This is a genomic window from Hymenobacter nitidus, assembly GCF_020447315.1.
Classification (GTDB): domain Bacteria; phylum Bacteroidota; class Bacteroidia; order Cytophagales; family Hymenobacteraceae; genus Hymenobacter; species Hymenobacter nitidus.
In genome coordinates, this window is sequence record NZ_JAJADQ010000011.1 from 114,043 (window position 1) to 218,310 (window position 104,268).

Genomic DNA, 104,268 nt, shown 5'->3' on the forward strand with positions numbered 1-104,268 from the left:
TGGTAGTGCCAGTCTGTACCGCGGCGGTACGAGTAAAAAGCGGCGTTTTCTGTCTCATCTAGTAAGCTTATACCGGCGGCTGACAGGTGTAAAAAGCCGGGGGTAGACTGCCGCAGCGCCTGCTCAATGGCATTTACGGCGGACAAGTCGTTAGGCATTACGGGATAAAGCAGCAGCACCTGCTCACCCGAGCAAATCATGCCAGAACGGTCGTCGGGGGCCTCTTTGCGGTGAATCTGGGCGCGGATAAGCGGCTGCGTATCGGCTGCCAGCATACGGGCCCGGGCCAGCTCCACGAACTTGTGCTCCATGATGCCGCCCCCGATGGAGCCAGCCATGTCGTCAGCCGATACGCTCATCTTAAATCCCTGCCGGCCCGGACTGCTGCCCGTGCTGCTGAGCACGCACAGCAGCGTGACGGGCTGCCCGGCCCGCAGGCTGCGCGCTATGTGCTGCCACACCGGAAAGTCGCGCGGCAGGGAAGGAGGAGCGGAATGTGAATCCACAAAAAGTACTGGGAGTAAAGAAAAAGCCCGCGTTTCTGCCCGTAAACGGCAAAATGACGCGAGCTTATAAAACTACGCTACGGTGCTGGATGCCAGCCGCACTACTTCCTCAGCCACCCCACTAGGGTACAGATTCAGCAACGCTTTTTCGGGCGTAATAGGCGCCGAGAAAGTGGGCCGGTGCGCGGGGCGGAAGGCACTAATGGCATCCCGCACCGCGAAATAAGCCCCGATGCCGTACATCAGCGGCGGCTCGCCCACGGCTTTGGAGCGCAGAATAGCCCGTGGGTGGCCAGGCGTTTCCAGGAAATGCACGTCGATGCGCTGGGGCACCGAATACAGGTCCGGAATCTTGTAGCTGTTGAGCGAGTTGCTCAGCAGGCGGCCTTCCTCGTTGTAAATCAGCTCTTCCATCGTCATCCAGCCGATGCCCTGCACCGCCCCGCCCTCAATCTGGCCCAGGTCGATGGCCGGGTTCATGCTTTCCCCAAAGTCGTGGACAATGCGCAGGGCGTCGAAGGTGTAGGTACCGCGCAGGCAGTCGAGCGTGACGGTGGTGTAGGCCGTGCCGTACACGTGGTAAGCAAACGGGTAGCCCTGGTTCGTGACCGGGTCGAAGTGAATATCGGGGGTGGCGTAGTGGGCGTTTTCGGTCAGGCTCACCCGTTTCCAGTACGCCGACGACACTAGCTTCTCCCAGTTCGTATCGGCGGGCACGCCGGCGGCCAGTACCTGCTCGTCCCGGATTTCCAGCCCTTCGTAGTTCAGCGTATACTCCAGCACGGCGTGGCGCAGCAGCCGCTCCCGCAGCGCTTCGCAGGCCATCTGGGTGGCTTTGCCGTTGAGGTCGGCGGTGGCGCTGGCGGCGGAAGGGGACGTATTGGCCACCCGCGTTGTATTCGTCGATTCTACCTTGATGCGGCTGGGCGAAATGCCTAGCGTCTGGGCTGCTACCTGGGCAATCTTGGTGTTCACACCCTGGCCCATTTCCACCGCGCCGGTGCTCACGCCCACCGAGCCGTCGGTGTAGATGTGCACCAGAGCGCGGGCTTGGTTCATGGGGGTTTTGGTGAAGGAAATACCGAAGCAGATGGGCATTACCGACAAACCCTTTTTCAGCTGCTCATTCTGCTGGTTAAAGACGTCGACTTCCTGGCGCAGCTTCGGCAAATCGTAGAGGTTGGCAGCCGTGTCCCAGGCCAGCCCGGCGTTGCACATTTCGGCCGGCTGCCGGTACGAAAACAGGTCGTTTTCGCGCAGCAGATTGCGCCGCTGAATCTCGCTGGGTGAAACTCCGAGCGTCTCGGCCGCCTTCACAATAGCCGACTCCATTACAAACATGCCCTGTGGTCCGCCGAAGCCCCGGAAGGCCGTATTGGGCGGCAGATTGGTGCGGCAGCTGTAGGCTGTGACCTTCACGTTGGGAATAAAATAGGCATTCGTGGCGTGAAACAGCGTACGCTCCAGCACCGCCGGCGACAAATCGGCGGCGGCCCCGGCGTTTTGGTAAAAGGTGACTTCATAGGCCAGAATCCGCAGGTTTTCATCCAGCCCGATGCGGAAGTCGGAAGAATAGGGGTGGCGCTTGCCGGTCATGCGCATGTCGGCCATCCGGTCCAGCACCAGCTTCACGGGCCGCCGCACCACGAAGGCACCCAGCGCGGCCAGGGCGCCCCAGGTCGTGGCCTGGTCCTCTTTGCCGCCGAAGCCGCCGCCCAGGCGCGTCACGTCCACCTCAATCTGGTGCATGCCGATGCCCAGCACGTGGGCCGTGTGGCGCTGCACAGCCGTGGGCCCTTGGGTGGAGGAAATGATGCGCACCCCGCCCATTTCCGTCGGGAAAGCATAGGCGCCCTGCGTTTCGATATACAGATGCTCCTGCCCGCCTGATTCGGCTTCACCCTCGAAAATATGCGCGCACTGACTCCAAATGGCGTCCGGGTCGCCGAGGCGGAAGGTGCGCGGCGGCACAATCAGCTCGCCCTGGGCCGCGGCCACGCGCGGGTCGGTGATAATAGGCAGCGGGTCAATGTCCGCGCGGATGAGGCGCAGGGCGGCCTGGGCCTGGTGCTCGGTGTCGGCCAGAACCAGCGCCACGGGTTGCCCGCGGAAGTGCACGTGGCCCTCGGCCAGCAGGGGCTCATCGGGCACGATGCCGCCAATCTGGTTTTCGCCGGGAATGTCGGCCGCGGTCAGAATGCGAAATACGCCGGGCGCCTGCCGAGCCTCGCTTAGATGAATGGCGCGCAGCACCCCGTGGGCCAGCGGCGACTCGAACACGGCCGCATACAGCGTGCCTTGCTGCACTGGAACATCATCCAAATATTGGGATTCGCCGCGCACGTGGCGCACCGGGTCAAGATGATTCATGGGAGAACAATTCGGGGAGAAAAGTAGGCTTGGGAGTAGCGCGGCTTCTCAGAAGTATTGTAAAAATGTAGCTGTCCGTCATGGTGAGCGGAGCCGAAGCATCTCTACCGCTTCGTTGTACTGCTGGTTGATTACCACTGCGATAGAGATGCTTCGACAAGCTCAGCATGACATTCTGTTTTCAGCAACGACCAAAAGAGTCAGCACGCGAGATTCCTCGCTGCGCTCGAAATGACGTTCTGCAGGGAACATAGTGCTTTACACCAGTTCGCGGAAGTTGAGTCGCTCGGGGAAAAATTGTAGAAAATGCGCGAACATCAACTGGCGTAACAACAAACGCTTGTACTCGGCCGTGCCGCGGGCGTCGCTGATGGGACTGATTTCCGTCTGGGCAATTTCATTGGCCGCGGCCAGCGTAGCCGGCGTTATTTCCTTGCCGGCTAGGAAAGCCGAGGTGCGGGCCAGCCAGAGCGGAGTAGGGCCCACCCCACCGGCCGACAGCCGCGCTTCCTGCACAAAACCGCCGCTGGTACGCAGCCACAGCGCCGAGTTGACGCTGGCAATATCGAGGTGGGTGCGTTTGGAAACCTTCTCGAAGTTGAAATAGTCGTCGGGCTGGGGCGCCGTGAAGCGGATGTCGAGTACCTGCTCGTCGGCGGCTTTCGTCAGGGTTTTGTAGCCGCTATACAGCTCGTGCAGCGGAATCTCGCGGCGCGGGCCCGCCGGGGCGCCGACCGTCACGGTGGCATTCAGGGCCAGGAAAAAGATGGTCAGGTCGCCGATGGGGGAGGCATTGACGAAGTTGCCGGCCACCGTGCCCATGTTACGAATAGGCGTCGACGACACGAGCTTCATGTACTCGGGCAGGCGCGGAAACAGCTGCTGCATCAGGGGCGAGGCGCGCAGGTTCTCGGCCGTGGTAGCGGCCCCCAGCACGATGCGGCCATCAGCATCTTGGCGAATGCCGCGCAGATTGGTTTGGTCATACACCAGCTGCACGGGCACTTCGCGCACATGCTCGGGGCGCTGCACCAGCAGGTCGGTGCCGCCGCCTACTATTTGGTGGCTAGTTGCTGGTTGCTGGTTGCTGGTTTCGTTCTGAAGCTCGGCTTTTAGTGCCTGAAGGTTGCGGGGCACTTCCTTAAAATAGCCGGGCACAAACTGCTGTTCGCTAAGCCAGCTTACCACGTTTGCGGCGGGGCGGGCGGCCAGCTGCTCGGTGAGCACGGCTGTGGCGCGCTCCAGCGACTTGTAGCCCGTGCAGCGGCAAATATTGCCGTCGATGGCGGCCAGGCCAGTTTCGGTGGTGGCGGACTTGGTGCTCAGGCTGTGGCCGGTGAGCGACATCACAAAGCCCACGGTGCAAAAGCCGCACTGCGAGCCACCTTCCTGCACAATGGCCTGCTGCACCGGCGTGAGCTTGCCGGCCGCGGCGTTGATGCCTTCCACCGTGACGATGTGCTTGCCGTGGGCGTTGCCCAGCGGCGTCAGGCACGAGGTCATCGACTGGTACTGCACGGCGCCATCGGGCTGCAATTCGCCCACCAGCACGGTGCAGGCCCCACAGTCGCCCTCGCGGCACCCGATTTTGGTGCCTTTCAGATGCTGCTGGTAGCGCACGAAATCGAGAAGGGTGCTGCCCGCCGGCTGGTCGGTGCGGATACGCTGATTATTAAGGTAAAAATGGAGCATGCAGAACGGAAAAAACCAAAGCGAAGAGCGGAAGTTAGCAAAAAGTCAGCAGGCCGGAAAACCCCGTTCCTTCATTGCTGCCAGCTGCCGGCGGTTGGTTTTCTTTTCCGGGCTGCCCGCAAAAGAAAAGCCCGGTTACCTGAGAGCAGGCAGCCGGGCTCGAAGCGCAGGCAGTGGCGGCTAGTTGCGGCCGGTCGGGATGCGGAACTGCAGGCCAATGGAGGGAATAAAGGTTAGGCCGCTGAGCTTGCTGCTCTTGTTGTTCAGCAGTTGGTAGGTGCCGTAGTTCTGGTAGTAAAGCGCCAGCGCCGGCACGATATAGGCGTATTTGAAGCCTACTTTCACGTTGGCAAACGCCCCGTACGAGGCAAAGTTCTGCTTGCGCTCCAGGCCCGGTATCAGGTCGTTGCCGGTGTAGATGTTGCGGGGCGCAAAGCCGTAGCGAAGAAAGGTGTGGGAATACACTAGGCCGTAGGAAACGGCCCCAATCTCCTCTTCCGGGCCAAACGAGTGGCTGAAGACCAAAGGAACAATCAAGTCGTTGCGGGTGGCCTTGAACTGCAGCAGCGCGTCGATGTCATCCAAGAAAGGAATGCTGGGCAGCTTGGCCCGCTGAGTGGCAAACTGCAGCCCGATGCTGCCATACATGGCCCCGGCCGGGCCGCCGGGCCGCTCGGGCGTGCCGGTAGGACCCATAAACTGGTACATGCCGTCAAAGACGTGAGAGCCGAAAGCGTATTTGTAGCCCACATCCAGCCGCTCGGCCACACCGTAGCGCACAAACAGGTCGGCGGCGGGCTGCACCGGGTCGAGAGCGTAGGCCAGGGCCGCTATCTGCACCTTGTCGACTAGCTCGCCCGAGGTGCTGTAATCCACTTTTTCCTGCTTGGCCAGTTGCACGGCGGCTTCTTTGATGGCCGAGCCGGTTTTGCTGATGGTTTCCGTCGGAATGTTGAAGGCCTGGTTGCCTCCTACTTTAAACTCGCCGCGGGGCGTGACTTTGCCCGACATCGTCATGACGCGGGGGGCCGTGCAGGCGGTGGTGAGCAGGGTAGCCAGGGTCGTCAGGGCCAGACCGGCACGCAGGAAAGGAAGTCGTTTCATAAGCCGAAGCGGAGAAGTAAGGGCGGCAAGGTCGCAAGAAAGCCGCAACCCGGTTGCCAAAACCACGCCGAATGTACGCGGCCGGCGGGTTCTGATGGTGCGGAACCGGACTTTGCGGGCCGGTGTCTACCTTAGCAACAGCAAAAGGTGGGCGGGGTCAACCGGCCCAAACCGCCTTTTCGAACCAGTGCAGAATGGACTATGAGTAAGCTGCTGCCTTTTTTTCGGTTGACGTGCCTGCTGGCTCTCGGTCTGCTGGTGGGGGCGGGGCGGCCCCAGGCCAGCAAGCCCGCTCCCAAGGCCACGGTGTACGTATTCCTGTCGGATACCTGCCCGATTTGCCAGACCGCGACGCTGACCCTACGGCAGCTGCACGCGGCCTACGCCCCGCAGGGCGTGCAGTTTGTGGGCGTTTTTCCGGATCAGGAGCTGCGGCCCGCCGACCTGATTCTGTTCGGCAAGCAGTACAAACTCCCCTTCCCGCTGCGCCTCGACGAGCACCAGATCCTGACCCGGCGGTTCCAGGCGCGCATCACTCCGGAGGTTGTCGTGACGGCCGCCGATGGCCGCACGGTGCTCTACCAGGGCCGCATCGACGACTCCTACGTGCGCCTGGGGCAGCGCCGCATGGTTATTAAAAACCACGAGCTGCAGGATGCTCTGGCCGCCATTGTGGCCGGCCGGCCTGTGGCGCCGGCCCGCACCGAGGCTGTGGGCTGCTTTATTACCACGCTCACGCCCTAGCGGCCAGCCGCGCGGTGGCGCTGTGCCCGATATTTCAGTTATTTGACGGGTACAACCAGTCACGAATTCCTTCCATGAATATTCTGTATGGAGTGCCGGGCGAGGGCCTGGGGCATGCCACGCGCAGCAAAGTGGTCATTGCCCACCTGCTCAGCCAGGGTCATAATGTGTGCGTTGTGAGCAGCGCCCGGGCCTACCAGATGCTGGCCGCCAACTTTCCGGGGCGCGTGCACGAAATCCGCGGGTTCCACCTGGCCTACAAAGACCTGACAGTATCCAAGTCGCGCACGGCCGCGCTTACGCTGCGCACCGCCCCCGACAATCTGCGCGTCAACTTCGCCAAGTACCGCGAGCTGCTCTGCGACTTCGTGCCCGAGCTGGTGATTTCCGACTTCGAGTCGTTCAGCTACTTCTTTGCCCGCTGGCGCCGCCTGCCGCTCATTAGCATCGACAACATGCAGATCATCAGCCGCGCGCAGCTGGATGTGGCGGTGCCCAGTGCCGAGCGAGGAAACCTGAATGTGGCCCGGCAAATCGTGCGGGCCAAGCTGCCGCGCAGCCGCCACTACCTGATAACGACCTTCTTTCAGCTGCCCGTTCTCAAGCCCGATACGACGCTGGTACCGCCCATCATCCGGCCCGAAATCCTGGCCGCTGTGCCTTCCCAGGGTGAGCATGTGCTGGTGTATCAGTCGGCTACCAACCAGAAGGATCTGGTGCCGATGCTGCAGCAGCTGCCCGGTCAGCAGTTTCGGGTGTACGGCTTCAATAAGGATGAAACCCACGGCAACGTGCAGCTGTGCGCCTTCAATGAGCAGGGCTTTATCGATGATCTGGCCAGCGCCCGGGCCGTTATTACCAACGGGGGCTTTTCCCTGATCAGCGAAGCCGTATACCTGCGCAAGCCCATCTGCGCCATTCCGATTCCGGCCCAGTTCGAACAGTTCCTCAACGCTGCCGAAGTGGAAAAGCTGGGCTACGGCCGGCATTTCGACGCGCTGACGGCCGACAGCGTCAAAGCCTTCCTCTACGACCTGAGTGGCTACGAGCAGGCCCTGAGTGGCTACGAGCAGGCCGGCAACGACGCCCTGTTTGCTCACTTGGAAGCCTTGCTGCAGGACATCAGCGGACCAGCCCAAACGGCGAAAAAAATGTTGGCGCCCCGGTAAATAGTTTGGCAAACCAGCCAGATAGTAGGGCAGGGGCCTGGCGGCAACAGGGGAATTTGGCTATTTTCGGGCACCCATGACTCACCACAACTTCTGCCGTTGGGCGCTGCTTGGCGCCCTGGCAACCGGGGCGGCTACCAGCTTCACGGCCTGCACCGCTCCGCCCCAAACTTCCGCTGCCGCTACCGTCGCCAATAAGTTTGGGGATGCCACGCTGCGCCAGATTGCTACCGCGCAGGATGAGCGGCAGAGCGCGACCCTGCTGCCTTTTTTGAATGGGCCCGAGGCCCTCTACCGCCGCGAAGCTGCTCTGGCCCTGGCTTCGGTGCAGGATAAAGCCGCCGTGCCGGCCCTTACCGCCCGCCTCACCGATGAGGATGCCAGCGTGCGGCTTGCCGCGGCGTATGCCCTGGGCCAAACCGCTGATACTACCGCCGAAAGTGCGCTGCGGGAGCGGGTAACGCAGGAGAAGGATGCGCAGGCCCGCTTCTACACGCTGGAAGCACTGGGCCGCTGCGTGTCGCGGGCCGGGCTGAGCAATCTGGCCAAGCTGCCCCCGGCGCTGGGCGCCGATACGGCAGCGTTGGCGGGCCAGGCCTGGGGGCTCTACCGGGCGGGCTTGCGCGGAGTGACATCAGAGGTAGCCGTGGCGCGACTGGTGCAGCTGCTGGGGCCGGCCAATCCGTACCGGGCCCGGCTGGCGGCCGCCAACGCCCTGGCCCGCACCCGGGGGCTAAACCTGAATTCCTATGCCGTTGCCATCGGGACCAGTGCCCAATCCGACCCCAGCTACGCGGTGCGCAGCGCATCGGCAGCGGCCCTGAGCAAGGCCAGTGCTGCCGTCACCGTGCCGGGCGTGCTGACCACCCTGGCCCGCCGTGACCCCGACTACCGGGTGCGCATCAGTGCGCTGCGCGCCATGACGGCCGCTCAGTACGCCCCCGTGAAAGAAGCGGCCTGGGCGGCCCTTACCGATGCGCACGAGCATGTAGCGTTAGCCGCCGCCGAGTTTTTCCTGAACCACGCGGCCGGCGAGCCGGGCGTGCTGTTCCTGGAAAAGGCCAATAAGCTGAGCGCTTGGCGGCCCCGGGCTACGTTGCTGGCGGCTGCGCTGAAACTGGGTGGCCCCGAGCAGAACGCCATTCGGGCCGCAGTGCAGGAGCGCTACAAAGCCACCTCCGACCCATACGAGAAAGGCTATCTGCTGAAGGCGCTGGGGGAAGATCCGGCCGCGTACGAGTTTGTGCGCAATGCTACCTTCGCCACTGAGCAGCCCGTGGTAATCGGCACTTACGGCATAGAGGCGCTGGTAGCCATGCGTCGCCTGCCGGGCTTTCCGGTGGAGCAACAGCCCACGTTTGCCCTCACTCTGCAGCGCGCCATCGGTACCCGCGACGTAGCCGTGATGGGCACCGCCGCCGAGGCCATCCGCGACCCGAAGCTGGATATGCGCCGTCTGTTTGCCAACGCTGCTTTCCTTAAGGAGGCCCGCGACAAGCTCGTGTTGCCCCGCGACCTGGAGGCCTGGCAGTCGTTGCAGCAAACCATCGACTATTTGGAAAAGAAGGACGCTACGCCGTTGCCGGTTGCCAAAGCCGCTACCCACCCCATCGACTGGGCCGCCGTGCGGGCTATTCCGGCCGGGCAGCGGGCCCGCATCAGCACCAGCAAAGGGGCAGTCGTGTTCCGGCTGTTGGTGAATGAGGCCCCGGGCTCGGTGGCCAGCTTCGTGCAGCTGGTAAACCAGGGCTTTTACAACGGCAAGAACTTTCACCGGGTCGTGCCCAACTTCGTGGCCCAGGGCGGCTGCCCGCGCGGCGACGGCTGGGGCAGCTCCGACTACAACCTGCGTTCTGAATTCGCGGATCTGCGCTACGGGGAAGGTGCCGTAGGCCTGGCTTCGGCGGGCAAAGACACCGAAAGCTGCCAGTGGTTTATTACCCACGCGCCCACGCCCCACCTGGATGGCCGCTACACCATTTTTGCCCAGGTCGTTAGTGGCATGGACGTAGTGAGCCGCCTGGAAATCGGGGACCGGATTGAGAAAATAGAACTCGTACGCTGAACCCGCTTAGCACCGGTAAATCGGTAGAAACAGCAAGGGCCACCAGTAATCTGGTGGCCCTTGCGTTTGGATACGGCACTCGTTTACTGCTTGAGCAGGCGCATGGCTTTACTCGATATGCCCTTTCCTTCTACCTGCACCAAGTAGGTGCCAGCGGGCAAAGAGGCGGGCAGTAGCACCTGCAAGTTGGCTGAGCCCGTGAGCGTCTGGCGCAGCAGCACCCGGCCCGTCAGGTCGGTGAGGGACACCTGCAGCGGTCCGGTAACCGGGGCCGAAAACTGCAGGGTGGTATAGTCAGAGGCGGGGTTAGGAGCCAGGGCCAGTTTCGCCAGTTGGTTTTGGTCCGGGTTGCGGGTAAGGGAAGCTACCGGGGAGTAGGCCGTTGTGCCATCCTGGTCGACTTGCCGCAGCCGGTAATACACCAAGCCACCTGAAGCGTCGAGTTGGTCCTGATAAGTGTAGTTGCTGGGCGTACTCACCGTGCCGCGGCCTTCCACGAAAGCCAGCTGCTGCCAGCCTTTGCCGTCGAAGCTGCGCTCTACGCCAAAGCCCTTGTTATTTTGCTCGGAAGCCGTCCGCCAGTTCAGCGTGACAACGCCGGGCTGCCGCTCCGTAGCCGTGAAGCTCACCAGCTCAACTGGCAGTGGTACGTCGGAGGCGCCGAGCGTGAAGGCCCCGAAGCCGGCCACTGGTCCGGCCGAGACTACCGAGCCAGCCGGCAGCGCGCCATCCAGGCCACCGTTGCCTTCCGATACCCAGCTTGAGCCGTCGAAGCGGGCTACCTGCAGCTCGTTGGTGAAGGCGTCGATGCCGCTGCGGGCACCATTCTCCCAGTACAGACGCACGCTTACGGCATCGGTTGAGCCGGCGCGGTCCAGGTTCCAGTACTCCACGGCGCTTACTTTTTCGAGCGGTGGGGTAAAGCTGCCGTTGCCAAAGGCCGAAGCAAAATACTCGCCGGTAAAGGCCGAAGCCTGATTAGCGGGGGCCGAAATGCCCAAGCGGGCCCACACGCCGCCTTTGCCCAATGGGAATACGAAAGCCGTGTTGCCCAGTTTGCGCAGTGGCCCTTCCACGTACGAAGCCGCGTTGCCTGCACTGGCGGTGGCGCCTGCGGTTAGGGTCAACAAGCTGGTGGGAGAAGTGCGCAGCAGGCCGGACGTCAGCGTGAGGGTGCCCGACAGGTTGAAGGGCGCCGCCAAGCCGGCCGTTTTGCCGGGCGCATTCAGCACCAGGTTTTGCAGAATAGTGGCCCCGTCGTTGGTGAGCGTCACGTTTTTGGTAATCGTGGCGGTGCCATCGTAGGTGGCCGCCACCAGCTCTACCGTGCCGTTTTCGGCTACATCGTTCAGGGCTTCCTGCAGGCAGGGCGCAACCCCCAGGTTGGGGCTGAACCAGTCGCCGTGCAGGTAGCTAATGTCGCTCTGAAAGCCTGTGGTGGCAGCCGCATCCGTATTGGTGTGCAGAAACGGCGTGTAGTCGAGGCGGCCGGTAGGCTCCAGGGACGACACCTGCGCGAAGCTGGTGGCAGGTCCCGCCAGCGTAATTACCCGGCCATTCAGGCCACTGGCGCCCCGCACCGCTACTACTTGGTTGCTGCCCAGCCAGTTCAGGGAGGCATTCACCACATTGCTCAGATTCACGGCCCGCAGCGAAGTAGCGCAGCTGTCGAGTCGGTTGCTCCGGATACTGTCGCCGACCGAAACCAGAGAGGCATTGCGGTCAATATCAAAAAATGGTGTTGAGCCCGAGCTGTTGGCGGGGCGGTCCTGTACTTGAATACCGCGCTGGCAGTTGGCCACCACGTTGCCGAAAACCTTGTTGTTGGCTCCTTCCAGCACCATGCCGAAGCCGTTGATGTTAAAAGCGGTGCGCAGGGCATCGGCCAGGTAGCCCCGCACAATGTTGTTCTGAATGTAGGCCCCGCCCGTGGTCAGGTCGCCTGTCACGCCGCCGCCGATGCCGATGATATTCCGGTCCCGGTCGATGAAGGCAATGCCCGCGTTGTCTTCCGCCAGGTTAGTCGGTGCTCCGAGGCTCCGCACGATGTAGTTGTTGCGCAGCACCAGGCTACCGGGGCCGCTGCCCCGGCCCGTACCCGTGCTCGACTTTATTTCCAGGCCGTTGGAGGCGTTGTTGCGGATGAAGTTGTTCTCAATGAGTGCGGCTGGGGTGGTGTAGTTGCCGTTGGCATCGCGCAGGCCGGCGGCTCCCAGCACGGCTATGGCCGGCCCCAGGTTGAAGCCCAGGCGGCAGCCCCGAATCACGAGCCCGCTCACGCTGCCATCGTTGATGTCGATACCGGCTCGGCGGTTCTGCTCGAACACGCCGTCTTCAATCACAATGTTGATTTTGCTGCCATTGACAATGAACAGGCCCCGGCCCGCGCCGCTGTTGCGCGTGTTGGGCTCCAGGGCCGTTTTGGTGGCCCGTACCCGCCGAAAGGTAATGTTCTCGGTGAAGCCTGGCTGGCCGTTCCAGTAAATGCCGAACTGCCGGTTTTGGGTGGTAGCAACGTCCTCAATGAGGAAGTTGACGTGGTTGACCTGGTTGTCGCACTGAATGCCGTAGTCGTAGGCCCGCACTTTCAATCCCGCAATCTTTACCGGGTTGGTTGGGGTGCCGCCGGCGGCCGTAATGAAAATGCCGGTTTCCTGGGTTTGCACGTCGCTTGGGGCCAAGCCGCCGTCGAACACGGTGCGGGCCGTATCCACGCCCTGCAGGCTCACGTTCTTGTTGAGCACGACCCGCTCCGAATATGTGCCGGCATCAATGAAGATGGTGGCCGTGGAGGCGTCGGCACTGGCCAGGGCCCGGGCTACGGTGGCAAAAGGAGCCGTGCTGCTGCCGTCCCCGCTCAGGTCGTTGCCCGCACCGGTCGTGTACACGTCGCCGGCCTGGGCCGCGTCATTCACATACAGGGCGACGGCGGCAGGCTTGCCAGTCTGGGCATGGGCGCTAGACAGAAATCCGCTGGTAAGTAGAAAAAGGGAGCTGACCAGGGTACGGTGTATAGTGTGTTTCATAGCCAAAATGGGAAAGTAGAGTCTGGCCTCTGAACGGTATTTCCCTAAGTTAGTTTAGGAATAATTCACTTTTGTCAGGGCCGCGCGTTTTTTTTCAGCCGGTGCCGGATAATGCCATCCAAGCAAGCGGTGCGGCGTATATAATATGTGTTTATGAAATTTAAATGATTGTATTATAGATGTATATACATCAAAGCAAGTTGTTGGTTCGCGGCTTCCTACATTCGTCTGCAGGACCAAAAAGAGCCAATTACCTTAGCGCTATGCTAACCCGGGTACGCTAATTCGAATCAGATTAGTACAAGTATTCACCAACAAAAATGCCGGCCCATTTCGGAGCCGGCATTTCCCATTTTGAATCAACTTGGTGGATTAGGCGTCTTCGCGGCCGTGCACCTGGGCCGGCGGGGTCGTTGCTTCCACGGCCGTAAAGGCTTCCAGAATCTTGTAGGTGTGCGACGAGCCTTTGGGCACTACCCAGGAGTTGCCGGGCTCCAGCACCACCATCTGGCCTGCCAGGTGCAGCTCGGCCCGACCACTGATAACGTAGCCCACCGTTTCGTAAGGGCGAGTTACTTCGGGCTTGGCTTCGCCGGGCTGCTCGTTTTCCCAGAGCCGCATGGAAACATGCACGCCGGAAGCCAGGTATTTTTCGCCATCGTGGCCTTTGGGGGAGAAGGCAGAATCGACTTTCGTGATGGAGGTATCAGCCATAAGTGAAGAAGAGTAAGGTGAGTGGTTTGGAATACAGATGAGTTCTGTACCCTAACGCAAGGCACCCGGCAGCGGTTGTGGCCTAAACCTTCCGACGGACTCATGGTTGCAGCATACGTCGTGGCCGTTATCTTGCCACCGCAAGGTGCCCGCTTTCCGGAGGCGCCCTTTTTTGTCTGACCTCATGCACGCTGCTTTTATCCAGTCCCTGGCCGATGCCCACCGCCAGGCCACGGCGCCCTTGCCGGGGCAGGCGTTCTGCACGCTCGCCGACCAGCTGCTGCAGGTGTTGTTTCCCGAACGGGCTGCCCGGCCGCTCAACAGCTCCGATGCCATCGAAGCCGTGCTCTACCACTGGCAGACCGAACTAGCTGAGCTGCTACGCGCAGTGCTCGACGGCAAGGAAGCTGAGCGCATCGCCGCCACCTGCATGGCCGGCCTGCCCCAGTTGCGCGACAAGCTGCTGCGCGACGCCGCCGCCATCGTGGCGGCTGACCCTGCTGCTCAAGGCGCGGCCGAGGTTATCAGTACTTACCCGGGGTTTTATGCCATTGCCCTGCACCGGTTTGCCCACGGCCTATACCAGCTGCAGGTGCCGCGCGTGCCCCGGCTGCTGAGCGAGTATGCCCACACGCGCACCGGCATCGATATTCACCCCGGCGCGCGCATCGGCCAGTCGTTCTGCATCGACCACGGTACGGGCATCGTTATCGGCGAAACCGCCGTAATCGGGTCTTACGTCAAGATTTTTCAGGGCGTCACGCTCGGGGCCCTGAGCGTGGCCAAGCACATGGCCAATATCAAGCGCCACCCTACCATCGAAGACCATGCGGTAATTTATGCCGGGGCCACTATTCTGGGCGGCAGCACGGTGGTGGGCAGCCACAGCATTATCGGCGGCAACGTGTGGCTGACCGAGAGTGTGCCTTCCCACTCGCGCGTGTACCACCGGGCCCAGATTCATGTGACCCGTTCGGAAGACCCCACCGCTGATATTACCTTTTCCATTTAAAGCAGGCCCGCGGTTACTGGGCACAGTGGCCGCCGGGCTTTCTGCTCAAGCCTTTACTCATTCAACCCTATTTCCAATGAAAGCCAACACCATTCTCGATACCATCGGCAACACGCCCCTCTTGCGCCTGAACCGTCTGTTTGCTCATCGCCCCGACGTGGAGGTGTGGGTGAAGCTGGAACGCGCCAACCCCGGCGGCAGCATTAAAGACCGTATTGCGCTAGCCATGATTGAGCAAGCCGAGAAGGAAGGCCTGCTGACGCCCGACAGCCTGATTGTGGAACCAACTTCCGGCAACACCGGCGTCGGGCTGGCCATGGTAGCGGCCGTGAAAGGCTACAAGCTGACGCTGGTGATGCCCGAGTCAATGTCTATCGAGCGGCGCCGGCTGATGACGGCGTACGGCGCCAACCTGGAGCTGACTCCGCGGGAGAAAGGCATGAAGGGTGCTATCGAAAAAGCCCACGAAATCGTGCGCGACACGCCCGGCGCCTGGATGCCCATGCAGTTTGAAAACCCGGCCAACATCCAGGTGCACGCCGAAACCACGGCCCAGGAAATTTTGCGCGACGCGCCCGAAGGCTTTGACTTCCACATTACCGGCGTGGGAACCGGCGGCCACATCACGGCCGTGACGGAGGTACTAAAGCCCACGTTTCCCAACATGCAGACTTTTGCCGTAGAGCCCGAGCTTTCTCCCGTGATTAGCGGCGGCGCTCCCGGCCCACACCCGATTCAGGGTATCGGCGCGGGCTTTATTCCGGCCAACCTGCACACCGCTATTCTTGACGGCACAATCCAAGTCAGCCAGCAGGAAGCCTTCGATATGGCCCGCCGCGCTGCCCGCGAGGAAGGCATGTTCATCGGAGTGTCTTCCGGTGCTTCCCTAGCGGCCGTAGCTAAAAAGCTTCCCGACATGCCCCAGGGCAGCCGCGTCCTGACGTTCTGCTACGATACCGGGGAGCGGTACCTGTCCGTCGACGGCCTGTTCGTGTAGCGGACTATTTCTGTCTATAAAAAGGAAAGCCCGGCCATCTGGTCGGGCTTTCCTTTTTATAGACCTTGCTGCGGTAAGGGCAACAAAAAAGCCCAACCGGGTAGGTTGGGCTTTGTGTGGAGAATATCGGAGTCGAACCGATGACCTCTTGCATGCCATGCAAGCGCTCTAGCCAGCTGAGCTAATCCCCCATTTGAGTGCCATTCGCCGGTTGCGTTTGGTGGGACAAAAGTACAGCAGGTTTTTGATTATGCAAGGCTATGCTTCAGAAATAGTTGAAAAAAAGGGCCCTATTCTGATAGGTGCTGCCGTTTTGGTCCTGTAATCCTCTGGTTTTTATGCGAATATGGTGTAGATCCTCGGCTGAAATATTTTACCTGCAATACCTCTGCAATAGCCAAGGTAAGCTGAACAGGACGGAGCAAATAAAAAAGGGCCGAAGATATCTTCGGCCCTTTTCGAAAAGCTTGTCAGCTCGTTTCTAGTTGTGCAGCACAGTAGAAAGGCCGAGCGGCGTAGCAGAGTTAGCGGCATTGGTACCGCGGCTGTAAATCGTGTAGATTTTACCCGACGCAAACGTGAGGGCAGTCGTTGGAATGATTACTTGGGAAGCGTTATTAGTAATCTTATCCGAACGGCGAACCTGGAACGAGTAGGCACCGGCGGGGATATCCGTGAAGTTCGCGAAGTTCAGGGTCCGAGAGGCCCGGGCCGGCGTGGTAGCCGTTGCCAATACCGCTGGAATTGTGAACGTGGTTGTCCGATACGACCGACCGATCGGAGCGAACATATACCGGTTTGGTAGAGCAATAACGTTAGCCGGGGGAACTGGCGGCGTGGCGGAAATCGGGCTGGTAATGGTAAACAGGCCCAGGCTGTCGGCACCACTGGAATAGCTCGGCGACAGGTTGATGAACCGAACCCGGGCACGTCCCGAAGCAGGAGCGGCCAGGTTATCGGAAAGAACTACCGAGCGCACACCACCCTGGTCGGTAGCTGACGACGCACGAGTCGGCAGATCCGTTAGGAAAACCGTGTAGCTCGAATTCGAGTTAAAGCCGTTCCGGGCACCAATCAGGTTGTTGTTCAGATTGGTGGCCGTTGAGAAGAGCAGCAACCGCTGACCAGCCGTAATAGATGCGTAAGCCGACTGTGCCAGATACGATACAGGAGCTGGGAGGGTCGTCAGCGCAGTATTGTCGACGCTTTTCAGTTGAGCATCACCAGCGCCGGGAGCGGCGTTAACAACCAGGTAGCGACCGGTGAGGGTAGTTGGGGTCGTCTCTGGTTTAGCAGCCGGGTACTCAGGCTCTTCACAGCTAACCAACGCCGTAGCTACCGTAGCAGCAAGCGTTAGTTTGGTGAAGAAGGAAGGAATTGAATAATTCATGAGAGGAGTCTTTAGCAAAGCCTACGAAACGATTAAAACAAGTAGCGGACACCAAATTGCGCCTGCCACCGCGAGGTGATCTGGCTAACTTGATAGGCCTCCTTAGGAGTCGCGCTCGTGCCCGTGCCGTAGCTGAACTGCGGACGACCGGTTGAGCCGCCTTCCAGGCCCTGGTAACGCAGCAAACCGTAGTTCTGGTTCGATACGAAGTAATCGCGGCCCCAGTCTTTGTTCAGCAGGTTGCCAAAGTTGAGCACGTCGACCGACAGCTGAATAGTGTGCTGCTTGCTGCCAATGGTCGTATAGAAATCCTGCAGCAGACGTACGTCGATGCGGTGCTGCCAAGGCGTGCGCGCGCCGTTACGAGCAGCATACTCGCCCCGGTGCTCACGCAGGTAGTCGTCATTTTCGATGAAGGAATTCAACTCGCTCCAGATCTGATCAACTGAACGACGGTCGTTCGGGCCATCCGTAATCAGCACGATTTCGCTCTGGTTGCGGGGAATGTAGATCAGGTCGTTTGAGTTACCCGTAGCAGTACCACCGTCACCGTTCAGGTCGGTACCGTAGTAGCTATACGAGAACGGAGCACCCGACTGGCCATTGTAGAAAGCCGAAATAGTCGTGGCGAAGTGCTCAGCATAGGCTTTGCGGTACGAGAACGAGCCGATTACGCGGTGACGCAGGTCGAAGTTCGAGTACGACAGGGGCAGGTTGTTAGGACCAGCAACGTGGGGGTTGAATTCCCAGATCGACTGAGCCGTAGAGCTCGAGCCGGAGTACACGTCGCGCGACTGACCGTAGGTATAAGCTGCCGAGGCGAACAGGTCGGTAGTTACCTGCTTCTTCAATTCAGCAGTGAGGCTGTACTGGTAGCCCTTGCTGGTGTTGGTCAGCAGGAACACGCTGTTGAAGTCTTTGCTGTTGCGGTAGCGGTTAGCACCTTGCGTAGCGTTGTTGGTACCGGTAGGATACACCGGACGACCGTCGCCGAGCAGTACGCCCGTAGGGTTTACCAGGTTGATGTCCTGGGGCAGCACATCGTTCAGCGTCTTCGAGTAGATACCTTCCAGCGTACCTACGATGCCCAGGGGCAGACGGTAGTCAACGGCGAAGTTGGTGCGGATCAGCTGGGGGTTTTTGAAGTCCTTAGCGGTAACGGCTACACTGCCTTTAGCGGCGCGCGAATTCAGGTTCCGAACCTGGCCTACTAAGTTGTTGTAGTTCGACGACAAGCCGAAGCCACTGCTAGGAACGTTGTTGCCAGCCGTCTGGCTGTCGTAGTTCGAGAAGTCGACACCGGTGCCGCCGTACTGGTTGGAAATCCACACGTAAGCCGGACGGCCGGTGAACATACCTACACCACCACGCAGCTGGAACGTCTGGTCTTTGCGCACGTCCCAATTGAAGCCGATACGGGGCGACACCTGAAGCCGGCTCTTAGGCAGGCGGTTGGTCCGAACGTCGTAGGCATCCGTCTGAGCGTTGGCCGTAGCGAAGGTCGAGTCAACCTTGTAGTTATACGAAGGCTTGTCGAAGTACACGGGCAGGTCGAAGCGCACACCCGTCGTGACGCGGAAGTTATCCGTCACGTTGTATTCGTCCTGTACATAGGCGCCAAACTGAGCAGCACCGAACTTAGCCGTCGGCTTGCCACCGGGCAGAGCGAAGTTCTGACGGTACCGGAAGTTGGTTGCCGCCACGTCGTTGGTCAGGAAGGCATTCAGCGAAGGCCAGTCGTAGCTGCCTTCCGTACGCTGCACAAACAGGTTATCGAAGCGGAAGATTTCGTTGTTCGTACCAACGGTCAGCACGTGCTTGCCGGCGAATACGTTGAAGTTATCCGTGATTTCGAGCACATCCTGGCTTAGGCGGTTCTGGGTCGAGCTAACTTCCGAGCCAGCGGATACCGTGCCGTTACCAACGCTGATGGTAATGGAAGGGAACAGGGCACCTTTGGTCTGGCGGCTGTCGCGGATGCGCGAGTAGCCTACCAACAGGTTGTTGGCGTAGCGGCTACCGAAGCGGCTCTTCAATTCCATTACCGTCGAGTTGGTCTTGCTCAGGAACTGGTAAGCGTTGTTGCCAAAACGGAAGTTGGTTGTGCCACGCGAGATGTTGTCATCCAAAGCGTCCACGAAGTTGTGGCGCAGCGTGAGCTGGTGGTTCTGGCTGATGTTCCAGTCCAGACGGGCGAAGGCCTTGTTGCTGCGGGTCTCGGCGTTTACATCACCAAAGCCGCCAGCATCGTAACCGTACTCGGCCAGTTTGTTCTGGATCTGCTGCAGCTGGTCAGAGTTTACGAAACCAACCACGTCAGTACCGGTTTCGCCGGGAGCACCGGCACGGAACAGTACTGGAGCGCTACGACGGGTAATTTCGCCGTTGACGAAGAAGAACAGCTTGTCCTTAATGATGGGACCACCCAGACGGAAACCGGTCTGGTAGTCGTAGAATTCAGCCAGCTTGGTGCGGTTGCCCGACGCATCTGGGGTTACGCTCTTACCAGCCGTGTTCTCGTTACGACCGAAGGCGAAAACCGAACCCGAGAAGTCGTTGGTACCGGAACGGGTTACGGCGTTGATAGCACCGCCGCTGAAACGGCCCTGGCGTACGTCGTAGGGCGACAGAACAACCTGAAATTCCTGGATGGCGTCCAGCGAAATCGGGTTGGTGCCAGCCTGACCACCGGGAGCACCGGAGTTGCCCAGACCGAACAAGTCGTTGTTGGAGGCACCGTCAATCTGGATGTTGTTGAAGCGGCCGTTACGACCACCCAGGGAGTTACCGTTGGCCTGGGGAGTCAGGCGGGTGAAATCCTGGAAGCTACGCGACAGGGTGGGCAGACGCTCAATCTGTTCGCGCTGCACGTTGGTGGCGGCGCCGCTGCGCTGCGAGTTCAGCGTAGGATCCTGCTTACCCGAAACCGTAACGCCAGCCAGCTCCGTGGTGGCTTCGCTCAGGTTGATGTCCAGCCGCTGGTTCTGACCCAGCGTCAGGAAAATGCCTTCCCGGTTCGTGTCCTTGTAACCAATAAAGGTTACGCGCACCGTGTAAGGGCCTCCTACACGCATGTTGGGAATGTTGAAGCGTCCTTCCGAGTTGGTCGGAGCCACGTACTGGGTGTTGGTCGGAGTGTGCACCGCAATGACGGTAGCTCCGGGCAACCCTGCGCCAGCCTTATCGGTAATAATACCGGTCATGGCCGAAGTCGTTGTACCCTGACTCCACGCCCCTGGGGCTGACAACAGCGTCAACACCAGCAAGAGTAAGAGGCGTAAACGTGAATGTTTCATAAATGGGTAAATAGGTGAAAAAAGAGGAAGCTTAAAGTGAAAGGGAATGCAAAAGTACGGACGTTTTTTACCGGGTTCGTTATCAAATCTTTGTCTTTCTCCTCAACCGGCAGGCTCTGGCTATTTCGACCGCAAAGGTAAGGGGGAAATTCACAATACCGGCCTCACCGCCTTGATAAAGCGACTAAGATAATAGTCACTTTCCAAGCTATTCTCTACGACACCTAACGAGCTGGAAGAGTGGATGAACTGTACGCTTTCCGGGCTGGCTTCCGTCACCAGGCCCACGTGCGTGATAGTTGCGCTGCCAGGTGAAGCTCCGAAAAATACCAAATCGCCGGCTCGTAAGTCTTGTGGTTTTACCGGGGTTCCCCACACGGCCTGCTCGTTGGAAGAGCGCGGAATTTGCACGTCGATGGCGGCAAACGCGGCGCATAGCAGCCCCGAGCAATCCATGCCCAGGCGCGTGGTTCCACCATACTTATACGGGGTGCCTTCGTAGGAGCGGGCGGCTTCAATAACGGTCGCCAAATCCTTGGACACGGTAGCGGCACTGCTGCGGCGCTTCACCACTACTTTGGACTTGCCCACGGGCGAAGCTGTCTTGGATTTGGCTTTCGCGACTGGCCTAGCGCCGCGCCGCCGCCGCTCTTCCGCTTTCATGCGGGCCATGTCCCGGGCCGAATAATACCGGCCGTTGCGCTGGTTGAGCTTGCGGGAGCTTCCGCAGCCAGCCAACAACACTAAGATACTAAGCAGTACTATCGGCCACCAAACCAAGCGTTGGTGCGAATAATGTACCTTCGTAAGGTGTTCCCGCATCGGGACAAAGATACGCGAATCGCTCATTCTGCCTTCTATATATGAATTTTCAACCCCTGACTCCCGCCCTGGTGGCTGCTTTCGAGCAAATCGTGGGCGAAGCGTATGTGCTTACTGCTCAGCGCGTCGAAGCGGATGTGTACGCCGACTATGGCCGCGACCATACCGAGGATTTGCATTTTGCCCCAGATGTTGTACTCCGGCCCGCCAACGCCGAGCAGATCAGCAAAATTGTCCGGCTGTGCCACGAGAACTTCGTGCCAGTTACGGCCCGGGGTGCCGGTACGGGCCTGAGTGGGGGCGCTCTGCCTATCCACAACGGCGTCGTTATCCTGACCGACCGGCTTAACCGCATCGTTGAAATCGACGAGCGAAACCTGCAGGCCACGGTGGAGCCGGGCGTAGTAAATGAGGTGTTCCAGAACGCAGTGAAGGAAGTCGGATTGTTTTACCCGCCCGACCCGGCCAGCAAGGGCAGCTGCTTTCTGGGCGGCAACCTCGCCCACAGCAGCGGTGGGCCCAAAGCAGTGAAATACGGCACCACCCGCGACTACGTGCTCAATCTGCAGGTAGTGCTGCCCACGGGCGAGATTATCTGGACGGCGGCCAATACTCTTAAGAACTCCACTGGCTATAACCTGACCCAGCTGATGGTAGGCTCGGAAGGCACCCTGGGCATTATTACTAAAGTGGTGTTCCGGCTGCTGCCTTACCCGCAGCACAACATTCTGATGCTGGTGCCTTTTCGGCAAGAGGAGCAGGCCGCCGAAGCCGTATCGGCGGTGTTCCGAGCCGGCGTTATTCCCTCCGGCATGGAGTTTATGGAGCGCGAGGCCATTGCCTGGTCGTCCGACTACCTGAAAATTCCGCTGAGTCTGCCCGAGGACATCAAGGCCCACCTGCTCATCGAGCTGGACGGGCAGGACATGGACCAGCTCTATAAGGAAGCCGAGCAGGTATATGGCGTGCTGGAGCGCTACGACGTGGGGGAAATCCTGCTGGCCGACAACGCCACCCAAAAGGACGAGCTGTGGAAAATCCGGCGCAACATCGGCAATTCGGTACGCTACAACTCGGTGTATAAGGAAGAGGATACCGTCGTGCCTCGCGCTGAGCTGCCCACGCTGCTCAAGGGCGTGAAGGAAATCGGGCAGCGCTACGGCTTCAAGAGTGTGTGCTACGGCCACGCCGGCGACGGTAACCTGCACGTAAACATTATCCGCGGCGAGCTGACGGATGAGGAGTGGAACGTGGGCTTGCGCCAGCCCATTACCGAAATTTTTGAGCTCTGTGTGAAGCTCGGCGGCACCATTAGCGGGGAGCACGGTATTGGGCTAGTACAGAAGGGCTACATCGGCATTGCCCTGCACGAAACCAACCTGCAGTTGATGCGCGGCATCAAGAAAGTCTTCGATCCGCACGGCATCCTGAACCCGGGTAAGATCTTTTAACCGGCACCACGGATTTGGCGGATTTTTGGGATAGGTCGGATTTTGTGGAAGATTACCCTGAATTAACTAAAAAGGCCACCCGAGCGGGTGGCCTTTTTAGTTGTCTTGGCTTTTGCAGATGTAGCGGATTGTGCTGGCGGCTGTGCCATCCATCAAATTCACTTCCGACTAACCCGTGATTCAGAGACTAGCTCTGGTCGCCTTTGAGCTTGTCTTCGCCGCCGTAAGGGGCGCCGGCCGTAATGTCGCCGTGCAGGCCGCCCTGCGACACACCAGGGCCGCTGTTGGGCTGCTGGGAAGTCGTGGTATTGTCATTAGCCTCCACTTCGGGGCCCGAAGCGGCATCGGCACCGCCTACCTGAGCGGCCGTGGCGGCCTGGCCGCTGCCAGTGATGATGTTGGTTTGCTCGCCGATGGGGCCGGCCAACGCATTTACTTTCTCTACGTATTGGCGCTTGGCATCGTCCTCGCTCACGCCTTTGAACTTGCTCCAAGAGTCCCATTGGGCCTGCGACATGCCGGGCGTGCCGCTGGGGTTGTCGGGTGAGTCGTCGCCCACCACTTCTCCTTTCGTGTCATGGTCGCCTTCGGTGGCCTGCTTATATAAGCCGTAGAGTTCGGTCATGTGGGCGGCGGCTTTGTCGCCCGGCAGGGTGTCTACGCGCGATACAGCAGCTTCAAACTGCTGTTGTAAATCCATTTGCTGCTGAAGATTCATGGGTCAGAAATAGCTAAAGAGTGGAAAAGTAAGTGGGTTTACTAGCATGGCACGGCTTTGGTTGCGGGGGCGCGCCGCTACTTTTTCAGGACGCAAGTCCGTAGAGTTCGTACTTTTGCCCGCCAATTATGTGTGGAATCACCGGAGTATTCGCTTTTACCGACGCAGGACGCCGTTCGCTGTCCGCGTTGCATGCCTCAACCGACGCTATTGTTAGCCGTGGGCCTGATTCACAGGGGCATTTTGTGTACGACCGTTGCGGTCTGGGCTTTCGCCGGCTCGCAATTCTTGACCTGACGGCCGACGGCAACCAGCCGATGACCGACGAGTCGGGCCGCTACACGATTGTCTTTAACGGCGAGATTTTCAACTTCAAGGAGCTGCGCCAGAAGCTGGTCAAGAAAGGCCACCGTTTCCATTCTCAGACCGATACGGAAGTTATTCTGCAACTCTATATTGCGGAAGGCCGCGGCTTTCTGAAGAAGCTGAACGGCTTTTTTGGCCTGGCCATCTACGATAAGGAGGAAGATTCCCTGTTCATTGCCCGCGACCGGATGGGGGAGAAGCCCCTGCTGATTTACCGCGATGAGGACAAGATGTTCTTCGCCTCGGAGATGAAGTCGCTGCTGGCCTTGGGCGTGCCCCGCAAGCTCGATTATGTGGCCCTGAGCCACTATCTGCAGCTTAACTACATTCCCGGTCCCGCCACGATTTTCAAGGGCGTCAAGAAGCTGCTGCCCGGCCACTACCTCTTTATTAAGGGAGGAAAGGTGGTCAAGAAGCGCTACTACAAGATTCCGTACGACCCGAAGAAGACGGCCAAAAACAAGCTGACCTACGAGCAGCAGCAGCAAAAGCTGGTTACGCTGCTCGACGATGCTACGGCCCGCCGCCTCGTGGCCGACGTGCCGCTGGGCGCTTTCCTGAGCGGTGGCATCGACTCGTCGGTGATTGTGGCCCTGGCCTCGCGCCATACCCAGCACCTGAACACGTTCAGCATCGGCTACCGCGACGAGCCCTTCTTCGACGAAACCAAGTATGCCAAGCTGGTGGCCGAGCGCTACAAAACCAACCACACGGTCTTCTCGCTCACCAACCAGGACCTCTACGACCACATCTTCGATGTGCTCGACTACATCGACGAGCCGTTTGCCGACTCTTCGGCGCTGGCCGTGTATATCCTGAGCAAGCGCACCCGCGAAAAAGTAACGGTGGCCTTGTCGGGCGACGGTGCCGATGAGATGTTTGCCGGCTACAACAAGCATATGGGCGAGTTCCAGGTGCGGCAGGGCGGCTTCAAGGCCGAGGCCGTAACGGGCCTGAACCTGCTCTGGGACATTCTGCCCAAGTCGCGCAACTCGTTTTTCGGCAACCGCGTGCGGCAGTTTCAGCGCTTCTCGCGCGGCATGCTCAGCGGCCCCAAGGACCGCTACTGGGACTGGGCCACGTTCGTGAACGAAAAAGACGCCCGTAACCTGCTCAGCGCCGATTCGCGCCGCAAAGTAGGCAAGAAGCTCGCCGAGAAGCGCCGTAAGGACGTGTTGCAGAACCTGCACGCCGACGGCGACCTGAACGAGGTGCTGCTCACCGATATGAACTTGGTGCTGCCCTACGACATGCTGGCCAAGGTAGACCTGATGAGCATGGCCAACTCCCTGGAGGTACGCCCGCCCTTCCTGGACCCTAACGTGGTGAACTTTGCCTTTTCTATTCCCGTCGAAAGCAAAATCGACGCGAAAATGAAGAAGAAGATCGTGCAGGATGCTTTCCGGCCCATGCTGCCCGAGGAATTGTACAAGCGCCCTAAGCACGGTTTTGAGGTGCCGCTGTTGAAGTGGTTCCGCAACGAGCTACGGCCCTTGATTGAGGATGATCTGCTGTCGGATGGCTTCGTAGAGGCCCAGGGTATTTTCGACGTGGATGCTGTCCGGGCGTTGAAAACCCAGCTGTTTTCGCGCAACCCCGGCGACGTGCACGCCCGCATCTGGGCGCTCATCGTGTTTCAGCACTGGTGGAAGCGGCACATGATGTAAGAGCCGCTTCGTCTCGCTGCCGTTATTCACGCATTGCCCGTCTGATTTGATGATATCACCGCCTACTTCACCTCTTCTGGGTATTCAGTTTCCGCCGCGTACGCTCTCCATCGTTATTCCGGCCTACAACGAAGCACCCACGATTCACCTGATTCTGGATCAGGTCAGGAAGGTGGAGCTGGCTGGCGGCATGAGCAAGGAAGTCATTATCGTCAATGACTGCTCGCGTGACAACACGGAAGAGGCTATTGAGCGGTACGTAGCGGCCAATCCGGATTTTCCCATCCGCTACCTGAAGCACGCCGTGAACCTGGGCAAAGGCGCCGCCCTGCACACCGGCATCCGGGAAGCTACCGGCGACTACGTGGTTATTCAGGACGCTGATCTGGAGTACGACCCGCAGGAGTACAACCTGCTGCTGAATCCCGTGCTACGCGGCTTCGCCGATGTGGTATACGGCTCCCGCTTCGTGGGCAGCAACCCGCACCGCATCCTGTTTTTCTGGCACAGCATCGGCAACTACTGGCTGACGATGCTGTCGAATGCCTTTTCCAACCTGAACCTGACGGATATGGAAACCTGCTACAAGCTGTTCCGGCGAGACATTATTCAGGGGTTGCGGCTGGAAGAGCAGCGCTTTGGCTTCGAGCCCGAAGTCACGGCGAAAGTCTCCCGCGTGCCCAACGTCCGGATTTATGAGGTCGGTATCAGCTACTTCGGGCGGACTTACGCGGAGGGCAAGAAAATCGGGTGGCGGGACGGATTCTGGGCCATCTACTGCATTTTCAAATACGGCTTGTTGGCGCGTATCTAAAGCCTAAACATCCTGGCTAGCGCAACGTTAGCTGGTTTTTTCAGTAAACTCGCCCGCTGTTAGCTTCGGCTGCAGCTTTGGTAATCAACTCTCCCTCGTTACAGCGAGCCCCAGACTTTTAACCGAATATCTCTCTCCAAACACAACATATATGAAAATCGCAGTAGTAGGTACCGGCTACGTAGGGCTGGTTACTGGCACATGCTTCGCCGAGGTCGGGATTGACGTCACCTGCATCGACATCGACCAGAAGAAAATCGACAACCTGCACAAGGGAATTCTGCCGATTTACGAGCCCGGTCTCGAGGAAATGGTGAGCCGCAACGTGGAGAAAGGTCGTCTGCACTTCTCAACCAGCCTCGCCGAGGGCATCAAGGATGCCGACGTGGCCTTTATTGCCGTGGGCACGCCTCCCGGCGAAGATGGCTCGGCCGACCTGAAGTACGTGCTGGCCGTAGCCCGCGGTATTGGCGAAAACATGAACAACTACGGCGTTATCGTGACCAAGAGCACGGTGCCCGTAGGCACGGCCGCCAAGGTGCGCGCCGAAATCGAGCAGGCCCTGGCCAAGCGCGGAGCCGACATTGAGTTCGACGTAGCTTCCAACCCCGAGTTCCTGAAGGAAGGCGCCGCCATCGACGACTTCCTCAAGCCCGACCGTATCGTGGTGGGTGTAGCTTCGACCCGTGCCGAGGAGGTGATGAGCAAGCTCTACAAGCCTTTCCTGCTCAACGGCCACCCGATTATCTTCATGGATATCCCGTCGGCCGAAATGACGAAATATGCCGCCAACTCGATGCTGGCGACCAAGATTTCGTTTATGAACGACATTGCCAACCTGTGCGAAATCATGGGTGCTGATGTAAACATGGTGCGCAAGGGCATTGGCTCCGACGCCCGTATCGGTACCAAGTTCATCTACCCCGGCATCGGCTACGGTGGCTCCTGCTTCCCCAAAGACGTGAAGGCCCTGATCAAGACGGCTTCCGAGAACGGCTACGAAATGCAGGTTCTGAAGGCCGTGGAAAGCGTGAATGACGCCCAGAAAGAGGTGCTGTTCGACAAAGTATACAAGCACTTTGGAGGAGAGCTGAAAGGCAAGAAGATGGCCGTTTGGGGTCTGTCGTTCAAGCCCAAGACCGACGACATGCGCGAGGCTCCCTCCCTGGTTATCATCGACAAGCTGCTCGACGCCGGCTGCACCGTTTCGGCCTACGACCCAGTGGCTATGGAAGAAGCCAAGCACACGCTCGGTGACCGTATTACCTACGCCAAGGATGAATTCGCCGCTATTATCGACGCCGACGCTTTGCTGGTGGTAACCGAGTGGCCCGATTTCCGCTCGCCCAACTTCGAAGTGGTAGCGCGTCTGATGAAGCAGAAAGCCATTTTTGACGGTCGTAACATCTACGACGCCAAGGAGCTGCACGAAGCGGGCTTCACCTACCACTGCATCGGTATTCGCACCGACCATAAAGAGCCCGTTGCCTAATTCTGCGGCAGCTTCAGCTTATATCTCATCACGCGCCCGGCCGTAGGGTCGGGCGCCAATTGCTACCAAATGGCTACTACTTCCGATAAAAAACGCGTCCTGATTACGGGTGGTGCGGGCTTTCTGGGCTCCCACCTCTGTGACAGGTTCCTGGCCGAAGGCTACCATGTCATTGCCATGGATAACCTCATCACCGGCGACCTGAGCAACATCGAGCACCTGTTTGGCAACGAGGACTTCGAGTTCCACCACGCCGACGTGTCGAAGTTCGTATTCGTGCCCGGCAAGCTGGACTACATCCTGCACTTTGCCTCGCCCGCCTCGCCCATCGACTACCTCAAAATTCCGATTCAGACGCTGAAAGTAGGCTCGCTGGGCACCCACAACCTGCTGGGCCTAGCCCGCGTGAAAGGCGCCCGCATGCTGATTGCCAGCACTTCGGAGGTATATGGCGACCCCGAAATTCACCCTCAGGTAGAGGAGTACTTCGGCAATGTAAACCCCGTGGGTCCCCGTGGCTGCTACGACGAGGCCAAGCGCTTCCAGGAAGCCATTACCATGGCCTACCACAACCACCACGGGCTGGAAACCCGCATCGTGCGGATTTTCAACACCTACGGCCCGCGCATGCGCCTGAACGACGGCCGTGTATTGCCAGCATTCCTGAGCCAGGCCCTGCGCGGTGAGAACCTGACCGTATTCGGCGACGGTTCCCAGACCCGCTCGTTCTGCTACGTCGACGACCTGGTGGAAGGCATCTACCGCCTCTTGCTGAGCGACTATGCCTTGCCCGTGAACATCGGCAATCCCGATGAAATCACTATCAAGGAGTTCGGCGAAGAAATTGCCAAGCTTATGAACGTGGAGTTCAAACCCACCTACCAGGAGCTGCCCCAGAACGACCCGATGAAGCGCAAGCCGGACATTACCAAAGCCAAGGAAATTCTGGGCTGGGAGCCGAAGGTAGACCGTGCCGAAGGCCTGCGCCGTACTCTGGAGTACTTCAAGGAGCACGTTCAGGTGGCCGCTGCCGGCCAGGTTGATAACACGCCACGCACGTTCTAATAACTTCCCCGACGCATATGCAGAAGCCACATTTAATCGAGTTTCCAAAACTGGGCGCCTCCGACATTGGCTACATTTCCGTCGGGGAAGCTAACGGGCTGATTCCGTTTCCCATTGAGCGTACCTTCTGGACCTATTTCACGCCGGAAAGCATCGTGCGCGGGCGCCATGCCCATCACGCCACCGAGCAGGTGCTCATTGCTGTGGCCGGCCGCATCATCGTCACCACAGAAATGCCCGACGGTGAGGTGCATACTTTCGTGCTGGAGTCGCCGCACGTGGGGGTATATGTGCCGCCGAATGCCTGGCATACCATGCAGTACTCGCACACGGCCGTGCAGCTGGTATTTGCCTCCACCCGGTACAACGAGCAGGATTACATCCGGAAGTACGAAGATTTTCGCCAGGTATGGGGAGCCAAGTAAATGCGGAACTAGTAGCGGCCCGGGCAGATAAGCTCTTCTTTTACTCGCCCTACAATTTCCTGCGCAAGCTTAACGTAGAAACTCAGCAGCGGCTGTTTGGCACCGGAATGGCCGAGCAGTACGCTGCTGATGCTTCGCATCGGATTTTCGAATTTGAGCAGGCCGGAACCATCGTGCAGTTTCTGTACGCATACCTGCCCTGGGACAGTGACTTCTTCAAGTCGGCCGTCTACAAAGTTTTCACCATGCTGTTTGCCGACGATACTTCCGCGCAGGTACTGGCGGCGGCAGGTAAGGCTTTTCGGCAGCAGTTGCAGCAGGAGGGAGCCACGTATTGTTTCGCGGAGCTGCCCGCCGAGGATACCCGCGTGGCGCAGGCCCTGGGTTCGGCAGGGTGGCGCATGGTCGAAACCCGGCTGCTGTTCTTCCACGATGCGGTGGCTACGTTTGAGCAGCCTCGCTACCCGGTGCGGCTAGCCCGAAAGGAGGAAGCCCCGGCTATCGGCCGGATTTCGGCCGCGGCCCGCAACGAATACGACCGGTTTCACGCGGACCGCTGGTTTGCCGGCGACACCGGTGACCAGTTTCTGGCGCGGTATGCGTCGGCGGCTGTGGAAGGGTATTGCGATGCCGTGCTGGTGCCGGCTGAAGATAATTTACCGGTTGACTCCTTTCTAGCCATCAGCGACCTGCAGGCCCACGGGGCAAGTTTAGGTACCGGTTTTTCCCGTGTTGTGCTCACGGCAGTAGGGCCTGCTAATCGAGGTTGGCATTTGAAGCTGGTTTCGGAAACGGTGCAGCGCGCCCAGCAGCAAGGCGCTGAGTATGTGCTGATGACCACGCAGGCGACCAATCGGGCTGTGTTTCGCACCTGCGAAAAACTCGGCTTTAAGCTCGGCGGTTCGAGCCACGTACTGGCATGGTCGGTGTAATTTTTAGAGTACGAATGCGTTGTTGCGCTTGATGCATGAGCTAAATAGGGTATACATTTATTGCTTCGGACAAGCAGAAGATGATTTTCTGCTTGCGTAAGGGATGCGGATTTTCCCGATGACTAGCAGTACATACTGGTCGCTGTGAGGGAGTAAATATTTGGTTCTAAGCCAAGATGCTGGCAGACCAAATTGGGTTGGCGGAATGCCAGCAAGAGGTAAAGGGCTGTTTTTTCACCACAGAGCTAGGAAGACAGTTAGAAAGGAAACAGGAAGCATTTCTGGGCTTTCCTAACCTGCAGCCCAATGGCTCTCATTTCTTACTCTTAACTAGATAAGCACTGTATGATGGAAGTTGGCACTAGATCCAATCAGAGAACTATAAAAGAAAATGAACGCCAAGCCGACCGGCCTGGCCTGCGCACTAGCCTCCGCAGCACCTGGCAAAGTGTCTGGCCTCTGCTGGCGGTAGGACTAGTACTACGCTTGTTGTTCCTGGCCTTCGGAGCTGAAATCTATTATTCCAGCCGCCAAAGTGATATTTACTCGAATGGGGATTCCTATTCCTACGTGCTGAGCTTCCACAATCTGCTTGAGCATGGACGCTATACCTTTGACTTAACGGAGCCTGAGGCGGCTGTCGGCCGCTTGCCGGGCTATCCGTTTTTCTACGGGGCGCATTTTTTGGTGTTCGGGCAACAAAAGGTACTGTTTGCCACTGCGTGCACCCAAGTGCTGCTAGATACCTTAGGTATCTGGCTGATATACGTCATTACGGCTCGTTTGTCTTCTCCTACTTCCTGGGCCCCGTTTCTGGCGGCGTTACTGCTCACCCTTTATCCTTTCAGCATCGTCTGGGTTACCATTACAGGTACTGAAACGCTGGGTTTGTTTTTGGTTTTATTGTGGTGGGCAGCTTTGCTCCTTATGCGCCCTCGTGCCCTGAATTGGGTATTACTCGGAGTATTACTCGCGGTAATTTTATATGTCCGGGAGTTTTTGGGCGTGTGCGTAGCAGTTACAATGCTGTACTTGCTGATTGGGTCTGATAAAAAAGACCTTAGAACAATAGCACATCCTATTGTACTGGTACTAGCCGGTTTTCTTTCCCTGTATATCTGGTGGCCGGTTCGAAACTACATGGTGTTGGGGCGCTTGATTCCGCTCAAGCCAGCAGCTGCCGGCTACGCCAACCTGCAGGAAGACGCGCAGACCGCCCTGGCCTGGATGCTTACTTGGACTAACGATGTGACAATGGGTTTTGACGAAATCATGTTTGCCGAAAAACCCTCTTTTCCGGAACACGTTATCAACACCCCTGCGGAAAAGCAGCTAATAGATTCCCTGGTAACCTTAAGTCGTACCTGCGCCTCTAGCTTCCACGTCCGGATGCTCTTGCTGAGGGGAAGTACTTCAGAAACCGACGCCTCTGCAGGAGCGGGCTTCAATCATTACCAGAAAGCGCAGCAGGTAAATACGTTACGGCATCACAACTGTAACGACGTAGTTAGTGCGGGCTTCAATCGGTTACGGGCCAGCTACATTCATCGGCATCCGATTCGGGCCCGGGTAGAAGTACCATTGCTTAATTTTCAGAAGATTCTCTTCAAAAGTCAGTTTAAACCGATATCTGGAGAAAAGATTACCAGAGCCCAGCAACTCACCTCCGTTTTATTCATGTGGCGCTCGGTTCTGCTGGCGCTCGGTTTTATAGGAGCTTGGCGCTATCGTAAGCTGCCCGGATTATGGCCCGCCCTGATGTTTGCTGCTGTCATTTTTGGCTATATGGCTATTGTCTTTCGCACGATGGAAATGCGCTATCTGCTGCAGGCCGATGTATTCATGCTGGTGCCAGCGGCCCTCTTATTGGCGAGTTGGGTACCTCAGCGCTGGGCAAAATCCGTACGTAGCGTTGCCACCGCCTGATGCCTTTGCCCAACTAATAATTGTCTAAAACAACGTTCTTCTCTACCGGCTTACCCGGTATCCTTTATCTTCGCCGTATGAAAGTCCCTTTTCTCTCCTTTACGCCCCAAAATCAAGCTGTTCGTTCCCAGGTGCTTGAGGCCATGAGCCGGGTATTTGATTCCCAGTGGTATGTGCTGGGTGAGGCCGTCAAGCAGTTCGAAGCTGAGTACGCCCAGTTCTCTACAACCACTGAGTGCGTAGGAGTAGCCAATGGCCTGGATGCGCTGCACCTGGCCCTGAAAGCCCTCGATATCAAGGAGGGAGATGAGGTAATCGTACCCTCCAACACGTACATCGCTACGTGGCTGGCAATTTCCTTTGTTGGAGCTACGCCTGTTCCGGTAGAGCCTAATCCGACGACTTATAATCTGGATCCAGCGCTGCTGGAGGCTGCCATTACGCCCCGCACCCGGGCCATTATGCCCGTGCACCTCTACGGTCAAGCCTGTGAGATGCAAGCCATTATGGACGTCGCCAAGCGTCATAACCTGTACGTGGTGGAAGATAACGCTCAATCGCAGGGCGCTACTTACAACGGCGGTATCACAGGTAGCTTCGGCGACGTGAATGCAACTAGCTTTTATCCGGGCAAAAATCTGGGTGCCCTCGGCGACGCCGGCGCCGTCACTACCAATAATGCTGACCTAGCCAAGAAGGTGCGCACCCTGCGCAACTATGGCTCCCAGCAGAAATACTACAACGAAGTCATCGGCCACAACTCCCGTCTCGATGAGCTGCAGGCTGCCGTTCTCAGCGCCAAGCTGCCCTTGCTGATGGAGTGGACAGGCCAGCGGCAGGAAGTGGCAGCCCTCTACGATACGCACCTGGCCGGTATTACCGATTTGCATTTGCCGGCTGTGGCTCAGGGAGCCACCCACGTGTACCATTTGTATGTGGTGCGCACGAGCCGCCGCGACGAGCTGCAAAAGTATCTGGGCGAGCAGGGCATCGGCACGCTGATTCACTACCCGATTCCGCCCCACCTGCAGGAAGCCTACCGCTTCATGAATTTCAAGGCTGGCGCTTTTCCAATTGCCGAAGAGCTGGCAACCAGCTGCCTGAGCCTACCCATGTGGCCCGGTATGACGGAAGCGGAAGTAGAAGTTGTGAGCAGCGCGATTCGCACCTTCTTTCAATCGTAATTTCTGCCCTTATTTCCCCTCAATGCCCAAGTTATCGATCATCATTCCTTGTTACTTCAACGAAGGTAATATTCCAGTCACCAGCCGGGAGCTGATTGCCAATGAGGCCCTGTTTCCCGCCGAGCTGACGTTCGAGTACGTTCTCGTCGATGATGGCTCGGGTGATGGAACCCTGCGGGAGCTTCTGGCTTTTCAGGCTGCTTATCCGGAGAAGGTTCGGGTAGTAGAGCTGGCCGGCAACGTGGGGTCTTACAATGCCATTGTAGCCGGCATCGAGCAGGCTACCGGCGACTGTATGGCCATCATCACGGCCGATATGCAGGACCCGCCCGAGCTGATGGTGCAGATGTATGACTACTGGAAAAAGGGGCTGAAGCTGATTATCGGCAACCGTCAGGATCGGGAGGAAACCGGATTACAGCAGCTGTTTGCTAAAACCTTTCATGCTCTGATGAAGAAAATTGCCCTGCCCAACATCCCGGATGGGGGCTTCGACTTCGTCTTTTTCGACCGGCAGGTAGGAGAGCATATCCTGGAATTAAAGGAGCGTAACAGCAACCTGTTTTACCTAATGGTGTGGCTGGGTTACCCCTACGTAAACATTCCGTACGTGCGGCGCAAGCGTGAAATCGGTAAGTCGCGCTGGACCATCCAGAAGAAGATTAAGCTCTTTATTGATTCCATTCTGGCCTTTTCTTATTTTCCCATTCGGGCCATTTCGGTTGTGGGCGTAGTCATGGGCTTTGTTGCGCTGCTCTACGGGCTCTACATCCTGGGCGTGAAAGTGTTTGGCGGCATCGAAGTAGAAGGGTGGACTACCCTGATGCTGGTCTTGCTCTTCGTTTCGGCGTTCCAGATGATAGCTCTGGGCATCATTGGCGAATATGTGTGGCGTGGCCTTGATGCCGCACGTAGCCGTCCGCTGTACGTGGTCAAAAACCTGTACGCCAAGTAAGCTTCACAAATCCCTGTAATTTTGGGGGCTTAGTGCGTTATTTCTGATTTGCTCCCCGGTACACTTTGCAAAACATGCAGGAGCTAAAATTCGTACCTACCCAGCTTAACTGAGACCGGAGCCGAGCCAACTCCGCACAAGCGCTTCGCTCAGCTCTCAGCTTTCGGCGTGAACCCCGCAGCCATGAACACCGGAATTATCCGATACTCACTTAATAGCATTGGCTATTACCTTTCTACGCCTCAAAAACGCAAAGCCATCTGGATGTTTGTGTTGCTGCTGCTTGCTTCCTTTCTCGATGTGGTTGGCCTGGCCTCCCTCGTACCGGTTATGATGGTAGCCGCGGAACCAGGCGGAGTGCAAAAAAGCAAATATTTTGCGCCTGTTTACGAAGGACTAAATTTTCAATCGGAACAAAGCTTTCTGCTCGCGCTGATAGTCGGGGTATTTCTGTTTTTTCTGTTCAAAAACTTATTCTCCACCTGGGTCAACTATCTGCAAACGCGCTTCACGGCTGATGTTGGTTTGAGTATTATCCAGAATCAGCTGTCCAAATACCTGAATTTTCCCTTCTGGTATTTCAACGACTTAGGCTCTTCTCAGCTGATTAACAGCACACTGCAGGTGCCTAGTACGTACGTGAACATGATTTTGCGCCCGCTGTTTATCTTCTTCTCCGAAGTAGCAGTCGTATTGGTCATTGTGGTCAGTATCTTGGTTTATAAGCCACTGCTATTGGTAATTCTGGCTTTGGTGCTGGTGCCCACAACCCTGCTTACCTACGGCGCACTACGTGCCCGGGCACAGTCGATTGGTAACCGCGTGAATGAGCTGCGTCCTATTTCCTTCAGCATTATCGGCGACTTGTTCACGGGTTTCGCCGAGTTGAAGCTGGCCAACAAACAGCAGCGCTTCAAGGACCAGTTGCTGGATAACCAGCGGGAAATTCAGAAGCTTGATGCCGAGGTGTACCTCTACACGTTGCTGCCGCTGAAAGTAATTGAGATGGTTGCCATTCTGGGTGTCCTGACGATTTTCCTGTATGCCATCTATGTGCCTGGGTCCTCCACGAATCTCATTACGCTCGTTGGCCTCTTCGCCGCCGCTGCCTACCGTCTGATGCCCTCCGTAAACCGCATGTTGATGGCTATGGTGCAGCTCAAGCAGTGCCAGTATACCATTGAAGATCTGGAAGCCTACCGTGAGCCGAAATACCAGGTTGCGCAACCTCTACAACAGGCCGAGTTGTCGTTTCAGAATAGCATCAAACTGGATAATCTGGTTTTTAGCTTCCCCGAAGCCCCCAGCGCTGCTTTGCAGGGAGTGTCACTCACCATCCAGAAAGGCCAGAAAGTGGGTTTTATCGGCAGCTCCGGCTCCGGCAAAACTACGTTGATGAACCTGATGCTGCGTTTCTATATCGAGCAGCAAGGACACATTCTAGTTGATGGCAAGGTTTTGGGGCCAGAGCACATAGAGGCTTGGCACCGCATTATTGGCTACGTGAAGCAGGATACTTTCCTAATGGAGGCATCCATTAAGGAGAATATCACCCTGGGCGATACGAATGTGGATCAGGAACGCCTTGGCTATGCTATCGAGCAGGCCTCGCTCCGTGGCTTTGTAAATAGTTTGCCCGATGGCGTTGATACGTTCATTGGTGAGCGGGGCTCGAAGCTTTCGGGCGGACAGCGTCAGCGTATTGGCATTGCCCGTGCTTTGTACAAGCGAACTGAAATTCTGATTCTGGACGAGGCAACTTCCGCGCTGGATAACGAAACGGAACGAGAGGTGAACGAGGCCATTGCCCGCCTGTCGAGCACAGATATGACCATTCTTATCATCGCTCACCGCATCACTACTTTGCGGGATTGTGACCAAATTTATGAATTGAGCGCGGGTAAGATAGTGTCTACGCACCAATATCAAGACCTGCTCAACCGGGTGCTATAGTTCCAATTTCCCCTTTCATTTCCTGCATTTCTTGCCACGTCAGGTTGCCAATTATGACGCATAGTTCCGCTCCGCGGCTTTCTATTTACTCACTTTTGGTGGGTGCAATAGCAGCAATTTTAATTGGTCTTTTTCTCTGGGCTATTGATAAGGGATTCGACTTAACCGACGAAGGATTTTATTTGCTGGGCTACACCTATCCCGAGGAGTATAGCTCCGGCTTTACAAGCTTTAACCTGCTGGTAAGCAAGGTGCTGAGTCCGGCTTACACCTCTATTATCGGGTACCGGGCAGCCAGCTTGTTTACAACAATCACGTCGGCCCTACTATTGGCAGCTGGTATCTGGAAATGGATACAGGAAAAATATCAGGCAGTATCGTTGCCGTACTGGCTAATTGCTGGTCTCTTCATTATTGGCAACTTTCTGCAGTACTCCATCTTTCCCCGAACTATTTTTTATAACAATATTAATTCTTTCTGCATAGCCATTTTTGCCAGCAGTATTCTACTGTACAGCGCTTACCCAAGCGCCGACAAGCTGAAATGGCGGCACGCTTACCTCTATATAGGAGCGCTCTTCGTTGGCCTTGATTTGTTTGTTAAAGGTAGCTCTAGCGTAGTGGCTTTAGGTACGGGCCTACTTGTGCTTAGCTTATATTCTGGCTTAGCCAACGTAAAGGAATGGTACAAACCAGTTGCTTTGGTCGTTTTAGGCTTTTTGTCAGGCTTGTTACTGTTTTTTGTTAGTATTCAGTCCTTTGGCGTTTGGAGTGCCAATTTTGTGCACGAAACTCGGCTGCTACTACAAACCAGCTATAATGGCGGCTTGCTGGTGCGTTACCTCAAAGATGCATACCCTATTATCCGTACGCTGATTTATCCTTTCTCTCCATTCATTCTGATGAGCTTCTTACTGACGCGGGCCTGCCTGCGCGGCAAGTTGCGTCTAACACCTCTGGTTCAGATTGGTATTGGGTTGGCAATCATAGCTTTTCTGATATACCAGGCGCTACGGACTGATTTATACAAGAATACGCACCTGAATTATAATCGGTCGGCGGTATGGTTTTTAGCTATCCTGCTGATTGTTACGGCAATGTTCTGCGCGGCCTACCTGGAGGAGCCATACAAGAAATTGAAATGGCGCAAGCTGATTATTGCAGGATGGCTGTTTATGTTACCTTTTGTAGGAGCGATAGGTACCTACAACAACTTGTTTATGAACTTCATGCTTGATATCAACTATTGGTTTGCCTTGATGTTGATTATGTTCGTCAGCATGCCCGTAGTGGCAAAAGCAGCAGCGGCCCGGGTCTTGGTGTTCCTAGTGCCGGCACTGGTCATAGCTGAGCAATGTGCCTACGGAATGCTGCTGGCTCCTTATGTACAAGCCGCCAATATGCTGGAGCAGACCGTGCCCGTCACGTTTGGTAAAACACACGCTCCGGCCGTACTAAACCTGGACCCCAAAACCGCGCAGTTTATGGGCGACGTGTCGCAGTCGATGAGCAAGGCCGGCTTTCAACCGGGCATGCCCATTGTCGCCATGTACGATTTGCCGGGCCTAGTATATGTGTTGAATGGAATATCACCGGGAAACCCATGGATATTCGGGCAGCTTGATGTACGAAACTGTGATGCACTGGCAAAAACCAAGATGGATTTGACCACGGCTTTTCTGCTGATTAATGAGAAACCAGGTGACGAGCTGCTAGCCTGTATGAATAATCATGGGATGCACTTTCCGCAGGATTACGTGGAAATCAAGCGGCTGCTGAGTCCCTACAATCCCAACCAGTATAACTGGCGAAATTATCAGGATACGCTAACCGTATATGCGCCCCGCAAGGTGCAGGCTGCTCAATAAGCGGCTCCAGCTGTCAGCCAGCATACAAACCCGCCGCACAGGATTACCTCAATTGCAGAATGCGGTAACCCTATGCGGCGGGTTTGTTATTAATAAATAGATATGGGTTTTGCATTATTTGTTTCGTTATAAATTGGTTTCAGCCAGTAGTTCTATTTTGCTTTTGTGAGTGCTCCCTGATTCAGGAACTACGTTGCCCGTCCAGTAAAAATGGAAGTACAGTAAAGCTGGTACTGGGGCCATGTTTTTAAGTGCAGCGAGGTATAAATCCGGCTCACTGAATTTCCATTTCGCTGTTCTGCAAAGCAATTGTCGAGCCGGAAGGTAGGCAGCCAGAGCAAGCGGCGGAGCCGGGCTTATCGTCGGGAAGGCTTGGTTAGCAGTTTCAGGATAGCTATAAACAAGCTATCTGCTACAAAATCCTTAACTTTGCCCCACCTAGAATTTGAGGGCTACCAACTTGATGAGGCGTTCTATAGCGACCTTTCCGGTAGTTTTGCAGGCAGGGCACAGCACATGAGCACCATAAACCTCCGTTATTCATCTGGCAGTATTAGTCCTATTCAGGCTTCTTTGCTGATGATTCGGGCGGGGGTGGTGCTTGACATGTCAGTTGCGACAGTTGAAGGGTGGCGAGGAGTAGGGCTTGGAGAAGTACAAAATATCTTCTCTATTCCAGCTCTGCCTTCCACTCCGGGTGATTTATTGGTAACGGCTTCCGTGGGGGCTGAGCTGTTTGCGGTAATGGGCCGCGGCTTAGCCGCCGGGCTGCATCTCAGTACTCACACCTTCATGAATTTATGAGCTGCTTCTGTTAGTAGCTTTCCTGAGGAGCTCCAGGTTTTCTGCCTCTATGTAGCTTACCAGCTATTATGGCCCGCATATTTTTCACTACAACATGTTTTCGCTTGTATGAGCATTAATGTAACCAAGTCTTATTTGCCTCCAATGGAGGAATATGCGGGCTATCTGGCGGGCATTTGGGAGCGGGTATATTTAACCAATGCTGGACCGTTGGTAGTCGAGCTGGAAAAGAGCCTGAAGGAATACTTAGGCGTGAAGCACCTGTTCTTTGTTAATAACGGCACCATTGCCCTGCAGATAGCGCTGAAGGCGCTGGACCTGAAAGGGGAGATTTTGACTACTCCCTTTTCCTACGTTGCCACCACCTCCAGCATCGTGTGGGAGGGGAGCACGCCGGTTTTCGTTGACATAGACCCTGAGACGCTGTGCATCAACCCCGAATTGCTGGAAGCTGCTATTACTCCCCAAACAGTGGCCATCATGGCAACGCACGTTTACGGGAATCCTTGCAACGTAGAAGCTATTGAAGCCGTGGCACAGCGGCACGGCCTGCGCGTTATCTACGACGCGGCGCATGCTTTCGGCGTCATGTATAAGGATATGTCGGTGCTCAACTACGGGGATGTTTCTACCCTGAGCTTCCACGCGACCAAGCTGTTTCACACCGTAGAGGGAGGTGCTATTGTAACCAACGATGATGACCTAGCGCACCGCATCAGCTACATGCGCAACTTCGGCCACAACGGGCCAGAAGCCTTCTGGGGAGTGGGCGTAAATGGCAAAAGCTCTGAGTTTCATGCCGCTATGGGACTGTGCGTACTGCCCAGGGTCGACGAGCTAATTCGCCGCCGCCGGGAAATCAGTGAGCTTTATGATGCCCTGCTGGCCGATACGCCGGTGCGCCAGCCCCGGCTGCAGGAGCACACCACGCGGTATAACTACTCATACTATCCCACCGTGATGCCATCCGAACCGGTGTTGCTGGCCGTGCGCGATGCCCTGAATGCCGCCGACGTAACCCCGCGCCGCTACTTCTACCCGTCGCTCAACACGCTCGAATACGTTGGGCATCAGCCGGCGCCGGTTTCGGAGGATATTTCCACGCGCGCCCTGTGCCTGCCGCTCTACTACGAGCTGACCGATGAGGAAGTACAGTTGATTTGCAGCATCATCAGATCCGCTTTGTAGAGTTGACCGCCGGAGCTTGCGGCCAGGTAAAGCGCTGATAAAATACCTTCCTCATTGAACAGCTAAAGGTTAACTGCATGCTAGTAGTAGGTGCCCGTGGCCATGCAATAGAAATTCTGCAGTGTCTGCCTCAGTTTGCGGCGGGCAATCTGTATTTCTTTGATGACGTGACGCCGGATCTGGAGCCGCTGTTGTTCGGACAGTTTCCGGTGCTGCGTAGCCTGGATCAGGTACCCGCGCTGTTTCAGCAGGACCCGGCCTTTGTGCTGGGGCTGGGCGGCGGCCGGCTGCGGCAGCAGCTGGCCGATAAATTCCGTGCGCTGGGCGGACAGCTGCAGTCGGTGGTGGCATCCTCGGCGCAGATTGGCCAGCACGGCGTCGTGCTAGGGGAGGGCCTGAACGTTATGCACCATACCTTTGTCGCCAATGCTACCCGGCTCGGGGAGGGCACTCTACTGAACGCGGGAGCAGCCGTGCACCACAACGTGACAGTGGGCAGCTACTGCGAAATCTCACCCGGCGCACGGCTGTTGGGAGGCTGCCGGCTCGGCGACATGGTGATGGTTGGAGCCAATGCCACAGTACTGCCCCGCCTCACGATTGAGGCTGGTGCCAAGATTGGAGCCGGTGCCGTTGTCATCCACGATGTGCCAGCTGGGGCTACAGTAGTGGGTGTTCCGGGTCGGGTGGTGCGGCGCCCGGTAGCAACCGAATAGTTGCACCTTTGCATAAGCTTTCCAGTCATTTAATACTTTCCCCGTTATGCCTACCGTAAGCGTCTGCTGTATTGCCTACAATCATGAACGGTTTCTGGCCCAGGCCATTGACTCAGTTCTGATGCAGAAAACGAGCTTTGACGTCGAGCTGGTATTAGGGGAGGATTGCTCGACGGACAGCACCCGGCAGATTGCCCTCGACTATCAGCGGCGCTACCCGGACCGTATCCGCTTGCTGCTGCCGGAGAAGAACCTGGGAGTGATGGGCAATTTCCTGGCAACGCTGGAGGCCTGCACCGGGACCTACATCGCCATCGTGGAAGGCGACGACTACTGGACCAGCCCCGACAAACTGCAGCGCCAGGTCGATATTCTGGAGCAACACGCTAGCTGCACCACCTGCATCCACGATGCAGAGGAGTTTATGGATGACGACTCCAAGCCGCCCCGGCTGTTCAGCGACAAGTACCCGGCGGCGCTGGCCAAGCATGAGAAGGAGATTACGCAGGGCGACATTGCCGAGCATGGCTGGTTTATTCCGACGGCTTCCATGTTGTTTCGCCGCTCGGCGCTTTTTCCCATTCCGCAGTGGATGCACGAGGCCTTCAGCGGCGACTACACCCTGCATTTGCTGCTGACGCGCACCGGTAACATGTATTACCTGCCCGAGGTAATGTCGCGCTACCGGGTGCACCCCGGCGGCATCATGTCGGCTACCCAGAACGAGCGAATTATTGCCCGCAACAAGAAGCAGATTTTTGAAACCAGCTACTACAAGCAAATGGTCGATAACCGGTACCACGGCCGTTTCAACGAGTTTCTGGAGGGTCTGCATTTCGACCAGAGTGTCCGCCTCAAGCAGGGAGGCAACACGCTGGAGAGCTACTACAATTACTGGAAGGCTATTTCGGTGGTCAGTAAGCCCCGCACCGTTAGCCACCTGAAACAACTTGCTTACCAGTGGTACAAAAAGCTTTCGGGCAAGTAGAAGTCAGTTGGCCTCGGCCCGCTACTTCCTGACCTCTACTCCCAGCTCCTTTTGCTATGAAGATTGCCCCCCAAGAACGCGGTATAACCGTCCTGATTTGTACCTATAACAGCGCGGCGCGAATCACAGAAACGCTGCAGGCGCTGGCGCAGCAGAAAATACCCGCTGCCACCTTTGGCGTGGAAGTAATTCTGGTCGATAATGCCTCATCGGATGCCACTTCACAGGTGGCCGCCACCACGTTCGAGCAGCTCAATTTCCCTTTCCCGTACCAGATTCTGTACGAAGGCAAAAGCGGCAAAAGCAACGCGCTGGAGTTAGGCTTTGCCACGGCCCGCTACGAGTACGTGTGCATCGTGGACGACGACAACTGGCTGCAGGAAAACTACCTGGCTCTGGCGTGGGAAGTAATGGAGCAAGACCCGCAGATTGGCGCGCTGGGCGGCATTGGCCGGCCCGAATGTGAAATTCAGCCCCCTTCCTGGTTCAAGGACTTCGCCGCCATTTACGCGGCCGACAAGCAGGCTACACACCAAGGCGACATCACGGCCGGCCCCAGCTACGTGTATGGCGCGGGCTGCGTGGTGCGCAAGGAAGCCTGGGAGAAAATCTACAAAGCCGGCTTCAAGTCTATGCTCACGGGCCGCCACGGCGACAAGCTGAGCTCGGGCGAAGACAACGAGATGTGCTACGCCTTCGTGCTGGCCGGCTACAAAATCTGGTATGATGAGCGGCTGCGCTTTCAGCACTTCATTCCGGCCAAGCGCCTGACCTGGGATTACGTGGAGCGCATATTTGCGGGCAACGCCGAATCCGAGGCTGCTTTACGGCCCTACATCGACTACATTGCGGCTCTGCACCGGTCTACGCAGGCTCAGAAGTCATTTATCTGGCTTCGGAACGCCAAGTATTCGCTGCAGTACACACTTTCCTTTCTGGGCAAAACGCTCCGGAACCGGGAGTTTTTCCGGGAAGGCGAAACGTCCGCCATTCGCGCCGGCTACTACTGGCAGCAATTCAAGGCGCTGGTCAAAAAGGAGGTTAGCGGCGACAAAAGCTACGACGAGGTGCAGGCCTTTATTGGCCGGCTGCGGGCGTTAGATAAGTAAACATACAGCCTACGCCCGCCGACAAATAACAGGCTCAGTGGGCTGGCTTCTACATTAAATTCTTGAGAAAGTGAACGGAATAACTGTTCTGATTTGCACGCATAATGGCGCTAAGCGCCTGCCCGATACGCTACGCTACGTGGCGGCCCAGCAGGTAAGCAGTACTGTGGACTGGGAGGTTCTGCTGATTAGCAATGCCTCTTCCGATAATACGGTGGAAGTCGCCCAAAGCCTGCAGCACACGCTCAATTTTCAGGTGCCGTTTCGGGTCTTGGAAGAGCCCGTGTCCGGTAAGGAAAATGCGCTGATTCGGGGATTTAATGACGCCGCTTACGAGAACATCGTCATCATCGATGACGACAACTGGATAGCACCAAACTACCTCACGCTGGTAGATGAAATTATGAGCGCCCACCCCGAAATCGGGGTGCTGGGTGGTCACGCCGAAGGTATGTTTGAAATACCGGCACCCGACTGGTTCGAAACGTTTCAGGCCGTGTACGCCGTTGGCCCCCAAAATGGTGGCAAAAGTGGTCCGTTACCGGCCCACGAAGGCTACCTCTACGGAGCCGGCTCGGTGGTGCGTAAGTCGGCTTGGCTGAAGCTGCTGGCCCACGGCTTTCAGTTCACGACCTCGACCAAGCGCGGTAAAATCATCGTGAGCGGAGAGGACGTGGAGTTGGGTGATGCCATGCAGCTGGCCGGCTACAAGCTGTGGTATGATGACCGCCTGCGTTTTAAGCACTTCATGTTCAAGGAGCGTCTCACCTGGAGCTACCTGATGCGCATTGGGCAGGGCACAGCTTCCTCGCAGCTTACCAGCATTGTGTACTACTTCATTTTCCGCAACCCGGACCTGACGGAAAGCAAGTTTCGCTTCCTTTACAACAAGCGGCTGGTATGGCTGGCCGGGCAGATGGCCCGGCAGCCCGGCAACCTGCTGAACGCCGCCTTCCGCCGGGATAAAGAAGGTCTGATTAGCAATTTTGAGACGTTACGGCTGTTCTATAATTTCCAGACGTCTTTAAAGCAGCGCGAGGAAGCAGTTAAAGTATTCCGGCAAATTAGTGCGCTACGCCAGCGCCTGAGCGGTAAATAGCCCGGCCAAGCCCCCGAATACTACCACCACAAGTAACGTCGATGAGTACTCCCAGTAACCGTATGCACATTGCAATAGCTTTCGATGAAAACTATCTGACGCCGGTGTATGCGTTACTCACGTCCATTTTTGAGAATAACCGGGCCGAGTCGATTGCTGTTCATGCTATTGTAACCGGCATATCGGCTGCCCAGCAGGAAGAACTCAAGCACTACGCCCGAATCTACGCGAGCGACATTTGCTTCTACGCGCTCAGCGAGAATTTCGCCACTGATTTTGCCATCCCATCGAGCCTGTGGTGGACGCCAGCCGTATATTACCGGCTAATGTTTCCCTCCCTGCTGCCGGCCCAGGTAGAAAAGTTTATTTATCTGGACACCGATATTGTCGTCCTAAAAGCCCTGCGGCCGCTTTATGATACTCCCCTTGATGGCTTCCCGATAGCTGCAGTTCGGGACTTTGTCGATTCGCGGCCTGACTTAGGCATTACCGCTGCCGATAGCTACTTCAACTCCGGCGTTATGCTCGTTGATCGGATAGCGTGGGTGCAAAATGACATCACGGGCAAGTGCATAGAGTTTATAAAACATAATCCGGAAAAGCTCAAATACGTGGATCAGGACGCGCTTAATGCAGTGCTGATTAACAAGTGGAAAAAGCTGGACAGCCGATTTAACATGATGCTGAATGAGCTGCCAGCCGGCGTACCGCTAAAGCAACTGCTGCATTTTCTGCGGGATACGGTTGTGGTGCATTATACCACCCAGAATAAGCCCTGGTCTATGATCGGGCGAAACCGGCTGCGCGACCTGTATTTCAACTACCTGAAGAAAGTGCCGAAGAAATACCGGCAGCGCTATAATGATTTCACGTGGGACCGTCACCGGATCCGGGAGATGATTGAAATCAGGTTGCAGGAGCTGGTAATTGATTATCCGGTATTGAGCACACCCTGGCGCCGGAAGTAGCCCGGTGACAGAGCTTGCCGGGTCAGCCACCGGCCGGGTGATAAGGGTAATTGCGCCGGGCGCCGTACCTTTGCGCTATTATGCCTACCACAACGTCGCCGCTCGTTTCCGTGATTATTCCTGTCTTCAATGCCGGGGAATACTTGCGGCCCGCTATTGATAGTATTCTGCAACAGACGTTTCAGGATTTTGAGCTCATCATCGTCGATGACTGCTCCCGCGACGAGAGCCTGGCAGTAGCCCGCAGCTACGAAGCCGACCCGCGCGTAACGGTGCTGGCCAACGCGCAAAACAAAGGCCGCTCTTTTACCGATAACTACGGTGCCGAATACGCCCGCGGCAAGTACATCGCCAAGATGGATGCCGACGATATCGCCCTGCCGCACCGGCTGCAAACCCAGGTTGATTTTCTGGAGCAAAACCCTGCGGTAGGCCTTACCAGCAGCTTTATGAAGTGCTTCGGGGAGTCGGATATTGTGTATGAGTATCCGATTTCGGCTGATGCCGTACGCAGCTTTATGCTGTTTAATATGCCGGTGGCTAACCCTACGGCCTTCTTCCGCCGCTCTTTGCTGCTGGAACACGGCCTGCGCTACGACGATACGATTCAGGACACTTTCGGCGAGGATTACGAATTCATCGCCCGCCTGGCCCAGGTAGCCGACATCGTGAATCAGCCGGAAATTCTGCTGCACTACCGCACCCTGCCCCAGACGCTGAAGGCCGATGTGCACGCCCGACGCAATGCCAAGTCCAACCAGATTCGGGAGCGGCAGCTGCGGGTGTTCGGCATTCCGTTTACCGAGCGGGAGCTGCTCGTGCACAACACGATTTCGTATTTCCCCTTCACCCTCGGCGACATCACGCTGGCCGAAGTGCACGCCTGGCTCTGGAAGGTGCATACTTTCAACCAGGCGCGCCGCTACGCTGCCCCCGATGCCATGCTACGCTGCGTAGCCGAGCGCTGGTTTCTGACCTGCTACCTCAACCCGGACAAGAAAGTAAACTCGCTGCGCGAATACCGGCGCCATACCCTGGCCCAGCATCACCAGCTGCCGGCTAAGCTGAAGGGTAAATTCATGCTGAAAAGCTACGTACTGCGGCATTTGTAAGGCGCCAGATTATGACGAACACTTCGACGCCCGTGCGTAAAAATATTCTGCTGCTTATTCCCCAGCTTACCTACGGTGGAGCAGAGCGCGTTTTTCATGACCACGGCCAACAGTTGGCCCAGCACCACCACGTGGTAGAATGTGTGTTTGACAGCGCCACGGAAGTTGCCTTCCCTACCTCCAATACCCTGGTAGCGCTGGACGTACCTGCCGGAGCAGGCGTCGTGGGTAAGCTGCGCAGCTTCATCGGCCGTATTCAGCGCGTGAAGGAGTTGAAGCGTGAGCACCGGATTGACGTGTGCATCAGTCACCTGGAAGGCGCTGACTACCTGAACCTGCTGAGCAAAGGTCCCGAGCAGGTGCTCTTGTGCATTCACAACTCCAAGCGCCACGACCCCAACATCCGCGGGGCACTGGGCTGGCTGCGACGGCGCGTGCTGATGCCCTTGCTCTACCGCTCCGCCGACCGCATCGTGCCCGTGAGCCGCGACCTGCGGCAGGAGTTGATCGATATGTTTGGCCTAGCACCCCGGAAGGTGTTGACCATCAATAATTTCTTCGATGTAGAAGGCATTCAGCGCCGGAGCCAGGAGCCACTGCTGCCCGCCGAGCAGCGGCTGTTTGCGGAGCATCCGATTCTGATAACGGCCGGCCGCCTGGCCCGCGAGAAAAACCAAACGGCCCTGCTGGAAGTGCTCAGCACGATGCGCGCGGCTGGCCAGCACTCGGCCAAGCTGGTACTGCTGGGCGACGGGCCGCTGCGCGCTGATTTGCTGCGCCGCTGCCTGGAGCTGGGGTTGCGGGCCTGGCAGGTGTGGGAGGAAGCACCCATGACGGCTGACTACGACGTCTACTTCCTGGGCTTCCAGAGCAACCCGTTTCAGTACATTGCCCGGGCCGCCGTGTCGCTGCTTTCGTCTTCCACCGAAGGCTTCCCGATGGCGCTGTGCGAAGCTATGGCCTGCGGCGTGCCCGTCGCCTCGACTGACTGTCCCACGGGGCCGCGCGAAATCCTGGCCCCGCAAACGCCGGCTACTGCCTATGCCCAAGGGCCGGAGTGGGCCGAGTTCGGTTTGCTGCTGCCCTTGCTCGGTGCCGGCCCGGCCTTAAGCCAAAGTGCGCCCGTGTGGGCCGATACCCTGAGCAGCTTGTTAGCCGATCAGGAGAAACGTACGTACTATGCCGCGCAAGCTTACCGGCGCGTCCAGGATTTTGCCCCCGGCAAGATTATGCAACAGTGGCAAGCCCTGCTAAACGAACCAACCAAATAATGAAGCTGCGTCACGTAATTGCCTACGTCTACAATAGTTGTAACGACCCCCTTTTCAAAGCCAATATGCTGCCCTTTATGCAGCACGCAGGCCGGCAGCAGCCCGACCTGCGCCAGCACCTGATTACCTACGAGCAGGAGGATTACGCCCTGACGCCCGCTCAGGCCGCCCAGATGCGCGCCGATTTGGCGGCTTACAACATCGAGTGGCACCCGCTGCAGTGGCACTCGGGCCGCTTCAAGCTGCTGAAGAAAGCCTACGATCTGCTGAGCGGCTTTTTCCTGGTAATGAAGCTGCGCTTCAGCCCGGGAGCCCGCAGCATCGGGGCGCTGGGCACCATTGCGGGGGCTTTTGCCTTCATTATGGCCAAGCTGCTGGGCCTGCGCTACTACGGTTTCCAGTACGAGCCGCACAGCGAGTTTATGCGCGACTGCAACGTGTGGCCCGAAACCAGCCTGGCCTACAAGGGCCTGCACTACATGGAGCGGGTGTCGGGTATGCACGCCGATATTCTCTCGACCGGCACGGTACACATGATGAACCGCATGAAGGAGTGGGGCTCACCGGCCAAGGTATACAAGCTGCCCAGCTGCGTGGATGAAACCAAAATCTACTTCCGTCCCGAGGGCCGGGAGCGGATCCGGGCCAAATATGGCATTCCGGCCGACCAGCAGGTGGTTCTCTACCTGGGGAAGTTTGGCGGCATCTACTACGACCGGGAAATTGCAGTGCTGTTTCGCGTGTTTCATAAGCTCAACCCCAACCTGTTTTTCCTGATTGTGTCGCCCGATGCGCCGGCTCACATTGCCAGTCTGATGCAGGCCGAGGGCTTGCCCGAAACCAGCTACACCATCACGCGCAGCCCCTACGAGCAGGTGCAGGAGTACATTTCCGCCGCCGATTTTGGCGTGGTGGCCGTGCCGTCCCAGCCGTCCCAGAAATTCCGCTCGCCTATTAAAGTAGGGGAATACCTATGCTGCGGCCTGCCGTACCTGGTGTGCGCCGGCGTATCGGAGGATGACTTGGTGGCCGAGAAATACGGTGTGGGCGTGGTGGTAAACGGCTTTTCGGAGGCCGAGGCTACGCGGGTGTACCCGCAGGTGGAGCAGCTGCTGAACCGGGAGAAAACCCAGCTGCGCCAGCAGTGCCGCGAGGCGGGCATTGCCTACCGGGGCCTGAGCCAATACCTGCCCACCGCCGATCAGATCTTCGCCCAGCTCTAGGATTTTTTAGGCGGCGGCGCGTAAAACCGCAGCCTCGCCGGCCGTGTTTCCGTATTACACGGCGGCGCAGATCTTCGGCCATTCTCTTACTTTTGTGGGCCCCGGTCGTCATGGCCCGTAGTGCACCCGCTAAGTCGTACAACCCCAACTTAATATCTCCTCAGATGAGCCAGGAACTAATTGATTTCGAAAAGCTGCAAGCCCATGCCAATGAGCTGAAGCAGCAGTGGAACGACCCGAAGAAGCCATTTCATTACTTGGTGTATGATGGTTTTTTCCGCCCCGAGGCGGCTGAGCAGATTTTGGAGGCTTACCCCGACGTGACGACCGGCAACTGGGATGGCACGACCTATATCAACCAGAAAAATAAGTTTGCCCTCACCAAGTTCGGCAATGAGTATCCGCTGTTGCAGCAGGTGTTCGACGAATTCAACGGCGAGAAGTTCCTCAAGGTGGTAGAAGGCATCACCGGAATTCCCGAGCTGTTGGGCGACGATGAGCTGTTCGGCGGCGGCCTGCACCAGTCCGTAACGGGCGCCTTCCTCGACGTGCACGTTGACTTCAACTACCACCAGACCACCAAGTACCACCGGCGCATGAATGCCATTGTGTACATGAACAAGGACTGGAAAGACGAGTACAACGGCCACCTGGAGCTGTGGGACATGAAGAAAAAGAAGCAGCTGGAAAACGTTGCTCCCCTGTTCAACCGCTGCGTTATTTTCGAAACCAACGAAGTTTCCTTCCACGGTCACCCCAAGCCTCTGGCAGCCCCCGGCGGCCTTACCCGCAAGTCGCTGGCTGTGTATTACTACACCAAAACGCGCCCCGCCAACGAAATTGCTGGGGAGCACAACACGGTGTATGTGAACACCGAAGGCACCGGCGGCCTGCTCAAAAACCTGAAGTCAGGTTTGAAAGCTGCCGTGGAACGCGTGAAGAAATGAGCTAAGCCAACCAGGCATTCCGGCACCTAACGGCCGGTGGCCTTGGGCTTGTAAGCACCCGCTCAGGTTCGCCTGGGCGGGTGTTTTGCTTTGTAGCCACTACCAGGCAATCTGACTAGCCCATCAGGACGCGGAGCCGCCGGTATAGAACTGGTATATGGCTGTGAGCACGCGCTGCTGGTCAGACTCGCTCAGCTCGTAATACAGCGGCAGGCGCACCAGGCGCCCGGCGTGGGCGGTGGCGTGGGGGAGGGGGCGGCCATCGTGCTGTGCCTGGTAGAACGGGCTGGCGTGCAGCGGCTGGTAGTGCGACACGGCCAGAATCTGCTGTTGCCCCAGATGCTGAATCAGCGCATCCCGCTCCCGCTGATTGTTGCAGAGTAGGTAGAAAATATGCGCATTGTGGCGGGCATACGTCGGCACAAACGGCAGCGCGCAGCAGCCTTGCCGGGCCAGCTCCTGCAGCGCCTCGTAGTAGCGGTGCCACTGGGCCATGCGCCGCGTCTGAATCTGGGGGAGCTGCTGCAATTGGCCCCAGAGGTAGGCCGCGTTCAGCTCAGAAGGCAGAAACGACGAGCCGATATCCACCCACTGGTAGCGGGCCACTTCGCCCCGGAAAAACGCAGCCCGGTTGGTACCCTTTTCCCAGAGAATTTCGGCCCGGGCCGCGAATACCGGGTCATTGATAGCCAGCAACCCGCCTTCACCGCAAATAATGTTCTTGGTTTCGTGGAAGGAAAAAGCGGCCAGGTGCCCCACCGCGCCCAGGGGCTGCGCATGGTAGAAGCTCTCAATGCCCTGGGCCGCGTCCTCCACGATAAACAGGTCCTTGTGCGTCTGCGCCAGAGCCAGCAGCGGAGCCATGTCGCAGGCCACGCCGGCGTAGTGCACCGGCACAATGGCGCGGGTACGCGGCGTTACCAAGGCCGCCACCTGGTCTACATCCAGGTTGGGATGATTCGGCAGGCTGTCGGCAAAGACGATTTTGGCCCCGCGCAGCACAAAGGCGTTGGCCGTTGACGTAAACGTGAAGGAGGGTACAATCACCTCGTCGCCGGGCCGGATGTCGAGCAGCAGGGCCGCCATTTCCAGGGCTGCCGTGCCGCTGGTGGTAAGCAGCGCGTGCTGCAGGTCGTAACGGGCTTTCAGGAACTGCTGGCTCTGCTGGGTGAAGTAGCCGTTGCCGGAAAGCTTGCCCCGGGCTACGGCTTCCTGAATGTAGGTCAGCTCCTGGCCGGCAATAAACGGCTTGTTGAACGGAATTGGGGCCTGCGCCATAGCTCTAGGTTGTGGCTTCCACTACGTACAGGGGCCGCTGGCGGACACTCTCGAAAATTTTGCCCACGTACAGCCCCACGGTGCCCAGGGCCAGAAGAATCAGTCCGGAAAAGAAGCTGATGGCCAGCAGCAGGCTGGTGTAGCCCGGCACGGTAATCTGCCCAATGGCGTAGCGCACCAGCGTGATAAGGCCGAGCAGAAAGGCCCCACCCGAGAGCAACAAACCGAGGTAGGCCATCAGGCGCAGGGGCTTGTCGGAGGAGGCCAGAATAACGTCGGTAGCCAGCCGCAGCCGGCGCGCAAAGCTGTAGGTGCCGGGCCGGCCCTCGGGCGCGTGCTGCACGGGCACGGTTATTTGCCGGAAGCCCACCCAGCGAACCATGGTGGGGAAGTAGCGGATACTCTCGCGCAATTGCCCCACGGCGGCCACGACCCGGCGGTGGTACAGCCCGAAATTAGCCACCCGCGGGTCTTGGTGCGTGCCGGTGAGGTAGGAGAGTAGGGCGTAGAAACCCCGGGAAATGCTGGTTTTCAGCCATGCATCCTGCCGCGAGGTGCGGCTGGCCAGCACCACGTCGTAGCCCTGCCGGGTGCGGGCGTAGAGGGCCGGAATTTCTTCAGGCCGGTCCTGCAGGTCGCAGTCCATTACCACTACCCACTCACCCCGTGCGGCGTCGAGGCCGGCCGTAATGGCGTGATGCTGCCCAAAATTGCGGCTGAGTCGCAGGCCACGAATGCGCGCATCAACTGCGGCCAACGCCTGGATTTTCCCCCAGCTACCATCCGGGCTGCTGTCGTCGACGAGAATGATTTCGTAGGAGTCGGTTAGTGGTGCCAGAACAGCGTGCAGGCGGGCCACCAGCTCATCCAGCAGATGCTCAGCCCGGTACACGGGGCTGACCACTGAGAAATAAGGCTTGGTGGGAGGGGTGGGCATGCGGGAACGACTCGAAGGCAGAAAAATGGACGGCCATGGCCGTCCCGTAGCGAAAATAAGCCACTACTTTGCCAAAGGTAATACGAGCCCAGGCTTTTGCCCCGAGAATAAAACGAGGGTAGGTCGGCGGCTTCTCTTTACTTAATTCCAACCCGAATTTTCATCCCATTCCGCTTTCTATGCCTGCCATCGGCTCTATAACTCACCTGGAATGGGACAGTGCCTTCCTCGGCTTTCCAACGGGCCAGCTGTATGCCTCAGGTATGGCAACTGAGGCGCTACGGGCTTTACTGGCGCAGGCCCAAAAAGAAGGATACAAGCTGCTATACTGGTTTGTACGGCCCGATGATGCTGCGTCCCTGGCAGCTGCAAGGGCTGTGGGCATCACCCCAGCAGACGATAAGCATACCTATGCCCGCGCCTTACCACCACTGCTGCCTTCGCCACTAGCCCCGGTGCAGCGGGCGGCCCCCACCGATGCTCCCGAGCTTTTGTCCCTGGCTTTGCAAAGCGGTGCGTATTCCCGCTTCCGCCTCGATCCGCTTTTCGGGCCCGCCGTGTTCGAGCAACTGTATGCGCAGTGGTTGCAGAACGCCCTGAATAATGACAAGGTGCTGGTGTGCCGGCAGCCAGGAACAGAGGGAGCGGCTCTGGGGCTGCTGACGCTCGAAAAGCAGGCTGCAGAGCTGACTATCGGCCTGTTGGCAGTGGATAGCCGCTGGCGGCAGCAGGGAATCGGGCAGGCCCTGCTGGCCGCGGCGTATCAAGAGGCGCAGGCGGCAGGATATACAGCGTTGCGGGTCACGACGCAGGGCGCCAACCCGGTGGCGTGCCGCTTCTACGAGCGGGCCGGCTTCGCGCTAATTGAGCGGCAGCTCGTGTTTCATCTGTGGCTGACGCCGCCGCAGTAGGCTTGTTGCTAGGAGTTGCCGTACTTTTGCAGTTCGCTTCGTATACGACGGCCTACTGGCTACTTCTCTGTTTATGCATATTTTGTTTTTGGTGCCGTATCCTCCCGGCAAAGCTCCTTCCCAGCGTTTCCGGTTCGAGCAGTACCTGCATTTTCTGGCCGGAGCCGGCCACACCTACCAGCTGGAGTCGTTTATTTCGGACGCTACCTGGAGTATTCTCTACAAGCCGGGCCACACGCTGAGCAAGGCATTGGGCATCATTGGCGGGTTTCTGCGGCGCTTTCTGCTCCTGTTTTCCGTCCCGAAGGCCGACTTTGTGTTCATTCACCGTGAAGCCTCGCCCATCGGGCCGCCCATCTTCGAGTGGCTTATTGCCAAGGTCTTCGGCAAGCGCATCGTCTACGACTTCGACGACGCCATCTGGATTCCGAATACCTCGGCGGCCAACAGCATCGTGGCTGGGGTGAAGTGGCACCACAAAGTGGGCAGCATCAGCCGCTGGGCCTACAAAATCAGTTGCGGCAACACTTACCTGCGGGATTATGCGCGGCAGTTCAATTCCAACGCCGTGGTCAATCCGACTACGATTGATACCGTCAACCTGCACAACCAGGTGAAAGACCAGCGCACCGATAAGCTGGTCATTGGCTGGACGGGTACGCACTCTACCATGAAGTATCTGGAGCAGGTAGTGCCGGTGCTGGCCGAGCTGGAGCAGCACTACGCCTTCGAGTTTCGGGTAATATCCAACCAGGAGCCGCAGCTGCCGCTTCGTTCCTTGTCGTTCCGCCCCTGGCGCAAAGACACCGAAATCGACGATTTGCTCACGTTCAATATCGGTCTGATGCCACTGGAAGACGACCCGTGGGCCAAGGGCAAATGTGCTTTCAAGGCCCTGCAGTACATGGCCCTGGGCGTACCGGCCATGGTGTCGCCGGTGGGAATGAACAGCGAAGTGGTGACGGATGGCGTGAATGGCTACATCTGCGCTTCTTACCAGGACTGGTACCAGGGGCTGGAAAAGCTGCTCAAAGACCACGACCTGCGCACGCGCTTTGGTCAGGCGGCCCGCGCTACCATTGAGGCCCGCTTCTCGGTAGAGGCAAACCGGACTAATTTTTTGGCGCTGTTTGCCTGAAACTGCATGATGTAGAGGGCCGCCAGGTAGAAGGGCATCAGCGGAATCTTATAGCGCACCAGCGTGCCGAAGTTACCGCTGTTGGTGCCGACTCCGATGGCAAAGACGATGGCAAACAGAAAGCAGAACGTGACGATAGGCGTGCTGGCAATCTGCCGGAAGCTCTTAAATATGCCCGTTCGATAAAACATCATCACCGTTAGGTAGATGAACATGGTGGCCTCCATAGCCGAGAGCAGCATAACCGGGTTGCGGGCCTCAAACAGGAAAGGCCGCCACAGGGCCACGACTATAGCCTGCGGAGCCACCGTAACAATGCTGCCCAGGCTACCGTCAATCGTACCGATATTATAGGCCGAGCCCTGGTCTTTGGTCAGACCGTAGAGGTATTCCTGGTTGATTTTAGTCCGCTCCCCGATTTTGTCCACGGCGAAACGGTCATCGTCGGCCGTCAGGTTGGTAGCACCCAGGTAGCCGGCTCCCAGGCCCAGCAGCAGAAAGAAGGGCTTCAGAATGGTGCGCAGGGCAGCACTTTTGATGCGGCGGTTATTTTCGATGAACACCCAGAGCAGGGCCGGCGGCATGAAGGAAAGCAGGATGTACACCTTTACCGTCATGATGACGTAGGCCGCCAGCAGACCCACAGTGGCCGAAAAAAGGATGTTTTTCTTGAGTACAGCCGCGTGGTAGAAGCCGTAGAACACCCAGCCCAGCGCCCCAATACAGATAGAGTCTTTCATGACGCCGGAGCCCCAGAAAAACACGGAAGGCAGAAAGAAAATAGCAATGGCCAGGCGCTTGTACAGCAGCGGATACGCCCGCACAAAGGTCAGGTACATGGCCCACATACCGCTGAAGCTGAGGCCCGCAAATACCAGGGCAATAACCGAATAGGTATTGAAGCTCAGCAGCGCAGCCACGGCGGCCACCCGCACCACGAAATACTCCGTCGTGGAGGTGTACCAGGGCATCTGGCTGGAGTAGCGCGAGGTGAGGGCATCAAATTCGCCGTCGGCAAAAATCAGCCGGATGGCCGCCGCCGGAGAATCCCCGAAGGCGTTGTAGATGATGGTGGAGTGCTTGGTGTAGTTGAACGTGTCGCCGCCGCCGTAGTAAAACTGGTAGACCACGCCCAGGGCAATGGCGCCAATAAACTTCACCGTAAGCGCCGGAATGAAGTAGCGGCGCGTGAAGGCATTCGTAACCTTGCCCCGCACGCCGTAGGCAATGCCGTAGAAGATGGCCAGGTAAAACGGCGTCAGCAGCAGGTCTTGTAATTCCATTCGGCAAAAGAGGGCAACCCCTTTATTTCTTGTTCTTCTTCACGTAGGCCTTTGCCTCCTTATACTCCGCCGACTTGTGCTCGGCCTTGCTGGCCACGACGTTGTAGTAGCGTAGCGCCGTTTGGGTGTCCTTTTCCTTATCAGCAATCTGGGCCAGCTTCTGATTGGCATACAGATAAAAGCCGCCGCTGGTGTCGCCGGTGCTTTCCGCAAATACGATACTGCGCTGGTAATAGTCTTTGGCTTTTACCCGGTCCTTGTACTTGTTCTGCATCAGCCAGCCCAAAAAGTAGGTGGCGTAGCGTCCACTGATGCCTTCGTAGCCCGGCAGGCCCCGATTGAGCTTGTCCAGAATTTCCCGGCTCACCCGCTCACACTCCGGAAAATTTCCTTCGTTAAAGCAGAGCAGGGCGTAAAAGCGCTGAAAATAAGCGTTGTCCGGAAAGGTATTGGCCAGGTAGCGCGCCACGGGCATGGAGGCCGCCGTGTTGTTTTCCTCGTTGTTGAGGATGCGCATCAGGAAGGTCTTGGCTTCCAGACCGGTGTAGAAGCCGTTGTCGGCCACACTCTTCAGCTGCTGCAAACCCAGGGCGCGGTTGCCTTTCGGGAAAAACAGCAGCACGGGCCGTAGCAGCGGGTAGTTTTCCGAAATCCAGACGGCGTAGTAGTTAAACAGGGCCTGGCCAAACAGAAACTCGGGACTCAGCCCGTTGGCTTCCTTGCTTTTCTCCAGGTAGTCGAGGGCCCGCTTGCTGCTGACGGTAGCTTTGCGCCAGTTCTTACGCTCGGCGTTCAGGCGGGCATCGAAGCCGTAGGCCGCCGACAGGAAAAAGCAGGCCTCATAGTTCTTGTTATCGGCCTCATACAGCCGCTCCCCGTAGGTGACGGCGGTATCCATGTAGGCGAAAAATGACTTGTCGTAGACCTTGGTCTGCACGTTGGTCGGTACAATTTTCCACCATTGGCTCAGGCCCAGTAAAAAGTAGGGCATGGGGTGCTGCGGGTAGCGGCGGCGCAGGGAGCGGAATTGCTTTTCGGCCTTGTCGTATTTGAAGTTGTAGAGGTTCTGAACCGCGCCTTCGAGCTCCGTCTGAATGTCCTTGTCGAGCAGGAGCCAGCCCTTGGTATCGACGGCTCCGGGCGCAATATCCACGTTTTCCAACTCGATTTTACGAATGGGCGCGGGCGTACGGGTTGTATCGGGCTGCTGGGCCTGCGCTGCCAGCGGCAGGAACAGAAGCAACAGGATAAAACGGAGTTTTTGAATCATGGGAGCGTTTGGTGGCGGGCGGGCGGGCAGCTTGCACTGACGTAAAGCCACGCAACGGAAAAGCTAAAGTATGACTTTTATCCTAGATTTGGACGAATAAACACGCTGCTATGGACCTTCTACGAACCTTATGCCAAATAGCTGCCCCGGCTGGCAATGAGGCCCCAATGACTGAATTCCTTCTAAACTACATTGCCCAGCAGCAAAGCTCGTGGCGTGTGCAGCCGCAGGTCTTAGCCGGGGAAGAATTTCAGGATTGCATTATTCTGGTATTCGGCAAACCCCGGACGGCCGTTTTTGCGCATATGGATAGTATTGGGTTTACGGTTCGCTATGGGCAAGAGCTGGTGCGTATCGGGGGCCCGCGCGCCGAAACCGGCTACAAGCTGGTGGGCCACGACGCGCAAGGCGATATTGCCTGCACTCTTACTGTCGATAAGCAAACCGGGGAGTTGGGTTATGAGTTCACCCGGCCCATTGCGCGGGGCACGGAGCTGACCTTCCAGTGCGACTTCCGCGAAACGGAAACCACGGTTCAGTCCTGCTACCTCGACAACCGCCTCGGCGTCTGGAATGCCCTGCGCCTGGCCGAAACCCTGGAAGATGGCATTCTGGTGTTCAGCTGCTGGGAAGAGCACGGCGGCGGCTCGGTAGCCTACTTGGCCAAGTACATCTACGAAAACTACGGGGTGCGCCAAGCCCTGATTTCCGACATTACCTGGGTAACCGAAGGCGTGCACCCGGGCCAGGGCGTAGTTATTTCCCTGCGCGACTCCCTGATTCCGCGCCGCTCCTACGTGGAGCGGATTCGGCGCATTGCCGAGCAAGCGGGTATTGCACACCAACTGGAAGTGGAAGGCAGTGGCGGCTCCGATGCCAAGGAGTTGCAGCACGGCGCCCAGCCCTGGGACTGGTGCTTTATCGGGGCTCCGGAAGACCATGTGCACTCGCCCGACGAGCTGGTCGATAAACGGGACATAAGCAGTATGGTGGCACTATACCAGGAATTGTTACGAGAATTGTAGAGCAAATACTTGGCTCGTTAGTCGTGGCGAAATGGCGCTATTACTGGCTGGCCGTGCCGCTCGTAACCTTCGGCAGCTACCTGCTCTACTGGGTCACGGAGCGGGTATCGGTTAACTACTTCCGCAAAGTATAGAAGCGCTGGGATATTAGGGCCGTACTGGGGTTGGATTTGCTTGTAAAACCTCTATTTTACAAGCACAAAGCTTTTCCAACTACCACCAAAACCCTAAAATCCCACCACCGCTTCTATGATGAATATTCTTTACGTAGCACCTGCGTTGGGCATACTGGCCCTCGTGTACACATGGGTTCGTTCGGGTTGGGTTACCAGGCAGGATGCCGGTGATGAGCGCATGCGCACCATTGCGGGCTATATTGCCGATGGTGCCATTGCCTTCCTGCGTGCCGAGTACAAGGTCTTGGCCTTGTTTGCCCTCATTGCCTGCGCCTTTCTGGGGTATCTGGGCACCACCGGCGAAAAGTCCAGTCCCGTCATCGTCATTGCCTTCCTGATAGGGGCGGTTTTCTCGGCCCTGGCCGGCTTCATCGGGATGAAGATTGCCACCAAAGCCAACGTGCGCACGGCCCAGGCCGCCCGCACCAGTCTGGCCAAAGCCCTGAGTGTGTCCTTTTCGGGCGGCTCGGTGATGGGCATGGGCGTGGCCGGCCTGGCCGTGCTGGGCTTGGGTTCGTTGTTTATCGTTTTCTACCAGCTTTTTGTAGTTAGCAAGGGTGGCGGTGCCAACGGCATTGAGATGGAAACGGCCCTGGAAGTGCTGACGGGCTTCTCGCTCGGCGCCGAAAGCATTGCGCTATTTGCCCGCGTAGGCGGCGGTATCTACACCAAGGCTGCTGATGTCGGCGCCGACCTTGTAGGCAAGGTAGAAGCCGGCATTCCCGAAGACGACCCCCGTAACCCCGCCACTATTGCCGATAACGTCGGCGACAACGTGGGCGACGTGGCCGGTATGGGGGCCGACCTGTTTGGCTCTTATGTAGCTACCATTCTGGCTACCATGGTGCTGGGCCGCGAGGTTGTAGCCGCCGGTGACCAGTTCAATGGCCTTTCCCCGATTTTGCTGCCCATGGTTATTGCCGGTATGGGCATCGTTGCCTCACTAATCGGCATTCTGCTGGTGCGTGTGAAGGAGGGAGGCAACGTGCAGGCTGCTCTCAACATGGGCAACTACGCTTCGGTCATCGTGTCGGGCATTGCGTCTTTCTTCATCATCCGCTGGATGCTGCCGCCTGGTGAACTGGTCATTGGCCGCGCCGGCTCGGTGCCCTTCACGTCCATGGACGTGTTCTGGGCCGTGGTAGTAGGCCTGGTGGTAGGCACTCTGATGAGCATCATCACGGAGTATTACACGGCCATGGGCAAGCGGCCCGTGATGAGCATCGTGCAGCAGAGCAGCACCGGCCACGCCACCACCGTTATCGGCGGGCTGGCCGTAGGCATGGAATCTACCGTGCTGCCGATTATCGTGCTGGCGGCGGGCATTGTGCTGTCGTTTGAGTTTGCCGGCCTGTATGGTGTAGCTATTGCCGCTGCGGGCATGATGGCCACCACGGCCATGCAGCTGGCCATCGACGCCTTCGGGCCCATTGCCGACAACGCCGGTGGCATTGCCGAAATGAGTGAGCTGCCCAAGGAAGTGCGCGAGCGGACCGATATTCTGGATGCCGTCGGCAACACCACGGCCGCTACCGGCAAAGGCTTTGCCATTGCCTCCGCCGCTCTTACGTCGCTGGCCCTATTTGCTGCCTTCATGGGCACGGCCAATATTTCCAGTATCGACATCAGCAACGCCCGGGTGCTGGCCGGCCTGTTCGTGGGCGGCATGATTCCCTTTATTTTCTCGGCCCTGGCTATTTCGGCTGTGGGTCGGGCGGCCATGGCTATGGTGCAGGAAGTGCGCCGCCAGTTCCGCGAAATTCCCGGCATCATGGAAGGTACCGCCCGGCCCGAGTACGAGAAGTGCGTGGCTATTTCCACCCAGGCTGCCCTGCGCGAAATGATGCTGCCCGGCGCCATTGCCCTGATTGTACCTATCATCATCGGTTTTGCCTTTGGGCCCGAAGTGTTGGGTGGCACGCTGGCCGGCGTCACCGTGTCGGGCGTACTGATGGCCATGTTCCAGAGCAACGCCGGTGGGGCCTGGGACAACGCCAAGAAATCATTCGAGAAGGGCGTGCTGGTAAACGGCAAGATGGAATACAAAGGCTCAGATGCCCACAAAGCCTCCGTCACTGGCGACACCGTCGGTGACCCATTCAAGGACACCTCCGGCCCTTCGATGAACATCCTGATTAAGCTCATGTCCATCGTTTCCCTGGTTATTGCGCCCCACATTGCGGCTCCTGAGAGGGGCGTTGCACCGCGGCCCATAGAGCGCCCCACATTGAGCCTGGAACCCAAGGTGCGCTATGCCGAGCTGACGCCTGAGGCAGCCAAAGTTCTGTTTGTGCTGCTGCGCGAAACCCGCTAGTGCCGCAAATCCCCGAGTGTTCCTGACCAATAAGCTGCCTCTCCTCACCGGGGGGGCAGCTTTTTTGTACTACCTTTGGCTTCCCGTTTTGCCCTGAGGACCAACCCAACCCGGATGCCATTGTCCACTATCTCGCTGCATGACAAGCAGTTTGCGCCTTACCTGACCGCCGGCCAAATCACGGCGGCTGTTCGTGAGCTGGCCGCTCAGCTTAACCGCGACTATGCCGGCAAGCAGCCGCTGTTCATAGCGGTTCTCAACGGCTCCTTCATGTTTGCCGCCGATCTGCTGAAGGAAATTCAGCTTCCCTGCGAAATTGCCTTCATCCGGGTGGCCTCCTACGAGGGCACCAGCAGCACCGGCACCGTGCGCGAAATCATGGGCCTGCAGGAAGAAGTAGCCGGCCGCGACCTGGTTATTCTGGAGGATATCGTGGACACGGGCCACACCATGAAAGCCCTTCTGGAGCTATTGCGGGCTAAAAACCCGGCCTCCGTGGAAGTTGCCACCCTTTTCCTCAAGCCCGAGTGTTTGCAGCACGAACTAGCGCTACGCTACGTTGGCCTGAGCATTCCCAACGATTTTATTGTGGGCTATGGCCTTGATTATGACGGCTTAGGCCGTAATTATCCCGACGTCTATACCGCCGTTTAGCAGAAGGGCATACCCTAAACTAGTTGCCTGCCGTAAGGAGCCTTTTGTTTCCGATTCGTTATCTTTCCCAACTCCAGCCGCTTTTCCTCTCCCGCGAAATACCCCGCTTTTATGCTCAATATCGTACTCTTCGGCCCGCCCGGCGCCGGCAAAGGAACGCAAAGCCAGAAGCTGATTGCCCGTTATAACCTCGTGCATCTTTCTACCGGCGACTTGCTCCGCTCCCAGATTACGCAAGGTACCGAACTTGGTCTGCGGGCAAAAAAGCTCATGGATGAAGGCCTGCTCGTGCCCGACGAAGTGGTTATCGGCATGATTGAAAGCCAGTTGGCTAACAACACCACGGCTGCCGGCTTCATCTTCGACGGCTTCCCCCGCACCGTGCCCCAGGCCCAGAGCCTCGACGCCCTGACCCAGCGCTACGATACCGGCGTAAGCTGCATGATAGCCCTGGAAGTAGCCGAAGAAGAGCTGGTGAAGCGCCTGCTGGAGCGCGGCAAAACCAGTGGCCGCCCCGACGACCAGGACGAAACCAAAATCCGTAAGCGCGTGACGGTGTACAACACCGAAACCGCACAGGTAGCCAGCTACTACGCCCAGCAAAGCAAGTTTCACGGCCTCAATGGCATCGGCGCCATCGACGATATCTTCGGCCAGATCTGCGCAATCGTAGATCAGCACCAGCCTGCTACGCCCGTGGCCGATAGTCAGGCTGCAACCGACGAAGTAAAAGCGTAACTTTGCGGCTGTAACCGCATCCTCTTGTCATCCTGACGCGAAGGAAGGACCTTATCACGTAAGAACGGTTGTTGTCGCAACAGCTCGTTCTGGCCTGGTAAGGTCCTTCCTTCGTCAGGATGACAGCTGTTTTTTCGACTTACGTGAAGATTCAGCTTTCAACATTCAACATTTCCCGCTGTGGCCTCCAATAACTTCATCGACTACGTCAAAATCAATTGCCGCTCCGGAAAAGGCGGCTCCGGCTCGGGCCACTTCTTCCGCGCCAAAGGTCTGCCCAACGGTGGGCCCGACGGTGGTGACGGCGGCCGCGGCGGCCACATTATTCTGGAAGGCAACTCCCAGCTCTGGACCCTGCTACACCTGCAGTACCGGAAGCACCTCATTGCTCAGCCCGGCGAAAGCGGCGGCGAAAACCTGCGCACCGGTGCCCAGGGCGAAGATATTATCATTCAGGTACCGCTCGGTACCATTGCCCGCGACGCTGAAACCGGCGCGAAAAAGCTGGAGATTACCGAGCACGGCCAGCGCCTGATTCTGACGCCCGGTGGCCGCGGCGGCCTGGGCAACGACCACTTCAAGTCCTCCACCAACCAGGCGCCTACCTACTTCCAGCCCGGCGAGCCCGGCATCGATGAGTACGTGATTCTGGAGCTGAAGCTACTGGCCGACGTGGGCCTGGTGGGTTTCCCGAATGCCGGCAAAAGCACGCTGCTGTCGGTAGTATCGGCGGCGCGGCCCAAGATTGCCGATTACGCCTTCACCACGCTGGTGCCCAACCTGGGCGTGGTGGCCTACCGCGACTACAAGTCGTTCGTGATGGCCGATATTCCCGGTATTATCGAGGGCGCGGCCGATGGCAAAGGCCTGGGCACGCGCTTCCTGCGCCACATTGAGCGAAACTCGATTCTACTGTTCATGATTTCGGTGGACAGCAAGGATATTGCCGAGGAATACCAGATTCTGCTCAGCGAACTAAGGCAGTTCAACCCCGAGCTGTTGGAGAAAAAGCGTCTGCTGGCCATTACCAAGGCCGATTTGATTGACGACGAGCTGGAAGCCGAAATCCGCGAGACGCTACCAACGGATTTACCAACCATCTTCATTTCCAGCCTGGCCAACAAGAACATCATGCAGCTCAAGGACATGATCTGGCAGGCGTTGCACGCCAAGGAGTAGCCCGCTGTAGCTTACGGATTGTGCAGCTGATCCCGCACGCTGCTAACCAGCAGGGTTAGAATCAATAGTCCGTAAGCCTCGGCTACTCGGCGGCCGGAGCAATGGCGGAGGGCACGGATGAAAGCCCCGACCGTGGGTAACAAGGCAACCCAGCTAATGAGCATTTGTTGGGCATAGAGCTCGGCGGTGTGGTAATACCAGCCGCCCTCGCCCATGGCCTCTTCCGAGCCAAAAGGGTAACTGGCAATTGTCGCCGGGTCTTTGATAAAACCAATGTTTACCCACTCCGCAAAACTTATAATCAGTAAAAAGCTGGCTAGCAGTAGTCCGGGCGCAAGTATCCATCGGGAAAATGGTTTCGTTGCCGGCGAGGTAGCGGAAGGATGTTGCATAGGGGCCAAGTAATGCCGCCACAGCCGGTAATGCAAATACCTGCAATAAGAAAGGGGCCAGTTTATCTGAACCAACTGCCTGGCTTCCGAAGTTCCTGTGCCAAACTGACAGCCAAAGCCGCTTTGGCAAACTCCTTGCGCCCCTAGCAAAGCCCAACGGCAACATCCCGTGAAAAACCCTTTCCGACGAATATTTACCAAAATGGCTGAAGATACCAACCTGCCCCAGGACGACAATCTGTCCGTTGAACCTGACCACACGGCTGGCGAATTGCCCGAAGACCCCAACGCGCCCGACTTGGGTGAAGTAGAAGGTGCCGACGGCGGCGCGCCCAAAGCTGAGGCTTCCAAAACGGATGCGGAGCTGGCTGAACTGAAAGACAAATACCTGCGTTTGGCCGCCGAGTTCGACAACTACAAGCGTCGCACGGCCAAGGAGCGCACCGACCTGTTCAAAACCGCCAGTCAGGAGCTGATGGTGGCGCTGCTGCCCGTGCTCGACGATTTTGACCGGGCCCGTCATCATACCAAAGACACTGAGGATGCTTCTGCCGTGCGCGAAAGCATCGATATCATATCGACCAAGCTCCAGAAAACCCTGCAGCAGAAAGGTCTGACCCCGATGGAAACCAAGGGTGGCGCTTTCGATGCGGACCTGCACGAGGCCATTACCCAGATTCCGGCGCCTTCCGAGGACCTGAAAGGCAAGGTAGTGGACGAGGTAGAAAAAGGATATTACCTGGGCGACAAAGTAATCCGGCACGCCAAAGTGGTGCTGGGAGCTTAACACAGAGCGTTTGTCATGCTCAGCATGACAGTTAGTAACCATACAGATGGCAACGAAGCGAGATTATTACGAGGTGTTGGATGTCGCCAAGACCGCGTCGGCTGAGGAGATAAAGAAGGCTTACCGTAAGGTGGCCATCAAGTTTCACCCCGACAAGAACCCCGACGACCCAACGGCCGAAGACAAGTTCAAGGAAGCCGCAGAGGCTTACGAAATCTTGTCGGATGAGCAGAAGCGCGCCCGCTACGACCGGTTTGGGCACCAGGCTGGCGGTGGTGGCGGTGGCCAGAACATGGAGGACATCTTCTCCCAGTTCGGCGACATCTTCGGCGGTGGCGGCTTCGAGGGCTTCTTCGGCGGCGGCCAGGGCCGCGGTGGCCGGCGCGTCAAGAAGGGCTCCAACCTGCGCATCAAGCTCAAGCTGGATCTGGAGGAAGTTGCCAACGGCGTCGAGAAGAAAATAAAGGTGAAGCGCTACGTGGCCTGCCAGCCCTGCTCGGGCACCGGCGCCAAAAACGGCACCGACCTGAAAGACTGCGGCACCTGCCACGGCCAGGGCCAGGTGAAGCGCGTGGTAAACACGATGCTGGGCCAGATGGTCAGCTCCTCGACCTGCCCCACCTGTAACGGGGAAGGCAAGATCGTGAGCAGCAAGTGCGACGTGTGCCACGGCGAAGGCCGGCAGCTCCACGAGGAGGTTATTCCCATCAACATTCCCGCCGGCGTGGCCGAGGGTATGCAGCTGAGTATGAACGGCAAGGGCAACTACCCCGAGAGGGGCGGCGTGCCCGGCGACCTGCTCATCCAGATTGAGGAAGAGCCGCACGAGCTGCTCAAGCGCGACGGCAACAACATCATGTTTGAGCAGTACATTTCCTTCGTGGATGCCGCTCTGGGGGCCAGTATCGAGGTGCCGACCATCGAAGGTAAGGTGAAAATTAAGGTGGACCCGGGCACCCAGCCCGGCAAAATCCTGCGCCTGCGCGGTAAGGGCATCAAGGACCTGAACGGCTACGGCCGCGGCGACCAGCTGATTCACCTCAGCGTCTGGACGCCCAAAAACGTGAGCAGTGAGGAGCGGGAGCTGCTGGAGAAGCTGCGCAACGCCCAGAACTTCACGCCCAACCCCGGCAAAAACGAGAAAGGCTTCTTCGAGAAAGTGAAGGAGTACTTCCAGTAGCCTGAACCACGGATTTCGTCGGAATTTTCGGATTCATCGGATTTTGTGGACGGATACAAGCCCGCTTTCCAGTTGTGGAGAGCGGGCTTTTTTGTGGGTAACTAGGATTGATAATAGATTACAGCCTGAAAGCAGAACAACCAGGCGAAAAATATTTTGCTGCTGGATGTAATGGCGGTATTGGCTGGGCGATATATAGTGTGTACTTCGGCCAGAACCTTCTGCTGTGAACTCCGACCCTGTTAGCTCCGCCTTTCTTGCTGTCATCAATGCCAACCAGGGCATTCTGCACCGCGTGTGCAAGCTGTACTGCCAGGACGCGGATGACCGGCAGGACCTCTACCAGGAAATGGTGCTGCAGCTCTGGCGGGCGTTTCCGCGCTACGAGCCCACGGCCAAAATCAGTACCTGGCTCTACCGCATTGCCCTGAACGTGGCCATTTCCAACCTGCGGCAGCGCACCCGCCGCCCGGCCCCCGAGCGCCTGGGCTTGGCCGTGCCCGAAGTGCCCCTGCCGCCCAGCGAAGGGCCCGACTCCGAGGATCTGGCTCAGCTCTACCGGGCCATCGAGCGGCTTTCCGACGTGGAAAAGGCCTTCGTGCTGCTGTATCTGGAAGAGCGCACCTACGAGGAAATGTCCGATATCCTGGGCATTACGCAGAACAACGTGCGCGTGAAAATGCACCGTGTGCAAGACAAGCTTCGTCAACTACTTACCCAACCCGCATAATGGAACTCGACGACCTTCGCCGCCACTGGCAACAGCCGGAACCCCAGCCAACCGCGCTGCCCGAGCCTGCCCTCCAGGAGCTGCTCAGCCGCCAGTCGGGCAGCCTGGTGGCCAGCATGCGCCGCAATGCCCGGGCTGAGCTGACGTTTACAGTGCTGGTGATGCTGGGCCTGGGGTACTTTCTGCTGCAGCCCCAGAAGGGTTTTTACCAGATGTACGCGGTATTTATGCTGCTGCTGAGCGTGGCTACGCTGTACTATTTCTACCGCAAGCTGCGGCTGCTTCGGCAAATGGACTGTGTGGAGGATAACGTGCAGGGGCATTTGCAGCACCTGACGGCCAGCCTACGGCAGCTGCTGGCCTTTTACTACCGCCTCACGCTGTTGTCGGGCCCCTTGGCGCTGCTGCTGCTGCTAGGCTATGACGTAGGCCGGGAGCTGGCCCGGCCGGAAGCTTTCCGCTGGAACCTTATGGGCCTCAAAGCTGCCGCGTTTCTGGTGTTTGGCGCCGTGCTGCAGGTAGTAGCGGTGTATGGCACCCGCTGGTACATGCAGCGCCTCTACGGGCAGCACCTCGACCGGCTGGAAGCAGCTAGCCGCGACTTGGAGGAGGAAAAATGACACCTCGGTAAGTTTCTGGCGGCGCTTATATAGCAAAGTCCCTACATTTAGCTACAACCACTTTCATTCCTTCTTTCAACCGTGAACCACATCCTGCAAGCTATTGACGTGCACAAGGCCTACGCCGCGCACGTCGCCCTGAACGGGGTCAGCCTCGATATTCCGGAGCGCAGCATCTTCGGGCTGCTGGGGCCCAACGGGGCGGGCAAAACCTCCCTCATCCGCATCATCACCCAGATTACCGGAGCTGATTCCGGCGAAATCCGCTTCCGGGGCGAGCGGCTCAACCCCAGCCACATTGCCCAGATTGGCTACTTGCCCGAGGAGCGGGGCCTCTACAAGAAGATGCGGGTAGGCGAGCAGCTCCTGTACCTGGCCCGCCTCAAGGGCCTGAGCAAGGCCGACGCCACCCAGCGCATCAAGCAGTGGATAGACCGGCTGGGTTTGCGGGACTGGGTCGAGAAGAACGTGGAAGACCTGAGCAAGGGCATGCAGCAGAAGGTGCAGTTTATTGCCACCGTGCTGCACGAGCCCAGCCTGATTATCCTCGACGAGCCTTTCTCCGGCTTCGACCCCATCAACGCCAACCTGATTAAGGACGAAATCCTGGCCTTGCGCGACCAGGGCGCCACCATCATCTTTTCCACCCACCGCATGGAATCGGTGGAGGAACTCTGCGACAATATTGCTCTGATCAACCGCTCCCGTAAGGTGCTCGACGGGCCGGTAAGCCAGATCAAGGACACCTTCAAAACCAACACCTACGAGGTGGAAGGCAAGGGCCGCCTGATGGTCATCCATCCCGACTTTGAGGTGCTGGAGCACAAGGAGCGCGAAAACGGCCACTTCTACGACCGGATTAAGCTGCACCACAACACTACCCCCAACGACTTGCTACGCTACCTGATTGGCAACGTGGAGGTGCATGCCTTTCGGGAGCAGATTCCCAGTATCAATGAAATCTTTATTCGGCGCGTGCAGGAAACCATGCCCGAAACCCTCGAAACCGCTAACGCTCTGCTCTAAGTACTATGGACAAAATCTGGCTTATCGCGCAGCGCGAATACCTGACGCGCGTTCGGAAGAAAAGCTTCCTGATCATGACCCTGATAGCGCCCCTGATTATGGCGGGCTTTATCATCGTCCCGCTGATGCTGTCACAAGTATCGGAAAGCAAGAAAGTGGTGGCCGTGGCCGACGCCGGCAACATCTTCGCCGGCGAGCTGCCCAACGACCCCGACAACGAGATTCGCTACGTGGCCGCCGCCAGCACTAACCTGGAAACGGCCAAGGCGGCGTTCCGCAAAAGCAAAAACGCAGCCCTGCTCTACATTCCGCGCTACGACGTGAACAACCCGGTGGGCTTCCAGATTTTTGCCCGCGAAAATCTGAGCTTGCCCATGCAGGTGAACATGGAGCGGATGCTCAACCGCAAGATTGAGGCGGCCCGCATGCGGCAGGCGGGGCTGGACAAGGAAGTGCTGGATAAGATAAAGGCCGATGTGGACCTGCAAACGGTGAACCTGAGCGACTCGGGCGAAACGGCCAGCAGCACCGGAATTACTACCATGATTGCCTATGTGGCAGCCTTCCTGATCTACTTTTTCATCTTTCTGTACGGGGTGCAGATCATGCGCGGCGTGATTGAGGAGAAAACCAACCGCATCGTGGAAGTCATGATTTCGTCGGTGAAGCCCTTTCAGCTGATGATGGGCAAAGTAATGGGCATTGCCGCCGTGGGCCTCACCCAGCTGCTGCTCTGGATTGTGCTCAGCACGGCCGTTACCACGGGGCTAGCCAGCGTATTTGGGGCCGAAAAAGTGGTAGCTGCCCGCACTGGTCAGCTCAACCAGGCCACCGTGGACACCGACAACTCGGCCGCCGCTTCCGCCGCGGTAGCCCCGGCCGACGCCCCGGCCCCAAAGAAGCTCAGCGGCGCGGCCAAGTTTCAGCAGGAGTTTTCCAAGGGCCTGGACGGCCTGAACATTCCCCTGATTCTGGCCAGCTTCCTGTTTTACTTTCTGGGCGGCTACCTGTTCTACGGGGCGCTGTTCGGAGCCATCGGCTCGGCTGTGGATAATGAAACCGACTCTCAGCAGTTTATGATGCCCATCACCATGCCGCTCATCCTGACCATCGTCATTGCCCAGAGCGTGATTATCCGGGACCCGAACGGCAGCGTGGCCTTCTGGATGTCGATGATTCCCTTCACCTCGCCCATTGCCATGATGATGCGCATCCCGTTCGGGGCCGTGCCGGTGTGGCAGCTGCTGCTCAGCATGGGCCTGCTCATTGCTGGCTTCGTGTTCACCATCTGGCTGGCGGGCCGTATCTACCGGGTCGGTATTTTGATGTACGGCAAGAAGGTAAACTACCGCGAGTTGTCGCGCTGGATGTTCTACAAAGGCTGAAGCCTCTGACCTGGCACACTCATGACGAAGCAAAGCAATCCGTCCGCTGCCAGCGACAAATGACCTTTACCCAGAAAGCCCTTTCCTACTTGCTTAGGAAAGGGCTTTTAGCTTATAAGGCTTTCTTTATTTCAGCGGACGGATGGCCCCGTCTCGACTCTATGCGCAGTAGGCTCGCCAGGGCAACACGAGCCGGCGTTTTACTTTTGGCTTCTGAACACCTTCCTGCCCGCACGTTGTTTGCCTGCTATGACCAGACTAAAATTTCTGCCGTTCCTGCTGCTGCTCCTGAGTTTCCGCCCGGCCGACGACAAGCCCGCCTACCGTCTTTTCACCGCTGCCGGCAAGCCTACCGGCTACGACAAGATGCTGCGGGAGCTGGCCGCGGCCGACGTGGTGTTCTTCGGCGAGCAGCACAACGACCCCATCGGGCACTGGCTGGAGCTGCAGGTAGCCAAAGACCTGCTGCGGCTGCGCCAGGGCCAGCTGGTGGTGGGCCTGGAAATGTTTGAGCGCGACGTGCAGCCGCTGGTCGACCAGTACGCTACCGGGGAGCTGGACGACAAAGCCTTCGAGGAGCAGAGCCGACCCTGGCCCAACTACACCACCGACTACAAGCCGCTGCTGCTGCTGGCCCGGCAGCAGAAATTTCGGGTGGTGGGCACCAACGCGCCGCGCCGCTACGCCTCCCAGGTGGCCAAGGGTAGCCTGAGCGCGCTGGAAACGTTGCCGCCCGCCGAAAAAGCCTGGCTGGTGCCCTTGCCAATGACGGTAGACTACGAGCTGCCCGGCTATAAGAACATGGCCAAAATGTTCGGCGGCGACGCGGCCCACGCGGCCGGTGTGCAAAACATTATTCAGGCCCAGGCCCTGAAGGACGCCACCATGGCGCACTTCCTCAACCAGGCCCGCCCCGACGGGCACTTGCTGCTGCACCTCAACGGCAGCTACCACTCCGACAACCACGACGGAATTCTGGCCTACCTGCGCCAGCTAAACCCCAAGCTTAAGGTGCGTACCATCAGCACGGTGCTGCAGGAGCAGCTGGTTAAGCTGGAAAAAGAGCACGAGCAAAAGGCCAATTTTGTGCTGGTCGTGCCCCAGGACATGACCAAAACCTACTAACCTACGCCAGCTTGCGGCCGCCCAGGCAGGCCGCGTCGTGCAGCTCGGTCAGCAGCCGGGCCTCGGGCGTCATGTGGCCGCTGCCGTACTCACCCACAAGCTCGCAGACCGAGAAAGCCGCGCTACGGGCCGCGTACTGGGTTTGCCACTGCTGCTGTTGCTCGGCTTGCTCGGGTGTATCATACGGGAAAGGCTGGGTAGGGCGGTGCCAGCCGATGCGCCAGGGCTTGGGCGTCAGGCGGGCCCGGTAGCAGTCCTGGCTTTGGCACAGGCGCACGTAGACGGCATCGGTGAGCATGGCGGCAAAAATCTCCTGGGCCTCAGTACTGGTAGGAGCCAGCAGCTGATGCGTGACCAGCAGCCGAAAGCCCAGCCGGGTGCGGTAGAGGCGGAAATTCCACTCCGGATGCAGCTGCAGCCACGCCGCCAGCCGGAGCTGCAGCTGCTCCTGGAGTGCCAGCGGCGGCACGGGCGGTGGTGGGGGAGCAGCCGGAGAGAACAGCTCCCGGAAAAAGCGGATCAGGCTGAACGGCTCAGTCGGGCGCTGGCGGATCAATGACTGACGCAGGTCGAGGTCATCGACATCCAGAAACATCACGCGGTGGGCATTGAGCACCACGCTGCCGTAGCGGTTGCGCGTGAGGGCGGCTATCAGGGTGCCGTGGGTGTCATAGATGCGCTGCTCCAGCTGTTCGCGCAGCGGAGCCTTGCCCGTCGGGTATTCGCCCAATTTCTCATCGGCCAGCAGCCGGGCCTGCCGATGCTGCAATACCTGCCGGCCGGCGGCTTGTGCGGCGGCCAGGCTTTCGTCGCTGCCCGTGTAGGCAATCAGCTGGATGGGGGCGCCGTCGGCGTTTTGGGCAGCCAGGGTGGTGCGGGCCCAGTGGGAGTATATTTGCATGGCAGGAAGTGGAAAGGCGGGAAAGATAGGGGCAATCTGGCTGGCTTTCGGCCCGCCAAATACGTATCCTGACTTCCTGACTTAGCTTTACGCCCATGATTTCGACCCGCAACCACGCCGCCCTGCCCGCTGCTCCCGCCCTGCAACGCCTGTGCAAATCTTTGGCGGTGCTCGACGCCGTCAACTCCCAGGAGTTTGAGTACCGCTATTACTCCTACAACCCCGAGTGGGCCCCCGACGAGGAAGTATTCGAAATGAACGATGGGGAAGGGGACCAGATGCTGATTCTGTTCCGCCCCGAAGGCTGCGTTATCAACGGCTTCGTGCAGGAATACGACCAGCCCGACAAGGCCCAGGTGACGCGCGGCCTGCCCGCCGTGTTCGACGAGTTCATCTTCGGTGAGCCGGTCAATTCCATCGGCACCACGTTTTGCCTGTGGTACACGCCCGCCCACGGCTGGCAAACCGGTGTGGTAGAGAATGAGGACGATGGCTCGGAGGAATTGCTGTTCATTCTGGACGGCCAGCCCGAAACCTATGCTGAGTGGGCCACCGAATATTTCACCGAAGACACCGACCGCAAAGCCGTGACCCCCGAGGCCGTGGCGCCCATCTACCGGGGTGAGGCCCTGACCAAAAGCATGGTGCTGGCCCTCGTCGACGACCTGCCCGACTGGGTGCAGCTGGCCACCGACCTGCAGGAAATCAGGTATCCGTACAGCTTTGCCTAAGATCGGCTGGGGCGCGAGGCCGGTTTATTTTTCTGGCCGTGGCGCCGGCGGCTGGGCCCACACCTGCACCGCCTGCACGGCCCGGTGCCAGTGGCCGATGCCTTCCGCAATAGCCGCCTGATTGGCCTTGGGAGTGAAGGCCGTGTCGGATTGCCCCAGGGCCTGCAGCTCGGCCACGCTGCCCCAATAGCCTACGGCCAGGCCCGCCAGATAAGCAGCGCCCAGGGCGGTAGTTTCCGTGATGCGCGGCCGGACAACCTTGGTATTCAGTACGTCGGCCTGAAACTGCATGAGCAGGTTGTTGGCCGAAGCGCCGCCATCCACGCGCAGCTCGGCAATGGGCAGGCCCGAGTCGGCTTCCATGGCCCGGAGCACGTCCATCACCTGAAAGGCAATGGCCTCCACGGCGGCCCGGGCAATGTGGGCGGCCGTGGTAGCCCGGCTCATGCCGAAGAGAGTGCCGCGGGCGTAAGGGTTCCAATGGGGCGCGCCCAGCCCGGCAAAGGCCGGCACGAAGTACACGCCCTCGGTGCTGCCGACCTGCCGGGCCAGCTGCTCCACGTCGGCCGCCGTTTTGATAATGCCCAGGTTGTCGCGCAGCCATTGCACCACCGCGCCGGCCATAAAAATGCTGCCCTCCAGCGCGTACTGCACCTGCCCGTCGAGCTGCCAGGCCACGGTCGTCAGCAGGTTATTGCGCGACTCCTTGGGTTCCGTGCCAGTCTGCATCAGCATAAAGCAGCCCGTGCCGTAGGTGTTCTTGACCATACCTGGCGTGGTGCACAGCTGCCCGAACAACGCCGCCTGCTGGTCGCCGGCAATGCCGGTAATGGGAATCTTGGAGGCAAACACGGTGGTTTTAGTTTCCCCATACACCTCGCTCGACTGCCGCACCTGGGGCAGCATGCTGCTCGGAATGTCGAACAGGGCCAGCAGCTCCTCGTCCCAGCGCAGGGTGTGAATGTTCAGCAGCATGGTGCGCGAGGCATTCGTCACGTCCGTGACGTGCAGCTCGCCCTGGGTGAAGTTCCAGATCAGCCAACTGTCGATAGTGCCGAAAGCCAGCAGCCCAGCTTCGGCTTTTTTGCGGGCCCCGCGCACGTTGTCCAGAATCCACTTCACCTTGCTGGCCGAGAAGTAGGCGTCGAGCACAAGGCCGGTCTTGGCCCGAATCATCGGCTCCCGGCCCTCGGCGCGCAGCTGGTCGCAATACGGAGCCGTGCGGCGGTCCTGCCACACGATGGCGTTGTAGATTGGCTTGCCCGTCTTGCGGTTCCAGACTACCACCGTTTCGCGCTGGTTGGTGATGCCCAGGGCGGCAATGCTCTTGCCGTTTTGCCCGGCCTTCACCGTAGCCTCGGCCGCCACCCCAGCCTGCGTCGACCAGATTTCCAGCGGGTCGTGCTCTACCCAGCCCGGCTTGGGAAACAGCTGGGCAAACTCCTTCTGCGCCTGCGCCACGATGCGCCCCTTACGGTCAAACAGGATAGCACGGGAGCTGGTCGTGCCCTGGTCCAGCGCAAGAATGTATTTGGCCATGCGGTGAGGTGGTGAAATGGTGAGGTTGATGTTCCGCTGCTCCTTGTTTTGTTTGTTATCCTTGATCTGACGTCCACTTTGCGAAGTACCTTATCACGCCAGAACGAGTAGTCGTTATGTAAGTCGTTCCTATCCCATAAGGTCCTTCACAGGGCGGACGTCAGATCAAGGATGACAGGCGTATTAGTGGCTGCTCCACCTGCGCCGGCTCACCTTCTAGCACATAATACCGGGCTACCTGCTCGAAAGCCGCTACCTGCTGCTGTTGCCAGGCGGTGTCCTTGTCCAGCTCCCGGGCCAGCAGCGCCGCTACTTGCGGGGCCATGCGCAGGGCGGCGCGGGCATCCAGAAACAGCACCCGCACCCGGCGCGCCAGCACGTCTTCCACGGTGCGGGCCAGCTCGTGGCGGGCGGCCCACACCACTTCGGCCCGGCTGAATTCCAACGACTCGTCCAGCTTTTCGCCTAGCTCGGGCTGCTCGCGCATCAGCTGCTGCAAAGCCGGCAGGTCGGAGCCGTACACGCTCAGGTGGCTGCGGTGGTCGGGGGTGGACTGGGCGCCGTGAATACGCAGGTGGGCCGTCTGGCTGGGCGCGGCGGGTAATTGGCCCAGGGCAATGGCTTTGTCCACCACATCCTGACCCATGCGGCGGTAGGTGGTCCACTTGCCGCCCGTGATAGTAATCAGGCCGGTTTCGGACACCAGAATCTTGTGGCTGCGCGAAATTTCCTTGGTCTTGTCGGAGCCATTCTGCGGCGCGGCCAGGGGCCGTAAGCCGGCAAAAATGCTCAGCGCGTCGTGGCGCTGCGGGGCACGGGCCAGGTAGCGGCCGGCCGTGCGCAGGATAAACGCAATTTCCTCCTCCAGCGCCCGGGGCTCCAGACTGGCTTCATCCAGAGGGGTGTCGGTGGTGCCCAGCACTACGCGGCCGTGCCAGGGCACCGCAAACAGCACCCGGCCGTCCTCGGTGCTCGGAATCATCAGGGCCGCGTCGCCGGGCAAAAAGGAGCGGTCCACCACAATGTGCACGCCCTGACTGGGCCGCACCAGCTTGCGGACGCCGGGCGCGTCGAGCTGCCGGATGTCGTCCACGAAGATGCCGGTGGCATTCACTACCGTTTTGGCGTTCAGCGCATAAGTCAGGCCGGTTTCCGCGTCGGTGGCCGTTACGCCTGCCACTTGGCCCGCGGCATTTTTGCGCAGGCCCGTTACCGGCAGGTGGTTGAGCAGGGTGCCGCCCAATTCAATGGCCGTCTGGGCCAGGTTCACGGCCAAGCGGGCGTCGTCGAACTGCCCGTCGTGGTAGAGTACCCCGCCGCGCAGCCCCGCCGGCCTGATGTTGCCCAGGCGCCGCAGCGTGTCGGCTTTACTCAGGTGCTCCGAGTCACCCAGGCTGAGCTTGCCGGCCAGCAAGTCGTACATCTTCAGGCCCAGTGTGTAGAAAGGCCCGCCCCACCAGGCGTAGTTAGGAATGATAAAATCCTGGTTTTTGACCAGGTGAGGCGCGTTTTCGAGCAGCAGGCCCCGCTCGTACAGGGCTTCGCGCACCAGGGCCACGTCGCCCTGGGCCAGGTAGCGCACCCCGCCGTGTACCAGCTTGGTGCTGCGGCTGCTGGTGCCCTTGGCAAAGTCGGACTGCTCCAGCAGCAGCGTCTTGTAGCCCCGGCTGAGGCCGTCCAGCGCCACGCCCAGGCCCGTGGCCCCGCCCCCGATGACGATTAAGTCCCACTCGGGCTCGGTGGTCAGGTTGCGCAGCAGCGTGCCGCGGTGGAAAAGGGTGCTGGAAGTGTTGCGCATGGTTCAGGTGCTTACTGGCTTAGCGGCCAATACGTTTCCCTCAAAGGTATTCTAACCCTATCTGGCTCCGCCTCCATAATGGAATGAACCGGCCGCGACTAGCCCGTTTGTCAAGCAACACCCCAATTACGATAACCGAAATTCCAACCTACGGTCACCAAAATCCCAAGGTGTAGTCACCAGAATGCCCAGCTCTGGTCAAAACGACTCCGGGTGTAGTCGCAGGCGTTCCGGGGCTGGTCCCAACGGTTCCGGGTATAGATTCAACGGTTCCGGGTCTGGATTCAACCGTTCCGGGAGTAGCCCCGCTCGTTCCGGGTGCGGCCGCAAGGGTTCCGGGTCCAGATTCAGTTGTTCCGGGTGTGGCCCCGATGATTCCGGGTCTGGATTTAGCTTTTCCTGGGCCCGTTCACTTTTTTTCTACCTTTCCGCCTCAACTATGCCCATGCGCTACCGCGAAGCCCTTCTCGCCGACATTCCCCCGATGAGCACCGTGCGGCTGGCCGTGCGCGAAAACCAGCTGTCGGACCCCACCCGCGTCACGCCCGCCGACTACACCGACTACCTCACCCGGCGCGGCAGGGGCTGGGTCTGCGAAACCGATGGCGGCACCATCGTCGGTTTCGCCATTGCCGACGTGCTGGACCACAGCGTCTGGGCCCTCTTCGTTCACCCCGACTACGAAGGCCAGGGCATCGGCAAGCATCTCCACGACCTGCTGCTGACCTGGTATTTCGCGCAAACTCCGCATCCCATCTGGCTCAGCACCGGCCCCGGCACCCGCGCCGAAGAGTTCTACCGCCGCCAGGGCTGGCAGGAAACGGGGAGGACGAAGAGCGGGGAAGTGCGGTTTGAGCTGCAGGCTGAACATAGGTTCAATAGGCTTTAGAATCTCCTGCCTTTCCCTGGTACTGTCAGCCTCCAACGCAGCCGATATAATTCACTTCGCTAATGACCACCGTTCTGTTGCTGGCCTTGCTTACGTTTGGCATATTCACCGCCGCTTACCTGCACCGGATTAAAAGTCGTGCTCAGCTTCCAATGGCTGCGGTACCGGTTCAACCACTGCCCACTGGCCCGAACGACAAGCTACTCATCGTGGATAATGTAGCGCATGCGCAGCTGGAAACGGTGCTTAGGCATTTCTGCGCCCTCTACAATGCAGCGCAAGTTCAGATTCGGCTGAAGCTGGTGAACCTGTCAGCCTCGCGCTTTGCTATTGTTTTCCCCACTAATATCAGCTTCGGGAATTTCTGCTTTCTGGTTAACTACCTACAGTATCCGACAGATCAAACCTGGGATGCCCGACTGTTTGCCTGGGACACGCTGCAGGCCGATAATGACTGGTTCACTGCTGACTATGTCGGCACCAGAGTTATTCTGTTCGTGCCACCTGACGATAAGGAGTACGACAACATATGTGTTACCACTCAGGATAACAGAGGTTTTAAGCTTGGATTCGGTGGTGCCCCGAAAGCTCAGTCACTGCACACTCCCAAAGAACTATATGCGGAGGCCCCGGTAAGCGTGGCTGCGCTACTAGCCGCCGAAGGGCAATACATCCAGTAGTTTACTTTTTTCTACGCTTACCAACTGCAACTTAAGTCTACCAAGCATTATGAGCACTATTATTACCCGCATCTGGCACGGCACCACCGCTGCCCTCGACGCCGAAGCCTACTTGGCCTACCTGCAGCAATCCGGCATTGCCGACTACAAAAACACGCCCGGCAACCTGGGCGTGCAGGTGCTGCGCCGCCTCGACGGCGACATCTGCCACTTCTGGACCGTCACCCGCTGGGACAGCTACGACAGCATCCGGCGCTTTGCCGGCCCCGATTACGAAAAGGCCCGCTACTACCCCGACGACGCGCAGTATCTGCTGGCATTCGAGCCCACGGTGCTACACTGCGAGACGTTCGAGTTCTAGAACTCATAGCGCAAATGCCCGCTGGAAATTCGTGCCGGGAAGAGGAGGGAAGTAGGGGAAGAGCCCGGCTGCTGGCGGGAAACTATAACTTGTGGCGCTTATTAATGGTAGCCGCTGCCCCGGCCAACGACCTCAACTTCTGTTACCGATGTGGAATACGACTTCCCGCCTGAGCCAGTGGCTCCCGGCCAGCACCCTGCTTTTCCTGGCCGCCTGCTCCTCGCCCTCGGGCCCCGCTTCTGCTCCCGCCCGAATGGAAGGCGCGGTCAGCACGGTGCATTCGCCCGGCCGCAAGCTCACGCTCAAGTTTGGCCTGAGTGCCGACGGGCAACCTACTTATCAGCTGCAATTCGGTTCCAAAACCGTGGTGCAGCCCAGCCGCCTCGGCCTGCTGCTGCAAAATCAGCCCGGCCTCGACCAGGATTTCACCATTGCCCGCCTCGACTCCAGCCAGCACGACGACACCTGGGCCCCGGTTTGGGGTGAGGTCAAAAGCATCCGCAACCACTATAAGGAGCTGGCCGCCACGCTGACCCAGGAAGCCAAAGGCGACCAGAAAGCGCGGCGCCTGGTGGTGCGCTTCCGCCTCTACGACGACGGCCTGGGCTTCCGCTACGAGTTTCCGGCCCAGCCCGGCCTCACCTATTTCACGGTGCAGGACGAGCGCACCGAGTTCAACCTGCCCGCCGACCACAAAGCCTTCTGGATTCCCGGCGACTACGATTCCAACGAGTACGCCTACGTCACCAGCCGCCTGAGCGAGGTCGATACCGCGCCCATCGAGGTAATTCAGCAGAAAGCCGCGCCCCATACCGTCCAGACGCCGCTCATGCTCAAGTCCGACGACGGGCTTTACGTTAACATCCACGAGGCGGCCCTGGTGAATTACCCGGCCATAATGCTGAATGTGGATACCAAAGGCTTCGGGCTGAGCAGTCAGCTGGTGCCCGATGCCACGGGCGCCAAGGCCTATTTGCAGGCCCCCGAGCACACGCCCTGGCGCACCATCGTAGTAGCCGACAATGCCCCGGCGGTGCTGGCCTCCAAGCTGATTCTAAACCTGAACGAGCCGACCACGCTCACCGAAACCAGCTGGATTAAGCCCCAGAAATTCGTGGGCGTGTGGTGGGAGATGCACGTCAATAAAGCCGGCTGGAACTACGCCGATACCAGCAACATCAAGCTGGCCGGCACCGACTGGACCAAGCTCAAACCCACCGGCCGCCACGGGGCCAACACGGCCAACGTGAAGCGCTACATCGACTTTGCCGCCCGCCACGGCCTGCAAAGCGTGCTGGTGGAGGGCTGGAACGTGGGCTGGGAAGACTGGGCCGGCAACTGGAAAGAGGAAGTATTCGACTTCGTGACGCCCTACCCGGATTTCAACGTGACGGAACTGCAGCAGTACGCCGCCAGCAAGGGCGTGAAGCTGATGATGCACCACGAAACCAGCTCGGCCGTCACCAACTACGAGCGGCGGCAGGAGGAGGCCCTGCGCTTCATGAAACAGCACGGCTACGACGCGGTGAAAACCGGCTACGTGGGCCGCATTATTCCGCGCGGGGAGCACCACGACGGCCAGTGGATGGTGAACCACTACAACCGCACCGCCGCCAATATGGCCCGCCAGCAAATTGTGGTGGACATGCACGAGGCCGTGCGCCCTACCGGCCTGCACCGCACTTATCCCAACTGGCTGGCCAGTGAAGCGGCCCGCGGCAACGAGTTCAACGCCTGGAGCAGCGGCAACCCGCCCGAGCACGAAACCATTCTGCCCTTCACCCGCCTCATGGGTGGCCCGATGGACTACACGCCCGGCATCTTCCAGATTCAGCTGGAAAGCTGGAACCCCGGCTGGAACAAGGGCCGGCAGGTGCATACTACGCTCACCAAGCAGCTGGCCCTCTACGTGACGCTCTACTCGCCCCTGCAGATGGCCGCCGACCTGCCCGAAGCCTACAATCAGCACCTCGATGCTTTCCAGTTTATCAAGGATGTGCCCGTCGACTGGGACGATACGCGCATCCTGCTGGCCGAGCCCGGCGAGTTTATTACCACGGCCCGCAAGGCCAAGGGCAAAGATGAATGGTACCTGGGCAGCATCACCGACGAAAATGCCCGTGAGCAAACCGTCAAGCTCGATTTTCTCACGCCGGGCGTACAGTACCAGGCCACCATCTACGCCGACGCCGCCGATGCCAGCTGGGACGATAATCCCATGGCCTACCAGATTCGCCGGCAGCCGGTGGACCGCAACACGGTGCTGCCGCTGAAGCTGGCCGCGGGCGGTGGCACGGCCGTGAGTATTAAGCCAGTGAGCAAATAAAGGGACACCCTGTAACGGCTAGCATATATGAGCATCCTCAATTGGTTCAGAACCGGTAAACCGGCGCCCAAAACAACTCCGGAAATGGACCCGCTGACTCAGGAGGAGTTCAGTAATGCGTTACTGTCCCTGGCGCAGCACGACTCTATGGAAACGGAAGACGTCATTGCCGATATGGTAAAGCGAGGCATTAAAGAGGACAGGGCCCTGGCGCTTTACCTGTTCGTGCCCATTGCATTTTGTCGCCGTTTTATTCCCGAAGCACAGTACCTGGACGAATACGTGGAGTATGATGCGGCCAGAAAAAAAGAAGTGAAAATGAGCTTCAAAGCCAATCATTTCTACGCTGAAATCGAGCGATATACTCTAGCTTATTTTACTCAAAATCCGGAGCGCAATGTTGTGCTAACTGTTGCTGGTTGCAGCGCCGAGTTCAAGGCAATTAATCAGGCTCTTGACAATGGCAGCCAAATCGAAGATCTGGAATTTGCGCCATTGTTTATAGTAAGGTAAATGACTTGCCTACGGCAGAATACCTCCACTAACTCCTGTTGTATGCAAGCCGCTGGTTTATCCGTTTACGAAGAAGTGTATGTTTCCCAACTGGGAGAATTCAAGCTGGAAGTAACTTCAAGTAACACTTTATTCAGGGTTGAGCAGTGTGCGAACAGCCTGCATACCGTGGGCCATACTATCACCGCTAAACGGTTGCAGCCTGCCCAGGAATGGCTGCCAGCCCACATGTACGTGGAAATGGCCACGGCCTGGCTATTTTACATCACGAAGCGCAACGCCAGTCAAGAGCAGTTAACGTTCAGTATAGCGTTGCAAAATCCGGCCCTGACGGCGGAGCCCGAAACCGGCGAAAATCTAGTCGCCGTCGGATTTGGGAATGGCATTCGGCAACTGCATATCGGCACCGAATATGAGGAAGCAATGGCATGCCGGGCGGCAGCCAACGACTGGATGCCAACTCGTCTAGAGCGGGTATTACGGACGGAAATGGGAGTTAATTTAACCACCATTACGCCCCACGGGCTACGTACCCGGCTTCCTTTATTAGAGCCGGGGGAGAATTTTTATTTCCATTACACTCTGGCCGAAAACCCATATCGGAAAGCGCTAGAATCTCTGGGTTATATGGACATTTCCACATGGTTTGCCGTCGAACAGACCAAGGCCCAGCTGGAGCGTTCCTGGCAAGAAAATAGGCAGTAGTAATTGCCGTAAAATTCGGGTTTTCTATTGGAAAACAAGTGCTTATTGCTTTGGCAAACACGCCTGCTGGCCGCACTTTATTTCGTCTGTAGAAATCCAAAAATCTCCCTGCGGAAAAGCCGGAAAATCGGTACCTTAAGTAGCGCACTCGGGAGGTTGGTCTGGCTATGGAAACGCGACGGAGCACTACTGTTTTTCAGATCCTGCTGGTTGGCAGCAGCTGCTACATGGGAGCCTGCGGTGAAACCAACTCGCCGCCGGCCGCCGCCAAAGACCCCTGCGACAACCCCGACGCGGCCATTAGCTGCTGCTTCACCAACGCCCCGGCTTCCCTGACCTCAGTGCTGACTATGGGTAACCGCCACACGCCCGGCGAGCCGCTGCGTATTTTCGGGACCCTGCTGCGGGCCGATGGCAAAACACCCTACGCGGGCGTGCTGCTCTACGCCTACCAGACCGGCCACACGGGCCATTACACCAGAAAAGGAAACGAAACCGGGGTGCAGAAGTGGCACGGTCAGCTGCACGGCTGGGCCCGTTCCGACCGCCTGGGCCGCTACGAAATTCGCTCGGTGCGGCCAGCGCCCTATCCCAGCCGGACCATGCCCGCCCATATCCACGCCGCCATTCAGGAGCCGGGCGGCCAGGCCCCGTATTACATCAGCGACTTTGTGTTTGCCGATGATCCGCTCATTACGGCGCAGTACCTGACGGCGCTGCCCGAAGTCGGCGGTTCGGGAGTGGTAATGGTGCGGCGCACCAAGGCCGGAAGCTGGGTTGGCCAGCGGGATATTATTTTGAAGAACTGAAGTCTGCGCCGGGTAAGTATTGTCAACGAAAAAGCCCCGGCCATCCGGTCGGGGCTTCTTGCTGGTGCGTACAAAGCATGTATTTACTGGCCCGGCGAATACGTCCGCTCGGCGTGCTTTTTCACGTCCTCGGGGTAGAACAGTACGTCTTTGAAATTCTCCTCGACATACAAACCAGCCTGGTCGGTGAAATGGGGAGAAGCCGGCTGGTTGCTGTTGCCGCCGGCCAGTACCGAGCGCGCCTTGATGCGCGGGCCGAACTCTACCACGGCAATAAAGCTGTTGCCCACATAGCCGTAGCGCTTCTTGGTGTTGGGTGCCGTCTTGGCCCCAAAAGCCGCCAACGAGCCCCAAGCTGAAGAAGTGAAGGCCACCGGCAGGCTGGGCTTGGTGTCGTCATAGGTTTCCTGGATGTTGCCGGTCAGGCGCTGGAAGCGGTTTACTTCGCCCCAGGGCATGCGCCAGGTCCCGAAGTCGCGCGTCAGCTCGTCCAGGGTTTCCTGCAGGGCGGCTACTTTTTCCGTCGGAGTAGTTTTGGCAATGACGAAGGCTGTGAACGAGAGATTATCCAGGCGCATATCGGGTGTCACGCGGGTACGGGCCAGCTTCTGAATTTTCTCGCCCCAATAAATAGCCAGGGTCTGGGCCACCGAGGTTTTGCTGTAGCGCTTTTCCCAGCCCCGCAGCAGCTTCATGGCTTCCACCACGTCGCCCTGGGGCGGGTCCGCGCTGTCCAGCACAAATTGGAAGTCTTTGGCCAGGGCCGGAATCAAATCCTCAAAACCGGCCAGATAAGGGTCTTTGGCCGCGGCAATGAGCGTGTCGAGGGTGAAGCTGGTTTTGCGGCTCAGCACCCGCACCGCATTTATGCCGCGGTAGTTTTCGGCGTCGGGGGCCATGTAGGCGGGGTACTTGCTGCGGGCCGGGCTGCTGGGGCCCGCCACCGTGAAGGGCGTAGCGTTGCAGTTCTGCAGCCAGCCACTCCCCGGATTTTTTACCTGTACGATTTCCTCCACCTTGTGCAGACCCTGCCAATCGGTTTTGGGGTTGCTGCCGTCCACGGGCATGCTCCAGTCGAACTGCGGGTCGCGCCGGGGCATGAAGTTGCCGTGCCAGTAGGCAATGGTACCCTTACTGTCGGCAAATACGGTGTTGTTCGAGGCGTTGCCGTTCAGCTTCATTACCTCCCGGAAGCTGGCGTAGTCGGTGGCCTTGGTGCGCAGGTACGACTGCTCCAGGGCTTCGAGCGGCGTGTCCATCATGCGCACCGTCACCCACTTATTATCGGCCTGCTGGCCCACTACCGGTCCGTGGTGAGTGCGGTAAGTAGTGAACTGCCTGCGGCCCAAGCTGCCGTCGGCCTGCTTGTAGGCAATGGAAATTACCGCCGTTTGCACCGGTCGCAGCTTGCCGCCGTAGCGGTACTGGTATTTGTCATCCTTTTTCTCCACGGTTTCTAAGTACTCGTCCATCGAGTCGGCGAAGCTGGAAGTGTGCATCCAGCCGCAGTGCTGGTTGAAGCCCTGGTACACGAAAAACTGGCCCCAGGTTACGGCGCCGTAGGCGTTCAGGCCGGCTTCACTGGTCATCTGCACCTCGGGCCGGAAGTAGAAGGAGGTGTGCGGGTTTATCAGCAGCAGGGCGTGGCCGCTGGCACTTTTGGCCGGGGCAATGGCAAACCCGTTGGACCCCACCGGCTCCCGGTCGGGCCGCTCGAAGTCGGGCCGTACCCAGGACGTCGACTTACGCTGGCTGCCGTAGAAGTTCTTGAGCCGTTCGAGCGGTACCACGCTGATATTGCCCCCGATGCTGCCTTCGCTGAACATGAGCGGCATCCAGGGCTGGAAGCGGCGCAGCAGCCGGGGTTTCACGGTGGGGTGGGAGTAGAGGTAAAAGTTGGTGCCGTCGGCAAAGGCATTGAGCAGCTGCTTCATCCAGGCCGGGCTTTTCTGGTAGATGCTGATGGCCCGGGTGCTGTCCAGAAACAGGCGGGCCCGCAAATCCTGGTAGATGGCCGCTTCGCCTTCCACTTCGGCCAGCCGCCCGATGTTCACGATGTAGTTGTCCTCGACGCGGGCAAAATCGTCCTCGCACTGGGCGTAGAGCAGCCCAAACACGGCGTCGGCGTCAGTCTTGCCAGTCACGTGTGGCACACCCCACTTGTCGCGCACAATGGTGACCTGCCTGGCCTGCTGCTGCCAGCGGACTATTTCGGCCGGGGTAAACGCCTGGGCCTGCCCCAGCACCGGCAGGCTGCCCAGGAAGAGAAGAATCAGAAGAGCTCGGGTCATAGTCAAGGCATAAAAGAAAAGGGCGGGACTTTGTTTCGGGGCCTAAAGTAAGGCAAAGCCCGCCGATCTGGCCGGCCGGCTATTTCGGCTGATGCTTGTCTTGTTAGGGTAAAATTCGTATATACCCTACTGATAGTTAGGCTAGTGTCAGGAAGCACGTATGGATATTCTGCAACGAAACAATGTACGGGTGCTGGGCCGGGGACCGCGCAAGCTGGTTTTTGTGAACGGCTTCGGCTGCGACCAAAGCATGTGGCGCTACCTGCTGCCGGCCTTCTCCGATTCCCAGCACTTCACCATGATCCTCTACGACCATGTGGGCGCCGGGCAGTCGGTGGCCGCCGCCTACGAGCCCGGCAAGTATTCTTCCCTGCAGGGCTACGCCCAGGATTTGCTCGACATCTGTGAGCGGCTCGACCTGAATGAAGTAACCCTGATTGGGCACTCGGTCGGGGGCATGATCGGGACGCTGGCGGCCATTGCCGAGCCCGCGCGCTTTCAGCAATTGCTGCTCCTGTGCCCCTCGCCATGCTACCTCAACGATGACGGCTACCGCGGCGGCTTCGACCGGCCCGATCTGGAAGCCATGCTTACTTTCATGGAAACCGATTATGTGGGCTGGGCCGATACGTTCGGGCCCTTCATTATGGGCGCCCCCGACCGGCCCTCGTTGGCCGCCGAGCTGATTCATAGCCTGTGCCAGACCAACCCCGCCATTGCCCAGCAGTTTGCCCGCGTCACCTTCCTGTCGGATAACCGCGCCGACGTGGGCCACCTGCAGCAGCCCTGCCTGCTGATTGACTGCGAACAGGACCTGATTGCGCCGCCCGAAGTAGGAGCCTATTTGCAGGCAGCCATTCCCGGCGCCCAGCTTGTCACGCTGCCCGTCGCCGGCCACTGCCCGCAGCTCAGCGCCCCGGTCCAGACGCTGAACGCCATTGAAGCTTTCCTGGCCTTGTAGCACCCCGAGAGCCGCAAACGCGAAAAGCCCCGACCTGACGGCCGGGGCTTTGTAGTGGCTATGCTGAAGGCAGAAGCTTACGCCGAAAACGACGAGCCGCAGCCGCAGGTGCTCTTGGCTTGGGGGTTATTGAAGACGAAGCCACGGGCGTTCAGGCCATCTTGGAAGTCGACTTCCATACCCAGAACGTACATGGCGTGCTTTTTATCCATAATGAGCTTCAAGCCGTCGAGGTCGTAGACTTCGTCGTTGTCCTTGGCTTTGTCGAAGCCCAGCAGGTAGCTCATGCCCGAGCAGCCGCCGCCCTGCACCCCGATGCGCAGACCGTACTCGGTCGGCACTTTCTTTTCCTCGATGATATTTCTTACCTCGACCAAGGCCCCGGGAGTGAGGGTGATGGGAGCAGTTTTAGTTGAAACGGCCGTTGCCATAGTGCATTCGTTGTTAGAAGAGTAGGCGCAAAGATACGAAGCCTTCTGCATACGCCATCGGCCCCGACGCGTATAGAACAGCAGGGGCGGGTATCCGGTTCACCAAATATTTCCCGACCTTGTTCCCTCTAAAATAGAAGTTTTCCCCACTGCATGGACACCACCGCGTACATTTTCGATCTGCTCAAGATTATCCTGCCGGCTCTTATCGTCGCCGGCTCCGTTTTTTACCTGATTAAGCAGTACCTGGAAAAAGAGCAGCAGCGCCGCCTGATTGAGCTGCGCCTGGAGAACTCGAAAACGACGCTGCCCCTGCGCCTGCAGGCCTACGAGCGGGTCACGCTGCTGCTGGAGCGCATCACGCCCAACAACCTGCTGGTGCGCCTGAGCAGCTCGGGCCAAACGGCCTCGGAATACCACCGGGTGCTGCTCACCGAAATCCGGGCCGAGTATGAGCACAACCTCAGCCAGCAGCTCTACATGAGCGCCGAAACCTGGGAGCAGGTAAAGCAGGCCAAGGAAAACATCCTGACGATGATCAATAAAGCCTACCACGCCCTGCCCACGCCCCAGCAGGCCCGCGGCACCGAACTGGCCAAGCGCATCCTCGAAACCCTCATCACCGAAGAGCTGGACCCAACCACCCAGGCCCTGCTGGCCGTTAAGCGCGAAGCCTCGGGGCTGTTTTAGATTGGTTACTGATTGTTTTTGGTTTTTGGCTCCCTTGCACATAGACCAGACGAAAAAAGCCCGCTCGATGCATTGAGCGGGCTTTTTTCATACAAGTGAGAACAAGCACCTGCTGCCAAAAACTAAAAACAAACAACAAACAACCAACTTACACCGCCGCCAGCTGGGCGTCAATGGCGCGCTGGTAGCAGGCTTCGTAGAGGGGCACGATATTTTCGACGGCAAATTCCTCGGCGCGGGCCCGGGCGGCTTCCTTGAAGCGGGTCAGGTTGTCGTCTTCCAGCACGTAGAGCGCATTTTTGACCATGTCTTCCACGTCGCCGATTTCACTGAGCATGCCCGTTGCGCCGTGCACGTTCAGCTCGGGAATACCGCCGGCGTTGGTGCTGATAACCGGCACTTCGCAGGCCATGGCTTCCAGAGCGGCTAGGCCGAAGCTTTCCTTTTCGGAGGGCATCAAAAACAGGTCGGCAATGCTGAGCACTTCTTCCACGGCTTCGAGCTTGCCCAGAAAGCGGATGTCGTTGCAGAAGCCAATGTCGCGGCACAGCTTCTCGATGCGGGGCCGGTCGGGCCCGTCGCCCACGAGCAGCAGCTTGGCCGGAATTTGCTTGCGCACCCCGGCGAAGATGTGTACTACATCGTCCACGCGCTTCACGGAGCGGAAGTTGGAAGTGTGCACCAGCAGCTTTTCGCCCTCGGGCGCAATGGCGGCCTTGAAATGGCCCTTGTTCTGCTTTTTGAACCGCTCCAGATTGATGAAGTTGGGAATCACCTCAATGTCTTTCTCAATGGCAAAGTACTCGTAGGTTTCCTTGCGCAAGTCAGCCGACACAGCCGTTACCCCGTCGCTCTGATTGATGCTGAAGGTAACGACGGGCTCGTAGCTGGCATCTTTGCCCACCAGGGTAATATCGGTGCCGTGCAGGGTGGTAATGACGGGAATGGTGATGCCCTTGGTGCGCAGAATCTGCTTGGCCATAAAGGCGGCAGAGGCGTGCGGAATGGCGTAGTGCACGTGCAGCACGTCGAGCTTTTCGTTCTGCACGATGTCGACCATCTTCGAAGCCAGAGCCAGCTCGTAGGGCGGAAACTGGAACAGCGGGTAGGGCGGAATATAGACCTCGTGGTAAAACAGGTTCTCGTTGAAGAAGTCGAGCCGCACGGGCTGGCTGTAGGTAATAAAGTGTACCCGGTGCCCTTTCAGGGCCAGGGCCTTGCCCAACTCGGTAGCTACTACGCCGGAGCCGCCGAACGTAGGGTAACAAACGATGCCAATATTCATAGGGGTGGGACGCAGCAGCGCGCAGCTCCAGCTACGGCTTTGGTGGTGGGGTATACCGAGAAAAAACGAGTTAGAACGGGGCGAAGGTAGTGGGTTCGGCGAAACGCGGAGCTGGAGCTGGGCGCAACAAAAAATTGGCGGCGAGCCATCTTGTTATAGATGCCTCACCGCCAATTGCGAGTCAGGGAAGATGAAGTGTCAGGCAACAAATCATGTCTTCTGTAAAGACTTGTAAATAACGTCGTGGATGCGTGTGCGGATGTTGTACTGGCGCAATTTGTTGTTGCCGCCGTCGGGGTACACCCGATTGGAAAGAAAGATGTAGAGGATTTTGTTTTCGGGGTCCATCCACACGCAGGTACCCGTGAAGCCTGTGTGGCCAAAGGTGCTGGCCGGCGACAGGTTGGAAGTAGGGCCCTCGGGCTTCTCGGGGTTGCCATGGTCCCAGCCCAGGCCGCGCTTGTTGCCCGCCACCTGCGACCGGGCAAACTCCGTGACGACGGGAGCCTGGAAGTAGCGCTGGCCGCCGTAACGGCCGTTCTGCAAATCCATCTGCATCAGGATGGCCAGGTCGTTGGCATTGGCAAACAGACCCGCATGGCCGGCCACCCCGCCCAGCAGAGCCGCGGCTTGGTCGTGCACGGTGCCCTGAAGCTGGGTTTTGCGGAAGTAGGTGTCGTTTTCGGTGGGCGCAATGCAGGATTTGGGGAAACGCTCCAGCGGGTTGTAGGTCATCGAGGCCAGGCCCAGCGGCTTGTAGAACGTGCGGGCCAGGAAGACGTCAATTGGCTCATTCAGCACCTTTTCGCTTAAGCGTTTCAGCACCATAAAGCTCAGGTCGCTGTACTCAATCGGGTACTTGCCCTTCACCTTGGGCAGCATGCTGCTGCGCACAATCCAGGTCCAGACGGAGTCGTCGACGGCCTTGGTGCTGAATGTGCCGGGGGCTACCTCGTTGGGAAAGTCGTCGGAGCGGGTACTGGCGTAGAATGTCGGCTTCAGTCCGGTCTTCGACACGGTTCGTTCCCAGGTCGGGATGCCCGGTTTGAGGCCCGCCTGGTGCAGCAGCACGTCGCGCACCGTCATGTCCTTCTTGTTCGAAGTCTTCAGCTCGGGCAGGTAATCGGCCACCTTAGCGTCGAGGTTGATTTTACCTTGGTCCTTCAGGTACATGACCGCCTGCAGCGTGCCGGCTACTTTCGTCACCGAGGCTAAGTCGTAGAGCGTGGTGTTTTCTACCGGCTGCGTTTTGTCGTAGGTGCAGTAGCCGTAGCTTTTATCGAATACCACTGCGCCATCCTTGGCCACCAGCACCTGGCAGCCAGGGGCCGCCGCATATGCCACCGACTCCAGCGCAATGTTGTCGATCTGGCTCAGTACTCTCGAATCCAGTCCCTGGCTTTCGGGAGTAGCGTAGCGCAGGCGGCGGAAGTCGGGCGTGGGCAGGCCCAGACCGGCTTTCAAAGCCGGCGACACGGTAACGGGCAGGCGGCCTTTGGCGGGCAAGGCGCCGAAGAGCACCTGCGGCACCACCAGCTGCGAGGGGTAGTTGTCTTCGTAACCGCACACCAGGTTGCGGGCTTCTTCCACGTACTTCAGCGCGTAGGCATTGCCCATCACTACTACTACCGTTTTCAGCTTGGGGTTGGCCTGCAATTCCTTCAGAAATTTCAGGGCTCCTTCGCCGATGCCGTAGTTGTGAGCCGGCGTATTGTTCATGCCGTGCAGGCTCACCACCACCACGTTGTAAGGCGTCAGGCGGGACTGAATGCGGGCGAAGGTCGAGTCGACGGCGTACCGGTTGGGCACCGAGTAGATAGCGCCGCCCTGGTACTTGTTCATGATGGTGCCGAAGGTGCTGCCCGTGCCGGTACCAATCGTGACGGTAGCAATACGCAGCGTGTCGAGGCGGTGGAAGGGCAGCAGGTCGTCCTCGTTTTTCACCACCGTCACGGCGTGCTCATAAATCTGCTGCTGCACGGTGCGGCTCAGCGGGCGGTTCAGGTTTTCCGTCAGGTTGGGCACGTCCACGGGCTGGTAGCGGTTCAGCCCGGCCCAGTACTTGGCCCGCAGAATCTTGCGGACCCGCTGGTCGATGTCTTCCTGGCTGATTTTGCCGGCCGCCACGTCCTCCCGGATGCGCTGCAGGGCCATGGGCACGTCTTCCGAAAACAGCAGCACGTCGTTGCCGGCCAGCAGCGCCAGGGCGTCCAGCTCACCGGGCTTATACAGGTTCGACACGCTCTTCATGTTGAGTGCATCGGTGAAAACCAAGCCTTTATAGGCCATCTTCTCCTTCAGCATCCCAGTCACCAGGTTGCGCGAGATAGTAGCCGATACCGACTGCACCGTATCGAACAGGGGCATGTAGAGGTGGCCGACCATCACGCCCATCACGCCGGCCTGGAACGCCTGCTGAAACGGGTAGAGGTCCACGTTGGTCAGGCGGGCCAGATCGGAGTTAATAACCGGCAAAGCCACGTGCGAGTCCACGTCGGTGTCGCCGTGGCCGGGAAAGTGCTTCACGACGGCCATAATGCCGTGGTCCTGCAACCCGCGGATGTAGGCCACGCCGCGCTTGGAAACTTGCTCCTTGTTTTCCCCGAACGAGCGGTTACCGATAACCGGGTTGTCGGGGTTAGAGTTGACGTCAATAACGGGCGAGAAGCTCACGTGCACGCCCAAGGTTTTGAGCTTGAGGGCAATTTCGCGGCCCATCTGGTACACGTACTGGTCGTCGTCCATGGCTCCCAGCGTCATCTGCTTGGCGAAGTGCATGGAGGAGTCCAGGCGCATGTCGAGGCCCCACTCGGCGTCCATGGCCACCAGCAGCGGCACTTTGGCCTGGGCCTGGTAGCGGTTGGTAAGCGTGGCCTGCCGCTTGGGGCCGCCCTGCAGGAACATCAGGCCGCCCACGCCATACACTTTCACCAGCTCGTCGATGCGCTGGGCGTGCTTCTTATCCTTGTTGGAGTAAGCCGCCACCATGAACAGCTGCCCCAGGCGCTGGTCGGGGGTGAGGGAGGCAAATACGCTGTCGACCCAGGATTGCTCGGCGGCCGAAATGGGCCGCACGTCCTTATTCTTGGGTGCCGACGACGAGATAATCAGCCCCGTAACAGCTAGTAGAACCAGTAAGAGGCTAATCCGAAATTCCTTGAGCATTGACTCCCGTGGTATCGTCGTAAAGTTGAATCTGAGCGGAAATAGCCCTACTTTTGTGCCCTGCTGAAAGGAAAATCGTGCCAGGGATTTGGCCGCTGTTGCCGGCCTCAAGCCCCCTGCTTTCTTTTCTTTAAACGCGCCAAAACGGAGAACCGTATGGCGTTGCGCACACAAAAGTTGGCCGCAAACTTACGGATAAATTCCCGAGGTCGGACGTTTTTCAACCCCGGGCCTGCGTAAGTAGCGTTGCTAACCAGTTCAGTATCACCTTCAGTTCCCGGTCGATGGCGGATGTAATTCAGTTGCTCCCCGAATACCTTGCCAACCAGATTGCGGCAGGGGAGGTGGTCCAGCGTCCGGCGTCGGTAGTGAAAGAGCTACTCGAAAACGCCGTCGACGCCAAGGCCACGCAGGTGCAGCTTATCGTGAAAGAAGCTGGCAAGCAGCTGGTGCAGGTCGTCGACAACGGTGCGGGCATGAGCCCCACCGATGCGCGCATGAGCCTAGAGCGCCACGCTACCAGCAAGATTCGCACCACCGAAGATTTATTCAAGATCCGGACCCTGGGCTTCCGCGGCGAGGCCCTGGCTTCCATTGCGGCCGTGGCCCAGGTAGAGCTGCGCACCAAGCAACGCGACCAGGATACGGGCACGCTCCTGCTGATCGAAGGCTCGCAGGTAATGAGCCAGCAGCCCGTGGCCTGCCCCGACGGCACCAGTATTGCGGTCAAGAACCTGTTCTACAACGTGCCGGCCCGGCGCAATTTTTTGAAAACCAATGCGGTGGAGATGCGCCACATTCTGGACGAGTTCCAGCACGTGGCTCTCTCCAACCCCCAGATTTCCTTCTCGCTCTACCAGAACGAGCTGGAGGTTTTCAACCTGCCCGCCGGCCGGCTCAGCCAGCGCATCGTGGCTTTGCTCGGCAACGGCTACAAGGAGCAGCTGGCCGCCTGCGAGGAAGTCACGCCCTTTATTTCGGTGAAAGGCTTTATCGGCAAGCCCGAGTCGGCCAAAAAAAGCCGGGGCGACCAGTTTTTCTTCGTCAACAACCGCTTCATCCGCTCGGCTTACCTCAACCACGCCGTGCTGGCCGCCTACGAAGGCCTTTTGCCCAAAGACACGCACCCGTTCTACGTGCTGTTCCTGGAGCTGGACCCCAAGGCCATCGACATCAACGTGCACCCGACCAAGACGGAAATCAAGTTCGAGGACGAGAAGACCGTGTACGCCATTGTGCGGGCCGCCGTGAAGCAGTCCTTGGGCATTCACAACATGGCCCCGTCCCTGGACTTTGAGGGCGACGTGAACTTCGCACCTATTCAGCCCCTGCGCGCCTCGCCCAACGCCAACCCCTTCGGCGACGACTACCGGCCCGACGCGTTGGCTTCGGCCGCGGCCCGGGCCGCGGCTCCCACGCCCAAGGAAGGCGCTAAGGGCGGCTCCACGGAACGCTCGTTGCCGCCGCGCCCCACCGAGCAGGCCAAGCGCGAGCTGGAAGCCTTCTATAAGTCATTGGGTCAGACCATCGTGCCCGATTTGCCGGAAGGCGACGCGGAGACCATCGAAAAGTTTGAAAAAGCTAGCTCGCCACTCGTGGTGCACAATCCGGTGCCGGCGGCAGAAGCGGCGCCGGAGCTGCCCCTGCCCGAGCAAACCGTGGGCCCCGGCAACCGCGTGGTGCAGATCAACCAGCAGTATCTGGTAGTGCCGGTGAAATCGGGCATGATGCTCATTGACCAGGTAGCGGCCCGGGAACGGATTCTCTACGAGCAGTACGCCCAAGCCCTGGAGCGGCAAAGCGGCAGCTCCCAGACCCTGCTGTTTCCGCGCACCGTCACGTTTTCGCCCCAGGACTTCGCCGTGCTGCGCGAAGTGACGCAGCCTCTGCACGACCTCGGGTTTCGCTTCAATGAGTTTGGGCCTAATACCATTGCTGTGGAAGGCATTCCGGCCGACGTGGCCAATCGTGACGAGCGGGAGCTGTTGGAAGGCCTGATTGAGCAGTTTCGGACGCACGCTGGCCCTGTGCGCCTCGACCGGCGCGAGCAGCTGGTGCGCGCCCTGGCCCGCCGCCTGGCAACCAACAGCGACCATGCGCGGTTATCGGATATGGAAATGACAGCCCTCGTCGACCGGCTCTTTGCGTGCTCGGTGCCCAGCTACACCCCCGACGGCCGCCGCACCCTGGTGCTGATGGAGCTTAACCAGCTGCAGGACCTTTTCCGTAAACCCTGATTTCGCCCTGAAACTCCCGGCATGTTCAACCTGACGCCCACGGTACGCATCCTGCTTTTTATCAACCTCGGTGTGTATCTGCTGCAGACGCAGCTGCCGCACCAGATGAATATGCTGGCTCTGTATCCGATTACCTCCCAATACTTTCAGCCCTGGCAGTTCGTGACCTATATGTTTATGCACGGCAGCATTATGCACCTGCTGTCGAACATGTTTGGTCTGGTTTCCTTCGGCCCGCTGCTGGAGCAGCGCTGGGGCGGCAACCGCTTCCTGACCTTCTGGATGATCTGCGGAATCGGGGCGGGCATACTGTATTCGGGCGTGCGCTATTACGAGTTGGACAAGATGCAGCACGATATTGAGGTGTTCAAGCAGAATCCCACCGATGTCAACCTGCTGGATTTCGTAGAAACCAACATGCCGGGCTACGAAGCGTCCTATCAGCCCATCGTGCGGCAGCTGCACGCTACCCCCGACGACCAGTCGCTGGTGCAGGGCGTGCTGACTTCTTTGGAATCGACCTACATGCGGAGCCTGAACTCGCCGATGGTAGGCGCCTCCGGGGCGCTGTTTGGGCTGCTGTTCGCCTTTGCCTTCCTGTTCCCGAACACGGAGCTCATGCTGCTCTTCTTTCCCTTTCCCATCAAGGCCAAGTATTTCGTGGGGCTTTATGCGCTGTATGAGCTCTACGCGGGCATTCATCGGGTGCCGGGCGACAATGTGGCGCACTTTGCCCACCTGGGCGGATTGTTGATTGGGTTTATTGTGTTAAAATTCTGGGAGCGGAGCCGCACCCGATTCTACTAGCTTAGCCCACCATGAGTATTGTCAACGATATCCGGACGGCCTTCAGTCGGCGCGACAACGCGTTGAATCAGCTGCTGCTGATCAACGTGCTGGTATTTGCCGTCCTGATCATCCTGAAGGCCATCCTGTTTCTTTTCGACGCCCAGCCCGCCTACAACGTCGTGATGCGCCAGCTGGCCATGCCTTCCGACCTGCCCAGCCTGCTGCGCCACCCCTGGACCATCCTGACCTATGCTTTCACCCACGAAGGCTTCTTGCACATCATCTTCAACCTGCTGAACCTGTACTGGTTTGGCATGCTGATTCGCGAATACCTTGGCAACCGCAAGCTGGTGAGCCTCTACATTCTCGGGGCACTGGTCGGGGCGGCCTTCTTTCTGCTGAGCTTCAACCTGCTGCCGGTTTTTCAGGCGCGGCTGGGTATTCCCATCGTAGGCGCTTCGGCTGCCGTTACGGCCATTATTGTGGCCGCCGCCACCTTGCTGCCCGACTACACCTTCAGCCTGATTCTGCTGGGGCCGGTGAAGATCAAATACATTGCCTTGGTGGTCGTGCTGGTTTCCCTAGCCGGCATCAACGGCGGCAACCCCGGCGGCGAAATAGCCCACCTGGGTGGGGCCCTCATCGGCTTCCTGTTCATCAAGCAGCTTCAGGCCGGCCGCGACCTGGGCCGCCCCGTGCAGGCCGTCGGCGACTTTGTGGCCAACATCGTCTCGGGCCGGCCGCGCATGAGCGTCACGCACCGCAGCCGCCCGGCCGAACCCGCCGCCACCAAGAAAAGCAACTTGGCCCGCCCCGAGCAGGAGGAAATCGACCTGATTCTGGACAAGATTTCCCGCTCCGGCTACGAAAGCCTGTCGAAGGAGGAAAAACAGAAGCTGTTCAAGGCCAGCCAGAAATAACCACTCGGCCATAGCCAGCCGCCTTCCAGAAAAAAGCCTCACCGATTTACTCCGGTGGGACCTTTCTATTTCCGCATATAATGTTGCCGCTGGCTGGGTGGCAGCCGCTCTACAGCGTAGCGCAACGCCGTGCGGGGCAACTGGCCGTGGTGGTCGGTGAGAAATTCCTCCAGGGCCTCTTCGTTGCGCTTGCCAACTTCGCGCAGCATCCACCCAGTGGCTTTGTGAATCAAATCGTGGGGATGGGAGAGAAGCTGCTCGGCCACGCCAAACGTATCCTGAAACTGGCCCTTGCGGATAAAGGCCAGCGTGGAAACGATGCTCATGCGCTGACTCCAAAGGTGGGGCTCGGCGGCCAGTTCGTAGAGCAGCGTGCGGTCCTTATCGAGCAGGTAGGTGCCTAGCAGCAGCGGGCAGGTAATATCTACTAAGTTCCAGTTATTGACGCGGCTCCGGTGGCGCAGATACGCCTCGTGAATGGCCTGCCGCTCCATGGGACCGGCTTTCTGGAACTGCAGCGTCCAGACGATGAGGGCTGTTTGCCGGTGCTCGTGCCAGGGGCTGGCCAGTAGTTTTTCGGTTTCCGGCCGCGGCAGCGCCCGGAAGTTGCGAGCTACCAGCCGCTGCTGGGGCAAGGTGAGGCCCAGAAACTGGTCCCCTTCGCCGTACTGGCCCGGGCCGGTCTTAAAAAAGCGCTGCAGCAGCAAGGCGCGCACCGGGTCGGCCAGAGTATCAATTGCTTGTTGGAGCTGGGCGGCGGTCATAAGCAGCAGGTGAACCGGGGCGAATATAAAAAAAGCGGCCGTTCTGCACTCGCAGAACGGCCGCTGGCACGAAGCTCAGGAAAGCTAAGCGTTGGCTTTGGTCATGTTGTCCAAGGCGTCCATTACTTCTTTCACGTGGCCGCGCGAGGTTTCCAGCATAGCCAGCTCCTCGTCGTTGAGCTGCAGCTCGATAACCTTCTCAATGCCGTTGCGGCCCAAGATAACCGGAGCACCCAGGTACACGCCATTGATGCCGTATTCGCCCTGGAGCTCGATGCACACGGGGAACACGCGGCGCTGGTCGCGCAGAATGGCCTCTACCATCTGGGCGGCGGCGGCACCGGGAGCATACCAGGCCGAAGTGCCCATGAGCTTCACCAGTTCGCCACCACCGACGGCAGTGCGCTGCACGATGGCGTCCAGCTCAGCCTTGCCGATCAGCTCGGTAACGGGAATGCCGCCCACGGTGGTGTAGCGGGGCAGGGGCACCATGGTGTCGCCGTGGCCACCCATCAGCACGGCCTGAATGTCTTTGGGGCTAACGTTGAGGGCCTCGGCCAGGAAAGCGCGGTAGCGGGCCGTATCCAGGATGCCAGCCATGCCAAACACCTTCTCGCGGGGCAGGCCCGAAGTGAGGTGCGCCTGATAGGTCATTACGTCCAGCGGGTTCGACACCACGATGATAATGGCGTTGGGCGAGTATTTCACTACCTGCTCGGTTACCGTTTTCACGATGCCGGCGTTGGTCGAAATCAGGTCGTCGCGGCTCATACCGGGCTTGCGGGGCAGGCCCGAGGTGATAACCACCACGTCGGAATTAGCCGTGCGGCTGTAATCGTTGGTAACGCCTACGGTGCGGGTGTCGTAGCCGATAACGGGGGCTTTTTGCCAGATATCCAAGGCTTTGCCTTCGGCGAAGCCTTCTTTAATGTCAACCAGAACAACTTCGTTGGCGATTTCGCGGGTGGCTAATACGTCGGCGCAAGTAGCGCCCACGTTGCCAGCCCCAACTACGGTAACTTTCATTGGGTGAGGGTTGGGTTGAGAATTTTATTCGCAGCCGTAAAAGTAAGCGAAAAGCCGTAGCGGCCTAGAACAAGTTACGGGAACGATACCGGAGGGCGTTGAAGGCTCAATGCGGCCGACGACTACATGCGGCGCACTGTGAGCACGCGCTGAGTTTCCTCGGTTATCTTGTACCGGTCGTCAGGGCGGAAACCGATAATCCAGGCGATTTTCTGGTCGGCAGTGACGAGCACGCGCACGTCTTCCTTCAGGTTGAGAGGCACTTTCTGGTCAATCAAAAAGTCGGAAAGCAGCTTTTTGCCTTTCATGCCGATGGGCATAAACCAGTCGCCTTCCTGCCAGCGGCGCACCGTGAGCGGAAACTGCAGCTTATCAGCATCCAGGGCAGCCACCGACTTGCTGCGGGAAATTTCGGCCCCGGTGTTGTCGCTCAGCTCGGCGCGCAGGTTCAGGCCTTCCGCTTTCAGCTCGGTCTGGCCGGCCTGCAGCTGGTAGGTACCGAACTGAGTTAGGCGTTTGGGCTTGACGACCAGCTGCTCCCGGTCTTTGACCAGCGTGTGCGTGGGCGACTCGAACCGCCGGCCCGACTCGGCCTTGAAAGCCGCCACGATGTCCTTGACCACCAGATACGAAAAGCCGAACGGCTTCAGCAGCTCGTGCAATACTAAGGTAGAGGCGGCGGTGCGCTGCAGGGTCGGGATGTTGAGGTAGGTTACCTCGGCTTCGTCGCGGCGCGCGGCGGCATTGGTGTCTTCCACGTAGCGGCGCACGATTTCCTCGGCCCCGCCCACCCGCTCGGCCGTGATTTGCAGGGTCTGGTCGAGGTTGGGGTTGATGTCGCGCAGCACGGGCAGCACGTCGTGGCGCAGGCGGTTGCGCTGGTAGAGGGTGCTGTCGTTGGAGGCATCTTCGCGCCAGGCCAGTCGGTTTTCCACCAGGTAGTCGTACAAATCCTCCTTGCCGATGCCGAGCAGCGGCCGAATGATGCGCCCGTTTTTGGCCCTGATGCCGTGCAGGCCGGCCAGACCGGTGCCGTGGGTGAGGTTGAGCAGCATGGTTTCGGCCGCGTCGCGCTGGTGGTGGGCCGTGGCAATGTAGTCGAGTTGCTGGGTCTGGCGGATGCGCTCAAACCAGGCGTAGCGCAAAGTGCGGGCCGCCATCTGGGTTGAAATTCCTTCCTGGGCGGCAAACTCTTTGGTTTGGAAGAACTCGGCGAAGTAGGGCACTTCGTACTTTTTAGCCAGCTTGCGCACGAATTCCTCGTCGGCATCGGCTTCCTCGCCGCGCAGGCCGAAGTGGCAGTGGGCAATGGCAAACTTCACTTCCAGGCGGTGCAGCACGTCGGCCAGCACCACCGAGTCCATCCCGCCGCTGACGGCTACCAGGATATAATCGGTAGCGGGGGAGAAAAGCTCCTGTTCTGTAATAAACTGACGGACACGCTCAAGCATAGAAAAACTGATTCGGGAAGGCAACAGTGGGCACTAGCCTGCAAAGATGGGCGTTACCAGCGGGCCTTCCGTACCTTTGCCCCGAAATGCGTTTTATAAAGTTACTTTTTCTGCTGTTGCTCGCCAGCGTGCCGCTGCTCAGCCAGGCCCAGCAGCGGCCCCGGCCCGCCGCGCCGCCCGCCGCCCAGCCTGCGCCACCCAAGGGGCAGCGCATCGAGCTGCTGCCCGGCACCCAGAAGCTGGTGGGCGGCACGTTCAACGGCGTGGAAATCCGCAAGCTGATTGGCAACGTGAGCTTTAAGCAGGGCACTACGCTGCTGTACTGCGACTCGGCCTATCAATACCTGGAGAAAAACGCACTGGAAGCCTTCAGCAACGTGCGCATCATCCAGAACGATACGGTAACTATTACGGGCGACCATGCCACCTACGACGGCGACACCCGCAAGGCCCGCATGACCGGCAACGTGGTGATGCGCGACCCGCGCATGACGCTGACCACCAACCTGCTGGACTACGACCTGAATAAAAACCTGGCTTACTACAGCACCGGCGGGCACCTCGTAGACCCCGAAAACACGCTCGACAGTCAGTTTGGATACTATAACACCACCTCCAAGGTGTTCAGCTTCAAGCGCAACGTGAAGCTGGTGACCAAGGAAAACAACATCGACACCGATACGCTCCAGTATAATACGGTGTCGAAGATTGCCTACTTCTTCGGACCCACGCGCATCACGGGCAAGCAGGGCAATTTGTACGCCGAAAACGGCACCTACAACACCCGCACCAAGGTTTCCAACTTCCAGCGCAACGCCCGCATTGAAACCCCGAACTACCTGCTCGGCGGCGACAAGCTGATCTACGACGAAGCCCGGCAGTACGGCGTAGCCACCGGCCACGTGTCGATGACCTCGAAGAAGGATAACATCGTGCTGCGCGGCGACGTGGGCCGCTACTGGCGCGGCACCGGGCGGGCCAAGGTGTACGGTGGCAGCCCGGTGATGCGCAACATTTCCGACAACGACACGCTCTACTTGGCCGCCGATACGCTGGTGAGCGTGGAAGGCCGCCCGCCCAAAAACGAGGCGGGCGTGCTGTATGCCTACCCTAAGGTGAAGATCTTCCGCACCGATCTGCAGGGCCGCTGCGACTCGCTGACCTACGACCGGCAGGACTCGATTATCTACCTGAACAAGCGGCCGGTGCTGTGGACGGACCAGAACCAGCTGACGGCCGATAGCATGGAAATCCGGCAGCGGCGCAAGAAAATCGACCAGATGCGTCTGTACGCCAACTCGTTTATCATCGGCCAGGATACCATTCGCAACTATAACCAGGTGAAGGGGCGCAATATGATTGCCTACTTCGTCAATAACAAAATAAAAAAAGTGGACGTGCTTGGCAACGCCGAGAGCATCTACTATGCTCTTGAGGGAGACACCGCCGTTACCGGCGTCAACAAGGCCCTGAGTGCCAACATGGCCCTGCGCTTTGCCGACAACAAGCTCCAGACCATCACCTTTTTGACTAACCCCGACGCCAGCTTTATTCCGCCCCATGAGCTAAAAGCGGAAGACGAAAAGCTGAAAGGCTTTACCTGGCGGGCGTCGGAACGCCCGACGCGCCGCTTGGTGTTAGGTAAGCACTTTGCCCTACCGGTGAAAGCCAAGCCTAAAACCGCCACGAAAGCCAGAGCCAAACCGGCGGCTAAGCCAAAAGCGGCACCTAGTAAGTCAGTGCCGGCCAAGCCGGCCGTAAAACCTGTTTCCCAACCGAAAGCGCCCATAACGCGCGCCTCGAAGTAAGCCCGCCGGGCCCACCTTTGATTCGGCCCCGTAATCCGTTACCTTTGCCCCCCTTATGCTGTCTTTCCGTCCTGCCTTCTTTGTTCTGTTAGTGAGTACGTTGCTGCTTGGCTCGTGCTCCGGCTACCAAAAGCTGCTCAAGAGCGGCGACGTCAACAAGAAGTACGAGGCCGCCGTGCAGTACTACGAGAAAGGCGACTTTTTCAAGGCCGGCACTTTGCTGGAAGACCTGATTCCGCTGCTGAAAGGCCGTCCGGAGGCTGAAAAGGCCCAGTTCTACTTCGCCAATACCAACTACAAGCAGCGCAACTACGTGCTGAGTGCCTACTACTTCAAGTCGTTTTCGGATACCTACCCGAACTCGACGTATGCCGAGGAGGCCAACTTTCTGCACGCCAAATCCCTGTTCCGCGACTCTCCTGAGTTCGAGCTGGATCAGACCAACACGTTTTCAGCCCTGGAGTCCATCCAGGAGTTTCTGAACCGGTACCCGACCAGCCAGTTCCGGCCCGAGGCCGAAAATATGTCGCAGGAGCTGCAGAAAAAGCTGGAAAATAAAGCCTTTCAAAGCGCCAAGCTCTACTACAACGTGCGTTACTACCAGGCCGCCGTTACGGCCTTCGGCTCGTTTCAGCAGCAGTATCCGGCCTCGGCCTTCAACGAGGAAGCATCGTTCCTGAAGCTCAACGCCCAGCACGACCTGGCCAAGGAAAGTGTGGTGGAAAAGCAGCGGGAGCGGTATCTGGAAGTGCTGTCGTTCTACCAGCAGTTCATCGACAACTACCCACAGAGCCGCAACCTGAAGGACGCTGAGGTGATGTACACCAATGCCCGCGAGCAAATTGCCAAGCTTAAGCCGGCCGATACGGCCGCGAAATAATTTACAATGTGTAAAATGTGTTTTCAATGTGCTTAATGTGAACACAAGCGGGAAGCCCAAAGAGTAACTCCTGACTTCATGTCCCACATTTCTCACATCTTTCACATTCCATACATTCTCTCTTTGCACATTAAATAGCCTCCATCATATGAAAACTCCGAACAACGTCTCTGCTTCCATCGTGACCCGCAACATGTCGGACTTCACCCACGAAACCGGCAACGTGTACGAGTCAATTGCCATCATCTCGAAGCGCGCCAACCAGATTTCGGTGAAGCTGAAGGAAGAGCTGAACGGCAAGCTGGCCGAGTTTGCTACCACGGTCGACAACCTGGAGGAAGTATTCGAAAACCGCGAGCAAATCGAGATTTCCAAGCACTACGAGCGTTTGCCTAAGCCGACCAACCTCGCCATTGAGGAGTTCCTGGAAGGCAAAGTAACGTTCCGTACGCTCGAGGAAGAGGCACTGCCCATCGTGGCTCGTCCTACCGAATAAGTAGCCGGTTCGGGCAATGCCGCTGCAAGGCCGCAAGATCATTCTGGGCGTGTGCGGCAGCATTGCCGCCTACAAATCTGCCATGCTGGTGCGGCTGCTGATAAAGGCCGGGGCTGAGGTGCAAGTCATTCTGACGGCCTCGGCCTCGGCCTTTGTCACGCCCCTCACGCTGGGCACGCTCTCCAAAAAGCCGGTGCTCACCAGCTTCCTGCGCGACGAAGCTGCCGGCCAGTGGCACAACCACGTGGACCTGGGGCTCTGGGCCGATGCGCTGGTTATAGCCCCGGCCAGCGCCAACACCGTGGCCCAGCTGGCCAACGGGCACTGCCCCAACCTGCTGGCGGCCGTGTATCTGTCGGCCCGCTGCCCGGTGTTTCTGGCCCCGGCCATGGACCTGGATATGTACGTGCACCCGGCCGTGACGCACAACTTTGAGCGGCTGCGCAGCTTCGGCAACCACGTGCTGGAGTCGCCGGTGGGGGAGCTGGCCAGCGGGCTTTCCGGCCCGGGCCGCATGCTGGAGCCCGAGGACATTGTGAAAGAGCTGGAGCAGTTTTTTGTCAGTCAACAGTGAGTGTCATGCTGAGCGAAGGTTCGGCATGACGTTCTTTTTTATCCTTCTACCTGCATTTATGCGCGTCCTCATTACTGCCGGGCCGACCTACGAGCCGATTGACCCGGTTCGGTTTATCGGCAACCACAGCACCGGCAAGATGGGCTACGCGCTGGCCGAGGTATTTGCCGAAAGCGGCGCCCAGGTTACGCTCATCAGCGGGCCAACCAACCTGCCCGACCCCGGCAATAAGCTGATTGCAACAACCCGGGTGGAAACGGCCACGCAGATGTATGCCGCCGCCGCCGCTGCCGCGCCCGAAGCCGATATTTGGGTGTTTGCCGCTGCCGTGGCCGATTACCGCCCGCGTGCCGTGGCCCAGCAAAAGATTAAGAAGGACGGCGACACGCTGACGCTGGAGTTGGTCAAGAACGTGGATATTGCCGGCACGCTGGGTCAAATCAAGCGGGCTGAACAATTTTCGGTGGGTTTTGCGTTAGAAACCAATGATGAGGAAGCCCATGCCCAGGGCAAGCTGCGGCGCAAGAATTTCGATTTGATTGTGCTCAACTCCCTGCGCGACCCGGGCGCGGGCTTCCGCCACGATACCAATAAAGTGACGCTGCTGGACGCGGCCGGGCAAAAGACTATCTTTGAGTTGAAGCCCAAAGCCGCCGTGGCCCACGATATTGTCCGAACCGTTTTTGCCTGCCTTTCCTTTCGCAATGCGTAAAATTCTCATTCCGCTGCTGTTTGTGCTAATGCTGCTGGCTTCCCGGGCCGGGCAGGCCCAGGAACTCCAGGCCGAAGTGCAGGTAACCACGGAAAACGTGACAATTTCCGACCCGCAGCTGGTGCAGCAATTGCGAAACGACATGCAGTCGTTTTTGAATACCCGCTCCTGGACCAACCAAACATACCGGCCCGAGGAGCGGATTCGCTGCCGCTTTTTCGTGGGCATCACCAATATTCCGCAGTCGGGCACTTACCTGGCAACGGTGCGTATCGTGTCGTCGCGGCCCGTATATGGCACCGGCTACGAAACCAATCTGCTGTCCTTTGCCGACCGGGGTTGGGTGTTCAACTACTCGCCCCAGAACCCGATTGACTACTCGGAGAATACTTTCGTGTCCAATCTGTCGTCGCTGCTGAGCTTCTACGCCTACATCATCATCGGCATGGACCAGGACAGCTTCTCCAAGCTCGGCGGCTCGCCCTACTACGACCGGGCCCGCAATATTCTCAACAACGCGGCCAACCAGAGCGTAACCAACGAAACCGACCCGGCCTGGCAGGATGGGGAGTCGCGCAACCGCTACTGGCTGCTCAATAACCTGCAGGACCCGCAGCTGGAGGCCATGCGCACGGGCATCTACGCCTACTACCGCCAGGGCCTCGATATCTTTATTCAGAAGCCCGAAGAAGCCCGCACCAGCCTGTTTACGGCCCTGCAGGGCGTGCAGGCGGCCGCCATTCGCCGACCTGGCACGCTGCTGGCCCGCGCCTTCTTCGATACCAAGTCGGATGAAATATCCAACATCTTCCGCACTGCCCAAGACCAGCAGCAGAAGCAGCAGGTGGTAACGATGCTCTCGGAAGTGGACCCTACCAACTCGGCCAAGTACCAGACGATTTTGCGCCAACCCTGAGCGTTGTCGTTGCAGCCTAACAAAAAGCCCTGTTCGACTCCCCGGACGGGGCTTTTTGATGGAGAACAGCGCCGGGTATAGGCCACCACGAGTTTATGGCACCGTGGATTACTGCTGCCTTCCTCATGTCCAGAATGAGTGGTCACCACCTGAGCCGGGATGAAAGGCGTGGAGTAAATAGCAGTATAGACAGCTGACTTTTAAATGCTCAATAAACTTGCTTACGTCATATTTTATCAGAATAATATCCGACCTTTATCCTGCCGGACAGGTGCCCGGTAGTTTTTACTTTAGTCCTGTTGCATGATGAACCTGTACTTCTTTAAGCGGTTTGCCCGCCATCTTACCGCGCCGCTGGGTGGACTGGCCCTGCTGCTGGCGTCGGCCGGCGCGGCTCAGGCCCAAACTCCCGCTACTTTCGCCCCGCTAACTACCTACGCTACCGGCGGGAGCATCAGCCTGCGCGTCGTGACGGGCGACCTGAACGCCGACGGCCGCCTGGACGCCGTAACGGCCAACATCACGTCCAACAACGTGAGCGTGTTTCTCAACAGTGGCAACGGGACCTTCGCAGCAGCCACCCGTTACAATGTGGCTCCGGGAGGCGTGCAGACTCAGGGGGTAACCCTGGGCGACGTCAACGCCGATGGGCGGCTCGACATCGTAACCGCCAACAACGGCAACAATACCATTGGGGTGCTGCTGAACCAGGGAGCCGGAATCTTCGGAACGGTTCTTTCCTATGCCACCGGTACCAACACCGCTCCCCGGAACGTGGCGCTCAGCGACGTGAACGGGGATGGAGTGCTGGATGCCGTGACCGGCAACAGCGGTACGGCCACGACCTCCGTGCTACTGGGCCTGGGAGGTGGAGCCTTTGGAGCGCCTACGTCCTACGCTACCTCCGGCCTTGGCTTCGACGTGGCTCTGGGTGACGTAACGGCCGACGGCCGGCTGGATATTGTAACTGCCAACTACGCTACCAACTCCGTAAACGTGCTGCCCGGGCTAGCCGGGGGCACGTTCGGCACGTTCGTGAACTATGCTACCGGAGTGAATTCCCAAACTGTGGGCCTGCGGCTGGGCGATGTGAATACCGATGGCCGGCTGGACGTGGTAGCCAGCAATCAGAACAGTACGATATCCGTGCTGCTGGGTCAAGCTGGAGGTACCCTGGCTACCACCAACTACTCCACCGGGGCAATCACCGGTGCCTATGCTGTTGGTATTGGGGATGTGAACGGCGACGGCCTGCCCGACTTGGTGCCGGGCAATTTTTCGAATAACCTAATCGGCGTATTGCTGGGACAAGCCAGCGGCTTCGGAGCCGTAACGACTTATAATGGTGGTAACGGTGCACAGGGCGTTGCGCTGGCCGACGTGAATGCCGACGGCAAGCTTGATGTGCTGACGGCCAACCGCAACGACAATACGCTCGGTGTTCTATTGAACTCAACCAACTTCGTGGTCCCCACGCTGACCAGCGTAAGCCCGACCAATGGCCCGGTCGGCACGAGCGTTACGCTCACCGGGGCCAGCCTGACGGGCGCTACCGGCGTGAGCTTCAACGGCACGGCGGCGGCCACCTTTGCGGTAGTTAATGCTACTACTATTACGGCTACCGTGCCCCCGGGCGCTACTACCGGCAATATTACGGTGACCACCAGCGCCGGAACCAGCAATGGCGTGGCCTTCGCCGTGAACCCTACGGTGGCTATCAGCAGCACGGCCGGCGCCTCGGGTGGCACGACCAGCACGGCGGTCATTCCTTTCGTGGCTACCTTCTCGCAGAGCGTAACCGGCTTTGTGGCCGGCGACATTACCGTCGTCAACGGCTCCGTACTCAACCTAAGCGGCTCGGGCACTACGTACTCGTTTACCGTTGCCGTCACCACGCCTGGCTCGCCCACCACGGTAGGCATTGCGGCCAACGTGGCCCAGACCAGCGCCGGTACCGGCAACGTAGCTTCCGCTACCTATAGCCTGCAGTACAATGCGCCGGTTACCAGCACCGTCTGGACAGGCAGCGTTTCGACCGACTGGTTTACGGCCGCTAACTGGACCGACGGCGTGCCTACCAGTTCCCTGGATGCCACCATTCCGGCCGGTGCTCCCCGCTATCCTGTACTGACCACCAGCACGGCTAACGTGAAAGACCTGATTCTAAAAGCCAACGCCTCGCTCACTCAGAGCGGTGGTACGCTGGCCGTGGCAGGGCAGGGCTTTGCTATTGATGGCACCTTTAGCGCCACCGGCGGCCTGCTGAGCCTAGCTGGCAGCAGCGAGCAGCGCCTGGGTGGCACCCGGGCCACCTTCTGGGACCT

Annotated in this window: 87 protein-coding genes and 1 tRNA gene (1 of these 88 only partly in view); 62 read left to right on the forward strand and 26 right to left on the reverse strand. The window is 58.6% G+C overall.

Annotated features, from left to right (window positions below; all coding sequences use genetic code 11):
* From LGH70_RS19010 to LGH70_RS19025, 4 genes are all read right to left on the reverse strand, one after another.
* A protein-coding gene (locus LGH70_RS19010) for an XdhC family protein (RefSeq protein ID WP_226188949.1) crosses the window boundary here: on the reverse strand, positions 1 to 506 show its 5' portion. It extends 484 nt beyond the left edge of the window; the window shows 506 of its 990 coding nt (coding positions 1-506); it begins with the start codon at positions 504 to 506; its stop codon lies beyond the left edge, outside the window.
* Between the two features lie 72 nt (positions 507 to 578).
* A complete protein-coding gene (locus LGH70_RS19015) occupies positions 579 to 2,876 on the reverse strand; it encodes a xanthine dehydrogenase molybdopterin binding subunit (protein ID WP_226188952.1) in 2,298 nt (765 codons plus the stop codon).
* A 258-nt stretch (positions 2,877 to 3,134) separates the two neighbouring features.
* Positions 3,135 to 4,568, reverse strand: coding sequence for an FAD binding domain-containing protein (locus tag LGH70_RS19020; protein WP_226188955.1), 1,434 nt, complete (start codon positions 4,566 to 4,568; stop codon positions 3,135 to 3,137).
* Between the two features lie 180 nt (positions 4,569 to 4,748).
* On the reverse strand, positions 4,749 to 5,672 hold the full coding sequence (locus LGH70_RS19025) for a hypothetical protein (RefSeq protein WP_226188957.1): 924 nt from the start codon (positions 5,670 to 5,672) through the stop codon (positions 4,749 to 4,751).
* Between the two features lie 201 nt (positions 5,673 to 5,873).
* On the opposite strand from LGH70_RS19025, the gene LGH70_RS19030 reads away from it, so the two are divergent.
* The 3 genes from LGH70_RS19030 (at position 5,874) to LGH70_RS19040 (ending at position 9,650) form a co-directional block, all read left to right on the forward strand.
* Positions 5,874 to 6,416: a redoxin domain-containing protein gene (locus LGH70_RS19030; RefSeq protein WP_226188960.1), complete on the forward strand. Its 543-nt coding sequence runs from the start codon at positions 5,874 to 5,876 to the stop codon at positions 6,414 to 6,416.
* 74 nt (positions 6,417 to 6,490) lie between these two features.
* Positions 6,491 to 7,585 (forward strand): MJ1255/VC2487 family glycosyltransferase, encoded by a 1,095-nt coding sequence (locus tag LGH70_RS19035; protein ID WP_226188962.1) that lies wholly within the window; start codon positions 6,491 to 6,493, stop codon positions 7,583 to 7,585.
* A 76-nt stretch (positions 7,586 to 7,661) separates the two neighbouring features.
* A complete protein-coding gene (locus LGH70_RS19040) occupies positions 7,662 to 9,650 on the forward strand; it encodes a peptidylprolyl isomerase (RefSeq protein ID WP_226188965.1) in 1,989 nt (662 codons plus the stop codon).
* Between the two features lie 83 nt (positions 9,651 to 9,733).
* Here LGH70_RS19040 and LGH70_RS19045 read toward each other — a convergent pair whose 3' ends face one another.
* Positions 9,734 to 12,676 (reverse strand): T9SS type A sorting domain-containing protein, encoded by a 2,943-nt coding sequence (locus LGH70_RS19045; protein WP_226188968.1) that lies wholly within the window; start codon positions 12,674 to 12,676, stop codon positions 9,734 to 9,736.
* Positions 12,677 to 13,048: 372 nt separating this feature from the next.
* Positions 13,049 to 13,390 (reverse strand): cupin domain-containing protein, encoded by a 342-nt coding sequence (locus tag LGH70_RS19050; protein ID WP_226188971.1) that lies wholly within the window; start codon positions 13,388 to 13,390, stop codon positions 13,049 to 13,051.
* 184 nt (positions 13,391 to 13,574) lie between these two features.
* Here LGH70_RS19050 and LGH70_RS19055 point away from each other — a divergent pair, with 184 nt between their 5' ends.
* Together LGH70_RS19055 and cysK are read left to right on the forward strand one after the other, a co-directional pair.
* Complete coding sequence (locus LGH70_RS19055) at positions 13,575 to 14,402, forward strand: serine O-acetyltransferase (RefSeq protein WP_226188973.1); 828 nt, start codon at positions 13,575 to 13,577, stop codon at positions 14,400 to 14,402.
* A 76-nt stretch (positions 14,403 to 14,478) separates the two neighbouring features.
* The gene (gene cysK / locus LGH70_RS19060; RefSeq protein ID WP_226188975.1) at positions 14,479 to 15,399 is read left to right on the forward strand and encodes a cysteine synthase A; all 921 of its coding nucleotides are present in this window, start codon (positions 14,479 to 14,481) and stop codon (positions 15,397 to 15,399) included.
* A 117-nt stretch (positions 15,400 to 15,516) separates the two neighbouring features.
* Here cysK and LGH70_RS19065 read toward each other — a convergent pair.
* From LGH70_RS19065 to LGH70_RS19080, 4 genes are all read right to left on the reverse strand, one after another.
* Positions 15,517 to 15,590: transfer RNA gene (locus LGH70_RS19065), tRNA-Ala, on the reverse strand.
* A gap of 290 nt (positions 15,591 to 15,880) precedes the next feature.
* Positions 15,881 to 16,789, reverse strand: coding sequence for a DUF4397 domain-containing protein (locus LGH70_RS19070; RefSeq protein ID WP_226188978.1), 909 nt, complete (start codon positions 16,787 to 16,789; stop codon positions 15,881 to 15,883).
* Positions 16,790 to 16,821: 32 nt separating this feature from the next.
* Positions 16,822 to 20,085, reverse strand: a complete 3,264-nt coding sequence (locus LGH70_RS19075; RefSeq protein WP_226188981.1) for a TonB-dependent receptor — start codon at positions 20,083 to 20,085, stop codon at positions 16,822 to 16,824.
* Between the two features lie 150 nt (positions 20,086 to 20,235).
* Complete coding sequence (locus tag LGH70_RS19080) at positions 20,236 to 20,823, reverse strand: C40 family peptidase (protein ID WP_226188984.1); 588 nt, start codon at positions 20,821 to 20,823, stop codon at positions 20,236 to 20,238.
* Positions 20,824 to 20,948: 125 nt separating this feature from the next.
* Here LGH70_RS19080 and LGH70_RS19085 point away from each other — a divergent pair, with 125 nt between their 5' ends.
* Complete coding sequence (locus LGH70_RS19085; RefSeq protein WP_226188987.1) at positions 20,949 to 22,358, forward strand: FAD-binding oxidoreductase; 1,410 nt, start codon at positions 20,949 to 20,951, stop codon at positions 22,356 to 22,358.
* A 187-nt stretch (positions 22,359 to 22,545) separates the two neighbouring features.
* Here the strand turns inward: LGH70_RS19085 and LGH70_RS19090 are convergent, their stop codons facing one another.
* The gene (locus LGH70_RS19090; RefSeq protein ID WP_226188991.1) at positions 22,546 to 23,058 is read right to left on the reverse strand and encodes an acyl-CoA-binding protein; all 513 of its coding nucleotides are present in this window, start codon (positions 23,056 to 23,058) and stop codon (positions 22,546 to 22,548) included.
* Between the two features lie 146 nt (positions 23,059 to 23,204).
* Here LGH70_RS19090 and asnB point away from each other — a divergent pair, with 146 nt between their 5' ends.
* The 22 genes from asnB (at position 23,205) to LGH70_RS19200 (ending at position 49,148) form a co-directional block, all read left to right on the forward strand.
* Complete coding sequence (asnB, locus tag LGH70_RS19095) at positions 23,205 to 25,109, forward strand: asparagine synthase (glutamine-hydrolyzing) (protein WP_226188992.1); 1,905 nt, start codon at positions 23,205 to 23,207, stop codon at positions 25,107 to 25,109.
* 49 nt (positions 25,110 to 25,158) lie between these two features.
* The gene (locus LGH70_RS19100) at positions 25,159 to 25,923 is read left to right on the forward strand and encodes a glycosyltransferase family 2 protein (RefSeq protein WP_226189161.1); all 765 of its coding nucleotides are present in this window, start codon (positions 25,159 to 25,161) and stop codon (positions 25,921 to 25,923) included.
* A gap of 151 nt (positions 25,924 to 26,074) precedes the next feature.
* A complete protein-coding gene (locus tag LGH70_RS19105; protein ID WP_226188993.1) occupies positions 26,075 to 27,415 on the forward strand; it encodes a UDP-glucose dehydrogenase family protein in 1,341 nt (446 codons plus the stop codon).
* Between the two features lie 69 nt (positions 27,416 to 27,484).
* Positions 27,485 to 28,480: a UDP-glucuronic acid decarboxylase family protein gene (locus tag LGH70_RS19110; RefSeq protein WP_226188995.1), complete on the forward strand. Its 996-nt coding sequence runs from the start codon at positions 27,485 to 27,487 to the stop codon at positions 28,478 to 28,480.
* 17 nt (positions 28,481 to 28,497) lie between these two features.
* The gene (locus tag LGH70_RS19115; RefSeq protein ID WP_226188996.1) at positions 28,498 to 28,905 is read left to right on the forward strand and encodes a sugar 3,4-ketoisomerase; all 408 of its coding nucleotides are present in this window, start codon (positions 28,498 to 28,500) and stop codon (positions 28,903 to 28,905) included.
* Positions 28,890 to 29,837: a GNAT family protein gene (locus tag LGH70_RS19120; protein ID WP_226188998.1), complete on the forward strand. Its 948-nt coding sequence runs from the start codon at positions 28,890 to 28,892 to the stop codon at positions 29,835 to 29,837. The genes LGH70_RS19115 and LGH70_RS19120 overlap by 16 nt, the downstream gene beginning before the upstream one ends.
* 345 nt (positions 29,838 to 30,182) lie before the next feature.
* Positions 30,183 to 31,763, forward strand: coding sequence for a glycosyltransferase family 39 protein (locus LGH70_RS19125; RefSeq protein WP_226189000.1), 1,581 nt, complete (start codon positions 30,183 to 30,185; stop codon positions 31,761 to 31,763).
* 77 nt (positions 31,764 to 31,840) lie between these two features.
* A complete protein-coding gene (locus tag LGH70_RS19130) occupies positions 31,841 to 32,947 on the forward strand; it encodes a DegT/DnrJ/EryC1/StrS family aminotransferase (protein WP_226189002.1) in 1,107 nt (368 codons plus the stop codon).
* A gap of 22 nt (positions 32,948 to 32,969) precedes the next feature.
* A complete protein-coding gene (locus LGH70_RS19135; protein ID WP_226189004.1) occupies positions 32,970 to 33,902 on the forward strand; it encodes a glycosyltransferase family 2 protein in 933 nt (310 codons plus the stop codon).
* A 183-nt stretch (positions 33,903 to 34,085) separates the two neighbouring features.
* Positions 34,086 to 35,855: an ABC transporter ATP-binding protein gene (locus LGH70_RS19140; RefSeq protein WP_226189006.1), complete on the forward strand. Its 1,770-nt coding sequence runs from the start codon at positions 34,086 to 34,088 to the stop codon at positions 35,853 to 35,855.
* A 53-nt stretch (positions 35,856 to 35,908) separates the two neighbouring features.
* Positions 35,909 to 37,723 (forward strand): hypothetical protein, encoded by a 1,815-nt coding sequence (locus LGH70_RS19145; protein ID WP_226189009.1) that lies wholly within the window; start codon positions 35,909 to 35,911, stop codon positions 37,721 to 37,723.
* 429 nt (positions 37,724 to 38,152) lie between these two features.
* Positions 38,153 to 38,527, forward strand: coding sequence for a hypothetical protein (locus tag LGH70_RS19150; RefSeq protein WP_226189011.1), 375 nt, complete (start codon positions 38,153 to 38,155; stop codon positions 38,525 to 38,527).
* A 108-nt stretch (positions 38,528 to 38,635) separates the two neighbouring features.
* Positions 38,636 to 39,715: a DegT/DnrJ/EryC1/StrS family aminotransferase gene (locus LGH70_RS19155; protein WP_226189014.1), complete on the forward strand. Its 1,080-nt coding sequence runs from the start codon at positions 38,636 to 38,638 to the stop codon at positions 39,713 to 39,715.
* A gap of 77 nt (positions 39,716 to 39,792) precedes the next feature.
* Positions 39,793 to 40,431, forward strand: a complete 639-nt coding sequence (locus LGH70_RS19160) for a NeuD/PglB/VioB family sugar acetyltransferase (RefSeq protein WP_226189017.1) — start codon at positions 39,793 to 39,795, stop codon at positions 40,429 to 40,431.
* Between the two features lie 46 nt (positions 40,432 to 40,477).
* Entirely contained in the window at positions 40,478 to 41,419 is a 942-nt protein-coding gene (locus tag LGH70_RS19165) for a glycosyltransferase family 2 protein (RefSeq protein ID WP_226189020.1), read from the forward strand.
* Positions 41,420 to 41,475: 56 nt separating this feature from the next.
* Entirely contained in the window at positions 41,476 to 42,528 is a 1,053-nt protein-coding gene (locus LGH70_RS19170) for a glycosyltransferase (protein ID WP_226189023.1), read from the forward strand.
* A gap of 70 nt (positions 42,529 to 42,598) precedes the next feature.
* Positions 42,599 to 43,627 (forward strand): glycosyltransferase, encoded by a 1,029-nt coding sequence (locus LGH70_RS19175; RefSeq protein WP_226189025.1) that lies wholly within the window; start codon positions 42,599 to 42,601, stop codon positions 43,625 to 43,627.
* Positions 43,628 to 43,689: 62 nt separating this feature from the next.
* Positions 43,690 to 44,595, forward strand: coding sequence for a glycosyltransferase family 8 protein (locus tag LGH70_RS19180; RefSeq protein ID WP_226189027.1), 906 nt, complete (start codon positions 43,690 to 43,692; stop codon positions 44,593 to 44,595).
* Positions 44,596 to 44,675: 80 nt separating this feature from the next.
* Positions 44,676 to 45,707: a glycosyltransferase family 2 protein gene (locus LGH70_RS19185; protein ID WP_226189029.1), complete on the forward strand. Its 1,032-nt coding sequence runs from the start codon at positions 44,676 to 44,678 to the stop codon at positions 45,705 to 45,707.
* 11 nt (positions 45,708 to 45,718) lie between these two features.
* Positions 45,719 to 46,978, forward strand: coding sequence for a glycosyltransferase (locus LGH70_RS19190; protein WP_226189031.1), 1,260 nt, complete (start codon positions 45,719 to 45,721; stop codon positions 46,976 to 46,978).
* Between the two features lie 65 nt (positions 46,979 to 47,043).
* The gene (locus LGH70_RS19195; RefSeq protein ID WP_226189033.1) at positions 47,044 to 48,201 is read left to right on the forward strand and encodes a glycosyltransferase; all 1,158 of its coding nucleotides are present in this window, start codon (positions 47,044 to 47,046) and stop codon (positions 48,199 to 48,201) included.
* 164 nt (positions 48,202 to 48,365) lie between these two features.
* Positions 48,366 to 49,148 (forward strand): 2OG-Fe(II) oxygenase, encoded by a 783-nt coding sequence (locus LGH70_RS19200; protein ID WP_226189035.1) that lies wholly within the window; start codon positions 48,366 to 48,368, stop codon positions 49,146 to 49,148.
* 123 nt (positions 49,149 to 49,271) lie between these two features.
* On the opposite strand, the gene rffA is transcribed toward LGH70_RS19200, so the two are convergent.
* A complete protein-coding gene (gene rffA, locus LGH70_RS19205; RefSeq protein WP_226189037.1) occupies positions 49,272 to 50,426 on the reverse strand; it encodes a dTDP-4-amino-4,6-dideoxygalactose transaminase in 1,155 nt (384 codons plus the stop codon).
* Between the two features lie 4 nt (positions 50,427 to 50,430).
* Positions 50,431 to 51,363 (reverse strand): glycosyltransferase family 2 protein, encoded by a 933-nt coding sequence (locus tag LGH70_RS19210; protein ID WP_226189040.1) that lies wholly within the window; start codon positions 51,361 to 51,363, stop codon positions 50,431 to 50,433.
* 179 nt (positions 51,364 to 51,542) lie between these two features.
* Between LGH70_RS19210 and LGH70_RS19215 the strand changes: the two genes are divergently transcribed.
* Both LGH70_RS19215 and LGH70_RS19220 read left to right on the forward strand, forming a co-directional pair.
* A complete protein-coding gene (locus LGH70_RS19215) occupies positions 51,543 to 52,274 on the forward strand; it encodes a GNAT family N-acetyltransferase (protein ID WP_226189043.1) in 732 nt (243 codons plus the stop codon).
* A 73-nt stretch (positions 52,275 to 52,347) separates the two neighbouring features.
* On the forward strand, positions 52,348 to 53,412 hold the full coding sequence (locus LGH70_RS19220; RefSeq protein ID WP_226189046.1) for a glycosyltransferase family 4 protein: 1,065 nt from the start codon (positions 52,348 to 52,350) through the stop codon (positions 53,410 to 53,412).
* Here LGH70_RS19220 and LGH70_RS19225 read toward each other — a convergent pair.
* Positions 53,334 to 54,695, reverse strand: a complete 1,362-nt coding sequence (locus LGH70_RS19225) for a hypothetical protein (RefSeq protein WP_226189047.1) — start codon at positions 54,693 to 54,695, stop codon at positions 53,334 to 53,336. The two genes, LGH70_RS19220 and LGH70_RS19225, sit on opposite strands and share 79 nt — an antisense overlap.
* Before the next feature lie 22 nt (positions 54,696 to 54,717).
* Positions 54,718 to 55,965 carry a tol-pal system protein YbgF gene (locus tag LGH70_RS19230; protein ID WP_226189048.1) on the reverse strand — a complete coding sequence of 416 codons (1,248 nt, stop codon included), beginning with the start codon at positions 55,963 to 55,965 and terminating at the stop codon, positions 54,718 to 54,720.
* Positions 55,966 to 56,075: 110 nt separating this feature from the next.
* Between LGH70_RS19230 and LGH70_RS19235 the strand changes: the two genes are divergently transcribed.
* The 5 genes from LGH70_RS19235 to obgE all read left to right on the forward strand — a co-directional run bounded on the left by LGH70_RS19235 (position 56,076) and on the right by obgE (position 62,051).
* The gene (locus LGH70_RS19235; protein ID WP_226189050.1) at positions 56,076 to 56,990 is read left to right on the forward strand and encodes a M20/M25/M40 family metallo-hydrolase; all 915 of its coding nucleotides are present in this window, start codon (positions 56,076 to 56,078) and stop codon (positions 56,988 to 56,990) included.
* 249 nt (positions 56,991 to 57,239) lie between these two features.
* Positions 57,240 to 59,480: a sodium-translocating pyrophosphatase gene (locus LGH70_RS19240; protein ID WP_226189052.1), complete on the forward strand. Its 2,241-nt coding sequence runs from the start codon at positions 57,240 to 57,242 to the stop codon at positions 59,478 to 59,480.
* 114 nt (positions 59,481 to 59,594) lie between these two features.
* Complete coding sequence (hpt, locus tag LGH70_RS19245; protein WP_226189054.1) at positions 59,595 to 60,134, forward strand: hypoxanthine phosphoribosyltransferase; 540 nt, start codon at positions 59,595 to 59,597, stop codon at positions 60,132 to 60,134.
* A gap of 111 nt (positions 60,135 to 60,245) precedes the next feature.
* A complete protein-coding gene (locus tag LGH70_RS19250; protein WP_226189055.1) occupies positions 60,246 to 60,872 on the forward strand; it encodes an adenylate kinase in 627 nt (208 codons plus the stop codon).
* Positions 60,873 to 61,052: 180 nt separating this feature from the next.
* Positions 61,053 to 62,051 (forward strand): GTPase ObgE, encoded by a 999-nt coding sequence (gene obgE, locus LGH70_RS19255; protein ID WP_226189057.1) that lies wholly within the window; start codon positions 61,053 to 61,055, stop codon positions 62,049 to 62,051.
* Positions 62,052 to 62,062: 11 nt separating this feature from the next.
* Here obgE and LGH70_RS19260 read toward each other — a convergent pair whose 3' ends face one another.
* Positions 62,063 to 62,443 carry a hypothetical protein gene (locus LGH70_RS19260; protein WP_226189060.1) on the reverse strand — a complete coding sequence of 127 codons (381 nt, stop codon included), beginning with the start codon at positions 62,441 to 62,443 and terminating at the stop codon, positions 62,063 to 62,065.
* Between the two features lie 202 nt (positions 62,444 to 62,645).
* On the opposite strand from LGH70_RS19260, the gene LGH70_RS19265 reads away from it, so the two are divergent.
* The 7 genes from LGH70_RS19265 (at position 62,646) to LGH70_RS19295 (ending at position 69,296) form a co-directional block, all read left to right on the forward strand.
* Positions 62,646 to 63,230 (forward strand): nucleotide exchange factor GrpE, encoded by a 585-nt coding sequence (locus LGH70_RS19265; RefSeq protein ID WP_226189063.1) that lies wholly within the window; start codon positions 62,646 to 62,648, stop codon positions 63,228 to 63,230.
* A gap of 46 nt (positions 63,231 to 63,276) precedes the next feature.
* Complete coding sequence (gene dnaJ / locus LGH70_RS19270; protein WP_226189066.1) at positions 63,277 to 64,410, forward strand: molecular chaperone DnaJ; 1,134 nt, start codon at positions 63,277 to 63,279, stop codon at positions 64,408 to 64,410.
* A gap of 226 nt (positions 64,411 to 64,636) precedes the next feature.
* Positions 64,637 to 65,140: an RNA polymerase sigma factor gene (locus LGH70_RS19275; protein WP_226189068.1), complete on the forward strand. Its 504-nt coding sequence runs from the start codon at positions 64,637 to 64,639 to the stop codon at positions 65,138 to 65,140.
* The gene (locus tag LGH70_RS19280) at positions 65,140 to 65,760 is read left to right on the forward strand and encodes a hypothetical protein (protein WP_226189071.1); all 621 of its coding nucleotides are present in this window, start codon (positions 65,140 to 65,142) and stop codon (positions 65,758 to 65,760) included. The genes LGH70_RS19275 and LGH70_RS19280 overlap by 1 nt, the downstream gene beginning before the upstream one ends.
* Before the next feature lie 81 nt (positions 65,761 to 65,841).
* Entirely contained in the window at positions 65,842 to 66,786 is a 945-nt protein-coding gene (locus LGH70_RS19285; protein ID WP_226189075.1) for an ABC transporter ATP-binding protein, read from the forward strand.
* Positions 66,787 to 66,791: 5 nt separating this feature from the next.
* Positions 66,792 to 68,171, forward strand: coding sequence for an ABC transporter permease (locus LGH70_RS19290; RefSeq protein ID WP_226189078.1), 1,380 nt, complete (start codon positions 66,792 to 66,794; stop codon positions 68,169 to 68,171).
* 249 nt (positions 68,172 to 68,420) lie between these two features.
* Entirely contained in the window at positions 68,421 to 69,296 is an 876-nt protein-coding gene (locus tag LGH70_RS19295; RefSeq protein ID WP_226189081.1) for a ChaN family lipoprotein, read from the forward strand.
* Position 69,297: 1 nt separating this feature from the next.
* Here LGH70_RS19295 and LGH70_RS19300 read toward each other — a convergent pair whose 3' ends face one another.
* Positions 69,298 to 70,197, reverse strand: a complete 900-nt coding sequence (locus LGH70_RS19300) for a hypothetical protein (protein WP_226189084.1) — start codon at positions 70,195 to 70,197, stop codon at positions 69,298 to 69,300.
* A gap of 95 nt (positions 70,198 to 70,292) precedes the next feature.
* Here LGH70_RS19300 and LGH70_RS19305 point away from each other — a divergent pair, with 95 nt between their 5' ends.
* Positions 70,293 to 70,928: a hypothetical protein gene (locus LGH70_RS19305; protein ID WP_226189087.1), complete on the forward strand. Its 636-nt coding sequence runs from the start codon at positions 70,293 to 70,295 to the stop codon at positions 70,926 to 70,928.
* Between the two features lie 24 nt (positions 70,929 to 70,952).
* Here the strand turns inward: LGH70_RS19305 and glpK are convergent, their stop codons facing one another.
* Together glpK and LGH70_RS19315 are read right to left on the reverse strand one after the other, a co-directional pair.
* Positions 70,953 to 72,467 carry a glycerol kinase GlpK gene (glpK, locus tag LGH70_RS19310; RefSeq protein ID WP_226189089.1) on the reverse strand — a complete coding sequence of 505 codons (1,515 nt, stop codon included), beginning with the start codon at positions 72,465 to 72,467 and terminating at the stop codon, positions 70,953 to 70,955.
* Between the two features lie 160 nt (positions 72,468 to 72,627).
* On the reverse strand, positions 72,628 to 74,265 hold the full coding sequence (locus tag LGH70_RS19315) for a glycerol-3-phosphate dehydrogenase/oxidase (protein WP_226189090.1): 1,638 nt from the start codon (positions 74,263 to 74,265) through the stop codon (positions 72,628 to 72,630).
* Between the two features lie 439 nt (positions 74,266 to 74,704).
* Here LGH70_RS19315 and LGH70_RS19320 point away from each other — a divergent pair, with 439 nt between their 5' ends.
* The 7 genes from LGH70_RS19320 to LGH70_RS19350 all read left to right on the forward strand — a co-directional run bounded on the left by LGH70_RS19320 (position 74,705) and on the right by LGH70_RS19350 (position 80,548).
* Entirely contained in the window at positions 74,705 to 75,154 is a 450-nt protein-coding gene (locus tag LGH70_RS19320; RefSeq protein WP_226189092.1) for a GNAT family N-acetyltransferase, read from the forward strand.
* A gap of 62 nt (positions 75,155 to 75,216) precedes the next feature.
* Complete coding sequence (locus tag LGH70_RS19325; protein ID WP_226189094.1) at positions 75,217 to 75,834, forward strand: hypothetical protein; 618 nt, start codon at positions 75,217 to 75,219, stop codon at positions 75,832 to 75,834.
* Between the two features lie 49 nt (positions 75,835 to 75,883).
* Positions 75,884 to 76,195 (forward strand): antibiotic biosynthesis monooxygenase, encoded by a 312-nt coding sequence (locus tag LGH70_RS19330; RefSeq protein WP_226189097.1) that lies wholly within the window; start codon positions 75,884 to 75,886, stop codon positions 76,193 to 76,195.
* Positions 76,196 to 76,343: 148 nt separating this feature from the next.
* Complete coding sequence (locus LGH70_RS19335; RefSeq protein ID WP_431357431.1) at positions 76,344 to 78,521, forward strand: glycoside hydrolase family 97 protein; 2,178 nt, start codon at positions 76,344 to 76,346, stop codon at positions 78,519 to 78,521.
* Between the two features lie 27 nt (positions 78,522 to 78,548).
* On the forward strand, positions 78,549 to 79,034 hold the full coding sequence (locus LGH70_RS19340) for a hypothetical protein (protein ID WP_226189100.1): 486 nt from the start codon (positions 78,549 to 78,551) through the stop codon (positions 79,032 to 79,034).
* A 42-nt stretch (positions 79,035 to 79,076) separates the two neighbouring features.
* Complete coding sequence (locus LGH70_RS19345) at positions 79,077 to 79,739, forward strand: hypothetical protein (RefSeq protein WP_226189103.1); 663 nt, start codon at positions 79,077 to 79,079, stop codon at positions 79,737 to 79,739.
* A gap of 167 nt (positions 79,740 to 79,906) precedes the next feature.
* Positions 79,907 to 80,548, forward strand: coding sequence for a dioxygenase family protein (locus tag LGH70_RS19350; protein ID WP_226189105.1), 642 nt, complete (start codon positions 79,907 to 79,909; stop codon positions 80,546 to 80,548).
* Between the two features lie 83 nt (positions 80,549 to 80,631).
* Here LGH70_RS19350 and LGH70_RS19355 read toward each other — a convergent pair whose 3' ends face one another.
* Complete coding sequence (locus tag LGH70_RS19355) at positions 80,632 to 82,839, reverse strand: penicillin acylase family protein (RefSeq protein ID WP_226189108.1); 2,208 nt, start codon at positions 82,837 to 82,839, stop codon at positions 80,632 to 80,634.
* A gap of 160 nt (positions 82,840 to 82,999) precedes the next feature.
* On the opposite strand from LGH70_RS19355, the gene LGH70_RS19360 reads away from it, so the two are divergent.
* Positions 83,000 to 83,800 carry an alpha/beta fold hydrolase gene (locus LGH70_RS19360; RefSeq protein ID WP_226189111.1) on the forward strand — a complete coding sequence of 267 codons (801 nt, stop codon included), beginning with the start codon at positions 83,000 to 83,002 and terminating at the stop codon, positions 83,798 to 83,800.
* 77 nt (positions 83,801 to 83,877) lie between these two features.
* Here LGH70_RS19360 and LGH70_RS19365 read toward each other — a convergent pair whose 3' ends face one another.
* Positions 83,878 to 84,231, reverse strand: a complete 354-nt coding sequence (locus LGH70_RS19365; RefSeq protein WP_226189114.1) for a HesB/IscA family protein — start codon at positions 84,229 to 84,231, stop codon at positions 83,878 to 83,880.
* A 153-nt stretch (positions 84,232 to 84,384) separates the two neighbouring features.
* Here LGH70_RS19365 and LGH70_RS19370 point away from each other — a divergent pair, with 153 nt between their 5' ends.
* Entirely contained in the window at positions 84,385 to 84,921 is a 537-nt protein-coding gene (locus tag LGH70_RS19370) for a DUF7935 family protein (protein ID WP_226189117.1), read from the forward strand.
* Between the two features lie 148 nt (positions 84,922 to 85,069).
* Here the strand turns inward: LGH70_RS19370 and bshA are convergent, their stop codons facing one another.
* The gene (gene bshA, locus LGH70_RS19375) at positions 85,070 to 86,206 is read right to left on the reverse strand and encodes an N-acetyl-alpha-D-glucosaminyl L-malate synthase BshA (RefSeq protein WP_226189119.1); all 1,137 of its coding nucleotides are present in this window, start codon (positions 86,204 to 86,206) and stop codon (positions 85,070 to 85,072) included.
* 210 nt (positions 86,207 to 86,416) lie between these two features.
* The gene (locus LGH70_RS19380) at positions 86,417 to 89,371 is read right to left on the reverse strand and encodes a serine hydrolase domain-containing protein (protein WP_226189121.1); all 2,955 of its coding nucleotides are present in this window, start codon (positions 89,369 to 89,371) and stop codon (positions 86,417 to 86,419) included.
* Between the two features lie 284 nt (positions 89,372 to 89,655).
* Here LGH70_RS19380 and mutL point away from each other — a divergent pair, with 284 nt between their 5' ends.
* Genes mutL through LGH70_RS19395 form a run of 3 tightly spaced genes read left to right on the forward strand, consistent with a single transcriptional unit; the run spans position 89,656 to position 93,317 of the window.
* Positions 89,656 to 91,608, forward strand: coding sequence for a DNA mismatch repair endonuclease MutL (gene mutL, locus LGH70_RS19385; RefSeq protein ID WP_226189123.1), 1,953 nt, complete (start codon positions 89,656 to 89,658; stop codon positions 91,606 to 91,608).
* A 21-nt stretch (positions 91,609 to 91,629) separates the two neighbouring features.
* Entirely contained in the window at positions 91,630 to 92,415 is a 786-nt protein-coding gene (locus LGH70_RS19390) for a rhomboid family intramembrane serine protease (protein WP_226189125.1), read from the forward strand.
* A gap of 11 nt (positions 92,416 to 92,426) precedes the next feature.
* Positions 92,427 to 93,317: a rhomboid family intramembrane serine protease gene (locus LGH70_RS19395; RefSeq protein ID WP_226189127.1), complete on the forward strand. Its 891-nt coding sequence runs from the start codon at positions 92,427 to 92,429 to the stop codon at positions 93,315 to 93,317.
* A gap of 65 nt (positions 93,318 to 93,382) precedes the next feature.
* Here LGH70_RS19395 and LGH70_RS19400 read toward each other — a convergent pair whose 3' ends face one another.
* The 3 genes from LGH70_RS19400 to tilS form a co-directional block, all read right to left on the reverse strand.
* Positions 93,383 to 94,081, reverse strand: a complete 699-nt coding sequence (locus LGH70_RS19400; protein WP_226189130.1) for a DNA alkylation repair protein — start codon at positions 94,079 to 94,081, stop codon at positions 93,383 to 93,385.
* 84 nt (positions 94,082 to 94,165) lie between these two features.
* Positions 94,166 to 95,107, reverse strand: a complete 942-nt coding sequence (gene mdh / locus LGH70_RS19405) for a malate dehydrogenase (protein ID WP_226189133.1) — start codon at positions 95,105 to 95,107, stop codon at positions 94,166 to 94,168.
* Positions 95,108 to 95,229: 122 nt separating this feature from the next.
* Positions 95,230 to 96,558, reverse strand: coding sequence for a tRNA lysidine(34) synthetase TilS (gene tilS / locus LGH70_RS19410; RefSeq protein WP_226189136.1), 1,329 nt, complete (start codon positions 96,556 to 96,558; stop codon positions 95,230 to 95,232).
* Positions 96,559 to 96,644: 86 nt separating this feature from the next.
* Between tilS and LGH70_RS19415 the strand changes: the two genes are divergently transcribed.
* The 7 genes from LGH70_RS19415 to LGH70_RS19445 all read left to right on the forward strand — a co-directional run.
* Positions 96,645 to 98,366 (forward strand): OstA-like protein, encoded by a 1,722-nt coding sequence (locus tag LGH70_RS19415; protein WP_226189139.1) that lies wholly within the window; start codon positions 96,645 to 96,647, stop codon positions 98,364 to 98,366.
* Between the two features lie 55 nt (positions 98,367 to 98,421).
* Positions 98,422 to 99,246 (forward strand): outer membrane protein assembly factor BamD, encoded by an 825-nt coding sequence (locus LGH70_RS19420; protein WP_226189142.1) that lies wholly within the window; start codon positions 98,422 to 98,424, stop codon positions 99,244 to 99,246.
* Positions 99,247 to 99,394: 148 nt separating this feature from the next.
* Positions 99,395 to 99,742: a DNA-directed RNA polymerase subunit omega gene (locus tag LGH70_RS19425; protein WP_226189145.1), complete on the forward strand. Its 348-nt coding sequence runs from the start codon at positions 99,395 to 99,397 to the stop codon at positions 99,740 to 99,742.
* A gap of 16 nt (positions 99,743 to 99,758) precedes the next feature.
* The gene (locus LGH70_RS19430) at positions 99,759 to 100,316 is read left to right on the forward strand and encodes a flavoprotein (protein WP_226189148.1); all 558 of its coding nucleotides are present in this window, start codon (positions 99,759 to 99,761) and stop codon (positions 100,314 to 100,316) included.
* Between the two features lie 58 nt (positions 100,317 to 100,374).
* Positions 100,375 to 101,028 (forward strand): phosphopantothenoylcysteine decarboxylase, encoded by a 654-nt coding sequence (locus LGH70_RS19435; protein ID WP_226189150.1) that lies wholly within the window; start codon positions 100,375 to 100,377, stop codon positions 101,026 to 101,028.
* Positions 101,021 to 101,944 (forward strand): type IX secretion system protein PorD, encoded by a 924-nt coding sequence (porD, locus tag LGH70_RS19440; RefSeq protein ID WP_226189153.1) that lies wholly within the window; start codon positions 101,021 to 101,023, stop codon positions 101,942 to 101,944. The genes LGH70_RS19435 and porD overlap by 8 nt, the downstream gene beginning before the upstream one ends.
* A 303-nt stretch (positions 101,945 to 102,247) precedes the next feature.
* Positions 102,248 to 104,268 (forward strand): beta strand repeat-containing protein (locus tag LGH70_RS19445; protein ID WP_226189155.1); only part of this gene is annotated, 2,021 nt, incomplete at its 3' end.

Excerpts from the sequence above, each read along its gene's own strand:
- LGH70_RS19355 (WP_226189108.1), bottom strand. The coding sequence starts at position 82,839 with ATGACCCGAGCTCTTCTGATTCTTCTCTTCCTGGGCAGCCTGCCGGTG.
- bshA (WP_226189119.1), bottom strand. The coding sequence starts at position 86,206 with ATGAATATTGGCATCGTTTGTTACCCTACGTTCGGCGGCTCCGGCGTA.
- LGH70_RS19290 (WP_226189078.1), top strand. The coding sequence starts at position 66,792 with ATGGACAAAATCTGGCTTATCGCGCAGCGCGAATACCTGACGCGCGTT.
- LGH70_RS19075 (WP_226188981.1), bottom strand. The coding sequence starts at position 20,085 with ATGAAACATTCACGTTTACGCCTCTTACTCTTGCTGGTGTTGACGCTG.
- LGH70_RS19025 (WP_226188957.1), bottom strand. The coding sequence starts at position 5,672 with ATGAAACGACTTCCTTTCCTGCGTGCCGGTCTGGCCCTGACGACCCTG.
- LGH70_RS19030 (WP_226188960.1), top strand. The coding sequence starts at position 5,874 with ATGAGTAAGCTGCTGCCTTTTTTTCGGTTGACGTGCCTGCTGGCTCTC.
- LGH70_RS19370 (WP_226189117.1), top strand. The coding sequence starts at position 84,385 with ATGGACACCACCGCGTACATTTTCGATCTGCTCAAGATTATCCTGCCG.
- LGH70_RS19145 (WP_226189009.1), top strand. The coding sequence starts at position 35,909 with ATGACGCATAGTTCCGCTCCGCGGCTTTCTATTTACTCACTTTTGGTG.
- LGH70_RS19190 (WP_226189031.1), top strand. The coding sequence starts at position 45,719 with ATGACGAACACTTCGACGCCCGTGCGTAAAAATATTCTGCTGCTTATT.
- LGH70_RS19300 (WP_226189084.1), bottom strand. The coding sequence starts at position 70,197 with ATGCAAATATACTCCCACTGGGCCCGCACCACCCTGGCTGCCCAAAAC.
- LGH70_RS19230 (WP_226189048.1), bottom strand. The coding sequence starts at position 55,965 with ATGATTCAAAAACTCCGTTTTATCCTGTTGCTTCTGTTCCTGCCGCTG.
- LGH70_RS19320 (WP_226189092.1), top strand. The coding sequence starts at position 74,705 with ATGCCCATGCGCTACCGCGAAGCCCTTCTCGCCGACATTCCCCCGATG.
- hpt (WP_226189054.1), top strand. The coding sequence starts at position 59,595 with ATGCCATTGTCCACTATCTCGCTGCATGACAAGCAGTTTGCGCCTTAC.
- asnB (WP_226188992.1), top strand. The coding sequence starts at position 23,205 with ATGTGTGGAATCACCGGAGTATTCGCTTTTACCGACGCAGGACGCCGT.
- LGH70_RS19100 (WP_226189161.1), top strand. The coding sequence starts at position 25,159 with ATGATATCACCGCCTACTTCACCTCTTCTGGGTATTCAGTTTCCGCCG.
- LGH70_RS19240 (WP_226189052.1), top strand. The coding sequence starts at position 57,240 with ATGATGAATATTCTTTACGTAGCACCTGCGTTGGGCATACTGGCCCTC.
- LGH70_RS19035 (WP_226188962.1), top strand. The coding sequence starts at position 6,491 with ATGAATATTCTGTATGGAGTGCCGGGCGAGGGCCTGGGGCATGCCACG.
- LGH70_RS19195 (WP_226189033.1), top strand. The coding sequence starts at position 47,044 with ATGCTGCCCTTTATGCAGCACGCAGGCCGGCAGCAGCCCGACCTGCGC.
- LGH70_RS19345 (WP_226189103.1), top strand. The coding sequence starts at position 79,077 with ATGCAAGCCGCTGGTTTATCCGTTTACGAAGAAGTGTATGTTTCCCAA.
- LGH70_RS19125 (WP_226189000.1), top strand. The coding sequence starts at position 30,183 with ATGATGGAAGTTGGCACTAGATCCAATCAGAGAACTATAAAAGAAAAT.
- LGH70_RS19260 (WP_226189060.1), bottom strand. The coding sequence starts at position 62,443 with ATGCAACATCCTTCCGCTACCTCGCCGGCAACGAAACCATTTTCCCGA.
- LGH70_RS19140 (WP_226189006.1), top strand. The coding sequence starts at position 34,086 with ATGAACACCGGAATTATCCGATACTCACTTAATAGCATTGGCTATTAC.
- LGH70_RS19120 (WP_226188998.1), top strand. The coding sequence starts at position 28,890 with ATGGGGAGCCAAGTAAATGCGGAACTAGTAGCGGCCCGGGCAGATAAG.
- LGH70_RS19235 (WP_226189050.1), top strand. The coding sequence starts at position 56,076 with ATGGACCTTCTACGAACCTTATGCCAAATAGCTGCCCCGGCTGGCAAT.
- LGH70_RS19045 (WP_226188968.1), bottom strand. The coding sequence starts at position 12,676 with ATGAAACACACTATACACCGTACCCTGGTCAGCTCCCTTTTTCTACTT.
- LGH70_RS19430 (WP_226189148.1), top strand. The coding sequence starts at position 99,759 with ATGCCGCTGCAAGGCCGCAAGATCATTCTGGGCGTGTGCGGCAGCATT.
- LGH70_RS19295 (WP_226189081.1), top strand. The coding sequence starts at position 68,421 with ATGACCAGACTAAAATTTCTGCCGTTCCTGCTGCTGCTCCTGAGTTTC.
- mdh (WP_226189133.1), bottom strand. The coding sequence starts at position 95,107 with ATGAAAGTTACCGTAGTTGGGGCTGGCAACGTGGGCGCTACTTGCGCC.
- LGH70_RS19340 (WP_226189100.1), top strand. The coding sequence starts at position 78,549 with ATGAGCATCCTCAATTGGTTCAGAACCGGTAAACCGGCGCCCAAAACA.
- LGH70_RS19165 (WP_226189020.1), top strand. The coding sequence starts at position 40,478 with ATGCCTACCGTAAGCGTCTGCTGTATTGCCTACAATCATGAACGGTTT.
- LGH70_RS19250 (WP_226189055.1), top strand. The coding sequence starts at position 60,246 with ATGCTCAATATCGTACTCTTCGGCCCGCCCGGCGCCGGCAAAGGAACG.
- cysK (WP_226188975.1), top strand. The coding sequence starts at position 14,479 with ATGAAAGCCAACACCATTCTCGATACCATCGGCAACACGCCCCTCTTG.
- LGH70_RS19180 (WP_226189027.1), top strand. The coding sequence starts at position 43,690 with ATGCACATTGCAATAGCTTTCGATGAAAACTATCTGACGCCGGTGTAT.
- LGH70_RS19155 (WP_226189014.1), top strand. The coding sequence starts at position 38,636 with ATGAGCATTAATGTAACCAAGTCTTATTTGCCTCCAATGGAGGAATAT.
- LGH70_RS19280 (WP_226189071.1), top strand. The coding sequence starts at position 65,140 with ATGGAACTCGACGACCTTCGCCGCCACTGGCAACAGCCGGAACCCCAG.
- LGH70_RS19070 (WP_226188978.1), bottom strand. The coding sequence starts at position 16,789 with ATGAATTATTCAATTCCTTCCTTCTTCACCAAACTAACGCTTGCTGCT.
- LGH70_RS19215 (WP_226189043.1), top strand. The coding sequence starts at position 51,543 with ATGCCTGCCATCGGCTCTATAACTCACCTGGAATGGGACAGTGCCTTC.
- LGH70_RS19400 (WP_226189130.1), bottom strand. The coding sequence starts at position 94,081 with ATGACCGCCGCCCAGCTCCAACAAGCAATTGATACTCTGGCCGACCCG.
- LGH70_RS19305 (WP_226189087.1), top strand. The coding sequence starts at position 70,293 with ATGATTTCGACCCGCAACCACGCCGCCCTGCCCGCTGCTCCCGCCCTG.
- LGH70_RS19325 (WP_226189094.1), top strand. The coding sequence starts at position 75,217 with ATGACCACCGTTCTGTTGCTGGCCTTGCTTACGTTTGGCATATTCACC.
- LGH70_RS19170 (WP_226189023.1), top strand. The coding sequence starts at position 41,476 with ATGAAGATTGCCCCCCAAGAACGCGGTATAACCGTCCTGATTTGTACC.
- LGH70_RS19390 (WP_226189125.1), top strand. The coding sequence starts at position 91,630 with ATGTTCAACCTGACGCCCACGGTACGCATCCTGCTTTTTATCAACCTC.
- LGH70_RS19265 (WP_226189063.1), top strand. The coding sequence starts at position 62,646 with ATGGCTGAAGATACCAACCTGCCCCAGGACGACAATCTGTCCGTTGAA.
- LGH70_RS19225 (WP_226189047.1), bottom strand. The coding sequence starts at position 54,695 with ATGGAATTACAAGACCTGCTGCTGACGCCGTTTTACCTGGCCATCTTC.
- LGH70_RS19415 (WP_226189139.1), top strand. The coding sequence starts at position 96,645 with ATGCGTTTTATAAAGTTACTTTTTCTGCTGTTGCTCGCCAGCGTGCCG.
- LGH70_RS19130 (WP_226189002.1), top strand. The coding sequence starts at position 31,841 with ATGAAAGTCCCTTTTCTCTCCTTTACGCCCCAAAATCAAGCTGTTCGT.
- LGH70_RS19395 (WP_226189127.1), top strand. The coding sequence starts at position 92,427 with ATGAGTATTGTCAACGATATCCGGACGGCCTTCAGTCGGCGCGACAAC.
- LGH70_RS19335 (WP_431357431.1), top strand. The coding sequence starts at position 76,344 with ATGTGGAATACGACTTCCCGCCTGAGCCAGTGGCTCCCGGCCAGCACC.
- dnaJ (WP_226189066.1), top strand. The coding sequence starts at position 63,277 with ATGGCAACGAAGCGAGATTATTACGAGGTGTTGGATGTCGCCAAGACC.
- LGH70_RS19110 (WP_226188995.1), top strand. The coding sequence starts at position 27,485 with ATGGCTACTACTTCCGATAAAAAACGCGTCCTGATTACGGGTGGTGCG.
- glpK (WP_226189089.1), bottom strand. The coding sequence starts at position 72,467 with ATGGCCAAATACATTCTTGCGCTGGACCAGGGCACGACCAGCTCCCGT.
- porD (WP_226189153.1), top strand. The coding sequence starts at position 101,021 with ATGCGTAAAATTCTCATTCCGCTGCTGTTTGTGCTAATGCTGCTGGCT.
- LGH70_RS19105 (WP_226188993.1), top strand. The coding sequence starts at position 26,075 with ATGAAAATCGCAGTAGTAGGTACCGGCTACGTAGGGCTGGTTACTGGC.
- mutL (WP_226189123.1), top strand. The coding sequence starts at position 89,656 with ATGGCGGATGTAATTCAGTTGCTCCCCGAATACCTTGCCAACCAGATT.
- LGH70_RS19380 (WP_226189121.1), bottom strand. The coding sequence starts at position 89,371 with ATGCTCAAGGAATTTCGGATTAGCCTCTTACTGGTTCTACTAGCTGTT.
- LGH70_RS19350 (WP_226189105.1), top strand. The coding sequence starts at position 79,907 with ATGGAAACGCGACGGAGCACTACTGTTTTTCAGATCCTGCTGGTTGGC.
- LGH70_RS19160 (WP_226189017.1), top strand. The coding sequence starts at position 39,793 with ATGCTAGTAGTAGGTGCCCGTGGCCATGCAATAGAAATTCTGCAGTGT.
- LGH70_RS19200 (WP_226189035.1), top strand. The coding sequence starts at position 48,366 with ATGAGCCAGGAACTAATTGATTTCGAAAAGCTGCAAGCCCATGCCAAT.
- LGH70_RS19425 (WP_226189145.1), top strand. The coding sequence starts at position 99,395 with ATGAAAACTCCGAACAACGTCTCTGCTTCCATCGTGACCCGCAACATG.
- LGH70_RS19185 (WP_226189029.1), top strand. The coding sequence starts at position 44,676 with ATGCCTACCACAACGTCGCCGCTCGTTTCCGTGATTATTCCTGTCTTC.
- rffA (WP_226189037.1), bottom strand. The coding sequence starts at position 50,426 with ATGGCGCAGGCCCCAATTCCGTTCAACAAGCCGTTTATTGCCGGCCAG.
- LGH70_RS19210 (WP_226189040.1), bottom strand. The coding sequence starts at position 51,363 with ATGCCCACCCCTCCCACCAAGCCTTATTTCTCAGTGGTCAGCCCCGTG.
- LGH70_RS19435 (WP_226189150.1), top strand. The coding sequence starts at position 100,375 with ATGCGCGTCCTCATTACTGCCGGGCCGACCTACGAGCCGATTGACCCG.
- LGH70_RS19365 (WP_226189114.1), bottom strand. The coding sequence starts at position 84,231 with ATGGCAACGGCCGTTTCAACTAAAACTGCTCCCATCACCCTCACTCCC.
- LGH70_RS19420 (WP_226189142.1), top strand. The coding sequence starts at position 98,422 with ATGCTGTCTTTCCGTCCTGCCTTCTTTGTTCTGTTAGTGAGTACGTTG.
- LGH70_RS19330 (WP_226189097.1), top strand. The coding sequence starts at position 75,884 with ATGAGCACTATTATTACCCGCATCTGGCACGGCACCACCGCTGCCCTC.
- LGH70_RS19220 (WP_226189046.1), top strand. The coding sequence starts at position 52,348 with ATGCATATTTTGTTTTTGGTGCCGTATCCTCCCGGCAAAGCTCCTTCC.
- LGH70_RS19115 (WP_226188996.1), top strand. The coding sequence starts at position 28,498 with ATGCAGAAGCCACATTTAATCGAGTTTCCAAAACTGGGCGCCTCCGAC.
- LGH70_RS19360 (WP_226189111.1), top strand. The coding sequence starts at position 83,000 with ATGGATATTCTGCAACGAAACAATGTACGGGTGCTGGGCCGGGGACCG.
- LGH70_RS19050 (WP_226188971.1), bottom strand. The coding sequence starts at position 13,390 with ATGGCTGATACCTCCATCACGAAAGTCGATTCTGCCTTCTCCCCCAAA.
- LGH70_RS19135 (WP_226189004.1), top strand. The coding sequence starts at position 32,970 with ATGCCCAAGTTATCGATCATCATTCCTTGTTACTTCAACGAAGGTAAT.
- LGH70_RS19015 (WP_226188952.1), bottom strand. The coding sequence starts at position 2,876 with ATGAATCATCTTGACCCGGTGCGCCACGTGCGCGGCGAATCCCAATAT.
- LGH70_RS19085 (WP_226188987.1), top strand. The coding sequence starts at position 20,949 with ATGAATTTTCAACCCCTGACTCCCGCCCTGGTGGCTGCTTTCGAGCAA.
- LGH70_RS19090 (WP_226188991.1), bottom strand. The coding sequence starts at position 23,058 with ATGGATTTACAACAGCAGTTTGAAGCTGCTGTATCGCGCGTAGACACC.
- LGH70_RS19315 (WP_226189090.1), bottom strand. The coding sequence starts at position 74,265 with ATGCGCAACACTTCCAGCACCCTTTTCCACCGCGGCACGCTGCTGCGC.
- LGH70_RS19040 (WP_226188965.1), top strand. The coding sequence starts at position 7,662 with ATGACTCACCACAACTTCTGCCGTTGGGCGCTGCTTGGCGCCCTGGCA.
- LGH70_RS19020 (WP_226188955.1), bottom strand. The coding sequence starts at position 4,568 with ATGCTCCATTTTTACCTTAATAATCAGCGTATCCGCACCGACCAGCCG.
- tilS (WP_226189136.1), bottom strand. The coding sequence starts at position 96,558 with ATGCTTGAGCGTGTCCGTCAGTTTATTACAGAACAGGAGCTTTTCTCC.
- LGH70_RS19055 (WP_226188973.1), top strand. The coding sequence starts at position 13,575 with ATGCACGCTGCTTTTATCCAGTCCCTGGCCGATGCCCACCGCCAGGCC.